Source organism: Streptomyces sp. NPDC006872 (assembly GCF_040635845.1).
In the GTDB taxonomy this organism is placed as follows: Bacteria; Actinomycetota; Actinomycetes; order Streptomycetales; family Streptomycetaceae; genus Streptomyces.
In genome coordinates this window covers 344,825-460,167 of record NZ_JBEYIL010000006.1, presented here as the reverse complement: position 1 = coordinate 460,167, position 115,343 = coordinate 344,825, and the positions used below count along the sequence as shown (strand labels likewise).

Here is a 115,343-nt window from a genome sequence, read left to right as displayed (position 1 = left end):
GCGAGGGGGCGCGGGACGACGTGCGGCACTCCGGCGAAACCGGCCGGCCCGGCCCCGGCCGCGGTCTCCTCGCTCACCACTGGGCCTCCTGGTAGTCCTTGAGGAAGACGCCCGACACCGGATGCCCGGCCTCGCCGCGCACGATCGGGTCGTACACGCGTGCCGCGCCGTCCACGATGTCCAGCGGGGTACGGAAGCCCGCGCCCGCCATCCGGGCCTTCTTCGGCGCCGGGTTCTCGTCCGTGATCCAGCCGGTGTCCACGGCGCACATGTGCACGCCCTGCTCGGCGAGGGCGGCGGCGCTGGTCCGGGTGAGCATGTTGAGGGCGGCCTTGGCCATGTTGGTGTGCGGATGCCCGGGCATCTTGTTGCGCACGGCGAACCGGCCTTCGACGGCGGTCACGTTGATCACGTACCGGCGCGGATGCGGGGAGGCGAGCAGCAGCGGCAGCAGGCGGTCGCAGAGGAGCGCGGGGGCGAGGGCGTTGACGAGCTGGGTCTCCAGGACCTCGGCCGGGTCGAGCGCGCCGAGCCGCGCCGACCAGGAGTTCTCCGGAGAGGGGTCGGGCAGCAGCCCCGCCTCGTCGGCCTCGCGCAGGGCGGCGGGCAGCGCTGAGACGGAGCCCCCGAGCCCCTCCAGCATCCGCATCGAGGTGAACCCGGGCGCCCGGCGCGCGCCCTCGGGCAGCGCGTCGTACTCGCCGGCGGCCAGCAGGGCGTACGACTGCGGCGGACGGCGCACGGTCTGCGCCGCGTTGTTGACGAGGATGTCGAACGGCTCGCCCTCCTGGCGCAGTTCCTCGCACAGGCCGAGCACCTGGCGCGGGTCGCGCAGGTCGACGGCGAGCACGGTGAGCCGGTCCAGCCATTGCGCACTGCCCGGCTCGGCACGGAAGCGGCGCACGGTGTCATGCGGGAAACGTGAGGTGACGACGGTCTCCGCACCGTCGCGCAGCATCATCAGCGCCAGCCGGAAGCCGATCTTCACCCGGCCGCCGGTCAGCAGGACCCGGCGTCCGCTCAGGTCGGTGCTCAGGGAGCGGCGGCGGGTGTTGTCGGCGGCGCAGGCCGGGCACAGGCGGTGGTAGAAGGTGTCGACTTCTCGATAGGGCGTCTTGCAGACGTAGCAGGTCCGCGGCCGACGGAAGGCACCGCCTCGGCCGCCGTCCGCCAGGGCCGCGTCCTCGCGCCGGTCCAGGGCGCCGGTCGCGGTCGCGGCCATCGTCGCCGCGTCGGCGGCCGACGCCTCGTCGCCTCGGGCCCTGCGCCGCCGCAGTCGTCCGTCGCGTGCGAAGGACGCGGCGACCCGCTCGGCCCGCAGCCGTACGGGATCGTCGACGGGCAGGGTGCGCAGCTTGCCCACGACCTCGTGGAAGGCGGCCAACTCCGCCTCGGTGACCGGCGAGGTGACCGCCGTCCCCTGGTTCTCCTCGCCCATGCGTCCCCGCCCCGCCCTCGTCGAACTGTGGTCCCGGCCGGAATCGAACCGGCGTATCCACCCTGAGAAGGTGGCGAGTCTGCCACTGCTCTACGGGACCGTGCACGCGTCCGGACGGCCGGATTCGAACCGGCGTTGTTCGCCTTGACAGGGCGATGCGCCTGCCTCTGCGCTACGTCCGGACGCGCCCCCGGATCCTAACCGCACCCCCGCGACGCGGTCGTCTGAATTATCCGAGGAACAGCGCGACTTCGACGGTCAGTGCGCCGTGCGTCTGATCTCCAGGCGCTCCTTCTCGGACAGGCCGCCCCAGACGCCGAAGCGCTCGTCGTTGGCCAGGGCGTACTCCAGGCAGGCGGGGCGCATCTCGCACATACCGCAGATACGCTTTGCCTCCCGCACCGAGCTGCCGGGCTCGGGGAAGAAGAACTCCGCGCCTGTCTGTGCGCACAACGCCTCTCGCTGCCAGGTGAGCTCGGGCGTGGGAATCGTGTCGGTGTACATGGCGAGAATCGTGCCCGGCGGCGAAAAACGTTCGATCAACGCCGGATATACGTGCGAGCGCACCAGGGCCCGGACCGCCTCGATGATGACCCCGACGGGCACCGCGACGCACGGCGGCGCGCGGAGGACGCGGCGCAATCGACGATCCCGCACCGCACCGGTGACCGACTGTTACCGACAGTGACCGTGCGGGCGGCTCGCGGCCGTCGGCGTGCTCCGGCAGCGATTGTCAGTGGTCGGTGCAAGACTCGGCAGAGCAGGCCAGAGCAGAGGCAGAGGACGGGACCCCTTCGAGGAGGGCCATCATGCTCACCACCCGTTTCGTCGACGGCGCTCCGAACTGGATCGACGTCGGCACGTCCGACATCGACGGCGCCGGCTCCTTCTACGGCGCGCTCTTCGGCTGGCGGTTCGAGTCGGCGGGCCCCGACGCCGGCGGCTACGGCTTCTTCCAGCTGGACGGGAAGACCGTGGCGGGCGGCATGCAGACCACGCCCGAGCAGGGCCCGCCGTCGTGGACGGTGTACTTCCGCACGTCGGACGCGCAGGCCACGGCCAAGGCGGCCGAGCAGGCGCACGGCAGGGTGCTCTTCGCCCCGATGGACGTGATGGGCCAGGGCACGATGGCGATCCTCGCCGACCAGGCGGGCGTTCCGTTCGGCCTCTGGGAGCCCGCGCAGACCAAGGGCGTGGACGTGGTGGGCGAACCCGGCTCGCTGTGCTGGGTCGAGCTGTACACGCCGGACATCGCCGCGGCGGCCGCCTTCTACAACAGGACCCTGGGCCTGGAGACCTCGGCCGTCCCCTTCCCCGGCGGCACGTACACCTGCGTCAACCCGGCCGACGCCGGGGAGGACGCGATGTTCGGCGGGATGGTGCCGCTGGCCGACGATCCCACGGAGGCCGAAACGGGGGCGTACTGGCTGCCGTACTTCGAGGTCACCGACGTGGACACGGTCGTCGGCAAGGCGCAGGAGCTGGGCGGCAGAGTGCGGATGCCCGCCATGGACGTCGAGAGCGTCGGCCGCATCGCCAAACTCGCCGACCCCTACGGGGCACGCTTCGCGGTGATCAAGAGCGCGCCGCAGGAGAACGCCTAGGCGGAGGCCCGGCGCACCAGGGTGGTCGGCAGGACCACGCCTCCTGCCTCGTCGTCGGCGATGCGTCGGTCGAGGCGGCGCAGCAGGAGACGGGCCATGATCCGGCCCATCTCCTCGATGTCCTGACGGACGGTCGTCAGCGGCGGATCGGTCTGTTCGGCGACGGGCAGCATGTCGTCGAAGCCGACCACGGCGACGTCCTCGGGGACCCGCCGTCCGTGTTCGCGCAGGACGCGCAGGGCGCCCGAGGCCGTGAGGTCGTTGGCGGCGAACACGGCGTCGAGGTCCGGGCAGCGGTCGAGGAGTTCCCGCATCGCCCGCTCGCCGCCGCCGGGAGTGAAGTCGCTCTCGACGACGAGCCGCGGGTCGGCGTCGCCCATGACCTCCCGGTAGCCGTCGAGCCGGTCCGCCGCGGAGGTCTGGTCGAGGGGGCCGGTGATGTGCGCGATACGGGTGCGGCCGAGGCCTGCCAGGTGGTGCACGGCCTCGCGGGCGCCGCCGCGGTTGTCGCTGTCGACGTAGACCACGTCCCGGGTGCCGTCGCTCCAGCCGGGACGGCCGCCGAAGACGGTGGGGACACCGGCGCCCTGGATCAGGCCGGGGAGCGGGTCGTCGAGGTGCAGCGAGAAGACCAGGGCCCCGTCGACATGGCCGCCGGCGAGATAACGGGCGACGCGGGCGTGGTCGTCGCGGCCCTCGGTGAGCAGCAGCACGAGCTGGTTGTCACGGGCGGTCAGTTCCTTGCTGATGCCGCGCAGTTGGAGCGCGAAGAAGGGGTCGGCGAAGACCCGCGTCTCCGGTTCGGCGATGACGACGGCGACGGCGTCGTGCCGCTTCGTCACCAGGCTGCGCGCGGCCTGGTTCGGGACGTAGCCGAGCTCCTCCACGGCCCTCCTGACCCGCTCGACGAGCGGCTCCCGGACACCGTCCCCGCCGTTGACTACCCGCGACACGGTCGCCCGTGAGACCCCGGCCCGCGCGGCCACGGCCTCCAACGTGGGGCGCGACGCTGTCTCGGTCACTGCAGAGCTCCTCCTGGCCGACTGCGGCTCAGGATAACTCCGGAGGAGACAGGCGGTGAGAGCGCTCTCACCGCAGAGGAGTGCCCTCAGTGCTCGTGAGTCCCGTTCGTCTCGTCGATCTCGTTCGTCTCGCCCGTCTCGCTCGCCTCATGGGGCTCGTGCGGCTCGTAGCCGGGGATGGTGCCGTCGGGCTTCTTCACCAGGAACAGGCCGACCATGCCCATGTCGGAGTGGCTCTGTACGTGGCAGTGGTACATCCATGCGCCGGCGCCCACGCCTTCCCCCGCGAGGACCTGGAAGCCGAAGGAGTCGGCCGGGCCGACGATCTTGTTGTCGATGACCTGGCTGGGGTCGTCGGGGCCGGTGAGCATGCCGGTGCGGTTGTCGGCCCAGCGATGACCGTGCATATGGAAGGTGTGGTAGTACTCCCCGTGCGTGATCATCACGAACTCGACCCGGTCGCCCACGGTCGCCGCGAAGTCGGGGCCCTGGTGGCCCGAGTGGGCGGGCCTGTTGTTGATCGTCATGTCATTGAAGACGATCGTATGGGTGACGTCGGGCAGGACGTCGCCCTTGCGCCGGACGATCACCGGGCCGTACAGGCCCTTGCGGATGCCGCCCGTGCCGTGTTCCGTCCCCACGACGTGGTCGTGGTAGTGCCAGTAGCCCGCGCTGCCCGCCCGCCAGGTGCCGTCGGCGCGGCGGCCGGGGGCATGGGTGCGCCAGGTGTAGGTGCGGGTGCCGCCGGGTTCGACGTCGCTGCGGTTCAACTTCGTTCCGTCGCTGGACACTTCGTAGTCCAGGCCGTGAACGTGCAGACTCGCGGCCACGTCCAGGGTGTTCTCGAACTCGATGTGCACGGTGTCGCCCTCGTTGAGTTCGATCAGCGGCCCGGGGATCGAGGCCGTCCCCTTCTCGAAGCCGTAGCCGAACTGCCCGTCGGCGAGCTTCTCGGCGTACAGCTTGAGGTGCCTGACCGCTCCCCCGGCCGGCGCGGTCCTCGCCGGCTCCTCGGCGCTCACCGCCTCCGGCCCCAGGGACAACGATGTCGCGACCGCGGCGCCGCCCAGCAGCACTCGCCGGTTGAACCCGCGTCTGTCCATGCCGAACTCCCCACCCTGGTACGGAATTTGCGACGATGCAGAAGACGAGCCCGTGATCGAGCCTGTGATGAACCTGTGCGACGGTACCGGCCGTTCCGCTGTTTCTCCACACCCAGGACAAAGTTCGTGCCATTGCGGTCATAGGTATTGGCGGGCCGCGCAAAGACGTCTAGCTTCCTTGGCGCTGTCGCCGTGACCGAGGAGGTGCCCATGCACTTACGAGGATTGAGCACGAGAAGACGAATCCGGGTGACGACCGTGGCGTGCGGGACGCTCGTCGCCGGACTGCTGTCCGCCCCTGCCGCAGACGCGCGCCCTGTCCCGGAACCACCCCTGACAACGATGTCCGTGAAGTCGCCGCCGGGCAGTGCCGATGTACGCGTCCTGGTCTTCCACGGGTCGGCCGCGGCCGGGGACGAGTCGCCGGTCGTCAACGCCGGCATCGAGGCCGTCGAGCGGATCGGCCTGTCCGGTCCGGCCGCCCAGCGCTTCGAGGTCGAGGCCACGGACGACGCCTCGGTCTTCACCAGCGCGACCAGACTGGGCAGTTACAACGCCGTCGTGTTCCTGACCGGAGGCGGCGACGTCCTCGATCCGGAGCAGGAGGCGGGCCTGGAGGCCTATATGGAGGCCGGCGGCGGATTCGTCGGCCTCCATGACGCGGCTCGCGCGGAGCCGTACTCGGACTGGTTCACCGGCCTGATCGGCGCTCGTCCGGCCGCGTCGAGCCCAACGACCGTCCAGCGCGCGACCGTTGAGATCGGAGACCGGCAACATCCGGCCACCAAGGAGCTGCCGCTGGAGTGGAAGCGCCCGGACGTGTGGTCGAACTGGGTGAAGAACCCGTCCGGCGAGGTCCACACCGTCGCCCGGGTGCGCGAGTCCACGTACCAGCCGGGTGCGAGCGCCAACGGCTGGGACCACCCGGTCAGTTGGTGCCGCGACTACGACGGCGGCCGCTCGTTCTACACCGGCATGGGCGGCACGGTGTCGTCGTACGACGAGACGGACTTCCGTGCGCATCTGCGCGGCGCCCTGCTGTGGACGACCCGGCTGGTGCAGGCCGACTGCAAGGCGACCATCACCGGGAACTACAAGGCCGAGCGCCTGACCCCGGCCAACCAGCCGGGAAGGAACGACCAGATCGGCGAACCGCACGGCCTGGTCACCGCGCCGGACGGTCGCGTCCTCTACATCGGCCGGGGCGGCGCCGACTCCTCCCAGCCGGTCGTCACCGACTGGAACAACCCGGACGTCGGCAAGGGCAAGGGACAGATCCACGTCTACGACCCGGCGACCAAGAAGGTGACTCTCGCAGGGGAGTTGAGCGTCTTCGGCAACAAGGGCGGGGGCGACGAGCTCATCAAGGTCGAGGAGGGGCTCCTCGGCATCGAGCTCGATCCGCGCTTCGCACAGAACGGCTGGGTGTACCTGCACTACACACCCCACTCGGGCGTCAACCGGGAGACCCGGACGGCCGAGCGGCGCGTCTCGCGCTTCACGCTCGACCTCGCCACGAACCGGCTCGACCTCGGCAGCGAGAAGGTGCTGCTCACATGGCCGGTTCAGGTGCACAGTTGCTGTCACGCGGGCGGCGGAATGGCCTGGGACTCCAAGGGCAACCTGTACATCGCGACCGGTGACAACAACTCCAGTGGTTTCAGCGGCGGTTACTCCGGCAACAATCCGCAGCCGAACTTCAAGGGCGTCTCCTTCGCCGACGCGCGCCGCACCGCCGGCAACACCAACAACCTCAACGGCAAGATCCTGCGCATCCATCCGGAGGCCGACGGCACGTACACGCTTCCGGCCGGAAACCTCTTCACGGGCCGGGAGACCGAGGAGGGCGGCGGCAAGACCCGCGGCGAGATCTATGTGATGGGCGTCCGCAACCCCGCGCGCATCTTCGTCGACCGCACGACCGACGCCCTGTACGCGGGCTGGGTCGGCCCGGACGCGAGCGAGCCGTCGACGACCTGGGGACCGGCGAAGTACGACACGTTCGCCGTCATCACCCAGGCGGGCAACCGGGGTTGGCCCTACTGCATGGGCAACAAGCAGCCCTACCGGGACCGCAACCTGCCGGATCCCACGCAGCCACTGGGCTGGTACGACTGCGACCACCCGAAGAACGAGTCGCCGAACAACGACGGCCTGGTCAACCTGCCGCCGGTCACCGGCAACAACATCTGGTACTCGCCGCAGGGCGGCGCCCCCGACTACCCGCGCGACGCGAACGGCGTCCCCTCCTACCGGAAGGACCAGGCCACCTACCGGCTGCCGTGGCTCAAGGGCGGCGGCCAGGCGGCGATGAACGGGCCGGTCTACCGCTACGACGCCACGACCGCGAGCGCGGCCAAGTGGCCCGCGTACTGGGACGGCAAGTGGTTCGTCGGCGACTTCTACGACGCCGACCAGCCGCGCAACGCGGTGGTCATGGACCCGAAGACGCAAGGGACGGGCGGTCTGCCCGTGCACTCGGAGTCGCTGAAGAAGATCGTGCCGGTCGGCAACGACGGCATCAAGAACCTCATGGACTGGAAGTTCGGACCCGACGGCGCCCTGTACGTCCTCGACTACGGCCGCGGTTTCTTCACCTCGGACGCCAAGTCGGCGCTGTGGAAGGTCACTTACACGGGCGGCGGCCCGACCCCGGCGGTCGGACTGCTGGCGAGGGGGACCCAGTGAGACGGCAGGGGATCCGGCCGAAGACACCTCAGGTGTCACGGCGAGTGACACGGCAGGTGACACGGCAGGTGACACGGCAGGTGACACAGCGAGTGGCACGGCAACGAAGAGTTCTGACGGCCCTGTTGGCCGCCGTGCTGATGATGCTCGGGCTGCAGGCGGCGCCCACCGCGGCGCAGCCCGAACAGGCGGGCGCGGCCCAGGCAGCCCAGGTCCTCACCTGGACCGCGGGCAACGACATCACCAAGTACGTGTCGGCGCCCACGACGGCGGTGGCGGGTCAGGCGACGATCGTCTTCGAGAACAGCGTGGCGACCGGCAACACCATCGGCATGCCGCACACATTGACATTCGTGACCAGCGATCCCGAGTTCAACGACGACGTCGAACTGAACGTCCTGGCCAACCCGAACGACGACATGGGCGGCCGCCACACCGCCGAGGTCACCCTGACCCCGGGCCGCTACTTCTATCACTGCACGATCCCCGGTCACGGGCAGATGCAGGGCATCCTCGTGGTGACCGAGGCCGGCGGCGAGGACACGACTCCGCCCGCGACGGCGGCGCAGGTCACCGGCACGCAGAACGCGAAGGGCGAGTACGTCGGCTCGGCGAGTGTCGCGATCAGCGCCACGGACGAGGGCGGCGGGTCGGGCGTCGACCGTATTCAGTATGCGGTCGACAGCGCAGGGGACTCGGGCGACTGGATCCCGTACACCGCGCCCGTCGTAGTCGACCAGGTCGGCGCCCACAAGATCCGCTACCGGGCGTTCGACAAAGCCGGCAACGTCTCGGCCGAGAAGAGCGCCGAGTTCACGGTCGTCGCCCAACCCTCCGACGACACGACGGCGCCGGAGACCTCCGCGACGGTGACCGGCGAGCAGAACCCCGACGGAACGTACATCGACATGGCGACGGTCACCGTGTCCGCCTCCGACACCGGATCCGGGGTCAACACCATCGAGTACGCCGTCGACACCGAGGCCTGGCAGCAGTACACCGCACCCGTGATGGTGCACCAGGTCGGCACGCACACCGTGCGGTACCGGGCCACCGACAAGGCGGGCAACGCGTCCCCCGAGAAGACCGCCCGGTTCACCGTGGTCGCGGCGGCCCCGCAGGACACGACGCCGCCGGTGACCGGCGTCAGCGTCGAGGGCACCAGGAACTCCGACGGGGCGTATGTCGGCAACGCCAAGGTCGCCGTGAGCGCGACCGACGGGGGCGGGTCGGGTGTCGACCGGATCGAGTATTCACTCGACGGTGGACCGTATATCGCATACAGCCTTCGGGTGGTCGTCGACCGTGCGGGTGCACACACCCTCGCCTACCGTGCCGTCGACAAGGCGGGCAACACCTCCGCCGCGCGCACGGTGACCTTCACCGTGGTGTCGAGCCAGGTCCCGGCCCCCAACTGCCCCGAGTACGACGAGCGGTTGACGGTGATCGTCGGCACGGTCGACTCGGGGGTGCGGAACCGGTTGACCGACAGCCGGTGCCGGATCAACGAGTTGATCGAGGACGAGAAGGAGTGGACGTCCCACGCCCTGTTCCTCAAGCATGTGAAGACGGTCCTGGACAAGCTGTTCGATGAGGGGATCGTCGACCAGCGCGAGTACGACGCCATCCAGGAGGCCGCCGGGCAGTCCGGGATCGGCAAGCCCGGCCAGACCGAGGGCTACCGCACGATCCTCGACGGCAGCGCGGCGTCGTTCGCCAAGTGGCAACAGGTGGGCGGCGGTTCGTTCGCGCTGAACCCCGACGGGTCGATCACCAGCAGCACCACTCGACAGGGCCTGGGCATGCTCTGGTTCCCGCAGCGCAAGTACGGCGACTTCTCGCTGAAGCTCCAGTGGCGCGACGACGCTCCGGGCGCCGGCAACGCCAACTCCGGTGTGTTCGTGCGCTTCCCATGGGTCCATGACCACCCCGAGGAGTCCCGGCCCGAGTGGGTCGCCATCAAGTACGGGCACGAGGTGCAGGTACTGGACCGGCCCGACGGCGACATGTACAAGACGGGTTCGGTGTACGGCTTCGACCGGGTCGGGCTCGCCGGGGCCGGCGTCACACAGAAGGGCACCTGGAACGACTACGAGATCAGGGTCGTCGACCAGCACTACTCGGTCTACCGCAACGGCGTGCTGATCAACGAGTTCGACAACACCGGCGGCCAGGCCTTCACCCCGCCACGGGCGGACGACCCGGGCACGGACGGGCGGCGGTTCGCCTCCGGCTACATCGGACTTCAGGTGCACGGCACGACGGACGTCGTCTCGTACCGGGACATCCGGATCAAGGAACTGTGAGGGCGGCCGGAGGCGTCCGAGGCGGCTGCCCTCCCGGGGCGGCCTCAGGACGCCTCCGGCTCGTCCGGAGACTTCTCGTGCCGGGCCCGGCTCGGCTGTACGCGCTTGGGCTCACCCGGCATCTTCGGGTACTCCGGCGGATACGGCAGATCGCCCAGGCCGTGTTCGTGTTCGTCGCGTCGGGCGAGGTCGAGGAGGGCGTCCAGGGAGAAGGCGTGGTCGTCCATGTCGGCGTGCACATCGCCGAGTTCGGCGTAGCGGGTCGGCATGGTCGCGAGGTCGAAGTCGCGCGGATGGGCCTCACCGACCTCCTCCCAGCGCAGCGGCGCCGAGACGGGGGCGTGCGGGCGGGGGCGCACGGAGTAGGCGGAGGCGATGGTGCGATCGCGGGCGGTCTGGTTGTAGTCGAGGAAGATCCGCTCGCCGCGTTCCTCCTTCCACCACTTGATCGTCACCCGCTCCGGCATCCGCCGTTCCATCTCCCGGCCGACGGCGATGGCGGCGCGCCGGACCTGGGTGAAGGTCCAGCGGGGTTCGATCGGCACGAAGACATGCAGGCCGCGGCCCCCGGAGGTCTTGGGCCAGCCGCGCAGTCCGCCGAACTCGTCGAGGACGGCGCGTAGTTCGTGTGTGGCGCGGACGGCGTCGTCGAAGTCGGTGCCGGGCTGCGGGTCGAGGTCGATGCGCAGTTCGTCGGGGCGGTCGACGTCGGTGCGGCGCACCGGCCAGGGGTGGAAGGTGAGGGTGCCGAACTGGGCGGCCCACAGAACGGCCGCCTGCTCCGTCGGGCACATCTCGTCGGCGCTGCGTCCGCTGGGGAAGGTGATGTGGGCGGTGGGAATCCAGTCGGGCATGTTCTTCGGCGCCCGTTTCTGGAAGAAGGACTCACCGGTCACGCCGTCCGGGTAGCGCTCCAGGGTGGTGGGGCGGTTGCGCAGGGCGCGCAGGATGCCGGGGGCGACCGCCTGGTAGTAGCGGGCGAGGTCCAGCTTGGTGAAACCGCGCTCCGGGAAGAAGACCTTGTCGGGGCTGGACAGCCGTACCGTCCGGCCGGCCACTTCCAGTTCCACCGCATCGCCCATGCGAGCCACGGTAGACACACCCCTCACAACTCGCATCAGCACGCACACCGGACGATCCCGACGATCTCGGCGATCAGCGCACAGAATCGAACGTGGATTCGGATACGAGTCCGCGTGCGGAACGGTCTCGAAGACCGTTCCCTCAGGCCGCTCGGGCAACCCACCTGCGCCCCGGCCCACCAGGGGCGGAGCGGGCGCGGGCGCTGTTCGGGGGGGGCGTGGTCCACCCGGGGTCCACACGGGCCCAGCCCCAAGGTCGGGGAGCGCCTTCGGAGGACAAGGCCTCATGCGTGCCCCGAAGCTGGGCTCCACGGCACGGACGACGCAATCGCTGTTCGTGCCAAGGCCACAGCGAGGCATCGGCGAACTGGCGAAAGACAGCGGCACCGGACGTATCGGCGTCGTCATGGGCGAGCTCGGCGGCCGTGTGCAGTTGCGGCCGGTCCGTGGCGGCAAGAGTGGGATGCCATGCCGGGCAATGTGGTCGCACCCGGTGCGCGGGAGGAACTGAGCGCACGCCTGGCCGTGCGGAACGGCAACAGTCAGGTCCCGCTGTGATGCGCGCCGTCGGCCGGTATGCCGGGGTCCTGTTCATCGTCTGCATCAGCGGTGCGTGCGGTCTGGTGATCGGCATGGCCCTCGGGACCGGCCAGTAGACCGGCCGCCCCGAACAGGTGCCGATCCGCCCGGCTTCCCGTCCCGTCCGGGCCGGCCTCCAAGCCCGCTTCCTGATCGTCTGTGAGCCGAGCTCGGCGATCGGGACGGGTCGTCGTGTCCTGCACGACCTCACCTGAGGAGATCGGGCGAACTGGTCGACGCGATGCTCAGCCACGCGCCGGGGGACCGGCCCACCATCTACGAGGTGGGCAAAGCGCTGATAAAATCGTTGGTTGACAAAGGTGGCCACCGATCGCTTACAGGAAAGGTAGCACCGTGCTTTAGCGTCGACACATCATGAAGCCTGGCAAAACACGGAGGAAGTCGCGCCTCAGAGATCTCTCAAAGGTCTCGGCAACGCCTACCGGACTTAGCACCACTACCGCGCTTGCGGCTCCCGGCACAAATCGTAGTCGTTCCATATACCCAACGTTCCGGACCTGCTTTGAAGAAGCGGTGCCGCGACCATGCTGATATGGTGTTACTCACAGGGATTGAGCCGACTCCGTGTTAGTGCCCCGAAGGGCTTGGAGGGCGTCATGGCCAAGAATCTCTGACGCTCATTTCCTACGTCGCGTTCGGCTTTGGCGTGATTGATGATCTCAAGCCTCCTGCTATTCCAATCCCCCCTTCCGGCAATTAGTTGTTCAACGCCGGCGTCGGGCATGGCAGCACCTCTGCTCCTCCCTTCCAGCCGAGGGAAGACATGGCCATGCATCAGTCAATTAGTTGGGACGCCGTCTCCTCCGTGAGTACTGCGATAGCATCGCTCGTCGCCGCAGGCACCATACTCGCCACAGTGATCATCTACAGGAGGCGGAGCAGGGCGGAGGCATCTGCCCAAATCCGCCAGGATATGCGCTCATTCTCAATAGCCGTAGGACGCGTTGCCCGTCTCCTGGAGGAAGGCAACGCAATCGTCAGTGCGGCCTGGAAAAGTGCGACAATCGCGAGCAATTTCACCAATGGCGACACCAATACAGTTCGCCGCCTCCTAACATCTCAGAGTTTCATTCTGTCCATCACGACGACCGGATGGGGCGAATCTCCTGAGGTGACAGAAATGCGGTCTAATTTGACTGGGATGCTCGACATGAGCAGACATTTCAGCGGCGACCTGGGGATTCTCTCAGAAACAGGGGGGCTTCTCGACAAGATAATCAGAGACATGGCCGCAACTTACTACAGGGTGCTGAACACGCGGGAACTTCGAGATGAATTCATTCAGAACACCAGCGATCTTGACGGCCAGGAATTCTTCGCACAACTCGCACAGCACCTTCATAACACAACAGCCGATTATTTCCATTACCGCTACGAACGCCCTGTAGAGGTAATTGACAAACTGGCAGTGAAGTTCACCGAAGCAATATCAGGCCTCTCGGATCGCGAGATTCTGGATCGGTCCCGGAGAAAATTCTCACTTCCCGTCAACCACACTTCCACGGATGCGATACGAGTGATGCTAGATGACTTGAACGGCACGCTCGACCCATCCACCATAATCCTAATGTTGAACGAATTGGAGACGTCCCTTGAGCCGGAGACCGCCGTGTCACGGGCTACTCGTGAGGCAGTCGCACGGTGAGTTCCTCGCTCACTGAATCGGGTATTCGGGTGGGGGCAGATGGATGGTGCGCTCCCGGTCGACGGATTCGACGCCGTCGACCGCCTGCAGGGCTGATATCCGGTTCTCCGCGACGGTGCCGGATAGCGTGGCAAGGATCGGCTGCTCGCCAGTGACCGTCAACCCAGCCCGCTGCAAGGCCTCGACTACTTCCGCAAACCGGTCGGGGTCGACCGCAAGGATGACCCCGATCAGCCCGGACTGGGACGATTCACTCACGGCGCCTGGAGCAGACCCGAGCCGACGTCGCCGGCAGGCTGCGTCAGTGGGAACACACCGGAAAGGACGCTGGCCTTGAGTTCGGCTGCAGAAGCATTGGGGTTGGCCTGGGCGAGCAGTGCGAGGACACCCGCAACATGCGGCGTTGCCGCACTGGTGCCGCTCACGTTCTGGTGGCCTCCGCCAGGGGCAGCCGAGCGCACATCCGTGCCGGGCGCAGCGATATTGATCTCGCCGCCTTGGCCGTTGATACCTCCGTTGGAGGAAAACGATGGCGTGAGCCCCTTGTCGAGCGCGCATACCGCGAGGATGGAGGGGCAGTTGGCGGGCCGACTGACCGGCTCGATGTGCGCAGGCCGATTACTTTCGTTGCCGGCGGCAGCGGCGATCACCGTCCCGCGCTCGAGCGCGCGCTGCGCCAGCTTTTCGTACGTCTGTGAGAAGAGCTCACCCGGCCTGACCCGAGCACCGAGCGACATGGAGATCACCCGTGCACCGTGGGCAACAGCCCAGGCCATGCCCGCCAGAATCTGGCCGTCGGTGCCATTGCCCGCATTGCTGAGTACCTTCGCTACGAGGATTTCGGCGTCGCAGGCCACTCCGTAGCGGGGCCCCTGCTGGGGATTTGCCGGACCGGCCGCAGTGCCGATGCAGTGTGTGCCGTGGCCATTGCCGTCCTCGACAGTCTCACCGAGCACGAATGAGGCCGATGCCTCAATGCGCCCGACCAGGTCTGGATGGTCGGTGTCCACGCCGGTGTCCAGGAGGGCGATCTTCACACCTCGACCGGTCAAACTGGAGAGATTGGCCCGGATCGCTTGAAGGCCCCAGGTCCAGTTCTGCTCGTCCCAAGCCGGGCCCTGGGCAACGGCCATTTCGGCTCTGGTGCGTCGATAGACCACGTCCTCGTCGCTCCGGTAGGCCGGGAAGAACTCGGTCGGTGCCTGCTGCGGAGCGGTGATCGCCGTTGCATAGATCATGCGCTCCGGTTCCGCCGCGATGATCGAGGATTCCGCCTCGGCCGTGGTCACCAGCGCATGGCGCTGTTCGGGCCGCACCTCGACGACGACAGCGCCGAGTTCTTCGAAAAGAACCGAGACGTCAGGGCGCTCAAGCAGTTCGGCAACGTTTGCAGTCTCGGTTCCCCGGACACGCTCGACGGACGCGATGTCGGCGGAGGAACGCAATGCGTTCAGCCCGCTCTCCTGGCCACCCGGGTCGAGCAGGACCACGTACCGGCCGGTGTACTCCGTGCCCTGGGTCGTCATGGGCCGATCAGGCCACCCTCCGAAGGCGCGCCTGTCCATGGGGCCGTTTGCCATCGAATTTCTCGCTTTCTTCTCCCGGTTTTTGGGCACGCTCCGATTCACGGCGTCAGGCGCTAAGGACGGTGGGGCGCGCGGTTCCGTCGCGTGAATCGACGTGTAGTGCCGTCGCCTGCAAGGCACTCCATCTGTAAGGCTGTCGGCATCGCCCCTGTAACCGTCGCACCGGGTACGGAGCCTCACAACACAGTGCCGCCGTTCGTGGCAGGAGGAGCACCGTCCCTCTCCCGCCTGCCTGGTTTTCCAGAGATGCCGCCTACCTGGACCAATCCAACACTCCGCCGTTCGTGCAGATCGCTGTTGCAACGACACCGAGGCATCCCATCTGGCTGGCCAGGAGAGCCTGGTAAGCGAGCTGGCGTGGGCATAAACCTGGTCCATGCCTGGTCCACACGCACTGATCAACAACGCAACAGAGCTGCATCAAGGTGAGACAGCCCCACGCAGAAGGGGTGCTCCTCATTGAGGGGCACCCCTTCTGACCAGCATGTCTATGACCTGCGGAGTAGGCGGGTCCGGGCCCACCGGAACGCTGTCACGCTCTCGCGTTTTGTGGAACCGTTTATGGAACTCCGGATGACCTACCAGTGCTCACCGATCTGCGCTGCCACCGAGAAGTCCGCCTCGCAATCAGGGCATGTCCCGTCACCGAAGACATAGGTCAGCGCGCCGGCGACCTCGTGCTGACCGTCGGCGAGGGCGACATCGTGGAGGCGACGACCGATGCCGTCCAGCTCCGCGGGGTTCGCCGGGCGCAGGGGCCTGCTCTCGACGTCTTCGTCGTCGTCCGCCAACGCGTAGTCGGCACTGCAGGCGAAGTAACCGCGTTCACCGATGACGATGAACAGATCCGTTTCACAGCCGGGGCAGGAAACCTGATACTCCTCGTTCACCAGCCCCCAGGCCAGATCCTCGCCCCAGCCCTCCACGCCTTCGAAGCTCAGTACAGCTTCCAGAAGATAGATGTACTCGGTGGAGTCGGACGCGGTCCGAAGACCGTCGTTCGCCAGCGACAACAGGGCCGCGATCGCGGCCGCGTGCTCCGTCCGGACATCGCCGGGTTCATGCGACGGCTCTGCGCCCGCCATGATCGCGCCCGCCAGGGTCAGTGCGTTCACGGTCTGCCCGGGATCGTCCCCGCCGGCCACGTCGGCCAGCCAGGGCAGCGCCGCGAAGCTCGCCGAATAGACGCTGCCCTGGTGGCAGAGCGACGACCACAGATCGCTCCACAACTCGGGGGTGGGGTCCGAGGCGAGACGGTCCAGCTGTGCGGGTATGTCCTCCGCGGAGCCGTATGCGTGGCTGAGTTGCGACCAGTCCGTCATGCGGGAATCCAACCATGCGGAGGGAGGCGATGCCGCTTCCCCCCTCCCCGGAGTGCGGGCCACCGAGGCGCGCACGCCGCCGACTTGCCCCACCCGTTCAGGTCACAGACCCGCCGCTTGGGCACCACCGCGCCCATAGCGACCGTACGCTCACCCTTCATCACAACCCGCACCAAGGGGGGCAAGCATGGCCAACTGGAAACTCGTCGGCGGAATCGTCGCGGGCGTCATCGTTCTCGGCGGCATCGGATCCGCCTGCGACGACGACGGTGCCACGAGCGGAGGCAGCGGAATCCCGGGGGCCGAAACCGGCGCCGGGACGACCCCGAGCAGCGGCGACGCCAAGGCCACCGCCGACACGAAGACAGTCCCCGGGTTCGTCGGCATGGGCCTTCAGTCCGCCCAAGACACCGCCCAGGCCGCCGGGTTCCGCAGCCTCACCTCGCACGACTCCCTCGGCCGCGAGCGCAACCAGATCCTCGACCGCGGCTGGAAAGTCTGTTCCCAGACGCCTGCAGCCGGGAAGACCGTGCCGACGGACACCGAACTCGACTTCGGCGCCGTCAAGTTGGACGAGACCTGCCCGGCCGAGGACGAGACCGCGCCGGCCGAGGCCGGGGCGACCATGCCGGACTTCACGGGGAAGTCGGTGAAGGCCGCACGCCACGCGCTCGACTCCGGCACCTCCGTCACCGTCACCGACGCATCCGGCGACGACCGTTTCGTGCTCGTGGAGTCGAACTGGCAGGTGTGCACGCAGCAGCCCGCCGCCGGGGCGAAGTCGTCCGGGCAGCCGGTCGAGTTCACCGCGGTCAAGTTCGGCGAGAACTGCCCCTGACCGAACCGGGCCCCGGCGGTGGACCCGGGCCCGCGACGATTCGCCGCTTCCGGCGGTGGGCCGGCCCGCGCCGGACGGGACCCTGAGCGCTGTTTCCGGGCGGGCCGGCGTAACGAGCGGACACCATGCGCGGCTCGTAGAGTCGGAAACATGGATCTGCCGGTGATGCCGCCCGTGAAACCGATGCTCGCCAAGTCGGTGGCGGCGATCCCGCCGGGCATGCAGTACGAGGCGAAGTGGGACGGCTTCCGGGCGATCGTTTTCCGCGACGGGGACGAGGTGGAGCTGGGCAGTCGCACCGGGAAAACGCTTACCAGATACTTTCCCGAGCTGGTGGAGGCGTTGCGGGAGCGGGTGCCGGAGCGGTGCGTGCTGGACGGCGAGATCGTCATCGCCCGGGAGGGGCGGCTCGACTTCGACGCCCTCACCGAGCGCATCCACCCCGCGGCCTCCCGGGTGCGCACCCTCGCCGAGCGGACCCCGGCGTCGTTCGTCGCCTTCGACCTCCTGGCGCTGGCCGACAAGTCGCTCCTCGACGTACCCCTCGCCGACCGGCGTGAGCTGCTGACCAGGGCGCTCGCCGGAGTGACGCCCCCGGTGCACGTGGCGCCGGCGACGACCGACGCCGAGGTGGCGCGGCAGTGGTTCGAGGAATACGAGGGCGCGGGCCTGGACGGTGTGATCGCTAAGCCGCTCACCCTGCGCTACCTCCCGGACGAGCGCGCCATGTTCAAGATCAAGCACGAACGCACCGCGGACGTCGTCGTCGCCGGCTACCGCTTCCACAAGAGCGGGCCGGTGGTGGGCTCACTGCTGCTGGGCCTGTACGACGACCGGGGCGTGCTCCAGCACGTCGGTGTGTCCGCCGCCTTCGCGATGAAGCGCCGGGCGGAGCTGATCGAGGAACTGGAGCCGCTGCGCATGGCGGACGCGGCCGGGCATCCGTGGGCGGCCTGGTCGGACGAGTCCGCCCACGAGTCGGCGCGGCTGCCCGGGGCGCCGAGCCGCTGGTCGGGCAAGAAGGACCTGTCCTGGGTGCCGCTGCGGGCCGAGCGGGTGGCCGAGGTGGCGTACGACCACATGGAGAACGGGGCGCGGTTCCGGCACACCGCCCGCTTCCGCCGCTGGCGCCCGGACCGCACCCCGGAGAGCTGCACCTACGCGCAGCTGGAGGAGCCGGTGCGCTATGACCTGGCCGAGATCCTCGGGACACCGCCCACAACGGCCACACCGCCCACCGAACCGACCTGATCCACAACCGGTTTCACGATGTCATCAGGATCCTCACCGCGCCGTCCCGCGACAGCCACCCGACAGCCGACGGTCGTCTTCCGGAACGCTCCACCTGCCGCCTGCCGCCCGCCACCGGCCACCGGCCACCTGCCGCCCGCCGCCACAGGGCCGCGCCCTCCGCCGTCCGCCCGCCGCCGCCCGCCGTCCGCCGTCCGCCGTCCGCCGTCACGCATAGCCACTTTCGAACGAATGAGCGCACAATCGAAACACGAAACGGGGTGAACGAAATGGGCAGGAGTCGTTCGAGACGTACGGCGCGCGGAGGGCGCGCCCCGCGCTCCCCGGCTGCCGCGGCGCTGCTGGCGACGGCGCTGGCCACCGCCCTGGCGATATCCCTCGCGGCGGGCTGCACGACGAGCCGCGAGCCGTCGAAGCACGACGACGGCCTGAACGCGTCGAAACAGCAGAACCCGAGCGGTACCGCCAGCCCCACTACCGGCGTCGGCTCCGTGCTCGCCGTGAAGGTCGACAACGCGCCGGAGGCCCGGCCGCAGACCGGCCTCGACTCCGCGGACATCGTGTACGTCGAGCAGGTCGAAGGCGGGCTGAGCCGGCTGATGGCCGTGTACGCGACCACGCTGCCCGAGGCCGTGGGTCCGGTGCGCAGCGCCCGTGAGTCCGATCTGGAGCTGCTGCGCCAGTTCGAGCAGCCGCTGCTGGCGTTCTCCGGCGCGCAGGGCAGGCTGCTGCCGCTGATCGACAGGGCGCCGCTGGACGCCGTCACGCCCGAGGACGCGTCCGGCGCCTACTTCCGGGGAGCGGACCGGGCCGCGCCGCACAACCTCTACCTGCGACCGAGCCGTCTGCTGCCCTCCGCCCCGGGCGCCGCCGCGCTGACCACGGGCTTCCGCTACGGAGCTGCGCCCTCCGGCGGCGAGGCGGCGGCCTCGCGCACCGTGCGCTACCCGGCGGCCCGCTTCACCTTCACCTGGTCCGAGAGCAGGGCACGCTGGCTGGTCGCGACGGACGGCGCGCCGACCGTGTCGGCCGACGGGCGGCGGTCGGCCCCGGCCACGGTGGTCGTGCAGTACGTGAAGGTGCGCGCGTCGGGCTTCCAGGACTTCCTCGGAAACAACACGCCGTACACCGAGACGGTGGGCTCGGGGAGGGCGGAGGTGCTGCGCGACGGACGCGCTTACTACGTGAACTGGACGCGGGCGACGGCGACGGACGGCACGGACTTCACGACCGCCGATGGCAAGCCGGTCGCCTTCGCCCCCGGTCAGGTATGGGTGGTGCTCGCGAAGGCACCCTGATCGGGCCCGGCCGACCCGCCATCGGGCCCGGCCCGCCCGCCATCGGCCCGGCCCGCCTGCCCGCCCACCAGCCCCGTCAGGACGACGAGACCAGCGGTTCCCCCGGATTGCGCAGCCCCTCCGCCGCGTCCGAGACGCGCTGGATGAGTTCGAGGAACTGGGTCTGCTCCGCGGCCGAGAGCGGGGACAGGAAGACCTGGTTCATCCGGGCCGTGCGCACGGTCAGCTTGCGGTGGGTGCGCAGTCCGTCCTCGGTGAGCCCCAGCAGGAAACGGCGGCCGTCCTGCGGGTCGCGGACCTTGTCGAGGAGCCCTCGGCGGATGAGCCTGCTGATGACCTCGGCGACGGTGGAGCGGTCGAGCCCCACCCGCTCCCCCACCGTGCGCTGGTCGAGGCCCGGCTCGGCGACGAGCGCGTTGAGGACCGCGAACTGCGGGGAGGTGATCTCCTCGGAGACCATCGTGTTCCACAGCAGGTAGTGCGCCTGCTGCAGCCGTCGGGCCAGGTGCCCGGGGTGGCTGGTGAGGTCCACCGCGGCCATGTGCACTCCCGTCGTCCGAATCAATCCCCAATTAGTCTGTGTACTGAACAATACCCAACCCGCGCCCGCCTGTCTCCGTGCCGGACCGAGACCGAAGCCATCACCCAAAGGCCTCAAGGCCTCAAGACCTCATCCAAGTCCTTGACGCCTCGGCGCTCGGATGGCAGCGTGAGAAACCTCGCTGAAATGCTCAGTGCGCTGATTAATTCGCAGAGATGAGGCTGCACGCATGGACAAGGTGGTCGCCACGGCCCTGGAGGCGGTGGCCGACGTGCCGGACGGCGCGTCGCTGGCAGTGGGTGGATTCGGGCTGAGCGGCGTGCCCAACGTCCTCATCCAGGCCCTGTACGAGCGGGGCGTCGCCGGACTGTCGGTCGTCTCCAACAACTGCGGTGCGATGGAGTCGGGCCTCGCGGTGCTGCTCGCCGCCGGGCGGATCGCCCGGGTAACCGGTTCCTACATCGGCGCCAACAAGGAGTTCGCCCGCCAGTACCTGGGCGGTGAGCTCGAGGTCGAGATGATCCCGCAGGGCACGCTGGCCGAGCGGCTGCGGGCCGGCGGCGCCGGCATCCCCGCCTTCTTCACCCCCGCGGGCGTGGGCACGCAGGTCGCCGAGGGCGGGCTGCCCTGGCGTTACGACGGTGCGGGCGGCGTCGCGCTGGCCTCGCCGCCGAAGGAGGTCCGGGAGTTCGACGGCGTGGAGTATGTGCTGGAGCGCGGCATCCGCACCGACTTCGCGCTGGTCAGGGCCGCGAAGGGCGACCGGCACGGCAACCTCGTGTTCAACAAGTCCGCCCGCAACTTCAACCCTCTCTCCGCGATGGCCGGGAAGATCACGATCGCCGAGGTCGAGGAGTTGGTCGAGCCCGGGGAGATCGACCCGGACGCGGTGCATCTGCCGGGCGTCTTCGTGCAACGCGTGATCGCGCTGACCCCTGAGCAGGCCGCTGACAAGAAGATCGAGCAGCGGACGATCTCCACGCCCGCCGCACGGGAAACCGCAGCACAGGAAACCGCCGCAGAGGGAACGGCGGCAGAGGGAACGGTGAGCGAGTGATGGGCTGGACACGCGAGCAGATGGCCGCCCGCGCCGCGCGCGAGCTTCAGGACGGCCAGTACGTCAATCTCGGCATCGGACTGCCGACGCTCATCCCCAACTACCTCCCGGCCGACGTCGAGGTGGTGCTGGAGAGCGAGAACGGCATCCTCGGCACCGGGCCCTACCCCACCGAGGACGCCGTCGACCCGGATCTGATCAACGCCGGCAAGGAGACCGTCACGGTCCTGCCGGGCGCGTCCTACTTCGACTCGGCACTGTCGTTCGGCATGATCCGCGGCGGACACATCGACGTGGCCGTGCTCGGCGCGATGCAGGTCTCCGAGCGCGGCGACCTGGCGAACTGGGCGATCCCCGGCAAGATGATCACCGGTATCGGCGGGGCGATGGATCTGGTGCACGGCGCCCGTACGGTCATCGTCGTCATGACCCACACCGCCAAGGACGGCAGCCCCAAGATCCTGGCCGACTGCGCGCTGCCGCTGACCGGGAAGGCATGCGTGAACCGGATCATCACCGACCTCGGCGTCCTCGACGTCACCGAGGAGGGACTGCTGCTGGTGGAGACCGCGCCGGGTGTCACCGCCGAGGAGATCGCGACCAAGACCGCCGCCAAGGTCCGGGTGGCCGAGGGGATCCAGTCATGAGCAACACTCTCAAGACCGTTTACATCGTCGACGCCGTCCGCTCCCCGATCGGGCGCTACAACGGCGCTCTGGCCTCGGTGCGCCCGGACGACCTCGCCGCGCACGCCATCCGTGAACTCCTCGCCCGTACGCCCGCGTTGGACCCCGCACGGGTCGAGGACGTGTACTTCGGCAACGCCAACGGGGCAGGCGAGGACAACCGCAACGTCGCCCGCATGGGCGCGCTGCTCGCGGGCCTGCCCACCTCGGTGCCGGGTGTCACCGTCAACCGGCTGTGCGCCTCCGGCCTGGAGGCGGTCGTCCAGGCGGCCCGCGCCATCGCGGTCGGCGACGCCTCCGTCGCCGTCGCCGGTGGGGTGGAGTCGATGACCCGGGCGCCGTATGTGCTGCCGAAGTCGGATCGGGCGTTTCCCGCCGGGCACGCCGAGCTGTACTCGACCACGCTGGGCTGGCGGATGGTCAACCCGAGGATGGATCCGCAGTGGACGATCCCGCTGGGCGAGTCGGCCGAGCTCATCGCCGACAAGCACAAGATCAGCCGCGCCCAGCAGGACGAGTTCGCCCTGGCCAGCCATCGCAAGGCCGCCGCCGCTCAGCAGGCGGGCCTGTTCGACGCCGAGCTCGCGCCCGTGTCGATCCCGCGCCGCAAGGGCGACCCGGTCGTCTTCGCCGCCGACGAATGCGTACGGCCGGACGCCTCGCTGGAGGCGATGTCGAAGCTCAAGCCGTCGTTCCGGACGGAGGACGGCACCGTGACGGCCGGCAGCGCGTCGCCCCTGAACGACGGCGCCGCCGCTCTGCTGCTCGTGGACGAGGAGGGACTGAAAGCGACCGGCCGCGAACCGCTGGCGCGCATCAGCGCCACCGGGGTGTCCGCGATCGACCCGCACTACTTCGGGCTGGCCCCCGTCGAGGCCGTCAACCGCGCACTCGCCAAGGCGGGCAAGGGATTTGACGATCTGTCGGTGCTCGAACTGAACGAGGCCTTCGCCGCCCAGGTGCTCGGCTGCGTCGCCGAGTGGCCCGAGTTCGACCCGGCGGTCCTCAATCCGCAGGGCGGCGCGATCGCCCTCGGTCACCCGCTCGGTGCCTCGGGCGCCCGGCTCGCCGGCACCGTCGCCCATCAGCTCGCCCGTCGGGGCGGCGGCGTCGGTGTCGCCACCCTCTGCATCGGCGTGGGCCAGGGCCTCGCCCTCGTCCTCGAACGCTGAGAAACCCAGGAAACCCCATGACTCTCACGCAGCATGACATCGACCAGGAGATCGCGGCCGAGCACGCCGCCTACGAGAAGCGCATCGCCGACGGCGCCCCCGTCGAGCACCAGCCGCGCCGCGACTACGCGCCGTACCGCTCCTCCGTCCTGCGCCACCCGAAACAGCCGCCCGTCGCCATCGACGTGAGCCAGGACCCGGAGCTGGTGGAGCTGTCCTCCCCCGCGTTCGGCGAGCGGGACATCACCGAGATCGACAACGATCTGACCCGGCAGCACAACGGCGAGCCGATCGGTGAGCGGATCACGGTTTCCGGCCGGTTGCTGGACCGCGACGGACGTCCGGTCCGCGGTCAGCTGGTCGAGATCTGGCAGGCCAACTCGGCGGGTCGCTATGCGCACCAGCGCGAGCAGCACGACGCGCCGCTGGATCCGAACTTCACGGGCGTCGGCCGCACGCTGACCGACGACAGCGGTTTCTACCGCTTCACCACGGTCCAGCCGGGCCCCTACCCGTGGCGTCAGCACGTCAACGCCTGGCGGCCGGCCCATATCCACTTCTCGCTGTTCGGCTCGGCGTTCACCCAGCGGCTCGTGACGCAGATGTACTTCCCGAGCGACCCGCTGTTCCCGTACGACCCGATCATCCAGTCGGTGACGGACGACGCGGCCCGCCAGCGGCTGGTCGCGACCTACGACCACAGCCTGTCGGTGCCGGAGTTCTCGATGGGCTACCACTGGGACATCGTGCTCGACGGGCCGCACGCCACCTGGATCGAAGAAGGACGCTGACCTGCCATGACGAAGATCGACACAAGCCGTCCGGAGAGCGTGCTGCCCACTCCGTCGCACACGGTCGGCCCGTTCTACGGCCACGCCCTGCCGTTCCCGGGCGGCGGTGACATCGCCCCGGCCGGCCACCCGGACACGATCGCGTTGCAGGGCTATGTGTACGACGGTGAGGGCAACCCGCTGCCGGACGCGTTCCTGGAGCTGTGGGGCGCGGACCCCGAGGGCAATCTGCCGCAGGTCGACGGCTCGATGCGGCGCGATCCGTCGAGCGGCGGCTTCCTCGGCCGCAACGGCGTCGAGTTCACGGGCTGGGGCCGGATCCAGACGGATGCGAACGGCCACTGGTCGGCGCGGACGCTGCGGCCCGGAGCGCGGGGCCGGAGCGCGCCGTATCTGAGCGTGTGCGTGTTCGCGCGCGGTCTGCTCGTCCATCTGTTCACCCGGATCTATCTGCCGGGCGACGAGGCCGCGCTGGCCGCCGACCCGCTGCTGCGGCAGGTGGATCCGGCGCGGCGCGACACGCTGATCGCGACGCGCGGCGCGCTGGGGCCCTACCGTTTCGACATCCGCCTTCAGGGCGAGGGCGAAACGGTCTTCCTGGAGTTCCAGTGACAGCTGCGCAGTCCGATGCTTCGTCCGGCGCTCGCTCCGAGGCCTCGTCCGGCTCTCGGGCCGACGCCGGGCTGCTCGCCCCCGGGTGGACCGGTTCCCCCGCCGCCTCCGCGACCGGTGACGGCGCCTTTCTGCGGGCGCTGCTCGACGCGGAGGCCGCGCTGACCCGCGCCCAGGAGGCGCTGGGGCCGGCCCCGAAGGGGGCCGGGGCGGCGGTCACCGCGGCGGCCGACGACAGCGGTTTCGACGTGCGTTTCCTCGCCGAGCGCGCCCGCGCCGGCGGAAACCCGGTGATCCCGCTGGTCGCCGACCTGACGAAGGCGGTCGGCGAGGAGTTCGGCCCGTACGTCCACCGGGGCGCGACCAGCCAGGACATCATGGACACCGCGACGATGCTGGTCGCGGTGCGCACCCTCGACCTCGTCCTGGCCGACCTCGACCGCACCGGGCGGGCGCTGGCCCGGCTCGCCGCCGAGCACCGCGACACGCCGATGCCCGGCCGGACGCTCACCCAGCACGCCGTGCCGACCACGTTCGGGCTGAAGGCGGCCGGCTGGCGGTCGCTGGTGCTGGACGCACGCGACCGGGTGACTGCCGTACGGGACGCGCTGCCCGCCCAACTGGGCGGCGCCGCCGGTACGTTGGCGGCCTTCGCCGCGTACGGCGCCGTCGACGCGACCGCACTGCCCGCCGCGTTCGCCGCTGAACTCGGGCTGCGGCCACCCCTGTTGCCGTGGCACACCCTGCGGACGCCGATCGCCGACCTGGCCGGCTGCCTCGCCTTCACGGCGGGCGCCCTGGGGAAGATCGCGACGGACGTCCTCACCCTCGCCCGCACCGAGATCGGCGAGCTGGCGGAGGGCAGCGGGGGCGGTTCCTCGGCCATGCCGCACAAGGCCAATCCCATACGGTCCACACTGATCGCGGCCGCCGCCCGGCGCGGCCCGCAGCTCGCGGCCACGCTGTTCGGGGCGCTGGTGGCGGACGACGAACGGCCGGCCGGGGCCTGGCACGCCGAGTGGGAGCCGCTCAGGGATCTGCTGCGGCTGGTCGGCGGGGCCGCCCGGGACGCGGCCGAGCTGACGGAGGGGCTGCGGGTGGACGCGGACGCGATGCGCTCGAACCTCGATCTCACCCACGGGCTGATCGTCTCCGAGCGGCTGTCCGCCGAGCTGTCCGCCCTGCTGGGCCGGGCCCGCGCCCGGGAACTCCTCACCGAGCTGGCCCGACGCACCTATGCGGAGAACCGTCCGCTGGCCGAACTCCTGGCCGAGGAGCCCGACTTGAAGGGCGTCGACCTCGGCGACCTCACCGACCCCGCCCGCTACACCGGCTCCGCCGGAGCCCTCACCGACCGTGCGCTGGAGCGACGTTGACCGAGAAACTGCTCAACCACCGTGCGGAGGGACCGACTTCCGCTCCCCCGCTGCTGCTCGGCCCCTCGCTGGGCACGTCGTACGCGCTGTGGGACAAGGTCGCCCCCGAGCTGTCCATCACGCACCGGGTGATCCGCTGGGACCTGCCCGGACACGGGGGCTCGGCCGCCGACCTGATCGGCCCCGGCGCGACCGTGGGCGACCTCGCCGACCTGGTGCTGGCGCTGGCCGACTCGCTCGGCGTGGAGCGGTTCGCGTATGCGGGCGTGTCGCTGGGCGGCGCGGTGGGTCTGCAGTTGGCGCTGGACCACCCGGAGCGGGTGTCGTCGCTGGCGGTGATCTGCTCGTCGGCCCACTTCAACGGGTCGAAGCCGTGGGAGGAGCGGGCCGCGCTGGTGCGGCGCGAGGGACTGGCGGGGCTCGCCGAGACCGCGAACGCCCGTTGGTTCACCCCGGGGTTCACCGTGCCGGAGCTGGTCGCCGACCACCGCGACGCGGACCCGGCGGGCTACGCCGCGTGCTGTGACGCGCTGGGCGCGTTCGATGTGCGCGAGCGGCTGCCGGAGCTCGCCGTACGGACCCTGCTGATCGCCGGGCGCAAGGATCAGGCGACGCCGCCCGCGCATCTGCGGGAGATCGCGGACGCGGCGCCGGACGCCACGCTGGTCGAGCTGCCGGGGGCGGCTCACCTCGCGCCCGCCCAGTGTCCGGAGGCCGTGCTGACCGCGCTGCGGGCCCATCTGGACGGCGGGGCGAAGCGGGGCATGGCCGTGCGGCGCGAGGTGCTCGGCGACACGCACGTGGACCGGGCGCAGGCCCGGCAGAACACGTTTACCGCGCGTTACCAGGACTTCATCTCCCGCTATGCCTGGGGCGAGATCTGGACCGATCCCACGCTCAGCCGCCGTGAGCGCAGCATGATCACACTGACCGCGCTGGTGGCGCACGGCCACTACGACGAGCTGGCCATGCATGTACGGGCGGCCCGGCGCAACGGGCTGACTCCGGAGGAGATCGGCGCCGTCCTGCTCCAGACGGCCGTCTACTGCGGGGTCCCGGCGGCGAACTCGGCGTTCGCGACGGCCCAGCGGGTCCTGGCGGAGGAGGACACGGAGGGGGAAGCCGGGACCGGGTGAGAGGGATCGTGCCTTCCGGCACCTCCGGCCCTGCGCGCGTGCGCAGGGCCGGAAGCGGACGCCTTCGTCCGCGGCCCCTGTCCGAGACCGCTACCTCCGTGTCTGTCCGGGGACCAGTCCCACCTGTGGCGCGCCCAGGCTGTGCAGGGCCTGCTGTGCCTTGTCCGCCAGGCCGTCCGCGCCGCAGGACCGGGCCAGGGTGAGACCGCGGCCGAGTTCGGACACCGAGCGGGAGAGGATGCCGTACTCGACGCGTGCGGCCGCGTGTTCGTACTGGCAGGGCGAGGACTCCAGGTAGGTGACGGCCTGTTGGGCGAGCCGGACCGCGCGCTGGCCGGTCTCCAGAGCGGCGGCGCAGCGCAGGGCCTCGCCGATCGCGGTGTCGGTGCCGAAGCGCTCGGCCTGGCGACGGGCCTCGGTGGCGAGCCGGTTCGCGCGGGCCGGGTCCTCGACGGCCAGGGCACGGGCGAGGTCGACGGCCCAGGGGACCATCACCGGGTTGAGGTGGCCGCGGACGGCGGCCGCCTTCTCGGCCGCCTCCAGTTCGTTGATGCCGTCCTTGACGCGGCCGACGGCCAGCAGCAGCCGTCCGCGCACGGAACGGGGGTCGGGCAGCACGATCGTCGACGGGTAGGGCGGGGCGAAGTCGTACTGTTCGGCGATCTCCCAGGCTTCGGCGACATGGCCGCGGGCCAGCAGCGTGTCGACGAGGTTGCAGGTGGCGGACCAGTAGAGGGGCAGGCCGCGGCCGACGCGTTCGGCGATCCGCAGGGATTCCCTGAGGGACTCCTCCGCCTCCTTCAGCCGGCCCCGGCGGCGCAGGCCCAGTCCGAGGTAGGCGTGGGCCAGCGCGAGGTGGCCGCCGCTCCAGCCGGCCGACACATAGGTGCGCAGGGCATCGTTGAAGAGGCCGACGGCGCGGTCGAGCCGGTCGGTGTAGGCGTAGGAGCTGGCCAGCATCATCAGCAGCTCGATGCCCCACTCCTGGTCGGTCCAGCCGAGCCCGGGGGCGAGGCTGCCGTTGACCAGGGCGCGGTCGCAGAACTCGGCGACCTCCTCGGCGTTCTCGCCGCGGGTCACGGCGTCGAAGCCGCGCAGGATGAGCAGCGCGCGTTCGGCGTTGTCCCGGCCGGTGCAGGTCGAGGCGAGCTCGGCGAGCCGCTCGGAACGGCGCGGTGTGGTCGCCTCCCCCGCGTGGACGCCCTCCCACATGAACTGCACGGCCTGCAGCCGCAGCCGAGCCGGCCCGGGCGCGTGCCGGGCGGCCTCCGCCTCGACGGTGCGGACGGCCTCCTCCAACTGGTTGTTGTGCAGGAGGGCCTGGGACAGGCGGTAGACGGCGTCGACGCGTTCGTCGCCCTCGAGGCCCGGCAGGGTGGCGAGTGCCGTGCGCAGGTGTTCGATGGTCCGGGCGGGCGCGGTGAGGAGAGTGGCGCAGCCCAGTTCGTAGAGCACGCGCGCGTGGACCTCGGGGGCGGGCGGTTCCTCCAGGGCCCGCTCCAGACAGCGGCGGGCCGCGTCGGGGGCGCCGACGGACAGGTGTTCACGGGCGGCTTCGCGCAGCTGCTCGACGAGTTCCTCGTCGCCGTCCGCGTGGACCTGGAGCAGGTGCCGGGAGGCGGCCGCGAGGCCCTTGCCGGCGTCGGTGACGACCTGGGCGGCGATGCCGTGCATCGCGGTGCGCAGGCCGCCGGGGATGGAGTCGTAGACGGCGGTGGCGATCAGCGGGTGGACGAACTCCAGGTCGCCGTCGTCCGCGGGGACGGCGCCGGGGTCGGGTTCGGTGAGGATGCGGGCGTTGCGCAGCAGTTCGGCACAGCGCACCGCTTCGTCCCGCTCCAGGCCGGCGAGCCGGGCCGCCTGGGCGACGGAGATGTCGGCGCCGAGGATGGCGGCCGCCATGGCGAACTTGTGGGCCTCCATGCCCAGGGTCTCCAGGCGGTCGACGAGGCCGCCGCCGCGGGCCGCGCGGTTCAGGGGGCGCAGCTCGGTGGCCGAGGACTCGCTCGGTTCCAGTCGGCTCTCGCGGACCTTGGCGAGGAGCTCGACGGTCTCGTAGGGGTTGCCGGCGGTGACCGCCCACACCTCACGGCAGAACGCGGCGTCGGCGTGCTCGCCGAGCGTGGCCCTGGTGAGTCCGGCGACCGCGGGCGGGGTGAGCGCGTTGAGGACGGTGACGGCGCGGCCGGCGGCCTCGCCGACGGCGTCGAGGTGGCGGGCGGCCTCGCCCTTCACCTCGCCCGGCCTGCGGGCCACGACGACCAGGACGGCGAGCTCGTCGAGGCGTTCGACGAACACGGAGAGCCAGCGCAGGGTCTCCTGGTCGGCCCAGTGCGCGTCGTCGACCAGCAGCACCAGCGGGTAGTCCCGCCGGGCCAGCCGGGTCACGGCGGCCACCAGGCCGTCGCACACGCCCTGCGGGTCGGCGTGGCCCTCGCCGGGTTCCGCTATGCCCAGGGCGGGGCCCGCGATGTCGTACCAGTCGCCGAGGTACTCGCGGGCCTCCTCCGGGTGCAGGGACAGCAGCGCCGGCTGGAGCAGCTGCCGTACCACGTTGAAGGGGACGGACCTCAGTGTCTCGCCGCCGCGGGCCGACCACACGGCGCAGCCGCGGTCCTCGGCGATGCGACGTGTCTCGGCCAGCAACGCGGTCTTGCCGAACCCCGCCTCGCCCCGGAGCACCAGCAGGTGCCCCGAGGAGGACGTGTCGGCACAGAGTGTCTCCACCGCCTCTGCGATGGCGGCCACTTCCTCGTCGCGCTCCCACAGGGAAGCCGAGGCGGCCGCCGCCGGCCTGACCTCCGTCATCCCGCTACCTCCCCAAGTCGCCCGAACGACGTACCGACGTCGAGCGTAGCCGTCCGGGGGCCCTCGCGGAGGGCGGTCCGGGCAGGTCCGCCTCCACGAGTGACGGGGGACGGCCCGGGACGCCCCGGCGGGCCTGCGGATGTGCCCCCATGACGTCAACAGCGAGTGACGCGCACCGAATTGACGTCGAATTCGCGCCACGCGGGTGGCGGAGGGTGGCGGACAGGTGGCGGGATGTCCGGAACCGATTTCAAGAGAGTGCCCTCCCTCTCATCCGGCTTTCACCGATGCCTCATACGGTGGGGGCATGACGCAGGTGACTCCTCCCGGGTGGTATCCCGACCCGGGGCAGACAAGTGACGGTCCCGCCACCGAACGCTGGTGGGACGGCAAGGCATGGACGGACCAGACCCGCGCCGCGGGCTCGGCCGCCGTATGGGGTCCGCCGGCGCAGACCCCGGCCGACGGAACGTATCCGGCGTACCCGGGGTATCCGGGGCAGCCGAGGTATCCGGGGCAGCCGGGGTATCCGGGGTATCCGGCGGCGCCGGTCGCGGCGCCGCGGCGCGGGCTGCGGACCGGGATAGCCGTCGGCGTGGCCGTCGCGGTCCTGGCCAGCATCGGGGTCGGCGTGTGGGCGCTGTCCAACGACGGCTCCGGCGGCGGCAGCGGCACGGCCCAGGGCCCGGGCGGACAGGGCGGACAGGGCGGCTCCGGCGGCCAGGGCGGGCCCTTCGGCGACTCCGGCGGCTCGGGCGGCTCGGGGGGCTCCGGCGGTTCGGGCGGGGCGTCTCCCTCGCCCGAGGCGTCCGAAGCGCCGAAGATCAAGAGCGGTTCGGTGGCCGACGCGCTCAACGGGATCAGCATCCCCATACCGGACGGCTGGACCGGCCAGGAGCTCAGCGTCGGCGCGCAGATCACCTCCGACGCCTCCTACAAGTGCCCCGGCGACACCTCCAAGACCTGCACCAAGGGAGGCGTGTACTCGGCGCCCGTCGAGGTCCTGGAGACCAAGGGCGACACCGCGGAGGAGGTCGCGAAGGCGGACATCGCGGCCAACGCCGAGGAGTCCTACGGCGGCACGACGTACGGCGCGATCACCTCGCACACGGTGCTCGCCTCGAAGGCGGTGACGGTGGCCGGGCAGAAGGGCTATCTGGTGCGCTGGAAGGCGGTCACCAGCAAGGGCGCGGACGGCTACGTCGAGTCGCTGGCCTTCCCGGCCCCCGCGGACACCAAGCGGCTGGTGGTGCTCCGCTTCGGTGTCGACGCCGACCAGAGCGTGTCCGTCATCGACACGATCACCAAGGGGATCAAGGTGTCGACGGGCGGCGGCAGCGGACAGGACGTCTGACCGGGCCCGTGCAGACACGGTCGGCCGGGCGGGGGCCCCTCCGCTCAAAGGGGAGCCCCACCCGGCCGGTGGTGCGCGCCGCCCCCGTCCCCACGGTGCGGCGCGATACAGGTCGCCGTCCAGTCATCCCGTGGACGGCGGCCTGAGCCTCATGTCGTCGGCCCGGTGAGGCCGAGCGCCGGCAGCACGGCGGCCTCCACGAAGCGGACCAGGTATTCCTGGTCGGCGTACTGCCCGTCGATGACGGGACGTGCGCGGATCACTCCGAACAGCTGCGCCGGGATGTACTCCAGCGCCGGGTGGTCGCCGGCGATCTCGCCGCGTTCGACCCCGCGCCGCAGGATGTCCCGCAGCGCGGCGATCTCGGGGTCGATGAGCGCCTCGCGCAGTGCACAGGCGAGTTCCTCGTCGCCGGTGACGGCGTGGCCGAGCGCCTGCAGCAGTTTGGTCTCGTTGGCGGACCAGCGGCCGGTGGCCCGCGCGGCCTCGCGCAGGTCGTCCGCGAGCGAGCCGGTGTCGATGCCGGTGAGCCGGTCCTGCCGGCGGGCGCGCAGCGCGGCCACCACGAACTGGGGCTTGGTCTTCCACTGCCGGTAGAGCGTGGACTTGCTGCAGCGGGTGGTGGCGGCGACGCCCTCCATGGTGACGGCCTCGTAGCCGCACTCGCGGACCTGGTCGAGGACGGCGTCGAAGAACTCCCGCTCACGCTCGGGCGTGATCTTGGAGCGGCGCGTGGCGGAGACCGACTCGGGTCCGTCCGCTGCCTGCGACGTCATCTGCTCTTCGCCTCGCTTCTCTGCCACTCGGGCCACTCGCCTCGAGGTCCCTGCCGACTGCCGGGGGCCTCTTCTCCAGTGTGTCCTATGTCAATCGATACGCCAGTGTACCGGTACGGGCGCGTATCGGTACACTGGCGTATCGGTACGAAATCGTATCGGTGGTGTATGCACGGGTCACGCGCACGGCAGCACCGCCTCACACGCACCACCGTCAGCGAAGGGGTCGGGGGATGAATGCCCGCACCGAGCCTGCAGAAGCGGAGCCGGCCACACCGGCGCGGCCGCCCATAGTCCGCGAGCTCCTGCTTGTCGCAGGGCTCTTCCTCGTCTACAAGTTCGGCAGGCAGCTGGCTGCCGGCCATACCGCCGAGGCCTTCCGCAACGCCCACGACGTGTGGCATCTCGAACGGTGGCTGCGGCTGCCCGGCGAGGGCTCGGTGCAGTCCCTGCTGCTGCACGGGGACGCCCTGGCCGAGGCCGCGAACACCTACTACGCGACCGTCCACTTCCCGGCCACGGTGGCCTTCCTCGTCTGGCTGTACCTGCGGCGGCCGGCCCACTACGTGTGGGCCCGCCGGGTGCTGGCCGTGGTCACCGCCGCCGCGCTGGCGGTGCATCTCGTGTTCCCGCTCGCTCCGCCGCGGATGCTGGCGGCGACGGGCCTGGTCGACACCGCGCACGTGTTCGGGCCGTCGGTGTACGGCCCGCCGCAGACGGACCATCTGTCGAACCAGTTCGCGGCGATGCCCTCGCTGCACTTCGGCTGGGCCCTGATGGTCGCGATCGGCCTGATCGTCGCCACCCGGTCGCGCCTGCGGTGGCTGTGGCTGCTGCATCCGCTGGTGACCCTGCTGGTGATCGTGGGCACGGCGAACCACTACTGGCTCGACGCGATCGTGGCGGGCGTCCTGCTCTCGCTCGCGCTGGCGCTGATCCACGCCCCCCGGCGCACGGCCCCGGCCGCCACGGCGGAACCCGGTGCGGACACCGTCGTCCCGGCCGAGGAGCCGGTCCTGGTGGGGGCGCGCCGATGAACGCCACCCTGGTCGCCGTCGTCCTGTCCCTGTTCTCGGCCGCCGCCTACGCGGCCGCCGCCGTCGCCCAGGAGCGGCTGGCCTCCCGCAATCCCGGCACGGGCCTGCTGCGGCTGCTCGGCAACGGGGCCTGGTGGTCCTCGGTGGGGCTGAACGCCTCCGCCGCGCTGCTGCACGTCGTCGCGCTCAAGTACGGGCCGCTCACCGTGGTGCAGCCGCTCGGGGCGCTCACCCTGGTCGCGGCGGTGCCGATGGGCGCCCGGGTCGCCGGGCGCCGGGTCAGCGCCGCCGAATGGCGGGGCACCGCCTTCACGCTGGCCGGGCTGGCCGCGATCCTGGTCACGGCGTCGGGGCCGGCTCCGGAAGACGTCCTGAGCGTGCCGGAGGCGGTCGCCGTGGCGGGGACGACGACGGCGCTGATCGGGCTGCTGGCCCGGCCCGGCGCCACGCCCGGGCTGCGGCACGCGACCGCGTCCGGCTTCGCCTCGGGCGTCGCCTCGGCGCTCACCCAGACGGTGACGGTGGCCGCGACGGACCGTTCGGGCCCGCTGCTCAGCGTGCAGGTGATCGGGGTGGCGCTGCTGGTCGCGACCTTCGCGACGGGCGGGCTGCTGCTGTCGCAGACCGCCTATCGCGGCGGCCTCGGCGCCCCGCTGGCGATGGTGACCCTGGCGAACCCGGTGGCCGCCGCGGCGATCGGCCTCGTGCTCCTGGGCGAGCGGCTCCAGGGCGGGGCCGCGGGCGTGCTGCTCGCGCTGGCCGGAGCGGGACTCGCGGGGTGGGGCGTGGTGCAGCTCTCGCGGGCCGCACCGGAGCCCGAGCCCCTGGCCGTCCCTGACGAGGACCACCCCGTGGCGGCGGTGCTGGCCCTGCGGCCGGAGACGGCGTCGGCGGAGCCGGCGCTGCTGCCCCGGCCGACGTCCGAACCGGGACACCTCACCGCTCTGTAGTGCAGGAATGTGGCGCTCTCCAGAGCGCCACATTCCTCCACCGACAAGGTCACTCCGTGATGATCGCCGGGTCGCTGACGCCGGGGCGGCCGTTCTCGACGTGACCGGCGAACCGCCGCAGGAACGTCGGATCGGCGGACGACGTGACGGTGAGGTCGTACCACCGCCGGCTCGCCCGCAGGTCGACGGTGCGCTTGACGATGGCGCCGGGGCGCAGCCTGACGGTCGTGGTCCGGCCGCCGTACCCGTCGGCCACCTTCAGCTCCGCCGTGCCGTAGCCCCGGTTGTTGAAGGTGAGCTCGACGCAGTCGCCGACATGCCGGGCGACCACCTCGGTCCCGGCCGCCTTCGCCCTCCCCTCGAAGACGCGCAGGAATCCGTTCGGGCCGTGCACGGTCAGGTCGTGCACACCGCCGGAGTACGCCGAGTTCCAGGTGTCGGAGACGGTCGCGCCCGCCCCGGTGGTGTAACTCCACGGGCCGTCGGCGCGGTTGCCGGAGGTGACCAGGAAGGCGGCGCCGGCCTTGGCCCCGGAGGCGAAGGTGAGGGTGAGGGTTCCGGCGGTCGAGTCCACCGAGCCGTCCACGCTGGGCGTGTACCTGAGCGGACGGGTGGGCCGCAGGCCACGCTCCTGCTTCGGCAGGACGGGGTGGGCGGGCAGGGTGGGCACGTAGTCGGGGTGACGGTCCTTGTCCGGGGGCCGGTAGCCCTCGGTGTCCGGCAGGACGACCGACCGGGTGTCCCTGCGGGAGAAGTCGAACGCGGAGGTCAGGTCGCCGCAGACCGCGCGCCGCCACGGCGAGATGTTCGGCTCGTGGACGCCGAAGCGGCGCTCCATGAACCGGATGACCGAGGTGTGGTCGAGCGTCTCGGAGCAGACGTAACCGCCCTTGCTCCAGGGGGATATGACGAGCATCGGCACCCGCTGACCGAGCCCGTAGGGGCCGGCGGTGTGACTGCTGTCGCCCTTGAAGAGGTCCGGCCCGACATCGACCGTCGACCTGCCCTGCGCGGCCGAGGCCGGCGGGAACGGCGGGAGCAGGTGGTCGAAGAAGCCGTCGTTCTCGTCGTAGGTGACGAACAGGGCCGTCTTCGCCCACACCTCGGGGTCGGCGGTGAGCGCGTCGAGGACCTGGGCGACGTACCAGGCACCGTAGTTGGCGGGCCAGTTGGGGTGTTCGGTGAAGGCCTCGGGGGCGACGATCCAGGAGATCTGCGGCAGCTTGCCGCCCTTGACGTCGGCCTTCAGCCGGTCGAAGAAGCCCTCGCCCTTGCGGGCGTCGGTGCCGGTGCGGGCCTTGTCGTACAGCGGGTCGCCGGGCTGGGCGGTCTGGTACTGGGTGAAGTAGAGCAGCGAGTTGTCGCCGTAGTTGCCGCGGTAGGCGTCCTGGATCCAGCCCCAGCTGCCGTTCTTGTCGAGTCCGTCGCCGACGTCCTGGTAGACCTTCCAGGAGACGCCCGCCTGCTCCAGGCGCTCGGGGTACGTCGTCCAGCTGTAGCCGACCTCGTCGTTGCCGAGGACCGGGCCGCCGCCCTGGCCGTCGTTGCCGGTGTAACCCGTCCACAGGTAGTAGCGGTTCGGGTCGGTCGAGCCGATGAACGAGCAGTGGTAGGCGTCGCAGATGGTGAAGGAGTCGGCGAGCGCGTAGTGGAAGGGGATGTCGTCGCGGGTCAGGTACGCCATGGTCGTGGCGCCCTTGGAGGGGACCCACTTGTCGTACTTGCCCCCGTCGAAGGCCGCGTGGCCGTCGTTCCAGCCGTGCGGGAGGTCCTGGAGGAAGGCCATGCCCAGGTCGTCGGCGTCCGGGTGGAAGGGCAGGACGTCCTTGCCGCTGCCGTCCGCCTGGTGCCAGACGGACCTGCCGTTCGCGAGGGTGACCGGGCGCGGGTCGCCGAAGCCCCGCACGCCCCTCAGTTTGCCGAAGTAGTGGTCGAAGGAGCGGTTCTCCTGCATCAGGACGACGATGTGCTCGACGTCCTCGATCGACCCCGTGCGGTGGTTCGCGGGCAGCGCCGCGGCGCGTGCGATGCTGCTGGACAGAGCGGTGAACGCCGTGGTGGCGCCGGTGAGCTGGAGGAAGCGGCGCCGGTTGACTTCGGACATGGGTGAGGCACCTCTCGTGCAGAAGGGTTCTGCCGGCCGGTTCATACGGAATGCGCGCGCAAGGAGTGTTCCAAGGGCACAGAACGTCCGGGAAGGGTCGGATGACGCCGGTGTGAAGGTCGCCGGTACGTGGGGTGTGCGACGGGCCAAGAGGCCACCAAGCGGACCCGCTCCGTCGGCTCGGGGGCGCCGAGATCCCGTGGCGGGTAAGTGCGTTCTCTTTCGCCACAGGAGGCGAAAACACCCACTTCTGTTAATTATTGACCGAATGTAGCGAGACTATCGCTTTAGGTGTTTTATCCTTTAAACTCTCCGACATCACGCCAGGAAGCGCGCCGGGGGCGCGCTGTCGGGGGGAGCTGGTCGACGTGCGCCGTAGAGCGTTTTTCGCCACCCTGTTGGGCTGTGCCGCACTTCTGTTCTCGTCGGGGGTTCACGCGGCGCCGGCACAGGCCGCGGACCCGGTGGCGCCGTACGTCGAACTGGCCCCGGATTCGGGGCAGTTGTCGCCCGGCGGCACCCCGCTGACCGTCGACGCCGTGTTCCACAACACCCTGGACACGGCCGTCACGGACAGCTTCATCGTCGCCGTGGGCATCCGACTCGCCCCGCCCGCACCACTTCTGACGCCCCGACAGGTCACCGTGGAATGGTTCGACGCGGCCGCGTCGATGTGGCGGGCGGTGGAGCTGACATCGGGCGCGACCGCGCTCAGCGGTTACCTCAGCACGGACGCCGGGCTGCCCTCCGTGGGCTCGCTCCCGGCCGCCGGCAGCGCCCGGATCGGTCTGCGCATCTCGCTCGCCCCGGAGGTACCGACCGCGACCACGCTCCAGTTCGTCGCCCAGGGCCTCATCCAGCCCAGCCCGCTGATCGACCCGGTGGTGCTGATGGACGGCAAGGCCTCGTACGCCGTCGTCACACAGCCGACGGCCACGAACTCGCCGTCGGCGTCGGCCTCGACGTCCGCCAGCGCCACGCCGAGCATCACCGCGAGCGACACGGCGACACCGAGCGGCGGCGCCTCCGGCTCCTCGACCCCGTCCTCGTCCCCGACGTCCGGCGCGCCGACGCTGTCCGCCGTTCCGGCCCCGTCGGCGCTGACCGGCGGCGCCGGAGGCGACCAGCTCGCGAACAGTGGGACCCCGGCCGCGACCGCGATCGCCGGCGTGGCCGTGCTCGTGTGCGCCGCCGGTGCCGCCCTCGCCGTGACCCGACGCCCGGCCCGCGGACGGGGACGGGGACGGGGACAGGGACAGGGCGGCTGATCCCGGCGGGCCGCCGAGCCCGCCGAGCGCGCCGCAGGACGCGGGGGCGCAACACCGGCCCGTCCCACGTCTCACCGTCCCCGCGTCTCAACGTCCCCGCGCCCCTGTGTCCCCATGTCTCCACGGGAGGAACTCATGCACCACCGCAACGGGCAGGACGTCCTGCGGGACGTGGTCCGCAGCGTCGCGCCGGCCGAACTGGAGAAGCTGGACGAGACGTGCCGGGTCTACCTCGCTCGGCCCTACCCTCCGCAGCCCCTGCACCGGCCGACCGGGGACCCGCTGGGCGACGGCATCCAGACGCTCGTCCTCCTGCCGGTCCTGGTGGCCGTGGTCTCGCAGATCCTCGCCGACCTGGCCTCCGGACGCATCCGGGCGGGCGGCGGCCGGCTGTCCCGGTGGTGGCGGCGACGGCGCGGGAGCGGAGCCGAGGCCGAGGGCCGACGCGCCGCGCTGACCTCCGCCGTGCCGCAGCTCTCCGACGTGACACGGCAGGAACTCACCGAGTGGGCCGTGGCCCGGAGCCGGGCCGTCGGCCTGTCGTCGGCCCAGGCCGAGGCATGCGCCCACGTCATCGTGGTGGCCGTGGTCGCGCCCGAGGCGGAGCCGGCGAGCGCCCCGGCGCCGGCCGCCCGCACGGAGGCCGGCGACGAGGCCGGCGAGGTGCAGACGTCCGCCGACACGCCGCCGTCGTGAGCGTCGCGCCGGGCGCCGCCACGCCCGCCGCCGACCGCCGCGAGGTCGCCCGTGCACTCGTCTCCAGCCCGCTGCCGCTGCCCACCACCACCCGGCTGGTGCTGCTGGTCCTCGTGGCCGCCGCGGGAGCGACGTTCGCCACGTGGTGGTGGCTGGTCCTGGGCCGGGGCAACTGGCAGGGCGCCCAACTCGCCTGTCTGCCCGCCCCCGAGACCGCAGCCGCCGCCTCACCCGACGCGGTCCTGTCCCGCTTCACCGGCTGTGTCAACGACGTCCGGCTGGCCCAGTCCGCGGTGGTGCTGTGCGGGCCGCTCGCCCTGCTGGCCCTCGCCCTGCTCGGCCGGGCCGCCCAACGCCGGCTGAGCCTTTGGCGGTGGGCGGCGAAGAAGGCCGACGACGACTCGTCCCTCGCCGCACGCCTGACCGCCGTACTGCCCGACGGCGACGACGGCGAAGGCCCCCGGCCGACGCTGTGGGTGCGCGGCACACGGCGCGTCGGCGTCCAGGCCCGGGCGTCGGGCACCGTCCGCAAGCCGTGGATCGTGGCCGACTCGCACGTCTTCAGCCGGCCCGACCGGGAGGTGGAGGCGATCTTCCGGCATGAGCTGGCCCATCTGCGCCTGCGGGACGTGAGCCGGGTACGGCTCGCCGCCGCGGCCTGGTGGATCCTGCTCGTGGGGGTCACCCTGCCGATGGGCGCGGCCCTGGTGCTGGACCCCGGCCTCCTCGGCACGGACCTGCTGGTGCGGATGACGGTCGTACTGGTGGTCTTCCTGCTGACCCTGTGCGCGGTGCTGCGCGTCCGGGAGCACGACGCCGATCTCGGCGCGGAGGCGGATCCGCGCGCGCCGGTGGGCGCCACCGCCGACCACCTCGGCTCCGACCTCCCGCAGAACCGCCGCGGCCGGCTCCTGCGGGCCGCGGGCCTCGCCAGCCACCCCACCTCCACCGCCCGACTCGGCGTACTGGCCGACCCGGCGCGTACCTGGGGACTGTCCGCCGCCGAGTGCCTGACGACGGGACTCGCCGCGGGCCTGCTCTTCACCGACCTCGCCCTGCTGGTCGCGTCCCTGATGCCCACTCAGGTCCAACTCGCCTACATGCTCACGGGGTTGCTCGTCGGCTGGGCGGTGGCCGGGGTGGCGACCGTGGCGTGGTGGCGGGCCGTCGCGGTGGGGCACCGGGACGCCCGCGGAGGGCGCCCGGCACTGGCCGGGGCCGCGCTCGGGCTCGGCGTCCTCGTCGGGAGCCAGCTGTCCGGTCGCGCGGCCGGCGACTGGCTGCGGGACACCGGGACAGCCGACGGACTGACCACGGCGCTCTCCCTCACCCATGCCCCCCGCGCACAAGTACTCGCCCTGGCAACGACGTTGGTGGTCGGCGGGGCGCTGTTCGGCGTCTGGACCACCGCCCTCGCCCGAGCCGCGCGGGCCGCGGTCGCCGGGCCCCGCTCGGCGCCGGCGTGCGCGGCGGCCGTCGTCCTCTCCGGGCTCCTGACGGCGGTCCCGCTGGGCAGTTGGTTCCTCTTCGCCCGACTCACGGCGGCCCGCGCCACCCCGGACATCCGTTGGAGCGTGATCGACACGCCCTGGTGGGTGACGGGGTTCGCGGTGACCGTCTGCGGCGCGCTGACCCCCATCGCCTGGTCGGCCACCGTCGCATGGGTCCGGGGACGAACCCCGGGAACGGAGGCACCGCACGACCACGGCCCCGCAGCGGGCACCTCCGCACGCCGGTTCCCACCTGTGGCGGTGTTCGTGGTCGCCGGGGTCGTCGCCGCCGCGGGGGCCGGGTGGGCCACGGTCGGCGGCCGGTTCGCCGGGGTGTCGGCGACCTCGGCCGGCCGGTCCTCCGGTCCCCCGGCGACGGTCACCGTCCGGCCGGGCTCGGCGGCCGCCGGAGGCGACGAGACCGTCCCCCTGGACGAACTCCCCGTCCTCCCGCCCGCGGCGGAGCGCACGCCGCAGCTGCGCGCGGACACCGCCCTCGTGTGCCGTGCGCTGACCCTCGGCGGAACCGTCGTCTGGAGCGACCCGGAGCGTCGGCGCGACACGGCCGATCTGCTGGGCGGCCTCGACGACACCGTTCTGCGCGCCGCCTCCGCCGTGCTCCGGCGCGACCCGACCGGCCCGGTGGACCGCGACGCGCTGGTCGCGTCCGTCCTCCGTTGCGACCTGTACTTCCGCTACCGCCGCTGACCCGCCCCACCCTCCGAGGAGGCATGTGTGAGCCGGACACCCGCCGTGACGACCAGGGCCGCCGGTCGACGCCGGTCGGTCGCCCCGCCGGTCGTGGTGGCACTGCTGGCCGCCGCCCTCACGGCGTGCGGCGACGCCGGCGACCGGTCGGCGGACACCGTCGTGCCGACGCAGCCGTCGCTGTCCACGTCGCCGAGTACCACCTCGACCGCGACGACGTCCCCGACCGCGTCACCGGCTGTCTCCGGCTCCCCGTCCGCCTCGCCGAAGGCCTCGGCCGGATCGTCGTCCCCCTCGACGCGCCCGAGCGGTCCCACCGCGACGGGCGGAGCCGGCGGCTCCTCGGGAGGCCGCGGATCCGGCGGCACCGGAGGCGGGGGAGGCGGCGGCACGCCCGGGACGAAAACCCCCTCCACCCCCGGCGCCCCCGCTGCACCCGGGCCCCCGACCTCCGCCGCGCTGTCCTCCGCCCTGCTGACGACCGGTCAGCTGCCCTCCGGCTATGTGAAGACCGTGCTGCAGAACGATCCCCCCACCCGCTCCGACCGCCCCGACTGCCTCAATGCGCTCAACTCCCTGGAGTCCTACCGCAGCACCCGTCCCGGCGCGGTCGAGGCCAGGGTCACCTTCGCGCAGAGCCGGAGCGGGCCGTTCCTGCAGGAGGTCGTGCGGTGGCTGCCGGGCACCGGTGCGCGCCAGGACCTGCAGCAGGCGGCGGCCGTGCTGTCCGGGTGCGCCGAGTTCGCCATCGGCTGGAGCGACGGCATGACCGGCACGGAGCGTGTGGTGGCGCACGGTTCGGCGGGCGTCGGGGACGCCTCGTGGCACGCCACGGTCACGGCGACCACCGGGACGTTCACCGTGCAGGAGACGCTGGTCCTGGCCGTCGTGGGGAAGACCCTGGTCGTCCTGAGCGAGGCGGCCGGCCCCACGGCGCCCTCCCGCTCGCGCACCGTCGCCCTGGCCCGCGCAGCGACGGTCCGCGTCCCCTGACCGACCCCGCACAACCTCTCTTTGACCAGGCACTTTCCAAGCGTCCTTCCGTGAGACGGAAGCGGTATTGCGCCCATGTGACGCCCGTCCGGACGATGTCGCCACCACACAGAGACGGGAGCCTCTTCCATGCCTCACACGACCGCCTTCGCCAGGAACCAGTGGTACGTCGCCGCCTACAGCCACGAGGTGGGGCGCGAGGAACTGCTCGGCCGGACGATCCTCGGTGAGCCGCTCGTCTTCTACCGGACCGAGGAGGACGGGACGCCCGTCGCGCTGCACGACCGCTGTGTGCACCGCCGGTTCCCGCTCTCCGAGAGCCGGCTCGACGGCGACCGCATCGTGTGCGGCTACCACGGCTTCACGTACGACACGACCGGCGCGTGCGTGTACGTGCCGGGGCAGAAGCGCATCCCGCGCACCGCCCGGGTCACCGCGTACCCGGTCGTCGAGCAGGACTCGCTGGTGTGGGTGTGGATAGGCGACCCGGCGCTGGCCGACGCGGGGACCATTCCGCGTGCCCGGCACCTCGACTCCCCCGGCTGGACGACCGTCCGCGGCATGGAGCCCATCGACGCCGACTACGGTCTTCTCGTCGACAACCTGCTCGACCTCTCCCACGAGACGTACCTGCACGGCGGCTACATCGGCACCCCGGAGGTCGCGGAGACGCCGATCACCACCGAGGTCGACGAGGGCGCCGGGATCGTGCGGGTGAGCCGGCACATGGACGACGCCGAGTGCCCGCCCTTCTACGCGAGGTCCACCGGCATCGAGGGGCGGATCACCCGCTGGCAGGACATCGAGTACCACGCGCCCTGCCTCTACCTGCTGCACAGCCGCATCGCACCGGTGGGCGTGCTGCCCGAGGCGGACGGCAGCGACCCGAACGGCTTCCACACCGAGATCACGTACGCCATCACGCCGTCCGACGACGGCAAGGTGTACGACTTCTGGATGGTCTCGCGGGACTGGGCGACGGACGACGACGAGGTCACCGAGTTCCTGCGGGGCAACAACCACACGGTCGTCATGCAGGACGTCGACGCGCTCAACCTCCTTCAGCGCACGCTCGGTTCGGAGCGGGCCGGCTACCAGGAGCTGAGCATCAACATCGACACCGGCGGCCTCGCCGCCCGCCGCATCCTCGCCCGGCTGGTGGAAGAGGGCGACAAGCCGATGGAGCAGGTCAGTTGAGCTCCCCGACGGGCGAGATCTACCGCGTCGACTGGCTGCCGGGCACCGATGTCCTGCACGGCACCTGTCACTGCGGCGCCGAGCACGCCTCGCAGGACCCGATCGAGATGTGGGAGTGGATGCTCGGCCACCCCGAAGGACACGATCCGCAAGGAACCGAACCGCGAGGAAGCACGCCATGAGTGACGTGTACGAAGACGAACTCGTCGTCGACCGGCGGGAGTTCGCGGCCGACGGCGTGCTCGCCCTCACCCTGCGTCATCCGCTGGGCGAGCCGCTTCCGGCCTGGGAGCCGGGCGCCCACATCGACGTCGTCCTCGGACCGGGTCTGGAGCGGCAGTACTCGCTGTGCGGCGACCCGGCCGACCGTGCCGCCTGGCGGATCGCGGTACTGCGCGAGCCGGCCGGGCGGGGCGGCTCCGCGCATGTGCACGAGCAGGTGCGGCAAGGGGACAAGGTCCGGGTGCGCGGGCCGCGCAACCACTTCGCGCTGCGTCCGGCGCCCGGCTACCGCTTCGTCGCGGGCGGGATCGGGATCACCCCCGTGCTGCCGATGCTGGCGGCGGCCGAGGCGGCGGGCGCCGAGTGGAGCCTGCTCTACGGCGGTCGCAGCCGCGCATCCATGGCGTTCACCGAGGAGTTGGCGGGCTACGGCGACCGGGTCACCGTGGCCCCGCAGGACGAGAGCGGCCTGCTCGACCTCGGTTCGGTGCTCGACACGCTGCCCGAGGGGACCCTCGTCTACTGCTGCGGTCCCGGGCCGCTGCTGGACGCCGTCGAGGAGCGCTGTCCGGCCGGCGCGCTGCATGTGGAGCGGTTCCAGGCCAGGGAGCAACCGACGGGCGAAGACGGCGAGTTCGAGGTCGAGCTCGCGCAGAGCGGTCGGACGCTGACCGTGGCGCCGGGCGTCTCCGTGCTGGACACGGTACGCGCGGCCGGTGTCGAGGTGCTGTACTCCTGCGCGGAGGGCACCTGCGGCACCTGCGAGACGGATGTGCTGGAGGGCGAGCCGGAGCACCGGGACTCGGTCCTCAGCCCGCAGGAGCGGGAGGCCGGGGAGACGATGATGATCTGTGTGTCCCGGTGTCGGGGGAAGCGGCTCGTGCTGGATCTGTGACCCGCAGATCGGCCTCGATCCGGGCCACGGCCGCGAGCAGTGGCGGGAGCAGCTCCCGGCGGACCGAGGCCGCCGAGGTCCGGCCGGCGTGGACGGCGATGTTCACGCCGGCCACGACCGTGCCGTCCCGGCCGCGCACCGGGGCGCCGACCGACCGCAGCCCCTCCTCCAGCTCCTGGTCGACGAGGGCGTACCCCTGCCGTCGCACCCGTGCCAGTTCCGCCCGCAAAGCCTGCGGTTCGACGAGAGTCCGCGCGGTCAGCGGGCGCAACTGCGTACGGGCGAGCCGGACTTCGAGTTCGGCTTCCGGAAGTGCGGCGAGCATGACCCGGCCCACCGAGGTGACGTGCGCGGGAAAGCGGGTGCCGACGGTGATGACCGCGGACATGATGCGGGCGGTCGGCACCCTGGCCACGTAGACGATGTCGTCGCCGTCCAGGACGCACAGCGAGGACGACTCCTTCACCTGTGCGACGAGTTGCTCCAGGTGCGGCTCGGCGACCTGAGGGAGCGTCAGGCCGACCAGGTAGGCGTAGCCGAGTTCCAGCACGCGCGGCGTGAGCCGGAACAGCCGGCCGTCGCTGTGCACATAGCCCAGGTCGGCGAGGGTGAGCAGGAGGCGTCGGGCGGCCGCCCGGGTCAGGCCGCAGGCGCGGGCCACCTCGCTGAGCGTGCGCGCGGGATGCTCGGCGTCGAAGGAGCGGATGACCGCGAGACCCCGCTCGAAGGACCTCACGAAGTGCGGTTCTCGGGCCGTGCCGGACATGCCGCCCTCCAAACTGTCAACAATTTCGTCAGCCAAGCCCATTGACCCCGTCGGACGGCGGGCTCTACGTTCCCTGCACGCCAATTGAGCACTACTGTGCGGTGTGCGCACAGCCTGTCGGAACCCGTTGTCTGCACAGGAGGAGCCTTGCGTCGTCTGCTCGCCGGTCTCGCGACCGGCACCATCCTGCTCGCCACGGCGGCCTGTGGCTCGTCCGACGACTCCGGTGCGTCCACCGGGAGTTCGTCGACCGGAGGCGTCACGACCGTCAAACTCGGCCTCATCCCCATCGTCGACGTGGCGCCCGTCTACCTGGGCGTGAAACAGGGCTTCTACGAGAAGCACGGCCTGAAACTGTCGATCACCACGGCGCAGGGCGGCGCGGCGATCGTGCCCGGAGTCGTCAGCGGGCAGTTCCAGTTCGGGTTCAGCAACATGACCTCGCTCATGGTCGCCCAGTCCAACAGCGTTCCCGTGCAGGCCGTTTCGAACGGCATCGCGTCAACGGGCCTGCAGGGCAAGGACTTCGGGGCGATCACGGTGAAGAAGGACAGCCCGATCAAGTCCGCGAAGGACCTGGAGGGCAAGAAGGTCGCCATCAACACCCTGAAGAACATCAACGAGACCGCGGTGCGCGAGTCCGTGCGCAAGGCGGGCGGCGACCCGGACAAGGTGGACTTCGTCGAGCTGGCCTTCGACCAGATGGCCGCCGCCCTGGACAGCGGCCAGATCGACGCCGCGATGGTGGTCGAGCCGGCTCTCGCCACCGTCAAGAGCCAGGGCGGCGTGGAGATCGCCTCGCCGCTGGTGGACGTGGCCCCGAACCTCACCGTCGCCATGTACTTCACCTCCACGCAGTACGCGCAGAAGAACCCGGAGGTGGTGAAGAAGTTCCAGGAGGCCACCGCCGAGTCCCTCGCCTACGCCGACGCCCACCCCGACGAGGTCCGGCAGATCGTCACCACCTACACCAAGATCCCGGCGGCGGTCCTGACGCAGGTGACGCTGCCCAAGTGGCCCGCCGAGGCGAACCGTTCGTCGATCGAGGCGCTGGAGAAGCTGGGCGAGCAGGACAAGCTCTTCAAGACGACCCCGGACCTGGACAAGCTGCTGCCGTGAAGGGAGCGAACCTCGCACTCGGTGCGACCGGGCTCGCGGCCTTCCTCGCCCTGGGCGAGGCGGTGCCGCGGCTCGGCCTGGTCAAGGAGGCCTACTTCCCGCCGACGAGCCGTATCGCCGGCGCCCTCGGCGACGAACTCGCCGACTCCGCGTTCTGGACCGCGCTCGGCGACACCCTCACCGGCTGGGCGCTGGGCCTGACGATCGCGGTGTGCGCCGGGATCCTGACGGGCGTGATCGTCTCGGTCGTCCCCCACCTCCGCGCGGCGACGGCCTCGACGATCGAGTTCCTGCGCCCGATCCCGTCGGTCGCCCTGATCCCCCTCGCGGTGCTGCTGTACGGCACCGAACTCCGCTCGGTCCTCCTGCTGGTCGTCTACGCCTCCTTCTGGCAGGTACTGATCCAGGTCCTGTACGGCGTCCAGGACGTCGACCCGGTCGCCGAGGAGACCGCCCGCTCCTACGGGCTCGGCCCCTGGGCGCGCGTCCGGTACGTGCTGTGGCCGACCGCGCTGCCATACGTCATGACCGGCGTGCGGCTCGCGGCGGCCGTCGCGCTGATCCTGACCATCACCACCGAACTGGTCATCGGCGCACCGGGGTTGGGGGCGCGCATCGCCGTCGCGCAGACCTCGCAGGCGGTGCCCGAGATGTACGCGCTGGTCGTCGTCACCGGAGTGCTCGGGCTGCTGATCAACGTGGGCGCCCGGTCGGTGGAGCGGCGGGCGCTGGCCTGGCACCAGTCGGTGCGCGGGGAGGTGGCGGTGTGAGGCGAGGTGGCGGCGTGAGGCGGTTCCTGCTGCGGCTGCTGTTCACGCTCGGCCTGCCGGCCGTCCTGGTCACGGCGTGGTGGCTGGCGTCCGACGGCAGCACGAACGTGTACTGGCCGCCGCTGCGCACGATCCTCAAGACGTTCCCCGAAGTGTGGACGGCCGAGCGGCTGCGCACCGACGTCCGGCCGAGCGTGCTGCGGCTGGTAAGCGGTTACGCAACCGCGGCCGTCGTCGGGATCGCGCTGGGCACGGTCATCGGCTCGTACCGGCGGGTGCGGGCGGTGTGCGAGCCGGTCCTGGAGTTCCTGCGGGCGGTGCCGCCGCCCGTCCTGGTGCCGATCATCATGCTGTTCGCGGGTATCGGCGACACCATGAAGGTCGTCGTGATCGCGAGCGGCTGTGTGTGGCCGGTGCTGCTCAACACGGTCGAGGGCGTGCGGGCGGTGGACCCGGTGATGGCGGAGACGGCCCGCAGTTACGGCATCACGGGCGTCGCCCGGCTGCGCACCGTGATCCTGCCGTCGGCGAGCCCGCAGATCTTCGCGGGGCTGCGCCAGGCGCTGTCGATCGGGATCATCCTGATGGTCATCAGCGAGATGTTCGCCGCCAGCAACGGACTCGGCTTCACCATCGTGCAGTTCCAACGGGGCTTCGCCATCCCCGACATGTGGACCGGGATCCTGGTGCTCGGTCTGCTGGGCTTCGCGCTGTCGGTGCTCTTCCAGGTCGTCGAGCGTCGGGTGCTCGGCTGGTACCACGGTCTGCGCGCCTCCACCCGGCGGTCCCCGTGACCGACGTGACCCTCGTGAAAGGGCGGTCCATGCTCGACGTACGCGGCCTGCGGAAGGTCTACGAGGGGTCCGGGCGCCGGGTCGAGGCGGTGCGCGACCTGACCTTCACGGTCGAGGCGGGCGAACTCGTGTGCCTGGTGGGCCCGTCGGGCTGCGGCAAGACGACCCTGTTGAAGTGCATGGGCGGGCTGCTCGCGCCGTCCGGCGGCGAAGTGCTCCTGGCGGGACGGCCGGTGACCGGGCCGCCGCCGGGCATGGCGTTCGTCTTCCAGGAGTACGGGCGGAGCCTCTTCCCCTGGATGCGGGTCGGCGAGAACGTCGAACTCCCTCTGAAACAGAAGGGTTTGGCGAAGCCTCGGCGGCGGGAGCTGGTCGCCGACGCCCTGGAGTCGGTCGGGCTGGCGGACGCGGCCTCCGCGTATCCGTGGCAGTTGTCGGGCGGCATGCAGCAGCGGGTGGCGATCGCCCGGGCGCTCGCGTACGAGCCCCAGGTCCTGCTGATGGACGAGCCGTTCGCGGCGGTGGACGCGCAGACCCGGGCCGACCTGGAGGACCTCGTGCGGGGCCTGTGGCGCGAGCGCGGGATCACCATCCTGTTCGTCACGCACGACATCGACGAGGCGGTCTACCTCGGCGAGCGGGTCGTCGTCCTGTCCGCCTCCCCGACGGTCGTCCAGGAGCAGCTGAAGGTCGATCTGCCGCCGGAGCGCGACCAGTTGCACACCCGGGTGGCCCCGCGCTTCGCCGAACTGCGGACCCATGTGTACGAGCAGATCCAGGCGGCGAAGCGCGGGACTCCGGTGGACCGCTTCACGAAGACGGACGCGCCTCCGCCGCACTGAGCGCGGACGCACTGGGCGGAGGGTGCACAGGGGCGGGCGCCCTGGGTCGGGTGCACTCGGCGGGTCGCCGACCGGGCGCCGTCGGCGACCTGAACGCCGACGGTGCCCGGTCGGGCCTCGGAGGACGTCAGGCCTCGGGGGCCGGGACCACGCTGAGGTGGCCCGCGGTGCGCCGCGCGGAGCGCGTTCTGCGCGGTGCGAGCGCCGGCCGGTTGTCGCGCAGGACCATGGTCAGCCGGGTGTACCCCATGTCCTGCAGGGTCCGGGGGGTGTCGCCCACGATGCGGCACTCGGTGGCGCCCCAGCGCGGGTCCGGGTGCAGCAGGAGCCGGACCGCCCCGTCGTGCTCGACGGCCCCCTCGCCGACCGCACGGATCCAGTGCGGAAGCCCGTGCCGGTAGGCGGCCTCCATGATCGGGTCCTGCGCGATGTCGCGGCGGATCGCCTGCAGCCCGTGGTCATGGCCGTTGCGCTCCACCGCCGCCGCGAAACCGGCGAGCATCGGCAGGCACCAGCCGGCCTCGTGGTCGCCGAGGACCGAGGACGCGTCGGGATGGAAGAGGACGAACCGCAGGAAGTTCTCGCCCGGCAGAGCCGTCGGATGCGGGCCGATCTCACGGAAAAGTGACGCGAAAGCGGTGTTGGAGAGCACCACGTCCCAGCGCTGGTCGAGGACCACGGAGGGGAAGGGGACGGCTTCCAGATATGTGGCGTAGTCCTGCAGATACGCCTGGGCCTCGAGACTCTCGGGGACGGGCCGCGGTACGGACCGCTGCCTTCCTGCCTGATATGCCATCGGGAGGTCACCCCTCTTGCCTATGCGGCCTTCACGCGGCGCCCCGATCCTGCTGCCCGGGCACTTCGCATGTCAACTATCGTGGCATTCCATGCTCGTTGACGGCTGAAATTGGCCACAGTTGTGGCGAGACCTGGATGTGAGTTCGAAATAACCGCTACTCTCCACGCAGTTCACAGCGACCGTCTGTACGGTGAGCGTGTGCCTGTGTGAGAGGGACGTGAGAGACCTAGGAGACCTGACGGTGTCGGAGGATGGCTTCGAGGTTCCGGGCGCCACGGCGACGGTGCTGCTGTCGGCCGTCGTCGCCCGTGTCGCCGCGCTCGCCGACCGGCTCGGCGTACCGCACGCGGAGGTCTTCGCCACCGGGCGGCTGTCCGTCGCCTCCGGTGTCCCGGAGTCCGTGGTCAAGGCCCTGCTGAGCGGCCGCGCCGCCGGCGAGCCCGATGTGCAGGCCCGCTTCCTGCAGCGCCTCGACCTGTTGCGCCGCACCCGGCTCAAGCCGAACGGCCGCAAGTACACCCAGCAGGAGATCGCCGACGGCGCCGGCATGTCGCGTCAGCAGGCGGGCGCCCTCATCAACGGCGACCGGCGTCCCACGATGGAGCACTGCGACGCCCTGCAGCGGTTCTTCCGCGTGCACGCGGGCTTCCTGACGGCCGAGGACCCGGAGGCGCTCGCGGGGGCCCTGCAGCACACCGAGCAGGAGCTGCTGCAGAAGCTCGCCGCACGCGAGGCGGCCGCGGCGGCCGAGGACCCGCTGGAGCGGCTGCTCCAGGACCACGGAGTCCGCGGCATCGCGTGGCGGGCCGCTCAGCTGCCCACCGACCAGCACCGCGACAAGGTCGCCGAGTGGCTGGACATGCTCCTGGAGAGCGTGAAGCGGCCCGAGTCGTGATCGGGGGGAGAAGGGTGAACATCGCCAAGGAAATGCGCCGTCTCAGCGGTGAACTGGTCTCGGAACTGGCCCTCGCGGCTCCTGCCGCGCCTGCCGAGCTGTACACCGCCCTGTGCGACGGGATGAGCAGACGGCGCGGTCGCCCCGTCCACTTCCGGATGGCCCCCTTCCCGGCCGACACGGCCAGCGGGCTGTGGCTGGACATGGCCGACCAGGACCTGGTCGTCATCGAGGAACGCACCGCGCCCGACCACCAGTTGGTGATCCTGGGCCACGAGCTGTGGCACATGAAGGCGGGGCACTGCGGTCATCACGTGGAGGGCGCCGCGGTCGCCGCCCGTTTACTCAGCGACGGGGCGGACCTGCGGGCGACGGTGCGCAGCGTCGCCGCGCGCACCCGATTCGACCTGGCCGACGAGAGGGACGCCGAGAGCTTCGGCCTGCTGCTGGCCAGCAAGTGCCGTACCTGGCTGCCGGGTTCGTCTCCCCGGGGGCGCGGGCAGCGCGATCACCTGGCGGGCCGGATCGAGGCGTCGCTGGGCTACCTGGGGCCGCAGAACTGACCTCCCGCCGGGGGGGCCTCGGGGCGGGTCCCCGAGGCGGGTCGCCCGGTCAGGTCGCGCTGCGCTCGCTTGCCTCGCGCAGGTCCTGTCCCGTGCCGTCCGGCAGGCCCGTCGGTCCCGTCCCCGGGCGGCCCTCGCGCAGCAGTTCGCGCCAGCGCTCGCGGCTCCAGTCGGCCGGGGCCGTCGTACGGGTGAACTCCTCGACGAGCGCGCGGAATCGGGCCGGGTCGCTGTGGAACGGGAAGTGGCCGGCGCCCTCGAAGATCTCCAGTCGGCTGCCCGGCATCGCCTCGTGGGCGCCGTACGCGTGCCGCACGGGCACCACGCTGTCCCGGTCCCCCCACAGCAGCATCGTCGGCATGCCGGCCGTCAGATAGCAGCGGTCGAGCATGGTCACGACCTGGCCGCGCCAGTCGACGACCGCGCGCAGGGTGCGGATGAAGGCGCTGCGGGAGGTCTCGTCCGGCAGGGCGTCGACGAGGTGGAGCAAGTCGGGTGCGTCCTGGCCGAGATCGGTGTCCAGCAACTCCATCAGCTTGATCACGAGGCCGACTTGGAGTCGGGCACCCGGCAACCGCAGTGCGGACAGCGCCAGTTGCGCGCCCGGCAGGGAGACCAGCCGCAGCGCGGGGTTGACCTCGCGGCCGACTCCGCCCGCGCTGACGAGGATCAGCCGCTCGGTGCGCTCGGGGAACTGGTAGGCGAACTGCATCGCCACTCCCCCGCCCAGCGAGTGCCCGACCAGGGTCGCCGACTCCACGCCGAGCGCGGACAGCAGATCGCGCAGGCCATTGGCGTACGCGGCCACCGAGTAGTCGGCACGGGGCTTGTCGGACGCGCCGTGGCCGAGGAGGTCGGGGGCGATGACGGTGTGGGTGCGGGCCAGGTCGGGAATGAGCTCGGCCCAGGTCGCCGAGGAGTCGCCGATGCCGTGGATGAGGACCAGCGCCGGTCCCTCTCCGGCCATCCGGAAAGCACGCCGGTAGCCGTGCACCACCCGGTAGCGCAGCTCCAGTTCTCCGTCACCCACCGGGCGCAGCCGTGCGGCGCGCGCCGGGTGCCGCTGCGGGACGTCGACCACCCGCTCGCCTCCTGTTCCACCGGCCTCCGACGGTCTTCCGAAAGCCCTTCCCACCAGCGTAGGACCCCTTTCCCCCAGGGGATTTCGGACAGGTTTCGCCTCCGCTAAGCGGGCGAACCGAAGTGGAGGACGGCCGGATTGTCAGTGGTGCCCGGCAAGCTGGGGGGTGCGCCGCCACACGGGGGCGTACGCGCCGTCAGGGCGCGTGGGAGACGACGCCGACGCGGGGAGAGCCGACCGATGCCCACTGCCGTACTGACCGACCGCGAGCGCACCGCTGTACAGGCCTACCTGCGGCTGCTGCACACCGTACGGGCCGCCTTCGGCGACGAGGGGGCCGGCCAGGGCGTCGGCGCCGCCGGGCCCCCGCACGACCGGCTGCCGCCCGTGGTGCCACCCGCCGTCCTGGCCGAGGCGGAACAGGCCCTGGCCGACGCGGGGCTGGCCGGCAACGAGCAGGAGTTCTTCCGCCTGCTGCACCACTGGTGCCCCGGCCCATGACACCCCGGACACCCGCCTCGGACACGGCGAACCGCACCCGCCCAGGCTCGTCCACCATCCGCCGCACCCACCCGGGCTCGGTGGACCGCCCGCCGCCCCGAGCGACGCACAGCCGACCCGGCAACGAGGAGGAGGCCATCCAGCCGCCGCGCAACGGCCGCTCCCGGCCCGTGACGCCCCGGCACGCGCCCCGAGCACTCGACGGACCCACCCGCCAGGCTCGGTGGGCCGCCCGCCGCCCTGACCGACGCAGAGCCGTCCCGGCAGCCAGAGGGAGCCTTTCCAGTGGCTGTGCAAGTAGCGCCCCGGCCCATGGCGGCGCCGGGCGGTCGTCTGGGGTGTGGTGGACCGTGACGGCGTGCGGGCGGTCGTCTCAAGTGTGGTGGACCGTGACGGTCCGCGGCGGGCGTCTCAGGTGTGGTGGATCGTGACCGCCGTGGCCACCAGGCCGCGGCGGACGGTCCAGCGGCCGTCGAAGTGGCCGAGCCGGCGGCCGCCGACCAGCGGTCCGGGCACGAGGAGCCGGGCGCGGAACGCGCCTTGCGAGTCACCGGCGGGGCCGGCGGCCTCGGCGGTGATGTCGATGTCGGCCTCGCTGAAGTCCAGCCACTTGCGGGTGAGGGGGAACCACGCCTTGTAGACGGACTCCTTGGCGCTGAACAGCAGCCGGTCCCAGTGCACCGCGGGACGCTCCGCGGCCAGGCGGCCGAGCCGCTCCGCCTCCGCGGGCAGGGCGACGGCGGACAGCACCCCCTCGGGCAGAGGCGCGTGGGGCTCGGCGTCGATGCCGAGGGAGGCCAGATCGTCGGCCCGGACGAGCGCCGCGCCGCAGTAGCCCTCGCAGTGGGTCATGCTGCCGGTCAGGCCCTGCGGCCACTGCGGAGCGCCGCGCTCGCCGGGCAGCACGGGCTGCGGGGGCACGCCGAGCTTCTCCATGGCGCGCCGGGCACACGCGCGTACGACGGTGAACTCGCGGCGCCGCTTGTCGACCGCCCGCGCCACCAGCGCTTCCTCCTGCGGGTACAGCGGGCCGTCCCCGAACTCCCGGACGCCCTCCTCGCCGAAGGCCTCCACCGCCACTACCGACTCCGGCAGCAGTTCCTCGATCACTTCGCCTCGGCCTCCCTGGGCAGGATGCGCCGCAGCCGGCCCGGAGGCTGCGGCCGCTTGCGCCATTCGCGGGGGTAGCCCACCGACACCTCCTCGAAGCGGACGCCCTCGTGCCAGGTGGTCCGCGGAATGTGGAGGTGGCCGTAGACCATGGTCTCGATGCGGAACCGGCGGTGCCAGTCCGCGGTCAGCTCGGTGCCGCACCACATGGCGAACTCGGGGTGCCACAGCACGTCCATCGGATGCCGGTGCAGCGGGTAGTGGTTGACCGGGATCACGGGCAGGTCGTCCGGGAGTTCGGCGAGCCGGCGTTCGGTCTCGGCGACCCGGGCCCGGCACCAGGCCTCGCGGGTGGGATACGGGTCGGGGTGCAGCAGGTACTCGTCGTTGCAGATGATCCCGGTGCCCTCCGCGTACGCCAGCCCCTCCGCCTTGGTCGTGCAGCCGGCCGGCAGGAAGGAGTAGTCGTACAGCAGGAACAGCGGTGCGACGGCCACCGGGCCGCCGGGCCCCTCCCACACCGGGTAGGGGTCCTCGGGCGTCGTCACGCCCAGGTCGCGGCAGAGCTCGACGAGGTGCTCGTAGCGGGCGACCCCGCGCAGGGTGACCGGATCCGTCGGATGGGTCCACAGCTCGTGGTTGCCGGGGGCCCAGACGACCTTGCGGAACCGGCTCGCGAGCGTCTTCAGCGCCCACCGGATGTCGGCCACGTTCTCCGAGACGTCGCCGGCGACGAGCAGCCAGTCCTCGTCCGACTCCGGGGCCATGGCCTCGACCAGCGCGCGGTTCTCGGGATATCCGATGTGCAGATCGCTGATGGCCAACAGTCGTCCGGCGTGTGGTCCGGCCCGTCGCTCTGCGTCACCGGCCGTCGTCGTCACCTTGCGCCCCCGCTCACGTCGCCCACGCTCCGCATCCTCACGAACACACCAGTGCCACCACGAGAACACATTCACGCCTGCGGTTCAAGGTCGAATCGAGCCGCCCGCCCCGTCGGCACAGGCCGCCACCTGCGCCGGAGCACGCCACTACCCGACCGCACGCCTCACGTGAACAAGATCGGAAAATCCGTAACACGCGCGTTGCACGCCGCACCCCCGAGAAGCCGTATGATCGCCCCAACACCACCGCCATGGACGTCCCTTCCGCAGGGCGGTTTTGGTGACCCACCATTCCCCCTGCCCGGGCCGGGCTTGCTTCGCCCTGCCCGCGAACCGTGAAAGGCGGCCTCGCATGGTCTCTCGCGTACGCGTCTGGCTCAACCGCACGTACGCGGAGAACGTGTTCTTCACGGATCAGCTGCGACGAAATCCCAGCGATCGCGCCGTCGAGATCCATGCCACGCACGGTGACGCCGACTCTCCCGTGCTGGCCGCCGCCGACACCGCCGAGCTGGAGCCGGAAGGTCTCTCCCCGGCCGCGTACGTCGAGTACGCGCTCGCCCAGTGCAAGCGCCGCAGCATCGACGTGTTCGTGCCCCGGCTGAACCAGTCGGCCATCGTGGCGCACCGCGCCGACTTCGAGGCGATCGGCACCGCGCTGCTGGCGCCGCCGCCGGAGGCCGTCGCCGTCTTCCACGACAAGGTGATCGCATACGAGGCCGTACAGGCGATCGGTGTGCCCGTGCCGCCGTGGTACCGGGCCCGCTCGGCGGAAGAACTCGTCGCCGCCGTCGAGGAGTTGGAAGGGGCCGGACACAAGCCCTGCTTCAAGCCGGCGTCCGGCGCGGGCGGCGTGGGCTTCCGCATGATCACCCGGGCCCCGTTCTCACTCATGCACCTCAACGGGTTCCCGAGCGCGTACGTCCAACTGGACATGGTGGTCGGGGCGTTGCAGCAGTCCGACGAGCCGGTCGACCTGCTGGTCATGCCCCGCCTGGAGCAGCCGGAGGTGTCCGTGGACTGCCTCACCGGCCCCGACAACGTCCTGCGGATGGCCATCGGCCGGACGAAGAACGGCCGTCGCCGCGGCTTCACGCTGCACGAGCAGTGGCTGGAGCCCGCGCGCCTGATCGCCGAGGGCTTCGGGCTGCACTACCTGTCCAACATCCAGTTCCGGATGTTCGGCGACCAGCCGGTCCTGATGGACGTCAACACCCGCCCGGCCGGCGGTCTCCACCAGCTGTCGCTGTGCGGCGTCAACGCGCCCTGGGCTGCGGTGCAGTTGGCGCTCGGCGAGGACCCGGGCGAGATCGTCCCGCCGTTCCTGGGGCAGGACTACACGGTGGTGTCGGGCCCGCGGCCGCTGCGCGCGGTCTCGCTTCCGCACCAGCGGCTGGACGAGACCCCCGAGCCGCGGCTGCCCGCCATGCCCGCGCCTGCCGACTCCGTCGAGGTGACGCCTGCGAGCGCGGCGGAGGCACTGCAGCACTAGGCGGTACGCGCGGTACGCCGGGCCGGGGGCTGCCCGCCGGGCCGGGCGGCACCCCCTCAAAAACTGAATCTCTTCTCACCGGTATGGACCAATTCCGTCTGTCATCTTGACAGGCGGATTGGTCCATACCAACTTTGTTGCGCACCCCTTGCACCCTCTGCACACTCCCCTGCACTCCCGAACACCCCCATATCTTCAGGGAGATCGCGTGCGCACCAGATCCCTCGGACGCCCATGGCGTCGATTCCTCGCCCTGCTCGGCACCGCCGGGCTCGCCCTCGCCGGGGCCGTCGCCCTGCCGGGCACCGCTCAGGCCGCCAACGTCCTCACCAACCCCGGCTTCGAGTCGGGCGCCGTCTCGCCCTGGTCCTGTACCGGCAACCTCGGCTCGATCGTCTCCACACCCGTGCACGGCGGCTCCAAGGCCCTGGCGGGAGCCGTGAGTTCGAGCGACATCGCCAAGTGCAGCCAGACCGTCGCCGTCCGGCCGAACACCGCCTACGCACTGACCGGCTGGGTGCGCGGCTCCTACGTCTACCTCGGCGTCGACGGCGGCGCCTCCACCTGGACGTCGTCGCCGTCGGCGTACAGCCCGCTGTCGGTGTCCTTCACCACCGGGGCCGCGCAGACCAGCGCCACGATCTATGTGCACGGCTGGTACGCCCAGGGCACCTATCAGGCGGACGACATCAGCCTCGACGGGCCGGGCGGAGGCGGCGGTTCGGACACCCAGGCGCCGACCGCGCCCGGCGCTCTGGCCTCGACCGGAAAGACGTCGTCCAGCGTGTCGCTGTCCTGGAACGCCTCGACCGACAACGTCGGCGTCACTGCCTACGACGTCTACCGCGGGTCCACGAGCGTCCTCACCGTCTCCGGTACGTCCGCCACGGTCAGCGGGCTGTCCGCGAGCACCGCGTACAGCTTCACGGTGAAGGCGCGCGACGCCGCCGGGAACACCTCCGCGGCCTCCAACTCCGTGTCCGTCACCACGAACGCGGGCGGCGGGGGCGGCACCGGGTTCAAGCAGGCGGCGCCCTATCTGTTCGAGGGCTGGGGCGATCCGCCGAGCGCGACCACGGTGATGAACGCGACCGGCGTCAAGTGGTTCACCATGGCGTTCATGCTGGACGGCGGCGGCTGCAACCCGATGTGGGACAGCAACCGTCCGCTGACCGGCGGGGTCGACCAGAGCGTCATCAACCAGATCCGCTCGGCGGGCGGTGACATCGTGCCGTCGTTCGGCGGCTGGCAGGGCAGCAAGCTCGGCGCCAACTGCTCCTCGGCGAGCGCGCTGGCGGCCGCGCTGCAGAAGGTGATCGACGCCTACTCCCTCAAGGCGATCGACATGGACATCGAGAACACCGACGAGTTCGAGAACGAGGCCGTGCAGGCGCGGATCCTCACCGCGCTGAAGACCGTCAAGGCCAACAATCCCGGCCTGAAGACCATCGTCACCTTCGGGACGACCACGACGGGGCCGACCTACTACGGCAACCGTCTCATCGAGCAGGCCAAGTCCATCGGCGCCGACATCGACGTCTTCACCATCATGCCGTTCGACTTCGGCGGCGGCGCGGACATGTACGGCAACACCGTGAACGCCACGGAGGGGCTGAAGAACAAGCTGAAGTCCACCTTCGGGTGGGACGACGCGACCGCCTACGCGCACATCGGCATCTCCGGCATGAACGGACTGTCCGACCAGCAGGAGAACACCACCCCGGCGATCTGGACGTCGATCCGTGACTGGGCCAACGGCCACCACATCGCCCGGCTCGCCTTCTGGGCGGTCAACCGGGACCGGCCGTGCCCGGGCGGGGGCGTGGTGAGCAACTGCTCCGGCATCAGCCAGAGCACCTGGCAGTTCACCTCGATCACGGCCGGCTTCACCGGCTGAGCAACTCGGCTGCCGGGAGGCTCGGTTGCCGAGAGGACCGGTCGCCGAGCAGCTCGGTCGCCTGTCGGCTCGGTCGCCGGGCAGCTCTGCGCGAGCGAGAAGTCCCTCGGGCTCCGGCCCGGGGGATTTTTCTTTCGTGGGGGGTGTATCAGCGCCCGGGGTGGCTGCTCCTAAGTGTGTAGGGCCCACCGGGGAACGGCTGGGGGAGCACGAGGCCCCGGGGGAAGCACAGGGATCGACGGGGGAAGAACGGGAATCGACGGGGGATTCCCGGGGGAACGGGGGATCGGGTCGGTCGGCCGCTGTCACGGGGAGCGACCGACCGACCCGAACCGGGTGACCAGGTGGCCGTCAGAAGCGTCCCGAACCCCGGTACAGCTCCAGTTCGCCGTCCAGTTCGACCGCGAGGACCGTGGCGTGCGGGTCGAGGTCGGAGCCGGACGGCGGGTCGATCCACAGCACGCCGACCGCCTCGTGCAGACCGCCGACGACCCGGTGGGCGAGCTCCGTGCCGGTGCCGAGCACCGTGACCCTGCGGACCGGCGTGACCAGACCCCGGACGCCGATCTCGGCACGCGGGATGTCGAACAGGGTGAGGTAGAGGGTGCGGCCGTCGGCGGAGAGGGTGCTGGGCCCGTAGTGGTGCCCGGCCGGCAGCCCCCGCACCGTCCCGTACACGGCGTCGGAGTGCTTGCGGATCCACTCCCCCAGACCTTCGAGACGCTCGACCTGCGGCTGCGGGATGGTGCCGTCCTCCATCGGGCCGACGTCGAGCAGCAGGTTGCCGCCGCCGCCGATGGTCTCGCTGAAGTAGCGGATCAGCTGGGTGAGCGACTTGTGGTTGTGGTCGTGATGCTGGTACCCCCACGAGTCGTTGATGGTGAGGCACAACTCCCAGGGCCCGGCGGGCGGTTCGATGGGCGCGCCCTGTTCGGGGGTGGCGTAGTCGCCCTCGCTGAGCATGCGGGCGTTGAAGACGACATGCGGCGAGTACGAGCGGATCAGCGCGGCGAGTTCCGGGATGCGCCACTGCTCCTCGCTGCGGTCCCACTCGCCGTCGAACCACATCAGGTCGGGCCGGTAGCGGGAGGCCAACTCCCGGATCTGGCCGTCCCGGTAGACGATGAACCGCTCCCAGGCGTCCAGGTCCTCGTCCTCGGCGGAGCACTCGGAGTAGCGGTTGTCCTCCTGCTCCGGCGGGCGGCCCGGCTTGCGCGTGGAGGCGTAGTCGGGGTGGTTCCAGTCGGAGTGCGAGTAGTACAGGCCGACCTTGAGACCCTTCTCGCGCAGGGCGTCCGCGTAGCCGGAAAGGTAGTCGCGGCCCAGGTTGAGGTCGCCGTACGCCGTGTCCCACAGGGCGACGCCGTCGTGGTGGCGGCTGGTGAGGACGGCGTACCTGGCGCCGGCGCGCTCGAACAGGTCGGCCCAGGCCTTCGGGTCGTACCGGGCGCCGGTGAAACGCTCGAGCTGGGACATGTAACGGTCGTGCGGGACGATGTCGTCGTAGAACGACCAGGACTCCTGGACGCCGTCGACGGCGTAGATGCCCCAGTGGACGAAGATCCCCAACTTGGCGTCGGTGAACCAGGGTTGCATGGACACGGCTGAACTCCTCCGCAGAGCAGGGCACTTCATGACGGGGGCGGGCGCGTGGAGTGCACGCCCGCCCCTGGGGGCCGCTGCTAGCGGCCGGTGGCGGCGCGCTCCAGACGGAGCGTCAGGATCTGGAAGGGCCGCAGCGCGATGTCGACTCCGCCGCCCTCACCGACGACCGCCGGCTCCAGCGGCCGCTCCAGCAGATCGGTGATCTGCGCGCCCGCGAGCGGGAAGCTCGTGCGCAGGACGCCGGCGGCCCGACCGCCGCGGGACTCGTAGAGCCGGACGACGACGTCGCCGGACTCGTCGTCGGCGAGCTTCACGGCCTCCACGGTGATGCCGTCGCCGTCCACCGAGACGATCGGCTCGGGCGCGTGAGCCGCGTCCGCCGCGTCCGCCGCGTCCGCCACGTTCGCCACGTTCGCCACCCGGAGCGGGAGGTTCAGGGCGTAGCCCTCGGCGACCGCGTCCTCGATGCTCGCGCCGGGCAGCAACGCGTAGTTGAAGCGGTGCCGGCCCTGGTCGGCCTCGGGGTCCGGGATGCGCGGGGCGCGCACCAGACTGAGCCGGACCGTGGTGGTCGTGCCGCCGTCCTCGCGGACCGTGCGGGAGACGTCGTGGCCGTAGGTGGAGTCGTTGATGACCGCGACGCCGTAGCCGGGTTCGCCGATGTGCACCCAGCGGTGGCCGGAGACCTCGAACCGGGCCGCCTCCCAGCTGGTGTTGGTGTGGGTGGGGCGCTGGATGTGGCCGAACTGGATCTCGGCGGAGGAGTGCGGGGCCCGGATGTCCACCGGGAAGGCCGCCTTGAGGATCTTCTCCGCCTCGTGCCAGTCGATGTCGGTCTCGAAGTCGATGCGGGGGCTGCCGGCGCGCAGGGTGACGGTCTGGGTGATCGTCGAGCCCTTGCCGAAGGAGCGGGTGATCCGGATCGCGCCGACGAGCGGGTCCTCCTCGACGACCGTCACCGCGTCCGGCTCCAGCAGGTCGGTGTAGCGGTTCTGGTAGTGCTTGTCGATGTCCCAGGCGTCCCAGTAGTTGGGGAGGTCGGTGTGCAGACGCAGCAGGTTGCCCTGGTCGGCGAGGACCTCGCGATTCGCCCGCAGATCGTATACAGAAGACAGTGTGCCGTCTTCTGCGATCTGTACACGGACCAGCCCGTTGTCGAGGACACGGCCGGACACCGTCACCGGCTGCGGCGGCTGCGCGCCGTCCGCCGACCCTGCCAGGGGTGCGCTGCCGCTCGCGGGCACCTCGACGTACGCCGGTGCGCCCTCGGGCGTGCGGACCACCTCGGCGCGGTCGAACGGGCTGGTGTTGAACACGCGCGCCGCACCGGCGCCCGTCCGGCCCTCGCTCGCCGAGCCGCCGCCCAGCGCGGCGACCGCCTCGGCCGTCAGCACCTCCAACTCCTGGGCGACACGCGCGTATTCGGCCTCCGCCTCGCGGTGCACCCAGGCGATCGAGGAGCCCGGCAGGATGTCGTGGAACTGGTGCAGCAGCACCGTCTTCCAGAGCCGGTCGAGCTTCTCGTACGGGTAGGCGTAGCCCGGCGTGTGCAGTGCGGCCGTCGTGGCCCACAACTCCGCCTCGCGCAGGAGGTGTTCGCTGCGCCGGTTGCCCTGCTTGGTGCGGGCCTGGGTGGTGTAGGTGGCGCGGTGCAGCTCCAGGTAGAGCTCGCCGACCCAGACGGGCGCGTCCGGGTACTCCTCGCGGGCCTTGGCGAAGAAGGTGTCGGGGTGCTCGACGACGACCTTCGGCGAGCCTTCCAGGTCGGCCAGCCGGCGCGCCCGTTCCATGATCTCGCGGGTGGGGCCGCCACCGCCGTCGCCCCAGCCGAACGGGGCGAGCGAGCGCGTGCCGCCGCCCTTCTCGGAGTAGTTGCGGACCGCCCGGTCCATCTCCTCGCCGCTGAAGCGCGCGTTGTAGGTGTCGACCGGCGGGAAGTGCGTGAAGATGCGGGTGCCGTCGATGCCCTCCCACCAGAAGGTGTGGTGGGGGAACTTGTTCGTCTGGTTCCAGGAGATCTTCTGGGTGAGGAACCAGTCGTTGCCGGCAAGCTTGGCGAGCTGCGGGTAGGCGGCGTTGTAGCCGAAGGAGTCCGGCAGCCAGACGCCCTTGGTCTCGATGCCGAAGTGCTCGATGAAGAACCGCTTGCCGTGGACCAGTTGGCGGGCGATGGCCTCGCCGCCGGGCAGGTTGCCGTCGGACTCCACCCACATGCCGCCGACCGGGGCCCACTGACCGCGCCGCACCGACTCCTGGATCCGTGCCCACACCTGCGGGTAGTTGTCGCGCACCCACTCGTACTGCTGGGCCTGCGAGCAGGCGAAGATGAAGTCGTCGTACTCGTCGGCGAGCGAGGTGACGTTGGAGAAGGTGCGGGAGGTCTTGCGCTTCGTCTCGCGGATGGGCCACAGCCAGGCGGAGTCGATGTGCGCGTGGCCGACGCCGGAGACGGTGTGGGCGCTGGCGTGGGCGGGCCTGGCCAGGACGGGGGCGAGGACCTCGCGGACGGCGGCGGCGGAGCCGGAGACGTCGTCCAGGTCGAGGGCGTCCATGGCCCGGTCCAGGGCGTGCATGATCTCGTGGCGGCGCGGCTCGTGCTCGCCGAGGTGGACCATGAGCTCGCGCAGCACCTGGAGGTCGAGGTCGAGGTGCCAGACCTCCTCGTCGAGGACGGCGATGTCGGCGCGGCGGAATGTATACAGTGGACGGTCGCCCGCCGTCAGTACATCGCCCAGCAGGGTCGGCGCCGAGAAGTCGTTGGCCAGGATGTCCGGGTTGGAGGCCGCCTCGACGAGGTAGTCGATGCTCTCCCCGCCCGTCGCCGGGTTGCCGATCGGCACGTACTGGTTGAGCGGGTTGACCGCCTTGAGCGGCGTCCCGTCGGTGAGGTGGACGAGGGCCTCGGCCTGGTTGCCGGGCCAGTCGCCCACGAAGCCGAGGTCGATGACGGCCTCGACGCGCTTGCCGGCCCACTCCGCGGGCACCTGGCCGCGCATCCGGAACCAGGTGGTGCCCCAGGGCGGGCCCCACGGGGTGTCCATGGCGAAGGGCTTGTAGGCGGCGGCCGCGGCCTCCGTGAAGGGGACCGGCTCCCCCGGCGCCTGCCAGGCCTCGACCTCGAAGGGCACGGTGGCCGCGTAGATCGCGGGCTTGATGCGCTGGTTGTGGACGCGCTCGACGCGCTCCTCGATGCGGCGGCGTTCGTCATGCATGGGGAATCTCCAGAGAGGGACCACGGAGGGCGGGGAAGGCGGTGGATGCGGGGAATCCGGGGATTCCGGGAAGGCGGGAGAGGCGGAGAGGGCGGGCAGGCCAGGGGGCCGGGGTCAGGCGAGCCGAGCAGGGGAGAAAGCGCTTTCCCCTCCCGACGGCTACTTAAGGTACGCCAGCCCGGGGTGGACGTCCTTGTACCCCTCCACCAGCCTGCGGGCCACGTTCACCGAGTCGACCAGCGGGTGCAGCGCGAACGCCTTCACGGCCGTCGTGCGCGAGCCGGACTCGGCGGCGGCCAGCACCTCGCGCTCGACGCCCTTCACCGCGCAGACCAGCCCGGTGGCGTGCTCGGGCAGCGGGGCCACGGCCACCGGGTGCGCACCGCCCGCGTCGACCAGGCAGGGCACCTCGATGACGGCGTCCGTGTCGAGCGCCGAGAGGACTCCTTGGTTGCGGACGTTGAGGATCAGGGTCGTGCGCTCGTCCCGGGCGATGGCCCGCATCAGGGCGAGGGCGACCTTCTCGTAGCCGCCGGAGAGGTCGTCGGCGTCGCGCTCGCCGGCGCCGGCCGTCTCGCGGTTCTCGGCCATGTAGGTGGCCTCGCGTTCGGCGCGGGTGCGGTCCCAGGCGGTCAGGGCCGCCGCGTCCGGGCGCTTCATCTCCTCGTAGAACCGGGCCTGCTGGTCGGCCAGGAAGGCGCCGCGGGTCTTCTCGGCCTGCTGGTAGGCCCGGACGGCTTCCCGGTTGAAGTAGTAGTAGTGCAGGTACTCGTTGGGGATCGCGCCGAGCGACTGCAGCCAGTCGACGCCGAAGAGCTTGCCCTCCTCGAAGGAGCCGAGCAGATCGGCGTCGGCGAGCAGCCGGGGCAGTTCGTCGCGTCCGGCGACCCGCAGACCGCGCACCCAGCCGAGGTGGTTGAGACCGACGTAGTCGATCCATGCCTCCTTCGGGTTGGCGCCGAGGACGCGGGCGATCCGGCGGCCGAGGCCGACCGGCGAGTCGCAGATGCCGATGACGCGGTCGCCGAGGTGGCGGGACATGGCCTCGGTGACGAGTCCGGCCGGGTTGGTGAAGTTGATGACCCAGGCGTCCGGGGCGAGACGGGCCACCCGCCGGGCGATGTCGACGGCGACGGGGACCGTCCGCAGACCGTAGGCGATGCCTCCGGCGCCGACCGTCTCCTGGCCGAGGACGCCCTGCGCGAGGGCCACCCGCTCGTCGTTCGCCCGGCCCTCCAGACCGCCGACCCGGATCGCGGAGAAGATGAAGTCGGCGCCGCGCAGCGCCTCGTCGAGGTCGGTGGTGGCGGTCACCCGGGGGGCGTCGGGGACGGCGGCGGCCTGTTCATCCAGTACACGGGCGACTGCATACAGTCGACTGTCGTCCAGATCGTGCAGAACGACTTCCGTGACCCGGCCCTCGCCGCGGTCCGTCAGCAGCGCCCCGTACACGAGCGGCACCCGGAACCCGCCACCGCCCAGAATCGTCAGTTTCACGCTTGCACCTTTCCTGCCACGACCAGCTCGACGCCCGCCTCCTCGAAGGAGGACCGCGTCACCGGATCGACCGGCGTGTTGGTCACCACCACGTCCAGGTCCTCGGGACCGCAGACCTTCGCCATGCCCGTACCCGGGAACTTCGCCGAGTCGGCGAGCAGGACGACCTTGTCACCGGCCTTGATCATGGCCCGTTTCACCGGCACCTCGACGACCGTCGTGTCCATCACCTGCCCGCCCGGGCGCACCCCACTGGTGCCGAGGAAGAGCCAGTCGGCGTGCAGCTGGCGCAGATTGTCCTCGGTGAGGAAGCCGACCAGGGAGCGGTACTCGCGGCGGACCATGCCGCCGAGCAGCACCAGCTCGATGCCCTCGTCGTCGGCGAGTTCCTCGTAGACCACCAGGTTGCTGGTGATCACCGTGAGCCGGCGGCCGTGCAGCTGCCGGGCCAGCCGGTAGGCGGTGGTGCCGATGTCGAGCAGCACCGACTGGCCGTCCGCGACCATGGCCGCGGCCCGGGCCGCTATCGCGTCCTTCTGGGCCACGCGGACCTCGGCGACCTCGGCGAAGGGCTGGTCGCCCTCCTCCGCCACGGCTCCGCCGTGCACCCGGGTGAGCAGGCCGTCCTCCTCGAGTTTGACCAGGTCACGCCTGATCGTGGCCGGGCTCACACCCAGCTGCTCGGAGAGATCCGTCACGGCCGCGGGACCACCGGAGCGCAGGGCCCGCAGGATGAGTTGATGTCGTCGTTCTGCCAGCACGACGTGAACACTACTCGTCATCTTCAATCAAATCTATGCTCACTTCTGCTGAGGTATTGACCAATGTCGCCGATGGGCGCACGATTCCGGTCACCGAAATGAAGAGTTTTGACGAGCGGTCCTGCCGGGCGAGCTCGCCCGGCTCTTGCGACGAGAGGGATCTGTGGTGGACGACGACCGGCCCGAGGTACTGCTCACCGGGCTGCTCTTCTACGACCTCGTCCTCACCGGGCTCGGCGGGCCGCCGAAGCCGGGCGAGGAGATCTGGACGGCGGGCATGGGCTGCGGCCCCGGCGGCATCGCCAACCTCGCGGTGGCCGCGTCCCGCTTCGGGCTCCGCACCTCGCTGGCCACGGTCTTCGGCGACGACTTCTACGGCGCCCACTGCCGCGAGGTGCTGGCCGGTCAGGAGGGCGTCGACCTGGCGCTCTCCCGGGTGGCGCGGGGCTGGCACACGCCGGTCACCGTCGCCCTCGCGCACGGTCACGACCGGGCCCTCGTCACCCACGGCCAGGAACCGCCGTACTCGCAGGACACCCTGATGGGCGACCCGCCCGAGGCGCGCACGGCCCTCGTGCACCTGGAGGCCGAACCGGTCGCCTGGCTCGCCAAGGCGGCCGCGAACGGCACGCAGATCTACGCCGACGTCGGCTGGGACCCCACCCAGCAGTGGTCGACCGACCTGCTCGCCCAGCTCGCCCTGTGCCATGCCTTCCTGCCCAACGAGACCGAGGCGATGGCGTACACCCGCACCGACAGCGCGGTCGCCGCGCTCGGCACGCTCGCGGAGCTGGTGCCGGTGGCCGTGGTCACCCGGGGCGCGGACGGCGCCGTCGCGGTCGATCAGACGAGCGGGGAGTACGCGGAGGTCCCCGCTCTTGACATCGATGTCCTCGACGCGACGGGCGCCGGCGACGTGTTCGGCGCGAGCTTCGTCGCGGCCTCGCTGCGCGGCTGGCCGCTGGTGGAACGGCTGCGGTTCGCGGTGCTCGCCGCCGGGCTCTCCGTACAGCACCACGGCGGCGCCCTGGCGGCCCCCGGCTGGTACGGCGTCGACCGCTGGTGGCGCTCGGTGACCGACCCCGAACTGAAGCGGGCGTACGGCTTCCTCGCCGACCGCATCCCGGCGGACGTGGGCCCGCCGGTGCGGTACGCCCCGGTCACCCCGCCGGTCCTGCGGCCCTGACCGCAACCGGGCGAGGACGACACCCCCGTATGCCCCTCGAATTGCACCCCGTCTGCAAAGACGCGAACAGATCCGAAAGGCGGTGGGAGCTGTGCAGCTCTCACGAAGAGGCCTGCTGCGCGCCGGCCTCGCCGGCACGGCGGCCACGGCGCTCGGCGGCCTGACCACCGGCTGTGGCGTTCCGACCGGCTCCACCGGCAGGAACATGGTCATGTGGTACTGGAGCGGCGGACTGAGTCCGAAGGTCGTCGATCAGGCCAAGGCGCGCTACGACAGCAAGGTGAACCTGCAGGCGATCCAGATCGGCGGTTACTACCGTTCCAAGCTGATGACGACGATGACCGGGCGCGCCCACATCCCGGACATCGCCGGGCTCAAGGGCGAGGACATGGCCTCGTACCTGCCGAACGCCGATCAGTTCGTCGACCTGCGCACGCTCGGGGCGGAGAAGCTCAAGGACCGCTACCTGCCCTGGAAGTGGAACGAGGGCATCGCCGAGGACGGCTCGATGGTGGGCTTTCCCATCGACTGCGGTCCGGTCGCGCACTACTACCAGCCGGCCGCTTTCGAGAAGGCCGGGCTGCCGTCCGAACCGGAGGACGTCTCCAGGGAGCTGGCCACCTGGGACCAGTTCATGGCGGCCGGGGAGCAGCTCAAGAAACGCGTTCCCGGCGCTTTCATCCTGACCGACGCCCTGAGCATCTACGGCATCTCCATCAACCAGACGACCAAGCGGTTCGTCGACAAGAACCGGCACTTCATCGGCGACCAGGAGCATGTGCGCACCGCCTGGGCCCGTGCCGTGGAGGCCACCCGACGCGGACTGGTCTCGAAGATCGTCAACGGGACGCCGGACAACATCTCGGCCACCGAGCGCGGCCTGCTGCCCAGCCAGCTGAACGCCTCCTGGGCGGCCGGCGACATCAAGCTCAACACGCCGAAGACCAAGGGCAAGTGGCGGGTGGCGAGCTGTCCGGGCGGGCCGTCGAACATCGGCGGCTCGTTCCTGGCGATCACCAAGGCGTGCCGTGAACCGGAGCAGGCCTTCGAGATGATCACGTGGATGCTCGACGCGGACAACCAGGCCCAGGGCTTCGTCGACTCGGTCCTCTTCCCGTCGACGCCGGCCTCGTACGCGCTGAAACAGCTGCGCGAACCCGATCCGTTCTTCGGCGACCAGATCACCATGGACGTCTTCGGACCGGCGGCGGAGAAGATACCCGTCGCCTACAACAGCCCGTTCGACGTGGCGCTGAAGACCCCGATCGACGACGAGCTGCGGAACTTCTCCGTCCTCGGCAAGGACGAGAAGCAGGCCTGGAAGGACGCCATGAGCAAGTGCCGGCGGATCGCCGACCACCTGGGGGTGAGCTACTGACATGGCTACCGCACCTGTGCTGGACACACCCCCGCCGCCCGTCGCGGAGCCCCCCGCCGTCCGCCCGTCCAAGGGCATCCTGAGCCACTGGCGGCTCTATGCCGCGATCTCGCCCTTCTATCTGCTGTTCCTGGCCTTCGGGCTGATCCCGGTCGGCTTCTCGCTGTATCTGTCCTTCCACCGCTGGGACGGACTCGGCTCGATGGAGTACGCGGGACTCTCGCAGTACCGCTATCTGGTGTCGGACAGCCAGTTCTGGGGCTCGGTCGGCAACACGCTCGTCATCTGGGCGCTGGCCACCATCCCGATGATCTTCCTGTCGATGGTCACGGCCGTGATGCTCAACTCCGCGGTCCGCTTCAAGAACGTTTACCGCTTCGCCTTCTTCCTGCCGAACGTCACCTCGATCGTGGCGGTCGCGATCATCTTCGGCTCGGTCTTCTCCACCAACTTCGGACTGATGAACGCCGTCCTGCAGGCGGTCGGCCTGGATCAGGTGGCGTGGCTGAACACGCCCTGGGGCATCAAGGTCGCCATCGCCACACTGATGACCTGGCAGTGGACCGGTTACAACGCGATCATCTTCCTGGCCGGTCTGCAGACGATTCCCGGCGAGCTGTACGAGGCGGCGCGGATGGACGGCGCCGGTCCCGTGCAGACCTTCTTCAAGGTCACACTGCCGCTGCTGCGGCCGACGCTGCTCTTCGTGCTCGTCATCTCGACGGTCACCGGGCTGCAGACCTTCTCCGAGCCCCAGGTGCTGCTGCAGACCACGGACAACAACTCGTCGTTCGCGGGCGGCCCCGGTCACTCGGGCCAGACCATGGTCCTCTACTTCTTCCAGCAGACCTTCGACAACAACGACTTCGGTTACGGCGCCGCCGTGGCCTGGGGCGTCTTCCTCGTCGTCATCATCTTCTCGATCATCAACTGGCGCCTGGTGCAGCGCCGGGGCGAAGACTAGGAGGCCCCGACCATGTCGTCCATCAAGGGTTCGAACCGCCGGGGCATCGCCCTGCACATCTCACTGATCATCGGCCTGCTGCTCTCGGTCTTCCCGTTCTACTGGGCCGTGATCATGTCGACGCACTCGTCGACCGAGATCTTCTCCTATCCGCCGAAGCTGCTGCCGGGCTCGCACTTCCTGGAGAACGTCCGCCATCTCTTCGACAACGTCGACTTCTTCGGGTCGATGTTCAACTCGCTGCTCGTGGCCTGCTCGGTGACCTTCCTGGTCCTGTTCTTCGACTCGCTGGCCGCGTTCGTCTTCGCAAAGTTCCAGTTCCCGGGCCGACGTGTGTTGTTCGCGCTGATGATGGCGATCTTCATGGTGCCGGCCCAGCTCTCGGCCATCCCGCAGTTCGTGATCATGGCGAAGATCGGCTGGATCGGCTCGATGACCGCGCTGATCGTGCCGGCCGCGGCCAACGCGTTCGGCATCTTCTGGATGCGGCAGTACATGAAGAGCGCGATCCACGACGAGCTGCTCGACGCCTCCAAGATCGACGGGGCGGGCTTCATGCGCCAGTACTGGCACGTGGCCCTGCCGGTCGTCCGGCCCGGTCTGGCCTTCCTGGGCATCTTCACGTTCATGGGCCAGTGGAACGACTACGCCTGGCCGCTGATCGCCCTCACCAACCCGGACAACGTCACCCTCCAGGTCGCCCTCTCACAGCTGAACGGCGTCCACGGCACGACGGACTACGGAATGGTCATGACGGGCGCGCTGCTGGCACTCATCCCCCTGCTGATCGTCTTCGCGATCGGCGCCAAACAGATCATTGCCGACCTCGGCAAGGGAGCGATCAAGTGACTGACCCGCTGCTGGCGCTCCGCCCCTGGAAGGCACCTGAGGTGACCTCCTGGGGGCGGCTGCCCATGAACGCCGTCGACCGGCGCTCCGGAGCACACTCCCTGGACGGCGACTGGCGCTTCCAGCTGCTGTCCGCTCCGGACGCGCCGGTCGGCGGTGCGTGGTCGTCGACGACCGTGCCCGGGGTATGGACCATGCAGGACACGGACGACCCGCTGCGGGCGACGGTCGACCTTCCGCAGTATCTGAACATCCGTATGCCGTATACAGAATTCCCTCCACTGTCGCCCGCAGACAATCCGACGGGCGTCTACGAGCGGGAGGTGGACGTTCCCGCCGAGTGGGCCGGGCGCCGGATCGTGCTCCAGGTCGGGGCCGCCGAGAGCGTGCTCCTCGTGCATGTGGACGGGCGGCCCGTCGGCATCTCCAAGGACTCCCATCTGGCCGCCGAGTTCGACTTGTCGGGCGTCGTACGCCCCGGCGGGCGGTCCGTCGTACGGCTGACGGTCGTCAAGTGGTCGGACGCCTCGCACATCGAGGACCAGGACCACTGGTGGCACGGCGGCATCACCCGCTCGGTGCTGCTGTACGCCACCGACCCGCTGCACCTGGCCGACGTGAGCGTACGGGCGGCGGCGGACGGGGAGCTGCAGGTCGACTGCCAGGTCCGCGACGCGGGCGGGGCGCTGCCCGAGGGGTGGTACGTCAGCGGGGAGCTGGACGGGCTGGCGCTGACGCAGGACGCGGAGTTCGACCTGGCCAACGCCGAGGACGAGCGAGTCTCCGACTTCCTCGGCGAGGCACGTCTGCGGGCGAGCGTGCCCGAGGTGCGCACCTGGACGGCCGAGACGCCCGAGCTGTACGGGCTGACGGTGCGGCTGCACCGCGCCGACGGCTCCGTCGCCGACTCCTCACGGCACCGGATCGGTTTCCGGGACGTGGCGATCGTCGGCCGGGACCTGCTGGTCAACGGGGAGCGGATCTTCATCCGAGGGGTCAACCGGCACGACTTCCACCCGCTGATGGGGCGGACGGTCTCGGCCGACGACATGCGGGCCGACCTGGTGCTGCTCAAGCGTTTCGGCTTCAACGCCATCCGCACCGCGCACTATCCGAACGACCCCGGGCTGTACGACCTCGCCGACGAAATCGGTTTCTACGTGGTCGACGAGGCGGACATCGAGTCCCACGACCACGCCCATGAGATCGCCGACGACCCGCGCTATCTGAACGCCTTCGTCGACCGCGTCTCACGGATGGTGCTGCGGGACAAGAACCACCCGTCGATCATCATCTGGTCGCTCGGCAACGAGTCCGACTACGGCGCGAACCACGACGCGGCCGCGGGCTGGGTGCGCCGGCACGACACGACCCGGCCGCTGCAGTACGAGGGGGCCGCCAAGCGCGGCTGGGCGGATCCGAAGGTGGCCTCCGACATCGCCTGCCCGATGTACGCACCCCTGGAGGACTGCGTGGCGCACGCGCTGTCCGGGGAGCAGACCAAGCCGCTCATCCAGTGCGAGTACTCCCACGCGATGGGCAACAGCAACGGCACGCTGGCCGACCACTGGGCTGCCATCGAGGCCACCCCGGGTCTTCAGGGCGGGTTCATCTGGGAGTTCTGGGACCACGGCATCCTCCAGGGTGTGAACGACGGAAGACCGGTCGGGCGTGGGGGCGCCGGACTCTACGACAACGGTGTCACCGCGCCCGGCTACCGCTGGGCGTACGGCGGCGACTTCGGCGAGAAGGACCACGACGGCGCGTTCATCGCGGACGGCGTCGTCTTCCCCGACCGCACCCCGAAGCCGGTGATGTACGAGCACCGTGAGCTCGCCGCGCCGGTGCGGCTGCAGGGCTTCCGGCACGAGGGGCTGGTCCTCTCCAACCACCAGCACTTCCGCGGCCTGGAGTGGCTCGCGGGCGAGTGGCAGCTGTCCCTCGCGGACGGTCCGACGCTCACCGCGACCGCCGAGCTGCCGGACCTGCGGCCGGGCGAGACGACCGTGGTACCGGTGCCGTTCGCGCTGCCGGAGGACGGCGGCGAGGCGTGGCTGACGCTGCGGGTGACGACCGCGGAGGACCTGCCGTGGGCGCCGCGCGGCACGGAGGTGTGCGCGCCGCAGGTGCGGTTGCGGGCGGCCGTGCCGACCCGGGACGCCGAGCCTCTCGGGCACGTCGAGACTCCTGGGCACGGCAACACTGCAGGGCACGTCGAGCTCGACGACGACGGACTCCTCGTCCACCCCCTGCTGGCCGCGGCGCCGACGCTGTCGCTGTGGCGAGCGCCCACCGACAACGACGAGTTGGGCGGGATGGCGCTGCGCTGGCGGACCTGGGGCCTGGACTCCCTCGTGCGCAAGCTGGTGTCCGTCCGCCGCGACGGCGACGGGACGACCGTCTTCTCCGAGTACGCCGGCGCCACCGGCGTCGTGCGGCACCGGCAGGTGTTCACACCGGTCGAGGGCGGCATCCGGATCGACGAACAGGCCGAACTGCCCGAGGAGTTCGACGACGTGGCACGGGTCGGCACGGTCTTCGAGACGGTCGCCGGGCCGGACCAGCTGAAGTGGTTCGGGCAGGGCCCCTGGGAGTCGTACCCCGACCGCAGCGGCGGCGCGCCGGTGGGCCATCACTCCCTCCCCGTCGACGAGTTGTTCACTCCGTACCTGCGTCCGCAGGAGAGCGGCGGCCGGCACGGGGTGCGGAGCTTCACGCTCTCGGCGCCGGACGCCACCGGTCTCGCGGTCACGCTGGACGAGCCGCGCCAGGTCTCCGTCACGCGCTACCGCGCCGCGGACCTGACCGCCGTCGCCCACCATGACGAACTCGTGCCCCGCGCCGGCTGCGTGGTGCACCTCGACGCGGCGCACCGCGGCCTCGGCACGGCCTCGTGCGGCCCCGACACCTTCCCCTCCTACCTCGTCGCACCGGGCGTCCACCGCTGGAGCTGGACCCTGCGCGTCCTGTAACACCCGTTCTCTACACGGACTTTCCTACGGAGCACATGTGTGTACTTCGCATGCCCAAAATCCGGGCGAGGCCGCGCAGGCCGGTGCCGGAAGACGCGGATTCCTGAGGGCCACCGCCCTGCTCGGGGCCGCCGCCACGGCCGGCGTCGCGCTGCCGGCCACCGCTGAGGCCGCCTCTCCCGAGGCGGCCTCCGCCAAGTGGCGCCCCGATGCCGACAGCCGCCGCTTCACGCTCGCGGTCATGCCCGACACGCAGTACCTCTTCGACGGTCCGAGCATCGACAAGGAGCCGATCGAGGCGTCCCTGCGCTATCTGCTGGAGCACGGCCGGGACGAGAACATCGTGTTCCTGTCCCACCTCGGCGATCTGACGGAGAACGGGGCGAAGGACGAAGTCGCCGCGATCAGCGAGGCGTTCGCACTGCTCGACCGGCGCGGGGTCGGCTACAGCGTCCTGGCCGGCAACCACGACGTGAAGTCGTCGACGACCGACCAGCGTGGCGCGACCCCGTACCTGGACGCCTTCGGTCCGCAGCGCTTCAAGGGGAAGCCCACCTTCGGCGGGGCCTCCCCCGACGGCTACAACACCTTCCATCTGTTCCGGGCGGCCGGCCGGGAGTGGATGGTGCTGGCGCTGGACTGGCGGCTGTCGGACAAGGGCTACGCCTGGGCCGCCGACGTCCTGTCCCGGCATCCGAAGACCCCCGTCGTGCTGACCACGCACGAGCTGGTCGTCGAGGACGACGCCCTCTCCGCGTACGGCCGGCAGCTGTGGGACCGGCTCATCGCGGACCACGACCAGATCTTCCTGACGCTCAACGGGCACTACTGGCCCGCCGGTCGGGCAACGCGCAAGAACGCGGCGGGACATGACGTCCATCTGCATCTGACGAACTATCAGAACCGTTATTTCGGCGGTGCGGCGATGATCCGCCTCTACCGCTTCGACCTCGACCGGAACGTCATCGACGTGGAGACGGTCTCCCCGTGGATCCTGGGCCGGGCCGCGAAGGGGCTCAACGAGCTGGAGCGGCAGGAGATCGAACTCAGCGGCGACGCCGACCGGTTCTCGGTCGACATCGATTTCGCCGACCGCTTCTCCGGCTTCGCCCCGGCACCGGCCCGGGCGGCGCGTCCGGTGTCGTCGATGCTGGTGCGGGGCACGGTCGCCTACTGGCGGTTCGACGGCCACGACGACGGCACGGCGGTCGCCGGCACGGTCCGCGACCTGTCCGGGCGCGGCAACGACCTCAGTCCGGTCAGTGTCGGGGGTGGCGCGCTCACCTGGTCGTCCGACCACCACCCCGACCAACCCGGCCACGGCAGCCTGGAGTTCCAGGGCTACAAGTCGCCGCTGAAGGGCGCGTACCTGAGGACGGTCGACGGCGCCCCGCTCAACTCGGCGACCTTCAAGGCCGGTTACACCATCGAGGCGTTCTACCGGCTGCCCGCCGACTGGGACGCCTCGCACAACGCCTGGTCCGGTCTGGTCAGCCGCACCGGAACGGGCGGCGCCGCCGGCAAGACCGCCGACGATCCGGACGAGCCGATCGCCACGCTGTCCCTCTCCGACGGACCCGGCCCGCAGTGGGCGGTCCGCCCGCTCAACCAGGAGGGGATCGCCACCAACTGGGGTGACGAGACCGCCCGGGAGAAGTGGTGGCACGTCGCCGTCGTCAACGACGGCAAGCACACCACGATGTACGTCCAGGGCTGCCCGGTGGCCCGCAATCCGCACGCCGTCGCCGTCGGGCTCACCTCGGTCGGGCTGCCCTGGCTGCTCGGCGGTTACGAGTACGCGGGCCGGATCGACCAGATTCTGCACGGCCGCCTGGGTGACGTCCGCATCGTCGAACGTGCGCTGCCCGTCACCTCCTTCATGAACCACTGACCCCCTTTCACGAGGATCACCGTGACCGAGCAGCAGCTGCCCGCCTGGGCCGATCCGTCCGTCTCCCCCGCCGCTCTCGACGCCCAGGGCGTGTCGAGGCGCGGACTTCTGCGCAGCGCCGGCCTGTTCGGCGCCGCGTTCGCCCTCGGCGGGGCGACCACCCCGGCCGTCGCCGCCGCGGGCCAGGGCTACGGCGGCGAGGACCCGCGTCTCGCCTACCTCGTCGGCGACCACCACGTCCACTCCGTCTACAGCCACGACGCCAAGTACACCTTCTCCCAGCAGGCCAAGGCCGCCGCCAGGTACGGCCTCGACTGGATGGTGTTCAACGAGCACTCCAACTTCGGGCACGCCCACTACGGCGCCGCGATGGAGCACAAGGAGATCCTCGAGGCCCGCGCCGAGAACCCGCGCCAGCTGATCTTCCAGGGGCTGGAGTGGTACATCCCGGCCGCCGAGCACTGCACGGTGTTCGCCGCGCCCGGCCCGCACGAGGTGGACCTGCTCACGCAGTTCGAGCTCGCCTACGACGGCAAGCTCCTGGGCTACACCGAGGGCGCGGCCGGCGCGACCGACACCGCCCGCAACGAAGCGCACGCGGTCAAGGCCATCAAGTGGCTGGCCGAGCAGCGCCGCAAGGGCTACGTGGACGACGTCCTCGTCCTCGCCAACCACCCGCTGCGGCTCGGCATCGACTCCCCGCACGAGATGCGGGCCTGGCGCGACGCGGCCCCCGAGATCATGATCGGCATGGAGGGCGCGCCCGGCGCCCAGGGCGCGGCGATCCCCGGCTGGCGCGCGGCGACGTCCATCCGCGGCGAGTACGAGAACAAGCCGTCGGCGCAGTCCTGGGCGGGCTACCCGGCGAACGCCTACCTCACCTACGGCGGCTTCGACTGGGCCACGGCGACCGTCGGCGGGCTGTGGGACTCGATGCTGGCCGAGGGCCGGCTGTTCTCGATCACCACCAACTCCGACAACCACCGGACCGTCTTCGACACCTGGAAGAACGGCGACTGGCCGGCCGGGCAGAACTTCGACAACACCGGCAAGCTGCCCGACCCGGTGAACACCGACACCCCGCAGGCCGGCAGCGACTTCTGGCCGGGCCAGTTCAGCCGCACCCATGTGGGCGTGACCCGCTACGGCTACCGCGCGGTGATGACGGGCCTGCGCGAGGGCCGGGTCTGGCTGGACCAAGGGCATCTGCTCGACGGTCTCGAGGTCCGGCTGCGGCGGGAGCACAGCAACGGGCGGGGCGTCACCCTCGGCGGCCGACTGCGGGTCCGCAAGGGCGAGAAGCTCACCCTGAACATCACGGTCACCAGCACCTCCCGCCCCAACCCCCAGGGAATCCTGCCGGAGTTGGCGCACGTGGACGTGATCCGGGGCGCGGTGCGCGGCGCGGTGTCCGACCGCGACACGTGGCGGGCGCCCGACACGAAGGTCGTCCACACGACCGACGTGAGCGGCCGCAAGGGGACGTACACCCTGCGCGTCACGGTGCCGGTGGGCGACGAGTCCTTCTACGTCCGGCTGCGCGGCAGCGACGGCAACCGGAACGGAACCGGTTACCTGGGCGCCTCCGTGGACCCGCACGGCCCGATCCCCCACGACCCGGGCAACGGCGACCCGTGGGCCGACACCTGGTTCTACTCCAACCCGATCTTCGTGGACGTCGTGCGCTGAGGCGCCCCCAAAGGGGCGCGGGGAACCGCGCGACCAGCCACGACGGTCGCACGGTTCCCCACAACCTCAGCCCAACGGCCCAACGGCCCTACGGCCCTACGGCCCTACGGCGCTACGGCGCTACGGCGCTACGGCGCTACGGCGCTACGGCGCTACAGGCATCAACTCACACGTAGAAGCGCGACAGGCTCTGCAGCACGGCCGCCGGCTTCGCGCCCCCCTCGATCTCGATCGCCCCGTCGACGGTGATCTGCACGCCGCCCGGCACCTCCTCGACCTCGGTCAGCTTCCCGACCAGACGGATGCGTGAGCCGACCTTCACCGGCGAGGGGAACCGCACCTTGTTCAGCCCGTAGTTGACCTTCGTCGTGACGCCCTGGACGTCCAACAGCTCGGTGAACAGCGGGATGAAGAGGGACAACGTGAGGTACCCGTGGGCGATGGGCGCGCCGAAGGGCCCTTCCTTCGCCCGCTCGGGGTCGACGTGGATCCACTGGTGATCGCCGGTCGCGTCGGCGAACGTGTCGATGCGCTCCTGGGTGACCTCGATCCACTCGCTGGTGCCCAGGTCGCTGCCGGCCAGCTTCTTCAGCTCGTCGATGCCGTTGACGGTGATGCTCATATTCCGTTCCTCACAGGTGAGTTGCGTTCAGGAGTTGGTGCCGAACCGGGAGCGCACCCGGGACTTCAGGAGCTTTCCGGAGGCGGTGCGCGGGAGTTCGTCCGCCACCACCACGGACTTGGGGATCTTGTACTTGGCGAGCCGCCCGGACAGCGAGGCCAGCACCTCGTCGGGGTCGAGCGACGCACCCTCCCGGGGCACCACGACCGCGCGCGGGACCTCGCCCCACTTGTCGTCCGACACGCCGATGACCGCGCACTCGACGATGTCGGGATGGGCGAGGAGCAGGTCCTCGATCTCGGCGGGGTAGATGTTCTCCCCACCGGAGATGATCATGTCCTTTATGCGGTCGACGATATGCACGTAACCGTCTTCGTCGATCCGGGCCGCGTCCCCGCTGCGGAACCAGCCGTCGGCGAAGGAGGCGGCCGTCTCCTCGGGCAGCCCCCAGTAGCCGGGCATCACGTGCGGCCCGCGCACGACGACCTCGCCGGTCTCGCCGACGTCGACCGGGGTGAGGTCGGGCCGCAGGACGCGTACGTCGCTGAAGAAGTGCGGGACGCCGGCCGAGCCCGCCTTGCTGATCGAGTGCTCGGCGTCCAGGAACAGGGTGCCGGGGGCCGCCTCGGTCATGCCGTAGCCCTGCAGGAAGGTGAGCCCGCGCTCCTGGTAGGCGGCGATCAGCGGCGTGGACACCGGCGAGCCGCCGCAGGTCAGGATCCGCAGGGAGGACAGGTCGGCGTCCGGCCAGCGCGGATGCCGGGCCACCTGCTCGAACATCGTCGGCACCCCGAACATGAAGGTGATCCGGTGCCGGGCGATCAGGTCGAAGGTGGCCTCCGGATCGAAGGCCTCGACCAGGACGCAAGCGCCGCCCTTGAGGAGCACCGGAAGCGTCAGCATGTTCAGGCCGGCGGTGTGGAACAACGGCGCGGAGACCAGGGCGCGTTCGTCGGCGATCAGGTCGGTGTCGACAAGGACGTTGATCGCGTTCCAGGTGAGGTTGCCGTGCGTGAGCATGGCGCCCTTGGGACGGCCGGTCGTGCCCGAGGTGTACATGATGATGCAGGTGTCGTCGGGGGTGACCGGCGTGTCGATCGGCTCGTCGGAGGCTTCGGCGAGCGCCTTCTCGTATTCGGCGCCGACCTCGACGTACGTCCGCACGTCCGTGTTCCCGGGCAGTCCGGCGACCAGGCCCGCGTGCGCGGGGCCGTAGACGAGGGCCTTGGCTCCGGAGTCGGCGATCTGGTAGGCGATCTCGGGGCCGGCGAGCCGGGTGTTCAGGGGGACGAACACCGCGCCGAGCGTGCCGGCGGCGAACAGGGTCTCCAGGTAGGAGGGGTGGTTGGGGCCGAGGTACGCGATGCGGTCGCCGCGCCGCACGCCCCGGGCCCGCAGGGCGTGGGCCAGGCGCGTGGTGCGTGCATACAGTGTCCGATAGTCCGTCGACTGCTCACCGTGTACCAGGGCGGTGCGGTGCGGGGTCTTGCGGGCCCGGCGTGCGGGCCACGACCCCAGTCCCTCGTTGCGCATCTTCCACGCCCCTTACGGTGTGGTCAGCCCGAGCAGCCGGGCGGCGTTCTCCTTGAGGATCTTCGGCTTCACGTCGTCCTTGATCGTCAGCTTGTCGAAGTCGGCGAGCCAGCGGTCGGGGGTGAGGACGGGGAAGTCGGAGCCGAAGAGGACCTTGTCCTTGAGCAGCGTGTTGGCGTACTGCACGAGCTGCGGCGGGAAGTACTTCGGCGACCAGCCGGACAGGTCGATGTGCACGCCCGGCTTGTGCGTGGCGACGGCGAGGGCCTCGTCCTGCCAGGGGAAGGACGGGTGCGCCAGGATGATCTTGAGGCGCGGGAAGTCGGCCGCCACGTCGTCCACGTGCAGCGGGTTGGAGTACTTGAGCCGGATCCCGCCACCGCCCGGGACACCGGCGCCGATGCCCGTCTGACCGGTGTGGAAAAGGGCGATGGAACCGGTTTCCTCAATCACCTCGTACAGGTCGTACGCGACCGAGCGGTCGTTGGGGAAGAAGCCCTGGATGCTGGGGTGGAACTTGAAGCCCTTCACTCCGTACTCCTCGACCAGGCGCCGCGCCTGTCGCACGCCGGCCTTACCGCGGAAGGGGTCGATGGAGGCGAAGGGGATGAGGACGTCCGCGTTGGCGGCCGCCGCCTCCGCGACCTCCTCGTTCGGGACGGGGGCCGTGCCGGTCGCGGACTCGGCGTCCACCGTGAAGATCACGGCGGCCATCTTCCGCTCCCGGTAGTAGGCCGCCGTCTCCTCGATCGTCGGTTTCCGCTTGCCCTCGACCTTGAAGTAGGCGGAGGACGCGTCGTGCAGATCGTCGTCCAGCGAGGAGTGCCCCTTGGAGGACACCTCCGCGTGGGTGTGGACGTCGATCGCGACCAGTTCGTCGACGTTCATGGAGAGGCTCATCACGCCTCCGGGAACTTGGGGGCCGGGATGCCGACCGTCTGGAGTTCGGCGCCGACCGAGGTGGGGAAGACGTCGGCCAGGCTCTCGGGGGTCCAGCCGCCGTCGGCGTAGGCCGCGCGGATCTCCTGCGGATGCGACCAGAGTGCCACCTTGTCGCCGCCGATGCCGATGGCCTGGCCGGTGATGCCCCGGGCGGCCTCGGAGGCCAGGAAGGGCACGAGCGCGGCGCAGTCCTCGGGGGTGCCGAAGCCCTCGCCCTTGCGCAGGAAGTCCGGGAACGGCTCGCCGTTCTTCAGCGCCTCGACGTACGGCGCGAACGCGGGGATGGTCTCGGTCATCGCGGTCGCGGCGACCGGGACGATCGCGTTCACGGTGATGCCGGCGCGGCCGAGTTCCATCGACCAGGTGCGGGCGAACGCGGCGATGCCGGCCTTGGCGGCGGCGTAGTTCGTCTGGCCGAAGTTGCCGCGCTGACCGGCCGGGGAGCCGACGAGGATCAGCGTGCCGCCCTCGCCCTGCTCGCGCATCCGTACGGCGGCGGCGCGGGCGCAGGTGAAGGTGCCCTTGAGGTGGGTGGCGATCACCGCGTCGAAGTCGTCGTCGGTCATCTTCCACAGCACCTTGTCGCGCAGGATGCCCGCGTTGGTGACCAGGACGTCGAGCCGGCCGAACTCCTCCACCGCGCGGCCCACCAGCCGGTCCGCGGCCTCGGCGGTGCCGACCGGAACCACCTCGGCGACCGCCTTGCCGCCGGCCTCGACGATGGACTTCACAGCCTGCTCGGCGACCGCCTCGTCGACGTCGTTGACGACCACGGAGGCGCCGCGGGCGGCCAGGGCGTGAGCGTAGGCGAGGCCGAGGCCCCGGCCGCTGCCGGTGACGACGGCGACCTTGCCGGAGAGATCGATGCTGGGCACGACGGTGTCCCTTCACATGGGGTGCGGCTTCGAGATCGAAGCTAAGAGCAATAATTGTTGTCGTCAATAGTTGTTGTCCACCTACGGGTGCGCCATGCTGGAATCTGTACGAAGAACCACCCCGAGATCCACCCCGAGTTGCACCCCCGCGATCCACCCCGAGCACCATCCCGAGAACCACCCCCGGAAGGGGCCGAGCCCAGGGAGCCCGCCATCACCCGCCAGGACAACGCCGTGAACGCCGCCCCGATCGACGCGGACGAGCCGTGGATGCGCGCGCTGCACGCGGACACGGGGTACCTGCTCTACCGCCTGGGGCTGCGCTCGGGGCAGGTCTTCAACACGTTCCTCCAGGAGTCGGGGCTGCGGCTGCGCCACTACGCGGTGCTGCGCTTCCTCGCCACCTCCGAACGCGCCCTCCAGCGCGAGCTGAGCGCGCGGCTCGGCTACGACCCCAGCGCGATCGTCGGCCTGGTGGACGACCTGGAGAAGCTGGGCTTCGCCGAGCGACGCCCGGCCCCGGACGACCGCCGCAGCCGCATCGTCGCCCTCACCGAGGACGGCCGCGCCTTCCTGCGCGGCACCGACGAGGCCGGCCTGCGCGTGACGAACGAACTGCTGGACCCCCTGGACCCGGCCGAACGCGAGACACTGCACAGGCTGCTGCTGCGGATCGCCGAGGACGGACTCTCCTGATGCCGTGAGGAGGACCTGATGGGTCGGATGGGTCGGATGGGTCGGATGGGTCGGATGGGCGAGACAGACGAGAGGGACGACATCGGCGAGATCGGCCCGATGGGCCGGGGCGCACTCGCCGGGCACTCCCGCTCCGCGCCGGACCGGCTGCTCGCCGTGCTCGCCGCCTTCGACCACACGCATCCCGCACTGTCCCTGACCGACATCAGCCGCCGCGCCGGGCTGACGCTCTCCACCGCGCATCGGCTGGTGGCCGCGCTGACCGAGTGGGGCGCTCTGGAGCGGGACCCGTCCGGGGCGTACCACGTGGGGCTGCGGCTGTGGGAGGTCGCGGCGCTCGCCCCGCGCGGCCTGGCGTTGCGGCAGGTCGCGCTGCCGTACCTGGAGGATCTGTACGAAGCCACGCACGAGAACGTGCAGTTGGCGGTGCGGGACGGATCCGAGGTCGTCTACACCGAGTGGCTGTCCGGGCGTTCGGCGGTCGGTGTGCACATCCGGGTGGGCGCCCGCTGGCCTCTGCACGTCACCGGCGTCGGACTCGCGCTGCTGGCGCACGGCAGCTCCGAGCTCCAAGAGACCTACTGTGCAGGGACGTTGGCGTCCTACACCGCGCACACCATCACCGATCCGGGGCGGTTGCGCCGGGTGCTGGCCGAAGTGCGGCGCACGGGCGTCGCGGTGAGCAGTCGTCAGGTGACGGAGGACGCCCTGTCGGTGGCCGCTCCGGTGCGCGGTCCGGGCGGTGCGGTGGTCGCCGCCGTGTCGGTCGTCGTGCCGCACGCCGACGCGCAGGTCCCGGTGCTGGCGCCCGCCGTACGCCTCGCGGCCCGCGGGATATCGCGGGCGCTGGGCTGGCAGCCGGAGCGCAGACGGGAGTGAGTCCCGAGGCCGCGAGCCGAGTGTCGGGTGCCGGGTGTTGGGTGCCGGGTGCCGGCGGTGGTCTGCGGGTACGAAACGGGGTTGGTGATCTCGGGATCGCCCGGCGAGAATGCGCAACCATGATCGAGATCGGTTCGCTGGGTCCGGAGGACCGCGCCGCCTGGGAAGTGCTGGCGCGCGGCTACAAGACGTTCTACCGCACAGAGGTGCCCGACGAGGGCTACGAGGAGATGTGGCGGCGCCTGCTGGGCGGCGGAGAGGTGCACGCCGTCGGCGCCCGGGCGGACGGGAGGCTGGTGGGCATGGCGCACTACCTGTTCCACGCCTCGGGCTGGATGGCGGACAGCTGCTACCTCCAGGACCTCTACGTCGACGAGGCCGCGCGCGGCCAGGGTGTGGCACGGGCGCTGATCGGGCGGGTGGCCGACGCGGCGCGCGAGCGGGGCGCCGCCCGCCTGTACTGGAACACCCAGGAGGACAACGCCACCGCCCGCGCCCTGTACGACAAGGTCGCGAACTTCAACGGCTTCATCCGCTACGACTACCCGCTCACGTAGGAGTCGCAGCAGGAATCGCAGTAGGAGTCGCGCAGGACTCACGTCGGATTCGACCGCATCCCGCCAGCGCCGTCCGCATCTCGCTGGTGCCGGCCGCATCCCGCTGGTTCCGTCCGCATGCCGCGGGTGCCTACCGCATGCCGCCGACTCCGACGACCGTGGCGCGCCTGGGGCGGCGCACCAGGTGGACCCCGAGCGCGCCGCTCGGACGCGCGCCCGGCGCGCGTTCAGCACGGCGTCCGGCACGCGTCCCGCACCCGCGTCCGAATGCGCCGCTCAGGCCGTCCTCACAGGAATCTCAGACGGCGACCGGCGGATTCAAAGGATCGCCCCATCTAGGAGGCGCAGGATGCACGCGCAAGGTGGACAACTCAGGAAGGCGTGCCGTGGGCGTCTCGCACATATCGAACCGGTCCGAGCAGCAGTCGCAGGGGTGGTCCCGGCGCGGGATCCTGGCCGTGCTCGGCGCGGTGCCGGCCGTCGCGCTGACCGGGTGTTCCGGGTCGGCGGACGCCTCGGAGAACACGACCGGGACGTCGGCCTCGGCGTCCACGAAGGCCTCGGCGGCCGCCCCGCAGCCGGTGATCTCGGTCACCCCCGCGGACGGCACCACGAAGGCCGCCTTCACCAGCCCCGTCGAGGTCACCGTGACCGGCGGCACGCTCGCCTCCGTGAAGGTGACGGGCAACGACGGCTCGACGCTGGCCGGCTCCCTGGACGCGGCCGGGACCACGTGGACGTCGACGACCGATCCGTACTCCGGCACCAAGTACACGGTCACCGCGCAGGCGGAGGGCGCCGCCGCGCAGACGGCCACCTTCACCACCAAGTCCCCCGGCGAGACCTTCGTCGGCTACTTCACCCCCGAGGCGAACTCCACCTCCGGCGTCGGCATGCCGGTCTCGATCAACTTCTCGCACGCCGTGTCGGACAAAGCCGCCGTGCAGAAGGCGATCACAGTGACCGCCGAGCCGGCCGTGGACGTCGTCGGGCACTGGTTCAGCGACACCCGGCTCGACTTCCGGCCTCAGACGTACTGGGCGGCCGGAACGAAGATCACCCTCGGTCTGCGGTTGAAGGACATCGAGGGATCGGATGGTGTCTACGGTATGCAGTCGAAGGACGTCACCTTCCACATCGGCCGCGCGCAGATCAGCACGGTGGATCTGTCGAGCAAGGAGATGGTGGTCGAGCGGGACGGCGCGACGCCGGCCACCTATCCCGTCTCCGGCGGCGACTCCGACCACACCACCTGGTCCGGGATCATGGTGATCAGCGAGCGGTTCAAGCAGACCCGGATGGAGTCCTCCACGGTCGGCCTCGGCGACGAGTACGACATCTCCGACGTCCCGCACGCCCAGCGGCTGACCACCTCCGGCACCTTCGTCCACGGCAACTACTGGGCCTCGACCTCGGTGTTCGGCAGCCAGAACACCAGCCACGGCTGCATCGGCCTGCACGACGCCAAGGGCGCGAGCGACAGCTCCGTGGCGGGCTACAAGTTCTACGAGAGCTCGATGCTCGGCGACGTGGTGATCGTGAAGAACTCGGGCGAGAAGACCGTCGACCCGGCCAACGGCCTCAACGGCTGGAACCTGTCCTGGGCGGACTGGAAGGCCGGCAGCGCGCTCTAGCCCCTTCGGCCCCCTCACGGTTTAGTCCCCTCACGGTTTAGTCCCCTCGCGGTTCGACCCCCTCGCGGTTCGGTCCCCTCATGGTTCGGTCCGTTTGCGCGGTTCGGTCCGACTAGACGGTTCAGCCCGTTTGCGCGGTTCACGCCGTGAACTTCCGTGCGCCGAAAGGACTTTCTTCGCTTTAACTCTTGACGCCTCTCGGGACGGAGAGCACATTGGGCCCACTTTGAGAGCGCTCTCAAACGCTGTCGAAGGCACCCGCGCCCATCACTCCGTACCCGAGAGGCCCCCCATGAGTGCAACCTCCGGCATACCCAGAAGGCGACGCGCGCTCATCGCCGTACTCAGCACGCTAGGTCTGGCTGCCGCCGCCGCGGCGGTCGTCACCCTGCCCGCGAACGCCTCCGCGCCCACGCCCCCGACCGGCTGGACGCAGGTCTTCCTCGATGACTTCACCGGCGCCGCCGGCACCGGCGTCAGCACCTCCAACTGGCAGTACAGCACCGGGACTTCGTATCCCGGCGGGCCCGCCAACTGGGGGACCGGCGAGGTCGAGACGATGACCAACAGCACCAGCAACGTCTCGCTCGACGGCAACGGCAACCTGCGCATCACCCCGTTGCGCGACTCCGCCGGCAACTGGACCTCGGGCCGCATCGAGACCAACCGCACCGACTTCCAGCCCCCCGCCGGCGGCAAGCTGCGCATCGAGTCCCGACTGCAGATGCCGAACGTGACCGGAACCGCCGCCGAGGGCTACTGGCCCGCGTTCTGGGCGCTCGGCGCGCCGTACCGGGGCAACTACCAAAACTGGCCGGGCGTCGGCGAGTTGGACATCATGGAGAACGTCCAGGGCCTGAACAAGGTGTGGGCGACCATGCACTGCGGCACCAACCCGGGCGGCCCGTGCAACGAGACCACCGGCATCGGGAACTCCGTCGCGTGTCCCAACACGACCTGCCAGTCCGGCTTCCACACCTACACGATGGAGTGGGACCGCTCGGTGACCCCCGAGACGATCCGCTGGTACGTGGACGGGGTCAACTTCCACACGGTCACCGCCAACCAGGTCGACGCGACCACCTGGACCAACGCGACGAACCACGGCTACTTCATCATCCTGAACGTGGCGATGGGCGGCGCGTTCCCGGACGCCCTCGGCGGCGGGCTGGACAGCGCCACCGTGCCGGGGCACCCGATGGTGGTGGACTACGTGCAGGTGCTCCAGGCCGCGGGCAGTGGAACCGGTACCACAACACCTCCCCCGACCGGCAGCCGTGACGCGTACAGCACGATCCAGGCAGAGTCGTACAACAGCCAGTCGGGCACGGCCACCGAGACCACCACGGACACCGGCGGCGGCCAGGACATCGGCTCCCTCGCCAACGGCGACTGGGCGCTGTACCAGGGCGTCAACTTCGGCTCCACGGCCGCGACCCAGTTCAGCGCGCGGGTCGCCAGCGGTGCGGCCGGCGGGGTCAGCGGACTGGTCGAGGTGCGCCTCGACAGCCGTACCAGCACGCCCATCGGCAGCTTCTCGGTGGCCAACACCGGTGGCTGGCAGACCTGGCGGACGATCCCGGCGAACATCAGCTCCGTCACCGGCACCCATGACGTCTATCTGACCTTCACCAGCGGCCAGTCGGCCGACTTCGTGAACGTCAACTGGTTCACCTTCGGCCACTGAACCACTGAACTACTGAACCACTGAACCACTGAGTTACTGAGCCACTCAGCCACTCAGCTACCGAGCACCTGGCAATTCCCCTGGCGGCGCCGGGCGGTTGACCCCCACTACACGTCAACCTCCGGCGTCGTCGCGCTGCTGCTGTGCAGGGGGTGGCACGGTGCCCGTGAGGTGAGTCCGGGCGACTTTGCGGAAAGCGGTTACGAGACGGCTGCGGTCGTCGGCGCGGGTCGCCAGGACGACCTGGCTCGGCGCCACGCCGTCGAGGGGCACGCTGGTGAGGTCGGGCCGGAGGGCGAATCCCGGGGCGGCTGCCGAGACGGCCACCGTCTGTCCCGCCGCGACGAGTTCGAACTTGTCCTCGACCTCGTCCACGTACGGCCCGTCCGGCACCGGGAGTCCGTCGGGACGCGGTTCCAGGCGCCAGAAGGCGTGCCAGGCGGGGTCGGAGCCCCGCACTCGCGGCATGGGCTCGCCGGCGAGGTCGTCGACGGTGACGGACTCCTTGCCGGCCAGGCGATGGTCGAGCGGGACGACCAGCACACGGGCTTCGTCGTAGAGAACACTTACGCGCAGTCCGTCCGTCGGGAACGGGAGCCTGGTGACGACGGCGTCCACCCGGTGCTCCAGCAGGGCCTGCTGTGGTTCGTGCCGGTCCAGGTGCAGCGTGCGGACGTCGGCGTCCGGGTGCATGCGGCGCAGTTCGCGGACGGCCGGGGTGACGATGACGGCCGTGCTGTAGCCGACGGTGAGCCGGCTGGGCTCGGCGGCCGCGCGGGTCTGGGCGGCGGCCTCGGCGGCCGAGCGCAGCAGCGCCCCTGCGCGGGGCAGGAAGACTTCCCCCGCCTCGGTGAGCCGGGTGCCGCGCGGGGTGCGGTCCAGCAGACGTGCGCCCAACTGCTGTTCCAGACGGCGTACCTGGCGGCTGAGAGACGGTTGCGTGATGTGCAGGGCCTGGGCCGCGCGACCGAAGTGCCCATGTTCGGCGACGACGGTGAAGTACCGCACCAGCCGCAGATCGAGGTCGGCCATGAGACCAAGGGTAACCGCCTTCAGTAACGGGCGGCCGGCCTTCCGGATGCCTGGACCTGCGGTGATGCCTGAAACGTATTGCGAGATGCAAAACAGGCCTTGGACCCGGCCCCCGCCCCCTCCGGACGATGGAGGCAGCCCCTGGGGCGATCCCGGGCAACCCCGGGCAACCCCTTACCGAAACAGCTCAAGGAGTGCGCTGTGCGCGTTTTCATCACCGGCGCGACCGGGTTCATCGGTTCCGCCGTCGTTCAGGAGCTCATCGGCGCCGGGCACCAGGTCCTGGGCGTCGCCCGTTCGGACGCGGGCGCGGCGCTGCTCGCCGCCGCCGGGGCCGAGGTGCACCGCGGTGACTTCGCCGACCTCGACGGGCTGGTCAGCGGTGCGGCCGACGCCGACGGCGTCATCCATCTGGCCTTCCAACACGACTTCACCGACTTCGAGGCCTCCGCCCGCACGGAGCGGCGGGCCATCGAGATGCTGGGCGAGTCGCTCGCGGGCTCCGGCCGGCCCTTCGTCGTCACCTCGGGCACCGCGGGCCTGCCGCCGGGCCGGGTGGGCACCGAGGAAGACGGTTTCGTCGCCGACTCACCCGCGGCGGCGAGGATTCCCACCGAGGCGGCGGCCCTCGCCTTCGCCGCCCGGGACGTCCGGGTGTCGGCGGTGCGTCTCGCGCCCTCGGTGCACGGCGTCGGGGACCACGGTTTCGTCCCGCGGTTGATCGATCTCGCCCGGGAGCGGGGCGTCTCGGCGTACGTCGGCGACGGCGCCAACCGCTGGCCCGCCGTGCACCGGCTCGACGCGGCCCGGCTGTACCGGCTGGCCCTGGAGTCGGCCCCGGCGGGCACCCGGCTGCACGGCGTCGACGACGAGGGCGTGCCGTTCCGCGAGATCGCCACAATCATCGGCCGTCGCCTGGACCTGCCGGTGACCGCGATCCCGGCCGCCGAGGCGCCCGCCCACTTCGGCTGGCTCGGCGCTCTCGTCGGCCGTGACATCCCCGCGTCCAGCGCCGGGACCCGCAAGCTGCTGGACTGGCAGCCCGAACATCCCACGCTCCTCGCGGACCTGGCGGAGGGGCACTACTTCGGCCAGGCGGGCGCCCAGGCCTGACCCCGCGTCGGCCACAACAGCCGCACCGGCACACCCCGGTCCGCCTCAGCGCAGTTCCGCGCGGAAGGCCACCGGGGTGTGTCCCGTGTGCAGTTGGAAGAACTTGGAGAAGTTCGCCGCGTCGGGGAAGCCCACCGCCACGCCGACCCGGCCGATCGGCAGATCCGTGTGGGCCAGGAGCCGCTTCGCCTCCAGGACGACCCGCTTGTCGATGAAACCCTTGGGCGTCTCGCCGGTGGCGGCGCGGACCGCGCGCACCAGGGTGCGGCGGGAGTAACCGAGGGCGTCGGCGTAGGCGCTGACGCTGTGGTTGGTCGCGAAGTCCTCCTCCACGGCGTCCCGGAACAGCGTGAAAGCGGTTCCCGCCGCGCGCCGCGACGCCTCCTCGCTGCTCGCCGCGAGGTGCGCCAGGCGTAGCAGGAACGCGGTCAGGGAGTGCCGCAGCACCGCCGTGTGCAGGCTCACGGGCAGGGTGCCGCCGGCGCCGCCGTCGTCGTACTCCCGCTGCAGGTACGTCAGAGCCGCGCGCAGACCGGCGAGCTGAGCCTCGTCCGGGTGCAGCAGCGGCGGCAGGTCGTAGCGGTACAGGCCGGTGGCCTCGACGGTGGCGCGCGGCAGGAAGCCGGGCTGCATGGTCAGGACCGTTCCGCGGTACCGGCTCGACCTCGAGAAGCGGTGCACCTGGCCGGGGCGGATCCACAGCAGGTCGCCGGCCGTCGCCCGGTGCTCCGCGAAGTCGATCATGTGGCGGACGGGACCGTCGTCGAAGAGCATCACCACGTGGAAGTCGATGCGGTGGACACGGTCCAGCGGGGCGTCGGCGGGCCAGGTCCGGTCGGCGCCGCGCGCGCCCAGAGGCCCCATGGGACCCACCTGCATGCCGACGCCGCCGACGCTGTGCTCGACGGGGAAGGGCAGGGTTCTGATGCCCTCGCCACCGGCTCCGCCTTGGGTAGTTGTGTCCACGATGTCCCTCTTTTGCTGCACAGTCGCCGCCCGGTATCGCTCGGTATGGCTCCGTGCCGCTCATCTGTCACCTGCGGGTGTCCCACTTTCACCACAGGCTGACACAGGAAGACCTTCCCCCGTAAAAGTCAGACTTTTACTTTTGAACGCGTAAGGCCAGCTGAACCGCTTCCATCGAGGACTTCTTGAAGATGAGCACGCAGACACCGCACCGTTTCGAGTGGACCGACATCGACCGGCGTGCCGTCGACACCGCACGCCTGCTGGCGGCGGACGCCGTGCAGCAGGTGGGAAACGGCCATCCCGGAACCGCGATGAGCCTGGCGCCGGTCGCGTACACGATCTTTCAGAAGGTGATGCGGCACGATCCGGCGGATCCGGAGTGGACCGGTCGCGACCGCTTCGTCCTGTCCCCCGGCCACACCTCGCTGACGCTGTACACCCAACTCTTCCTGGCCGGCTACGAGCTGGAGCTGGCGGACCTGAAGAGCTTCCGGACGCACGGCTCGAAGACCCCCGGCCACCCCGAGTACGGGCACACGGCGGGCGTCGAGACGACGACCGGCCCGCTGGGCCAGGGTGTCGCCAACGCGGTGGGCATGGCGATGGCCGCCCGCTACGAGCGCGGCCTGTTCGACCCGGACGCGCCGCAGGGCGAGTCGCCCTTCGACCACACGATCTGGGCGATCGTCTCCGACGGCGACCTGGAGGAGGGCGTCTCCGCGGAGGCGTCCTCGATGGCCGGCCACCAGAAGCTCGGCAACCTCGTCTTCGTCTACGACGACAACCACATCTCCATCGAGGGCGACACCGCCACCGCGTTCTCCGAGGACGTGCTGAAGCGCTACGAGGCCTACGGCTGGCACACCCAGCGCGTCGAGCCGACCGAGGACGGCGACGTCGACGTCCGTGCCCTGCACGCGGCCCTGACGGCCGCGCAGGCCGAGACCGGACGTCCCTCGATCATCTCGCTGCGCACGATCATCGCCTGGCCCGCCCCGAACGCCCAGAACACCGAGGCCTCGCACGGCTCCGCCCTGGGCGCCGAGGAGATCGCGGCCACCAAGCGCGTCCTCGGCTTCGACCCGGAGCAGACCTTCGAGGTCACAGACGAAGTCCTCGCCCACACCCGGGCCGCCCTCGACCGAGGCGCCGAGGCCCACGCGGCCTGGGACAAGCAACTCGACGAGTGGCGCGGTGCCCAGCCGGAGCGCGCGAAGCTGTTCGACCGGGTCGTCGCAGGTCAACTCCCCGACGGATGGGAGGAAGCGGTGCCGGTGTTCGAGGCCGGGAAGTCCGTCGCGACCCGTGCGGCCTCCGGCAAGGTGCTCCAGGCGCTCGGCGCGGTCGTCCCCGAGCTGTGGGGCGGCTCCGCCGACCTCGCGGGCTCGAACAACACCACCATCGACAAGACGTCGTCGTTCCTCCCCGCGGGCAACCCGCTGCCGGAGGCGGACCCGTACGGCCGCACGATCCACTTCGGCATCCGCGAGTTCTCGATGGCCGCCGAGATGAACGGCATCGCCCTGCACGGCAACACCCGTATCTACGGCGGCACCTTCCTCGTCTTCTCCGACTACATGCGCAACGCCGTACGCATGGCGGCGCTGATGCAGCTGCCGGTCACGTACGTGTGGACGCACGACTCGATCGGTCTCGGCGAGGACGGCCCGACCCACCAGCCGGTCGAGCACCTGGCCTCGCTGCGCGCCATCCCCGGTCTGAACATCGTCCGCCCTGCCGACGCCAACGAGACGGCGATCGCGTGGGCCGAGATCCTGAAGCGGCATGCCACGCATCCCGCCCCGCACGGCCTGGCCCTCACCCGTCAGGGCGTCCCGACCTACGCGCCCGACCCGGACGCGGCGAAGGGCGGTTACGTCCTGGCGGACTCCTCGACCGAGACGCCCGACGTCGTCCTCATCGCCACCGGTTCCGAGGTGCAGCTCGCCGTCGCCGCGCGGGAGGCGCTGGAGGCGGAGGGGATCGGGGCGCGGGTGGTGTCGATGCCGTCGGTGGAATGGTTCGAGGAGCAGCCGCGCGAGTACCGCGACAGCGTGCTGCCGCCGTCCGTGAAGGCCCGGGTCGCGGTCGAGGCGGGCATCGGCCTCACCTGGCACCGGTTCGTGGGCGACGCCGGACGCATCGTCTCCCTCGAGCACTTCGGCGCCTCCGCCGACGCCGAGACCCTGTTCGCCGAGTACGGCTTCACCGCCGAGAACGTCGCCGCAGCGGCGCGGGAATCACTTTCCGCAGCGCGTGGTTGATCCGAACGCCCGAAAGAAGATGATCACTGTGAACGAAGTAACCGGGACAGAAACCGCTGTAGCAACCGCTACCGCAACCACGACTCCGGGAGCGCTCAGGCGCCTGTCCGACGAGGGCGTCTCCATCTGGCTGGACGACCTGTCCCGGGGGCGGATCGCCTCCGGCAACCTCGCCGAACTCGTCGAGACGAGGAACGTCGTCGGCGTCACCACGAACCCGTCCATCTTCCAGGCCGCGATCGGCTCCGGGGAGGGCTACGAGGAGCAGCTCGCCGACCTGGCGGTGCGGGGCGTCACGGTCGACGAGGCCGTCCGGATGATGACGACCGCCGATGTGCGTGCCGCAGCCGATATTCTGCATTCTGTATACACAGCTACCGGTGGTCGTGACGGCCGGGTCTCCATCGAGGTCGACCCCCGGCTGGCCCATGACACGGCCGCCACCATCGCCGAGGCCAAGCAGCTGGCCTGGCTGGTCGACCGGCCCAACGTCATGATCAAGATCCCGGCGACGAAGGCCGGGCTGCCGGCCATCACCGAGGTGATCGGCCTCGGCATCAGCGTCAACGTCACGCTGATCTTCTCGCTGGAGCGCTACCGCGAGGTCATGGACGCCTACCTGGCGGGTCTGGAGAAGGCGCAGGCCAAGGGCCTGGACCTGTCCCTGATCCACTCCGTGGCGTCCTTCTTCGTCTCCCGCGTCGACACCGAGATCGACAAGCGGCTGACCGCCCTCGGCACGGACGCGGCCCTCGCCCTGAAGGGGAAGGCGGCGCTCGCCAACGCCCGGTTGGCCTACGAGGCCTACGAGGACGTCTTCGCCGGGGACCGCTGGATCGCACTGGCCGGGGCGAAGGCGAACAAGCAGCGTCCGCTGTGGGCATCCACCGGTGTGAAGGATCCTGCATACAAGGACACGCTGTATGTGGACGACCTGGTCGCACCGGGCACGGTCAACACCATGCCCGAGGCCACGCTGGACGCCGCCGCCGACCACGGCGACATCACCGGCGACACGGTCACCGGCGGCTACGCCCAGGCCCGCGCCGACCTCGCCGCCGTCGAGGCGCTCGGGATCTCCTACGACGAGGTCGTCACCCGGTTGGAGGACGAGGGCGTCGCCAAGTTCGCGGTGGCGTGGCAGGACCTTCTGGACGCGGTCACGAAGTCGCTGACGATCAAGGGAGTTGACGCGGAATGAGCACCAGCAGTCTCGGCGCTGACTGGGAGAACCCCCTGAGGGACCCCCGCGACAGGCGTCTGCCCAACGTGGCCGGCCCCTCCGGCCTCGTCATCTTCGGCGTGACCGGCGATCTGTCCCGCAAGAAGCTGATGCCGGCGATCTACGACCTCGCCAACCGCGGCCTGCTCCCGCCGGGCTTCTCGCTCGTCGGCTTCGCCCGCCGCGACTGGGCGGACCAGGACTTCGCGCAGGTCGTCCACGACGCGGTGCGCGACCACTCCCGCACGCCGTTCCGCGAGGAGGTCTGGCAGCAGCTCGCCGAGGGCATGCGCTTCATCCCGGGCGACTTCGACGACGACACGGCGTTCAAGCAGCTGCGCAACGCGGTCGAGGAACTGGACGCCTCCCGGGGCACGGGCGGCAACTTCGCCTTCTATCTCTCCGTGCCGCCGAAGTTCTTCCCCAAGGTCGTCGAGCAGCTCAAGAAGCACGGGCTGGCGAAGGCCGCGGAGGGGTCCTGGCGGCGCGCGGTCATCGAGAAGCCGTTCGGCCACGACCTGGCGAGCGCGCGTGAGCTGAACGCCGTCGTGCACGATGTGTTCGAACCGGACCAGGTGTTCCGTATCGACCACTACCTGGGCAAGGAGACCGTCCAGAACATCCTGGCGCTCCGTTTCGCCAACACCATGTTCGAGCCGATCTGGAACCGGTCGTACGTCGACCATGTGCAGATCACCATGGCCGAGGACATCGGCATCGGCGGCCGGGCCGGCTACTACGACGGCATCGGCTCGGCGCGTGACGTCATCCAGAACCACCTGCTGCAGCTCATGGCCCTCACCGCGATGGAGGAACCGGCCTCCTTCGACGCGGCCTCGCTGCTCACCGAGAAGCTCAAGGTGCTCAAGGCCGTCAAGCTGCCGGAGGATCTCGGGAAGCACACCGTGCGGGCGCAGTACGCGGGCGCCTGGCAGGGAGGCGAACGCGTAAGCGGTTACCTGGAGGAGGACGGCATCAACCGGTCCTCCACGACGGACACGTACGCCGCCGTGAAACTGAACGTCGACAACCGCCGCTGGGCGGGCGTCCCGTTCTATCTGCGGACCGGCAAGCGGCTCGGCCGCCGGGTGACGGAGATCGCCGTCGTCTTCCAGCGGGCGCCGCACTCCCCGTTCGACTCCACGGCCACCGAGGAGCTCGGCGCGAACGCGATCGTCATCCGCGTCCAGCCGGACGAGGGCATCACGGTGCGGTTCGGCTCCAAGGTGCCGGGCACCTCGATGGAGATCCGGGACGTCACGATGGACTTCGCGTACGGCGAGTCCTTCACCGAGTCCAGCCCGGAGGCGTACGAGCGGCTCATCCTGGACGTGCTGCTCGGCGACGCCAACCTGTTCCCACGCCACCAGGAAGTGGAAGAGTCCTGGAAGATCCTCGACCCGATCGAGGAGTACTGGGCACGGCACGGCAGGCCCGCGCAGTACGCCTCGGGCAGCTGGGGGCCCGAGGAAGCCGACGAGATGCTCGCACGAGACGGACGGAGCTGGCGCAGGCCATGAAGATCGACCTGACGGACACCACGGCAAGCAAAATCAACAAGGCGTTGGTGCAGGGTCGCCGCGCCATCGGCACACCCGCCGTGGGCATGGTCCTGACGATGGTCATCGTCACGGACGAAGAAAACGCTTACGACTCGATCAAGGCGTCCGAGGAGGCCTCGCACGAGCACCCCTCGCGCACCCTGGTCGTCATCAAGCGGCACGCCCGCTCGCCGCGCGACCGCACCAACTCCCACCTCGACGCCGAGGTACGGGTGGGCGCCGACGCCGGCACGGGCGAGACGGTCATCCTGCGGACCTACGGCGAGGTGTCCGAGCACGCCGACTCCGTCGTCCTGCCGCTGCTGCTGCCGGACGCGCCGGTCGTCGTGTGGTGGCCGGTGGACGCGCCGGAGCACCCCGCCAAGGACCCGCTGGGCGCCCTCGCGCAGCGCCGGATCACCGACATGTACGCGGTCGAGCGACCGCTGACAGCCCTCGACGCGCGTGTGCGGTCGTACGCCCCCGGCGACACCGACCTCGCCTGGACCCGGCTCACCCCGTGGCGCTCGATGCTCGCGGCGGCCATGGACCAGGCCCGGGTGCCGATCACCTCGGCCGCCGTCGAGAGCGAGGCCGAGAACCCCAGTGCCGAGCTGCTCGCGCGCTGGCTCCAGGCCCGGCTGGGCGTCACCGTCGAGCGGGTCGTCACCGCCGGACCGGTCGTCACGGCCGTCCGGCTCGGCACCGCGAACGGCGAGATCGTCATCGACCGCCCCGAAGGCCCCCTGGCCACCCTCACCCTGCCCGGCCAGCCCTCGCGCACCCTCGCGCTGAAGGTCCGCCCCACCTCCGAACTCATCGCCGAGGAGCTCAGGCGCCTCGACGCGGACGAGATGTACGCCGTCGCCCTGCGGGGCGAGGCTCCCAAGGAGACCCCTTCCCATGTCTGACTCCCTCCGCCTCGACCAGCGGCCCGAATGGGCGGCTCTGGAGGACCACCGCGCCGGGTGGCAGGCGCACCTGCGGGAGCTGTTCGCGGCGGATCCACAGCGCGCCGAGCGGTACGTGGTGCGCGTCGGCGATCTGCGCATCGACTTCTCCAAGCACCTGATCACCGACGACACCCTCGTCCTCCTGCGTCGACTGGCCGCCGCCACCGACGTGTTCGGGCTGCGCGACGCCATGTTCCGCGGCGAGCGGATCAACCTCACCGAGGACCGGGCGGTTCTGCACACGGCGTTGCGCGCCCCCGCGGGCGCCGTCGTCGAGGTCGCCGGCGAGAACGTCGTGCCGCAGGTACACGCCGTGCTCGAGCGGATGAACGCCTTCGCCGAGCGGGTGCGCGGCGGTGCGTGGACCGGCCACACGGGACGTCGTATCCGCAATGTCGTCAACATCGGCATCGGCGGATCCGACCTGGGTCCGGCGATGGCGTACGAGGCGCTGCGGGCCTTCACGGACCGCTCGCTGACGTTCCGGTTCGTCTCCAACGTGGACGGCGCCGACCTCCACGAGGCCGTCCGGGACCTGGACCCCGCCGAGACGCTGTTCGTCGTCGCCTCCAAGACGTTCACCACGATCGAGACGATCACCAACGCGACCTCGGCCCGCTCCTGGCTCCTCGACGGTCTGGACGGCGAGGAGAAGGCGGTCGCCAAGCACTTCGTCGCGCTGTCCACGAACGCCGAGAAGGTCGCCGACTTCGGCATCGACACGGCCAACATGTTCGAGTTCTGGGACTGGGTCGGCGGCCGCTACTCCTTCGACTCGGCGATCGGCCTGTCGCTGATGATCGCCATCGGTCCGCAGCGGTTCCGGGAGCTGCTCGACGGGTTCAGGATCGTCGACGACCACTTCCGCACCGCGCCCGCCGAGGCCAACGCCCCGCTGATCCTGGGCCTGTTGGGCATCTGGTACGGCAACTTCTTCGACGCGCAGTCGCACGCCGTACTGCCCTACAGCCACTATCTGTCCAAGTTCACCGCCTATCTCCAGCAGCTCGACATGGAGTCCAACGGCAAGTCGGTGCAGCGCGACGGACAGCCGGTGCAGTGGCAGACCGGACCGGTGGTGTGGGGCACGCCGGGCACCAACGGGCAGCACGCGTACTACCAGTTGATCCACCAGGGCACGAAGCTGATCCCGGCCGATCTCATCGGGTTCGCCCGCCCGGTCGACGAGCTGAGCGACGAACTGGCGGCGCAGCACGACCTGTTGATGGCCAACCTGTTCGCGCAGGGCCAGGCGCTCGCCTTCGGCAAGACCGCCGAGGAGGTCCGGGCGGAGGGCGTGCCCGAGGAGCAGATCGCGCACCGCACCTTCCGGGGCAACCACCCCACCACCACGATCCTCGCCCGTGAGCTCACCCCCTCGGTCCTCGGGCAGCTCATCGCCCTCTACGAGCACAAGGTGTTCGTACAGGGAGCCGTCTGGAACATCGACTCCTTCGACCAGTGGGGCGTCGAGCTGGGCAAGGTCCTCGCCAAACGCGTCGAACCCGCCCTGACCGAAGGCGCGTCCGTGCCCGGTCTGGACCCCTCCACCACCGCTCTCGTGGCCGCGTACCGCGAGCTCAAGGAAGTGAACTGACATGTCATCGGTGCAGCTCGGCCTGATCGGCCTCGGCAAGATGGGCGGCAACATGCGCGAGCGCATCCGCCGCGCCGGCCACACCGTCATCGGCTACGACCGCAACCCCGAGGTCTCCGACGTGGCGAGCCTGGCCGAGCTCGTCGACGGGCTCGAAGCCCCGCGCGTGGTCTGGGTGATGGTCCCGGCCGGCGCCGCGACCCAGTCCACCGTCGACGAGCTCGGCGAGCTCCTGGAGCCCGGTGACGTGGTCGTCGACGGCGGCAACTCGCGCTGGACGGACGACGAGAAGCACGCCGAGGAGCTCGGCGCCAAGGGCATCGGCTTCGTCGACGCCGGTGTCTCCGGCGGCGTGTGGGGCCTGCAGAACGGCTACGCCCTGATGGTCGGCGGCGACAAGAAGCACGTCGACCGGCTCCAGCCGATCTTCGACGCGCTCAAGCCGGAGGGCCCGTACGGCTATGTCCACGCCGGCAGGGTCGGCGCCGGGCACTTCTCGAAGATGGTCCACAACGGCATCGAGTACGCCATGATGCAGGCCTACGCCGAGGGCTGGGAGCTGCTCGAGAAGGTCGACTCGGTGGAGAACGTGCGCGAGGTCTTCCGGTCCTGGCAGGAGGGCACGGTCATCCGGTCCTGGCTGCTCGACCTGGCGGTCAACGCCCTCGACGAGGACGTGCACCTGGACAAGCTGCGCGGCTACGCCGAGGACTCCGGCGAGGGCCGGTGGACGGTCGAGGCCGCCATCGACAACGCCGTGCCGCTGCCGGCCATCACCGCCTCCCTCTTCGCGCGGTTCGCGTCCCGTCAGGACGACTCGCCGCAGATGAAGATGATCGCGGCGCTGCGCAACCAGTTCGGCGGCCACGCCGTCGAGTCGGCCGAGAAGTAGTCGGGCCGTGGGGGATCTTCTGCTGGTCCGCCACGGGGAGACGCAGTGGAGCAGGTCGGGACAGCACACCAGCTGGACCGACCTGCCCCTCACCGAACAGGGCGAGGAACAGGCCAAGTCCCTCGCCCCGCTCCTCTCCGGGCGGACCTTCGCGCTGGCCCTGACCAGCACGCTGCACCGCGCGATCCGCACCGCCGAACTCGCCGGTCTCACCGGGGCCGTGCCCGAACCCGACCTGCACGAGTGGGACTACGGCGGCTACGAGGGCGTCACCACCGTCGACATCCACCGCACCCGCCCCGCCTGGGACCTGTGGACCGACGGCGTGCCGCCCGGCCCGGACGGTCACCCCGGGGAGTCGCCCCTGGCGGTCGGGCAACGCGCCGACCGGGTGCTCGCCCGGGTGGACGCGGCGCTCGCGCACGACGACCGTGACGTCGTGCTCGTCGCCCACGGCCATTTCCTCCGGGTCCTGACGGCCCGTCGGCTAGGACTGCCGCCCGCCGAGGGCCGGTTGTTCCAGCTGGCCACCGGGACGGTGAGCCGGCTGTCGACGGAACACGGGCGACCCGTGATCGCCGAATGGAACGCACGGGCATAGGCGGTTGACACCGCTCGACGGGGCCCGCCAGAGTCGCGGCTGATGGAGATCAACGATCTGACACCGGCCGAACAACGAGTCTGGCGGGCCTTCGCCACGGGGGCGACCGTGGACTTCCGGGCGCACGGCGAGGAGAACGGTCCCGAACACGGCGTACGGGCCGCCGTGTTGCGGGCGCTGCTCCTCAACGGCCCCCGGGAGCCGGGGGAGATAGCCGCTCTCAGGATCGCGGGCGCGCGCATCACCGGCGTCCTCGACCTGCGGTACGCGGTCGTCGACAGCATGATCCGGCTGAGCCACTGCCGCTTCGACGAGGCCCCGCGACTGGTCGGCGCCCAGCTCAACTACGTCAGCCTGCGCGACTCCGAACTGCCCGGTCTGGACGCTTCGCACACCCGGATCGACGGCGGACTGCGACTGACCCGCTGCCGTGTCGGCGGCCTGGTCCACCTCAGCAGGGCACAGATCTCGGGCGCGCTGTACCTCGACGGGGCGGAGGTCACCACGACCGACCCCGCACAGCCCGCCCTCCAGCTCAACCAGGTCTCCATCGACGACGACCTCTGCGCCCGCGGACTGCGCGCCCACGGACCTATCCGGCTCGACGGCGCCACCGTCGCCGGCTCGATCGACCTGGAGGACGCCGAGTTGAGCAATCCCGGCGGCTTCGTCCTGGAGGCGGAGGCGCTCGACGTCGGCGCGAACCTGCTGGCCCGGCGGATGCACGCGCAGGGCCGCATCGATCTTCGCGGCTCCCGTGTCCCCGGCCGGATCGACCTCCTGCACACCACGCTGTCCAACCCGGGCGGCACCGCCCTGCGCGCCAGCAGCTGCGTCATCGGCGAGATCTGGCTGCGCGAGGGCGCCCCCATCGAGGGCCGGCTGAACCTGCGGCGCGCCGAGGTGGGCCAACTCCAGCTGGAGCCGGAGATGTTGCCGGACCAGGTGCGGCTGCTGGACCTCACCTACACCTTCCTCACCCCGCACGAGCCCCCCGAGCGGCGCCTGCCCATGCTGGAGCGCGACGAGGGCTTCGACCCGCACGCCTACGAACAGCTGACGGCCGCCTACCGCCGCACCGGCGACGACCGGGCCACCCGGGTCGTGCAGTTGGCCAAGCAGCGCCGTCATCGCGGCACGCTGCCCTGGTACGGCCGACTGTGGGGCCACCTCCAGGACGCCGCGGTCGGCTACGGCTTCCGCCCGCTGCGCGCGGCGGTCTGGCTGCTGTCGTTGCTGGCCGTCGGCTCGGTCGCGTACGCCGGGCATCACCCGCCGCCGCTCAAGGCGGGCGAGGCGCCCGAGTTCAACCCGGTCTTCTACACCCTCGACCTGCTGCTGCCGGTGATCTCCTTCGGTCAGGAGAGCGCCTTCGCGCCGACCGGCGGGTACCAGACGCTGTCCTACGTCCTCATCGTCACCGGGTGGATCCTGGCCACGACGGTGGTCGCCGGTGTGACCCGGACGGTCAGCCGCCAGTAGGCCGGGTCAGCGCACGGCGTGCTGGGCGGCGAGCCGCACCGGCGCGTTGCCGGCGCCGTAGCCCTGGTAGCCGCCGTCGCGCTGGACGAGTTCGAAGAAGACACGGCCGACCGTGTGCGTGTAGCAGTGCCGGAAGACGCCGTGCGCGTCCCGGTCGTAGAGGATGCCGAGGTCGCGGTAGGTCTCCAGCTCGCCGTCGGCGAACTCGAAGCGGGCCGCGAGGTCGTCGTAGTAGTTCGCGGGGATGGGCAGCAGGCGGCCGCCGGCCTCGGTGAGCCGGCGGGCCGCGGCGATCACGTCGTCGGTGGCCAGCGCGATGTGCCGGGCGTGCGCGGTGTCGTCGCCGGGGGCCGCGCCGACGGTGAGCGGGAAGCGGACGCTGCCGTCGGCGTTGGTGACGGCACGGCTGCGCAGCAGCCCGTAGGGGTCGGCGACGTCGACGGACTCCTGGGCGTCGAGGCCGAGGACACCGCGGTGGAAGAGGACGGCCTCGTCGAAGTGGTGCCAGGGCTGGGTGAGCGCCACGTGGTCGACGCGGCAGGCCCCGAGCGTGGCCGCGGTGGCGGCGGTCGCGGCGGCGGCGTGCGGGACGTCCTCGAAGTCGGCGCGCCAGTTGGGGAGTTCGGGCCGGTTCGTCGCGCACAGGAAGAGTTCCGTGCCGTCGGGGGCGGCGACGGCGTCGAGCGGGGCGTCCGCGGCTGCGCGGCGGCGGGGCAGCACGGGGGCGAGGAGTGCCTCGGCGCGGCGGGCGGCCGCGGCCGGGTCCGGTGACTCCAGGCCGATGGCGGCGAGCGCGGTGCCGTCGGCGGGGGTCCCCCCGCGCGGGCGAAGCCGAGCGTGCGGGAGGGCGGCCGGGCCGGTGTTGACCAGGATCCGGGCCTCGCCCTGCTCCCAGAGCTCGACCGGTTTGCCGCGGTGCCGGGCGGTGCGGGCGAAGCCCAGGCCGGCGAGGAGGGCGACGACGGGTTCGGCGTCGTGGGTGACCAGTTCGGCGAAGGCGACCCCGGTGGGCGCGGCGGGCGCGGGCAGGGCCTCGATGCCGACCTCCTCCTGAAGGATCAGCAGGGAGCGGCGGGCGTCCACGGCGGTCAGACCGGCGTCGGCCTGCCGGAAGACGTCGTTGAAGACCTCCAGGGAGAGCGGACCGTCGTAACCGGTGCGCAGTACGTGTTTCACCAGTCCGGCGACGTCGAAGCCGCCCTGCCCGGGGAAGCAGCGGTGGTGGCGGCTCCACTGCAGGACGTCCATGCCGAGCAGCGGGGCGTCGGCGAGTTGCAGGAAGAAGATCTTCTCGCCGGGGATGTCCTCGATCGGCTTGGGGTCGGAGCCCCGGGAGAGGATGTGGAAGCTGTCGAGGCAGGTGCCGAGCGCGGGGTGATCTGCGGTCTCGACGATGTGCCAGGCATGGTCGTAGGTGCTGACGTGCCGCCCCCAGGCGAGCGCCTCGTAGGCGACGCGGACGTCGAAGTCCTGGGCCAGGTCGGCCAGTTCGCTCAGCTGCTCGGCGGCGAGGGCGTCGTCGTCCACGGCGAGCGGGGAGACGCTGGAGCAGACCAGGACGGTGTCCGCGCCGAGCCGGTCCATCAGCTCGAACTTGTGCCGGGCGCGGCGCAGGTTGCGGGCGAACTCCGCGGCCGGCACGGCCTCGATGTCCCGCATCGGCTGGTACAGGTCGATGCCCAGGCCGAGGTCGGCGCAGCGGGCGCGGATCTCCTGTGGGGTCAGGGGGCTCGCGAGCAGGTCGTTCTCGAAGATCTCGACGCCGTCGAAACCGGCCCGGGCGGCGGCCGTGAGCTTCTCGGTGAGGGATCCGCTGAGGGAAACGGTTGCTATGGACGTACGCACCTGGACGTCTCCTGGTCGTTGCGGGGCGGCGATCGCCTGCGGGGAGACCGCTGCGTGCGGGGCGGCGATCGCCTGCGGGACGGCCGCTGCTTGGGGGGCGGCTGCCTGCGGGGCGGCGGTTGCGGCTGCGGCTGGTTCGGGGCGGCCGCTACTTCGGGGCGGTGACCGCGCCGGCCAGCGCGGCGAAGTGCGTGAGCATCTGCGTGCTGTCGGGTTCCCGGCCGGTGAACAGCCGGAACGCGTCCGCGGCCTGGAAGACGGCCATGCCGCCGCCGTCGAGGGTGGCGCAGCCCAGCGCGCGGGCGGTGCGCAGCAGCTCTGTCTCCAGCGGGCGGTAGACGACCTCGGCGACCCACAGGTCGGGCCGCAGCAGCTCCGCCGGGAAGGGCAGGCCGGGGTGGGCGGCCATGCCGGTGGGGGTGGCGTGCACGATGCCGTCGGCCGAGGCGAGCAGGTCGGCCAGCCGGTCCGGGGTGGCGGCCGTGGCCCGGCCGGGCCCGAAGTGGCGGTTCAGGGAGCCGGCGAGATCCGCGGCCCGGTCGGGCAGCGCGTCGACGACCGTGACCTGCCCGGCGCCGAGGGTGAGCGTTGCGTGCGCGACGGCCGCGCCCGCGCCTCCGGCGCCGAGCTGCACGACCCGCTCCAGCGGGACGTCCGGCAGACCGCGCGCGAAAGAGGCGGCGAAACCGGTTACGTCGGTGTTGTGGCCGATGGCCCGGCCATCCTCGAAGACGACGGTGTTGACCGCGCCGAGCGCCTCGGCCTGCGGGGAGAGCGCGTCGAGGTGCGGGATGACCAGCTGCTTGCACGGGTGCGTGATGTTGAGCCCGTCGAAGCCGAGGTCGCGCGCGGCGCGCACCAGGTCGCCGACCGCCTCGGGCCCGACGCCGAGCACGTCGATGTCGACGAGGCGGTACAGGTAGCGCAGCCCCTGCCGGTCGGCCTCCTGCTCGTGCAGCGCCGGGCTGAGCGACGGACCGATGCCGGAACCGATCAGCCCGACGAGATACGAGTCCTTGAAGACGACGGCCACTGCGGACCTCCTGATCGGCTGGATCGACTGAAGCCACTGAGTCGGACGGCGACTGAAGCGACCGAGTCGGACGACTAATGTACGAACTGGTGAGTTAGTCATAACACCGGGGCAGGCCCCAAGGGAAGCCCTCTCACGTCACAGGGCGGGAGGGGGCTTCTAGAATCTCGGCACTGCACTTACGCCGCCCGAAGGAACCCGATGACCAGCGTCGACGAACCGGCACGACCCCACGGCAACGGGCGCATCCGCGACGCCGCCCGGACCCAGGCCGAGATCCTCGACGTGGCGACCCAGGAGTTCGCCCGGGCGGGCTACGCCGGGGCCCGGGTGGACGACATCGCCGCCCTCACCAGCACCACGAAGCGGATGATCTACTACTACTTCGGCGGCAAGGAGCAACTGTTCACGGCCGTCCTGGAGCGGGCCTACGGCGTGATCCGCGAGGCCGAGCAGGAGCTCGACGTCGAGCACCTCGACCCCGTCGCGGCCATCCGCCGGCTGGCGGAGGTCACCTTCGACCACCATGAGCAGCATCCCGACTTCATCCGCCTGGTGAGCATCGAGAACATCCACGAGGCCGAGCACATCGCCGGCTCCGAGAAGCTCGGGCGGATCGGCTCCCCGGCGCTCGACGTGATCCGCCGCATCCTGGCCTCCGGGCACGAGTCCGGCCTGTTCACGGCCGAGGTGGACGCCGTCGACCTGCACGCGATGATCAGCTCGTTCTGCTTCTTCCGGGTGGCCAACCGGCACACGTTCGGCGCGCTGTTCGGCCGCGACCTGGTCGACCCGGCACAGCGCGAGCACTACCGCACCATGCTCGGCGACATGGTGATCGCCTATCTGACGGCGGAACGCGCGTCGGACTGATCCGCCGGGCCCGCGCCGTTCCCCGACGGCTGGGACGGCGGGGAACGACAGGAACGGCGCGGCGCGGGCGACGCGGGGCAGTGCGGCACGGGACCGGGCACGGCGGAGCGGAACAGCCGCGGAAGATCCTTCCGCGCGACCTATTGACAGCGGAGAAACATCAGCGCAACATCCGTAGCCATCCGCTACTAACTACCCAGTGGGTTAATTAGCCGGGCACGCACCCGGCGCAGCCGCCCCGCACCCCAGGGAGCCGGCCCTACTCCCCTTGCCTCACTCCACGTACGTTGGACGCTGGAGTTCCCTCGAAGGAGCAAGCCGTGCCCGTCCCCGCCGCACCCCCCGGCCAGCCGAAGAAAGCCGCTACGGCGGCCTGGATCGGCAGTGCCCTGGAGTACTACGACTTCTTCATTTACGGCAGCGCGGCAGCACTGATCTTCCCGAAGGTCTTCTTCGACGAGTCGGACCCGGCCACCGCGACCCTGCTGTCGCTCGCCACGTTCGGCGTCGCCTACGCGGCCCGGCCCGTCGGCGCCCTCTTCCTCGGGCACTTCGGCGACCGCGCGGGCCGTAAGAAGATCATGGTCTTCACGCTCATCCTGATGGGCGTCTCGACGTTCCTCATCGGCTGCCTGCCCACCCGCGACCAGGTCGGCTCGCTCGCGCCCGTCCTGCTGGTGCTGTGCCGTGTCCTGCAGGGCATCTCCGCGGCCGGCGAGCAGGCCAGCGCCAACTCCATGACGCTGGAACACGCCCCGCCGAACCGGCGCGGCTTCTTCACCAGCTTCACGCTCAGCGGCACCCAGGGCGGCCAGCTCCTCGCCACGCTCGTCTTCATCCCGATCGCGGCCCTCCCCGAGGACCAGCTGCTGTCCTGGGGCTGGCGGGTCCCGTTCTGGCTGAGCATCGCGGTCGCCGTGGTCGGCTACGTCATCCGCCGCAAGCTGGAGGAGACGCCGGCCTTCGAGGCCCAGCAGGCCACCGGCGAGGTCGTCAAGCTGCCCCTGGCGGTGCTGCTGCGCGAGCACTGGGCGGACGTCCTGCGGGTGATCGCGGGCGCGCTCGTCGCCTCGGTCAGCACCATCTTCACCGTGTGGGCGCTGGCGTACGCGACGAGCGACTCGGTCGGCATGGACCGCTCCTCCATGCTGTGGGTGGGCGCGCTGGCCAACCTGGTCGCGCTGGCGGCCATCCCCGCGTGGGCCACGCTCTCCGACCGCATCGGCCGCCGTCCGGTGTTCCTGATCGGCGCGGCAGGCAGCGCGGTGATGATGGTCGCCTACCTGTGGGCGATCTCCACCGGCTCCTACCCGCTGATCCTGCTCATGGGCATCGCCACCTTCGGTGTGGTCTACAGCGCCGCGAACGGTGTGTGGCCCTCCTTCTACGGCGAGATGTTCTCCACCCGGGTCCGGCTGTCCGGCATGGCGATCGGCACCCAGATCGGCTTCGCCGTGGCCGGCTTCGCGGTCACCTTCGCCGCGCAGATCGCGGGCCCGAACGGCGACGACTGGTCCTCGGTGGCCCTCTTCACGGCGGCGCTGTGCGTCCCGCCGGTGATCGCGGCGCTGTCGGCCCGGGAGACGGCGAAGATCCCGACGGAGCAGCTCGGCGAGCGCTCCGTGCGGGAGCCGTCCCAGCCGGAAACGGTTACTGCCTGATCCTGCGGGCCGGGGGCGCCGTCCCGCTGCACCGTCCCCGGCCTCCCCGGACGACCGCTCGCACCCCGGGGCACCGTCCCCGCCCCTGGGCCCGGGCCACCGTCCCCGCCCGGGCCCGGTCCGCCGGGACTCCCGAGCCCCCGGAGCCTTCATGGCTCCGGGGGCTCGGGTACGTCGTGGCAGCCGGAACCGCTCTACCCGGCGTCGACGACCCTGGGGATGCCGTACGCCCGCTCCACCCGTAGGCGCACCACGAGGCGGCGGTCGCGGACCATGGCCGCTCGGTAGTCGTCCCAGTCGGGGTGTTCGCCGAGGACGTCGCGGTAGAGGCGGATCAGTTCCTCGACCGTGTCGTCATAGGGGTCCTCGGCGACCGGCGTGAGGTCGGCGGTGGCCTCGGCGACCGTGTAGGCACGGTGGTCGGGAGCGGTGACGTGGTACGACGCCCGGGGGTCGCGGCGCAGGTTGCGGGTCTTGGCGCGATCGTCCGTGACGGAGATCCGGATGACGCCCTCGTCCGGGTAGTAGTGGTGACTGACATTGGACAGCTGAGGGCGTCCGTCGCGCTTCAGGGTGACCAGCACCCCGCTGCGACCCTCGGTGAGCAGCGCGAGCAGTGCGTTCTGCGTCGTCTCCTGAGTCATGTCTCGCACAACCCGCGTCCTTGGAGGCGCATTCCCCGCCGTTTCGAGTAGACACTGTCTACCGCGTCTTGGTAGACAGTGTCCATGGACAAGCCTCAGCCGCCCGACCAGGACCTCCGCAGCCGGCTGGTCGACGTCGGTGTGGACCTCGTGACCCGGGAGGGCGCCGGGGCGCTGACCCTGCGGGAGATCGCCCGAAGGGCGGGTGTCTCGCACGGGGCGCCGCGCCGACACTTCCCCACCCACCTGGAGCTGTTGTCGGCGATCGCGCACCGCGGCTTCACCGAGCTCGCCGGGCGCGTGACGACGACACTCGGCGACGGGACCGCGGATCCACGCACACAACTGGCCGAACTGGGCCGCGCCTACCTGGAGTTCGCTCTGGAGAACCCCGGGATGTACGAGCTGATGTTCCGTCACGATCTGCTGGAGAGCGGCCACTTGCGACTGCGGGACACCAGCCTGCCGTTGTTCGGCCTGCTGGTGGAACTGGTCGGCCGCGCCCGGTCGGCCGACGACGCCCGCGACGCCGCCGGCGACGCCCGTACGGTCGCGGGCGCGCTGTGGGCGAACCTGCACGGCATCGCCCAGTTGTGGCGCTGGGGAAGTCTCCAACTCGCCACCGGCACCGATGACTTCACCCCCCTCCTGCGAACCGCCCTGGACGCGCATCTCGGCCCCGAGGCCGGCCGGTGAAGCGTGCCCCGAGTTCCCCCAGTTCCCCGAGTTCCCCGCGTCCCCCGCGTCCCCCGTGGCTGACGCTGGCGAGCAGCGTCGCCGGCGCCATGGTCGTGGCACTGGACGGCACCGTGCTCACGGTCGCCCAGCCCACCCTGCGCCGCGACCTGCACGCCTCCCTCGTCCAGGTCCAGTGGACCAGCACCGGCTATCTGGTCGCGGTGGCAGGCCTGTTGGTGTTCGCCGGGCGGCTCGGCGACCGGTACGGACACCGGCGCGCCTTCGCCCTCGGCATGCTCGGCTTCGGCGCCGCCTCGGCCGGCATCGCGCTGGCCCCGGATGTCGGCTGGGTGATCGGGCTGCGGGTCGTGCAGGGGGTCTTCGGCGCGCTGCTGCAGCCGGCCACGCTGGGGATGCTGCGGGCCGCGTACCCGCCCGAGCGGCTGCGGATGCCGATCGCCGTGCGCACCGCCTCCATCGGAGTGGCCGCGGCGGCCGGTCCGGTGGTGGGCGGGGCGCTCGCCACACAGTTCGGCTGGCGGGCCGTGTTCCTCCTCAACATCGCCCCCGCGCTGCTCTTCGGCCTGCTCGCCCTCACCTCACGCGCCCACGGCATGGCGTCTGCGCCCACCCGTCCTCCGCTCCCGCTCGACGTACCCGGCGCCCTGCTGCTCGCCGTGGCCCTGGCCTGCCTGGTGCACACCCTCGTCACACTGCCGGACATGACCTGGTCGGCCCCGGTCGCGCTCTTCGCCGGCGCCGCCTTCGTACGCCACGAGCGCCGCGCCGCCGCCCCGCTGCTGCCACCGGGGGTAACCGGTTCCAGGGCCGTTGCCGCGGCGCTCGGCGTGCTCGTCCTCGCGTCGGCGGCTCTCAACGGCGCACTGTTCGCCTGTGTCTACGTCCTCCAGGACGGCCTGGGCCTGTCCCCGCTGAGCAGCGCGCTGCTCAGTCTGCCGCTGGCCGTGCTGCTGGTGGCCGCCGCGCCCGCCTCGGCCGTGCTGCTGCGCCGGGCCGGCGCCCGCGGCACGGTCGCGGGGGCGACGGTCGTCCTCGCCGCAGGTCTCCTCGTACTCGCCCGGGCCTCGGGGACGGTGGCCTTCTGCATCGGGTTCGCGCTCGTGGGCGCCGGGTTCGGCGCCGTGATGGTCGCGGCGACCCATGTCGTCGTACGGCAGGCTCCCGTGGAGTCGGCCGGGGTGGCAGGCGGGTTGCAGCAGACGGCGATGAACGTCGGGCCGGTGCTGGGTGTGGCGTCGGCGACCGTGCTGACGGCTCTCGGCACGGCGCGCACGCCCCTCTTCGTACTGGCTTTCGCCGCCGCGGCGGCACTGCCGGTCTGCCGTGCGCTGCCGAGCCGACCGCGTCCCGCACCGTCCGGCCCTCCTGCCCCTCCGGCCGACTCCACGGCTGGTGGAAGCGACGCAACGCACACGGATCACGGTGCCGAAAGGGGTCCGTACAGGCGTTCCCTACGCGACCATGAGGTCTGAGGTCGTCCGGGCGGGGTAGGCCCGGACCGCACCTTGAACGAGCGCACCGGAGGAGAACGATGGCACTGCTGCGGCAAGAGGTCGACCCGAGCGAGGTCGGGCTGGACGCGAAGGCACTGGACCGCCTCGACCAGCACGTCGCCCACTATGTGGACGAAGGGCGCCTGCCCGGGTTCCTCGTGGCCGTCTCCCGCGGCGGCCGGGTCGCGCACCTCACCGCGCACGGCCACCGCGACCGCGCCGCCGGGCTGCCCGTCGAGGCCGACACCCTCTACCGGATCTACTCCATGACCAAGCCGGTCACCTCGGTCGCCGCGCTGATACTGATGGAGGAGGGCCGGCTACGGCTCGACGACCCGGTCGCCGACCACCTGCCGGCCTTCGCCGACCAGCGGGTGTACACGGGCGGCTCCGGTGCGGGCCTCACCACCCGCCCGGTCGAGCAGCCCCTGCTCGTGAAGCACCTGATGACCCACACCGCGGGTCTGACCTTCGCCTTCTACCACTGCCACCCCGTCGACGCCCTCTACCGGGAGGCCGGTCTGGAGTCGGCGGTGCTGCCGGGCTCGAACCTGGCGGAGACGGTGGAGGCGTACGCGCGGCTGCCGCTGCAGTTCGAGCCGGGCACGCAGTGGAACTACTCGGTGGCCACCAACGTCCTGGGCCGGATCATCGAGGTCGTCTCCGGCCGCCCCCTGGACGAGTTCCTCGCCGAGCGGATCTTCCGCCCGCTCGGCATGCCCGACGCCGGCTTCCAGATCACGGAGGAACAGGCCGGCCGGCTGGCGGAGCTGTACGGCGACAGCGACAGCGGCGGTATCGAGCCGATCCTGGGCCTGCCGCTGTTCGGCCGCCCCCGGTTCCTGTCGGGCAGCGGCGGCATGGTGGCAACCGCTTACGACATCCACCGCTTCAGCGAGCTGCTGCGCCGTCGCGGCGAGCTCGACGGGGTCCGGCTGCTCGCGCCCGAGACGGTCGACCTGATGACCCGCAACCATCTCCCCGGTGGCGCCGACCTGCGCGCCTTCGGCAGCCGCCCCGCCCATGACGAACCCGGTCACGACGGCGTCGGCTTCGGCCTCGGCGTCTCCGTGGTCACCGACCCGAGCCGCACCCAGGCCCCCTCGGGCCTCGGCACATACGGCTGGAGCGGTGTCGCCACGACGACCTTCTGGGTCGACCCGACCCACGACGTGACCGTGCAGTTCCTCACCCAGTTGAGGCCGAGGCGGTCCCTGAAGCTCTACCCCGACCTCAAACGCCTGGTCCACGAGGCCCTCACGGACTGACGGCCTCGGGCCGACGCATCGCCGCTGTCGCCGGCACGGTCCGTCAGCCCTCGACCCGCAACGTGAACTCCAGCCCCTCGTCGTCGAGTTCGTCCAGCCACTCCTGCGACCGCTCCGCCGTCTCGGCCGCCCTGCTCAGCCCGACCGGCAGGGAGCCGTCCAGGATGTGCCGGACACCGAGGGCGAGCGGCCGGGAGACACAGCGCGCCATCGCGCTCTCCTCCTCGTCACCCTCCAGGTCGAGGAGGTAACTCCCCGACCACGAGCTGCCGTTGGCGACACCCTCGCCCCCGCCCCCGCCACCGCCCGCACCCGTGTCCACGGACACCTCCAGCGACACGGCGAGGACCACCCGGTCGCGGTCGGCGTCCGTGGTGGGATAGGTGGCCGCCAACTCCCGGGCCAGAGCGGCGATCCGGGTGTCGTCGCCGGCCTTCAGCTCCTCGAACACCGCGTCCCAGGCCCGCAGCCAGCCGTCCAGACGCAGCGTGCCGCGCACGAAGGTCCGCGGCTTCCAGCCTCGCGGCAGCTCGTACTGCTCGATGAACGGCACGCTGTCGCGGTTGGGATAGACCTCGAACGTCTCCCCGCCGACGAGGTGCCCGCGCGTCGCCTCCCAGGGCCGGTCCACCACGACCTCGGCGCCGTTCTCGACATGACGCGCGGGCGAGCGCAGGGCGTTGAGGACGCCGAGGGGCGCCCAGCTGAACCGGTATCTGAAGTCGTTGGCTACGGCGGGGATGCCTCCGCAGTACGAGGTGAGCCGGTACGAGGCCGCCGTGTCGTCGCCGATCGCCTCCCGGGCGCGGGCGACGAGGCTGTGCGCGAAGAGATGGTCGATGCCCGGGTCGAGTCCGGCCTCGGTGAGGACGACGATCCCCGCCTCCTCGGCCGCGGGCACCTGCTCCAGCACCGCGTCCGAGACATAGCTGGAGCACGCGAAGTGGGCCTGTCGGGTCACGCACGCCGACAGCAGCGGCGCGTGCTCGGGCGCGGGCAGCATCGACACGACGACGTCCCCGGGGGCCAGTTCGGCCGTGAGCGCGTCGAGGGTGTAGGGGCGCGGCTCGGCGCGTCCGGTCAGGCCCAGCCGGTCGAGGGCCTCGGCCGCTCGCTGCGCCGTGCGGTGCCACAGCCGCACCCGGTCGGTGCGCGCGCACAGGGCGGCCAGGCCGCTGCCCGTGGAGAGTCCGGCGCCCACCCAGTGGACGGTGCCCGATGCGGGAACGAGGTCAGGCACGGTCGAACTCCCCTTCCCTCACACCGAGTTCGCGGCACGCTTCACGGAACCGGTTCAGACACCGCGGCCAGGCCGCGTTCACCCCGTACTCCAGCAGCAGAGGCGTCAGCGCGGCCGAGAAGTCGGCGCTGGACTCGCGCGGCAGCAGGGACGGCAGATTGTCGATGGCGATCAGGTCGAGCGGGGGCTCCTTGCGCAGCCGGCGCACCGGATCCGTCCACTCGGTCGTGCGGTCGTACACCGGCAGGACGTTGAGGGGCGAGCCCACGTCACAGGTGACGTCGGAGAGGGTGCGCAGCCGACGGGCCGGGGCGTCCAGGTCCTCCTCGCGGACGAACGGCGGCACCGGGGCGGTGGCGAGGACGCAGTTGACCAGCATGTCGTGCGCCAGCAGGGCTGCGCGGTCCAGATCGCGGGTCTCCGCGAGGTCCCAGCAGGTGGGTTCGACGCCGGCCGTGGCGAACGCGGCCCGTGCGCCCCGGCCGCTGCGGCCCAGAGCGCCGACGACAAGGGCGGTGAACTCCTCGTCACCGGCCGCCGGGCGCAGCGCTTCGTCCAACTTCGCCTTCTCGGTGGGCCGCAGGGGCACGGTGAGCCGGTCCCGGTGCTGGAGGACCGCCAGGGCCGCGCCCAGGTAGCCCGCCCAGTAGCCGAAGGCGGCGAGGCGACGGCCGTCGTCGTCGACCAGGTACTCCAGGTCGAGCAGCGCCCCTCCCCCGGCGGCGAACCGGCGCAACAGGTCGGCCGCGCCCGGCTGTTGCTTGTAGGCGTGCCCGAAGAAGACATGCCGATGCGTCAGTTCGTCGGGCTCGTCCGGGAGTTCCTTCAGCCCGAGGATCACCGCGTCGTGCGGCGCGGACGACCAGGAGCCCGCGGGAGCGATCCGGGCGCCGACGGCCTCGTACTCCTGGGTCGGGAAGACGTGCTGCGGGGAGTCCTCGACCGTGAGGCGCACGCCGGCCTCGACGAGGCGGCGGGCGTCCTCCGGGACGACCGGGGTGCGCCGTTCGGTGGGGCGGGCCTCGTGGCGCAGCCACAGGTGCAGTTCGGCCGTACGCAGCTCGGTCATACGCAGTTGACCTCCGGACGCGGGGCGTCGGCCGCGAAACGGTCGGCGCTCAGGGGGGTGACGTCCACGAAGGGTACGCGGCCCAGGTACAGGTCACGGACGACCTCGCCGACCGCCGGCCCCTGGAGGAAACCGTGGCCAGAGAAGCCGGTCGCATACAGAAAACGGGATACCGAAGACGCCTCGCCGATCAGGGCGTTGCAGTCCGGGCTGACCTCGTACAGTCCCGCCCAGCCGCCCGTGCGCCGCAGGTCGAGGAGGGCGGGGGCGCGGCGCTGCATGGCGTCGGCCAGGCGGGGGATCCACCGCTCGTGGGTGTCGGTGGCGAAGCCGGGACGCTCGTCCGGGTCGGACAGGCCGACCAGCAGGCCGGGGCCCTCGGTGTGGAAGTAGAGGGTGCTGCTGAAGTCGATGGTCATCGGCAGGCCGGGCGGCAGACCCGGGACCGGCTCGGTCACCGCGATCTGGCGGCGCAGCGGCTGCACCGGCAGCTCCACGCCGGCCATCGCGCCGACGGCCTTGGACCAGGCGCCGGCCGCGCAGATCACCGTGTCGGTGGTGATGCGGCCGAGTGTCGTCTCCACCGCGGTGATCGCGGCGCCCTGTCGTTCGATGCCGGTGACCGCAGTGTGCCGCAGGATGCGCGCACCGCACCGGCGGGCGGCGGCCGCGTACCCGTGGACGACGGCTTCCGGCGTGCAGTGGCCGTCGTCGGGCGAGAACGCGGCCGCCAGTAACCCGTCGGTCCTGATCAGCGGGGAGAGGCGCTGCGCCTCGGCGGGGTCGATCATCCGGCTGGGCACGCCCAGCGCGTTCTGCAGCCGCACGCCCGCCTCGAAGGAGGCGACCTCCTGCGGGGTGGACAACAGGAAGAGGTAGCCGACACGGTGCAGCCCGATGTCGTACCCGATCTCCTCCCCGAACCGGCCGAACGCCTCCAGGCTGCGCGCCCCGAGCTGGATGTTCAGCTCGTCGGAGAACTGGGCGCGGACCCCTCCGGCGGCCTTCGAGGTCGAGCCGGCGGCGAGTTCGTCCCGCTCGACCAGCAGGACGTCGCGGACACCGGCGGCGGCGAGGTGATAGGCGATGCTCGTGCCCATCACCCCACCGCCGATGACGACGACCGAGGCATGCGTGTTCACGCGAGCGGCTCCTTTTCGCGGCGGCCCCGGCCCTGACGCCGGCGCCGAGGCTGTCGTATGCCGTGACCGCCGTGATCCCTACCCGTTCGGGCAGCGGTCCGAAGCACTCTCAGGACCAGTGGGCCACCGCGTCCAGATGGGGCAGCCGGTGGTCCAGGCGCTCCCGCTTGGTGCGCAGGTAGGTGATGTTGTTCTCGCACGGCTCGATCAGCAGGGGCACCTCCTCGGCGACCTTGATGCCGTTGTCCACCAGCGCCTCGCGCTTGCGCGGGTTGTTCGACATCAGGCGGACGGAGCGCACGCCGAGGTCGCGCAGGATGTCGGCGGCCACCTTGTAGTCGCGGGCGTCCACCGGGAAGCCCAGCGCGACGTTCGCCTCGACGGTGTCCAGGCCCTCCGCCTGCAGCGCCATCGCCCGCAGCTTCCCGAGCAGGCCTATGCCCCGGCCCTCGTGCCCGCGCAGATAGACGACGATGCCGCGGCCCTCGGCGACGACGGCCCGCAGCGCGGACTCCAGCTGGTCGCCGCACTCGCAGTGCTGGGAGCCGAACGCATCGCCGGTCAGGCACTCCGAGTGCAGCCGGGTCAGCACGTCCTCCGCGCCGATCTCCCCGTAGACGAGGGCGACCTGTTCGTCACCGCGGTCGTGGTCCATGTAGCCGATCGCCTGGAAATTCCCGTACACGGTGGGCAGGGGCGCATTCACCACGCGTTCCACACCGGTGCGCTGGGGGGTCTTCGTGCCGAGTACGCCAATTTTTTCTGTCATGATCTGGTTCCTAAGCAGAGACGAAGGGCCGGGGAAAGATGAGTGTTTCGGGAATACGGTCGGCGGCGTACGGGCTGGTGCCGACGGACACCGCCGAAGACGTAAGGACCCGGGGCGCCGGCGTCTCGACGCAGGTGGCGGTCCTTCCCGTCGGAAGCTTCGAGCAGCACGGACCGTACCTGCCCCTGGCCACCGACACACTGGTGGCGTGCGCCATCGCCCGGGAGATCGCCGGGGCGTACCCGGTGCATCTCCTTCCGCCGGTGACCATCGCCTGCTCGCACGAGCACGCGGCCTGGCCGGGGACCGTCAGCATCTCCTCCGTGACCCTTCACGCGGTGGTACGGGACATCGCGGCGTCGTTGCGCCGCTCGGGCGTCGAGGCCCTGGTGCTGGTCAACGGACACGGCGGGAACTACGTCCTGGGCAATGTCGTCCAGGAGTCCTCCGCCCGCGGTGAGCGGATGGCGCTCTTCCCGGCCCCGGAGGACTGGGAGACGGCGCTGGAGCGGTCCGGGGTGTCGACCTCGCTGCTCACCGACATGCACGCCGGGGAGATCGAGACCTCGATCCTGCTGCACGCTCATCCCGAACTCGTCCGGCCCGGTTATGAGTCGGCCGATTTCGTCGCGGACGACCGCCGTCATCTGCTCACTCTGGGAATGTCCGCCTATACCGATTCAGGCGTCATCGGCCGTCCTTCCCTGGGCTCGGCGGAAAAGGGGAAGGAACTCCTGGCGAGCCTGGCGGATTCCTTCGGCGCATATTTCTCGCTGCTTACTCCGGGAGCCTCGACACCCACTTCGGAGACCGGCTCGGAGACCGACTCCGCGTAGTGCGGCCGGTGTTCGTCGAGTTCGGGTCCGGCCGCCTCGGCGGCCCCCGCCCGCACTCCCGCGTACCAGCGGACGACCAGCACGACCGCCCCCGGCAGGGCCGCCACGAAGCTGAGCACGCCGTACACGACGGCGACCGCGAGGCCGGTGCTCGCGCCGAGCCCGGCGGCGCCGAACGCCCAGGCGGTGACGCCCTCACGGGGCCCCCAGCCGCCGACGTTCAGCGGCAGGCCCATGGCGAGCAGGGCGAGGACGGCGATCGGCAGCAGCGCGAGGACCGAGGCCGAGGAGCCGGCGACCCGGGCGGCCACCACGAACATGCCGAGGTGACCGGCCAGCACGACCGCCGACGACACCGCGACGCCCGGACCGTTGCGCCGCGACAGCAGTCCCTCACGCGCCTCGGCCAGCACCCCCCGCAGCCGTCCGCCACGACGCGCCGACGAGGAGTTCATCCGGACCGCCACGACGACGGCGAGCGCGCCCACCCCGGCCAGCAGGACCAGGGGGGCGAGCTGCCGGGCGTCCGCCATGACCGGGGAGGGCAGGGTCAGCAGGACCGTTACGCCTGCCACGGCCAGCACCAACTGCCCCGCGGTGCGCTCCAGGACGACGGCCCGCACGCCGCGTCCCACATCACCGGCGCTCTGCCCGTGCCGCACCGCGCGGTGCACATCGCCGAGGACGCCGCCGGGCAGCGCCGCGTTGAGGAACAGCGAACGGTAGTAGTCGGCGACGGCCGGACCGAACGGCAGCCGGATGCGCAGCGCACGGGCCACCAGCGCCCACCGCCAGGCGCTGAACACGGTGGTGACCGCACCGATCCCGAGCGCTGCCAGGAGGGTCGGGGCGTCGATCCGCCGGAGCCCGTCCAGGAAGACGCCGGTGCCCAGCTTCCACAGCAGGGCGGTGAGGATGACGACCCCGGCGACGGTCCCGAAGTGCGTGCGCAGGGCGCGGTTGCCGAGCAGCGCACGCAGCCGCGAGGGCTTCTCCGTGCGCGGCCGGGTCACGATGACCCCGATGCGGGACTCGGACACGGCGGCGCCGGTGCGGCCCACCGACGGGCTGCGCAGGGGCCGCCGGACGACCGGCCGGGCCCCCTCGCCCCACACGACCGGCGCGGCGGTGCGCACCCGTGGGCCGACCGTCTCCGCGCTCATCACGCCCCGCCCGTCGGCCGGGCCAGTGCCAGCAGGTCGCTGTGGTGGACGGTGACCTGCAGTTCGCCCGCCGCGCAGGCCGCCAGCCGGCCCGCCAGGTAGGCCTCGGCGCGCTCGGCGAGTCGAGGGCGCTCCTCCACCGCCGCGCCGACCCAGCCGCGCAGCCACTGAGCGGTCAGGCCCACGTTCTCGGGGCCGAGCCGCCAGGGGCTCGGGTGGACCTTGACGGTCGCGCCGTGGGCGGCGAACGCCTCGCAGGCCACGCTCACCGCGTCGGGGCCGAGCAGGCCGTCGCGCCGCTGGTGGTCGTTGAAGGCGGCGGCGATCTCGTCGTCCAGCGGGTCCGGGGCGGAGAACTCGACGCGGCCGGCGACCGACAGCGTCAGCAGCGCCGGGCAGCCCGCGCCCGCGCAGGCCGAGGCGAGCGTCTCGACCTCCTCGCGAGTGAGGACGTCCAGCAGTGCGGAGGCGGTGACCAGCGAGGCGCCGAGCAGGGCGTCCGGGGTGAGGCGGGCGACGTCGCCGCGCCGCGTCTCGACGGTGACCCGGCTGCCGTCGGCGGCCGCCCGCGGGGAGGCGACGGCCGCGAAGTGCAGGAGGTAGGGGTCACGGTCGTGCAGCACCCAGTGCTGGGCGCCGTCCAGCCGGGGAGCCAGCCAGCGGCCCATCGAGCCGGTGCCGCAGCCCAGGTCGTGGATGGCCAGCCCGCTGCGGCCGGGCAGGTTGGCCAGCCGGATCCGCAGCGGGTCCAGCAGCTCCATCGCCCGGGCGCCGGCGTCGGCGGGCTCGCGCAGCTCCAGCCACTCGGGGGCGTAGCGGGGCTGCTCGTCCGGCCCGGCGTCGCGCAGCCGCACGGTGGGCCGCTCACCGGGCCGGACCACCGGTCCCGCGCCGGCGATGACGGCCTGCGCCACGGAGCCTGCGCCCGTGCTGTCGGGAACCACTGCCTCGGTCATGGGACCAGCCTCCTTCCGGACCGGCTGGGTCGGAATGCCGCCCACCCGTCGTGCCACGTCGGCCGGGGTCGCCGTCGTCTTCCTCATGCCGCCCTCCGGGGTTCGCTGGGAAGCCGGCCGAGCACCCCGGCCAGGCTCTGGGCGGTGCTCGCCCAGCCGTTCAGAGCCGCCCGGCGGCCGCGCGCGGCGGCCTTGAGGCGACGCCGTACGTCGGCCTCGCCGAACCAGCCGCGCAGTTCGACCGCGAGGGCGGCCGGATCCTCCGGCGGGACCAGGATGCCGGGGACACCGCCGTCGGGGGCGCGGCCGACCGCCTCGGGAAGCCCGCCGACGTCCGTCGCGAGGACGGGGATGCCGCGGGCGAGCGCCTCGGTGACGGCCATGCCGTACGTCTC

At 71.1% G+C, this 115,343-nt stretch carries 97 protein-coding genes, 2 tRNA genes and 2 pseudogenes (2 of these 101 running past the window's edge); 61 read left to right on the top strand and 40 right to left on the bottom strand.

Translation table 11 applies throughout. The annotated features are described in order from the left end of the window. The 5 genes from ABZ725_RS20805 to ABZ725_RS20785 all read right to left on the bottom strand — a co-directional run. Positions 1–77 carry the start of a ribonuclease inhibitor gene (locus tag ABZ725_RS20805; protein WP_358804059.1) on the bottom strand. It extends 1,153 nt beyond the left edge of the window, so only the first 77 of its 1,230 coding nucleotides appear in the window; it begins with the start codon at positions 75–77; its stop codon lies off the left edge, out of view. Next, positions 74–1,438: an SDR family oxidoreductase gene (locus ABZ725_RS20800; protein WP_358804058.1), complete on the bottom strand. Its 1,365-nt coding sequence runs from the start codon at positions 1,436–1,438 to the stop codon at positions 74–76. Before ABZ725_RS20800 ends, ABZ725_RS20805 begins: the two co-directional genes overlap by 4 nt. A 28-nt stretch (positions 1,439–1,466) precedes the next feature. Next, positions 1,467–1,538 (bottom strand) — tRNA-Glu (locus tag ABZ725_RS20795). Between the two features lie 9 nt (positions 1,539–1,547). Continuing rightward, a tRNA-Asp gene (locus tag ABZ725_RS20790) sits at positions 1,548–1,620 on the bottom strand. A gap of 76 nt (positions 1,621–1,696) precedes the next feature. Then, on the bottom strand, positions 1,697–1,942 hold the full coding sequence (locus tag ABZ725_RS20785; RefSeq protein ID WP_358804057.1) for a WhiB family transcriptional regulator: 246 nt from the start codon (positions 1,940–1,942) through the stop codon (positions 1,697–1,699). A 305-nt stretch (positions 1,943–2,247) separates the two neighbouring features. Between ABZ725_RS20785 and ABZ725_RS20780 the strand changes: the two genes are divergently transcribed. Continuing rightward, a complete protein-coding gene (locus tag ABZ725_RS20780) occupies positions 2,248–3,042 on the top strand; it encodes a VOC family protein (protein ID WP_358804056.1) in 795 nt (264 codons plus the stop codon). On the opposite strand, the gene ABZ725_RS20775 is transcribed toward ABZ725_RS20780, so the two are convergent. After that, a complete protein-coding gene (locus tag ABZ725_RS20775; RefSeq protein WP_358804055.1) occupies positions 3,039–4,064 on the bottom strand; it encodes a LacI family DNA-binding transcriptional regulator in 1,026 nt (341 codons plus the stop codon). The two genes, ABZ725_RS20780 and ABZ725_RS20775, sit on opposite strands and share 4 nt — an antisense overlap. Positions 4,065–4,150: 86 nt before the next feature. After that, positions 4,151–5,167 carry a multicopper oxidase domain-containing protein gene (locus tag ABZ725_RS20770; RefSeq protein WP_358804054.1) on the bottom strand — a complete coding sequence of 339 codons (1,017 nt, stop codon included), beginning with the start codon at positions 5,165–5,167 and terminating at the stop codon, positions 4,151–4,153. Positions 5,168–5,377: 210 nt separating this feature from the next. Between ABZ725_RS20770 and ABZ725_RS20765 the strand changes: the two genes are divergently transcribed. Beyond that, positions 5,378–7,855 (top strand): ThuA domain-containing protein, encoded by a 2,478-nt coding sequence (locus ABZ725_RS20765; RefSeq protein WP_358804053.1) that lies wholly within the window; start codon positions 5,378–5,380, stop codon positions 7,853–7,855. Positions 7,856–7,995: 140 nt separating this feature from the next. Beyond that, complete coding sequence (locus ABZ725_RS20760; RefSeq protein ID WP_358804161.1) at positions 7,996–10,161, top strand: family 16 glycoside hydrolase; 2,166 nt, start codon at positions 7,996–7,998, stop codon at positions 10,159–10,161. Between the two features lie 44 nt (positions 10,162–10,205). Here the strand turns inward: ABZ725_RS20760 and ligD are convergent, their stop codons facing one another. Continuing rightward, entirely contained in the window at positions 10,206–11,243 is a 1,038-nt protein-coding gene (ligD, locus tag ABZ725_RS20755; protein ID WP_358804052.1) for a non-homologous end-joining DNA ligase, read from the bottom strand. Between the two features lie 286 nt (positions 11,244–11,529). On the opposite strand from ligD, the pseudogene ABZ725_RS20750 reads away from it, so the two are divergent. Both ABZ725_RS20750 and ABZ725_RS20745 read left to right on the top strand, forming a co-directional pair. Next, positions 11,530–11,801, top strand: a pseudogene (locus ABZ725_RS20750) (hypothetical protein). Between the two features lie 805 nt (positions 11,802–12,606). Continuing rightward, positions 12,607–13,488 (top strand): hypothetical protein, encoded by an 882-nt coding sequence (locus ABZ725_RS20745; protein ID WP_358804051.1) that lies wholly within the window; start codon positions 12,607–12,609, stop codon positions 13,486–13,488. A 9-nt stretch (positions 13,489–13,497) separates the two neighbouring features. Here the strand turns inward: ABZ725_RS20745 and ABZ725_RS20740 are convergent, their stop codons facing one another. The 3 genes from ABZ725_RS20740 to ABZ725_RS20730 all read right to left on the bottom strand — a co-directional run bounded on the left by ABZ725_RS20740 (position 13,498) and on the right by ABZ725_RS20730 (position 16,396). Next, positions 13,498–13,746 (bottom strand): hypothetical protein, encoded by a 249-nt coding sequence (locus ABZ725_RS20740; RefSeq protein WP_358804050.1) that lies wholly within the window; start codon positions 13,744–13,746, stop codon positions 13,498–13,500. After that, a complete protein-coding gene (locus tag ABZ725_RS20735) occupies positions 13,743–15,014 on the bottom strand; it encodes a S8 family serine peptidase (protein ID WP_358804049.1) in 1,272 nt (423 codons plus the stop codon). Before ABZ725_RS20735 ends, ABZ725_RS20740 begins: the two co-directional genes overlap by 4 nt. Positions 15,015–15,652: 638 nt before the next feature. Continuing rightward, a complete protein-coding gene (locus tag ABZ725_RS20730; RefSeq protein WP_358804048.1) occupies positions 15,653–16,396 on the bottom strand; it encodes a hypothetical protein in 744 nt (247 codons plus the stop codon). Positions 16,397–16,583: 187 nt separating this feature from the next. Between ABZ725_RS20730 and ABZ725_RS20725 the strand changes: the two genes are divergently transcribed. From ABZ725_RS20725 to ABZ725_RS20715, 3 genes are all read left to right on the top strand, one after another. Continuing rightward, positions 16,584–17,234 (top strand): PASTA domain-containing protein, encoded by a 651-nt coding sequence (locus ABZ725_RS20725; RefSeq protein ID WP_358804047.1) that lies wholly within the window; start codon positions 16,584–16,586, stop codon positions 17,232–17,234. A gap of 150 nt (positions 17,235–17,384) precedes the next feature. Next, positions 17,385–18,485 carry an ATP-dependent DNA ligase gene (locus tag ABZ725_RS20720; RefSeq protein ID WP_358804046.1) on the top strand — a complete coding sequence of 367 codons (1,101 nt, stop codon included), beginning with the start codon at positions 17,385–17,387 and terminating at the stop codon, positions 18,483–18,485. Between the two features lie 269 nt (positions 18,486–18,754). Beyond that, positions 18,755–19,783 carry a DUF3048 domain-containing protein gene (locus ABZ725_RS20715; protein ID WP_358804045.1) on the top strand — a complete coding sequence of 343 codons (1,029 nt, stop codon included), beginning with the start codon at positions 18,755–18,757 and terminating at the stop codon, positions 19,781–19,783. A gap of 76 nt (positions 19,784–19,859) precedes the next feature. On the opposite strand, the gene ABZ725_RS20710 is transcribed toward ABZ725_RS20715, so the two are convergent. Continuing rightward, positions 19,860–20,324 (bottom strand): MarR family transcriptional regulator, encoded by a 465-nt coding sequence (locus ABZ725_RS20710; RefSeq protein ID WP_358804044.1) that lies wholly within the window; start codon positions 20,322–20,324, stop codon positions 19,860–19,862. A gap of 229 nt (positions 20,325–20,553) precedes the next feature. Between ABZ725_RS20710 and ABZ725_RS20705 the strand changes: the two genes are divergently transcribed. From ABZ725_RS20705 to pcaD, 7 genes are all read left to right on the top strand, one after another. Further along, positions 20,554–21,381, top strand: a complete 828-nt coding sequence (locus ABZ725_RS20705) for a CoA transferase subunit A (RefSeq protein WP_358804043.1) — start codon at positions 20,554–20,556, stop codon at positions 21,379–21,381. After that, the gene (locus tag ABZ725_RS20700) at positions 21,381–22,028 is read left to right on the top strand and encodes a CoA transferase subunit B (RefSeq protein ID WP_351918850.1); all 648 of its coding nucleotides are present in this window, start codon (positions 21,381–21,383) and stop codon (positions 22,026–22,028) included. The genes ABZ725_RS20705 and ABZ725_RS20700 overlap by 1 nt, the downstream gene beginning before the upstream one ends. After that, on the top strand, positions 22,025–23,239 hold the full coding sequence (locus ABZ725_RS20695; protein WP_358804042.1) for a thiolase family protein: 1,215 nt from the start codon (positions 22,025–22,027) through the stop codon (positions 23,237–23,239). Before ABZ725_RS20700 ends, ABZ725_RS20695 begins: the two co-directional genes overlap by 4 nt. Before the next feature lie 17 nt (positions 23,240–23,256). Beyond that, the gene (pcaH, locus tag ABZ725_RS20690) at positions 23,257–24,030 is read left to right on the top strand and encodes a protocatechuate 3,4-dioxygenase subunit beta (RefSeq protein ID WP_358804041.1); all 774 of its coding nucleotides are present in this window, start codon (positions 23,257–23,259) and stop codon (positions 24,028–24,030) included. Between the two features lie 6 nt (positions 24,031–24,036). After that, positions 24,037–24,642 (top strand): protocatechuate 3,4-dioxygenase subunit alpha, encoded by a 606-nt coding sequence (pcaG, locus tag ABZ725_RS20685; RefSeq protein WP_358804040.1) that lies wholly within the window; start codon positions 24,037–24,039, stop codon positions 24,640–24,642. 71 nt (positions 24,643–24,713) lie between these two features. Continuing rightward, a complete protein-coding gene (pcaB, locus tag ABZ725_RS20680) occupies positions 24,714–26,018 on the top strand; it encodes a 3-carboxy-cis,cis-muconate cycloisomerase (protein WP_358804160.1) in 1,305 nt (434 codons plus the stop codon). Further along, entirely contained in the window at positions 26,015–27,154 is a 1,140-nt protein-coding gene (pcaD, locus tag ABZ725_RS20675) for a 3-oxoadipate enol-lactonase (RefSeq protein WP_358804039.1), read from the top strand. The genes pcaB and pcaD overlap by 4 nt, the downstream gene beginning before the upstream one ends. 90 nt (positions 27,155–27,244) lie before the next feature. Here the strand turns inward: pcaD and ABZ725_RS20670 are convergent, their stop codons facing one another. Then, a complete protein-coding gene (locus tag ABZ725_RS20670) occupies positions 27,245–29,962 on the bottom strand; it encodes an AAA family ATPase (RefSeq protein WP_358804038.1) in 2,718 nt (905 codons plus the stop codon). 307 nt (positions 29,963–30,269) lie between these two features. Between ABZ725_RS20670 and ABZ725_RS20665 the strand changes: the two genes are divergently transcribed. Beyond that, entirely contained in the window at positions 30,270–31,316 is a 1,047-nt protein-coding gene (locus tag ABZ725_RS20665) for a DUF2510 domain-containing protein (RefSeq protein ID WP_358804037.1), read from the top strand. Between the two features lie 149 nt (positions 31,317–31,465). On the opposite strand, the gene ABZ725_RS20660 is transcribed toward ABZ725_RS20665, so the two are convergent. Further along, a complete protein-coding gene (locus ABZ725_RS20660) occupies positions 31,466–32,092 on the bottom strand; it encodes a TetR-like C-terminal domain-containing protein (RefSeq protein WP_351918837.1) in 627 nt (208 codons plus the stop codon). 233 nt (positions 32,093–32,325) lie between these two features. On the opposite strand from ABZ725_RS20660, the gene ABZ725_RS20655 reads away from it, so the two are divergent. Together ABZ725_RS20655 and ABZ725_RS20650 are read left to right on the top strand one after the other, a co-directional pair. Further along, positions 32,326–33,129: a phosphatase PAP2 family protein gene (locus ABZ725_RS20655; RefSeq protein WP_358804036.1), complete on the top strand. Its 804-nt coding sequence runs from the start codon at positions 32,326–32,328 to the stop codon at positions 33,127–33,129. Continuing rightward, positions 33,126–34,079, top strand: a complete 954-nt coding sequence (locus tag ABZ725_RS20650; RefSeq protein ID WP_358804035.1) for a hypothetical protein — start codon at positions 33,126–33,128, stop codon at positions 34,077–34,079. The genes ABZ725_RS20655 and ABZ725_RS20650 overlap by 4 nt, the downstream gene beginning before the upstream one ends. Before the next feature lie 49 nt (positions 34,080–34,128). On the opposite strand, the gene ABZ725_RS20645 is transcribed toward ABZ725_RS20650, so the two are convergent. Further along, entirely contained in the window at positions 34,129–36,183 is a 2,055-nt protein-coding gene (locus tag ABZ725_RS20645) for a phosphocholine-specific phospholipase C (protein ID WP_358804034.1), read from the bottom strand. Positions 36,184–36,551: 368 nt separating this feature from the next. On the opposite strand from ABZ725_RS20645, the gene ABZ725_RS20640 reads away from it, so the two are divergent. From ABZ725_RS20640 to ABZ725_RS20610, 7 genes are all read left to right on the top strand, one after another. Then, positions 36,552–37,451, top strand: coding sequence for a hypothetical protein (locus ABZ725_RS20640; protein WP_358804033.1), 900 nt, complete (start codon positions 36,552–36,554; stop codon positions 37,449–37,451). A gap of 135 nt (positions 37,452–37,586) precedes the next feature. Next, positions 37,587–38,147: a hypothetical protein gene (locus ABZ725_RS20635; protein WP_358804032.1), complete on the top strand. Its 561-nt coding sequence runs from the start codon at positions 37,587–37,589 to the stop codon at positions 38,145–38,147. Beyond that, positions 38,144–40,345 (top strand): hypothetical protein, encoded by a 2,202-nt coding sequence (locus ABZ725_RS20630; RefSeq protein ID WP_358804031.1) that lies wholly within the window; start codon positions 38,144–38,146, stop codon positions 40,343–40,345. The genes ABZ725_RS20635 and ABZ725_RS20630 overlap by 4 nt, the downstream gene beginning before the upstream one ends. Before the next feature lie 27 nt (positions 40,346–40,372). Continuing rightward, a complete protein-coding gene (locus tag ABZ725_RS20625) occupies positions 40,373–41,338 on the top strand; it encodes a hypothetical protein (RefSeq protein WP_358804030.1) in 966 nt (321 codons plus the stop codon). A gap of 129 nt (positions 41,339–41,467) precedes the next feature. Next, complete coding sequence (locus ABZ725_RS20620) at positions 41,468–42,535, top strand: aromatic ring-hydroxylating dioxygenase subunit alpha (protein WP_358804029.1); 1,068 nt, start codon at positions 41,468–41,470, stop codon at positions 42,533–42,535. Then, entirely contained in the window at positions 42,532–42,717 is a 186-nt protein-coding gene (locus ABZ725_RS20615; RefSeq protein ID WP_358804028.1) for a hypothetical protein, read from the top strand. The genes ABZ725_RS20620 and ABZ725_RS20615 overlap by 4 nt, the downstream gene beginning before the upstream one ends. After that, positions 42,714–43,652 (top strand): PDR/VanB family oxidoreductase, encoded by a 939-nt coding sequence (locus tag ABZ725_RS20610; protein WP_358804027.1) that lies wholly within the window; start codon positions 42,714–42,716, stop codon positions 43,650–43,652. Before ABZ725_RS20615 ends, ABZ725_RS20610 begins: the two co-directional genes overlap by 4 nt. On the opposite strand, the gene ABZ725_RS20605 is transcribed toward ABZ725_RS20610, so the two are convergent. After that, entirely contained in the window at positions 43,567–44,418 is an 852-nt protein-coding gene (locus tag ABZ725_RS20605) for an IclR family transcriptional regulator C-terminal domain-containing protein (RefSeq protein ID WP_358804026.1), read from the bottom strand. The genes ABZ725_RS20610 and ABZ725_RS20605 overlap by 86 nt on opposite strands. 147 nt (positions 44,419–44,565) lie before the next feature. On the opposite strand from ABZ725_RS20605, the gene ABZ725_RS20600 reads away from it, so the two are divergent. The 4 genes from ABZ725_RS20600 to ABZ725_RS20585 are packed head-to-tail and all read left to right on the top strand — an operon-like array spanning position 44,566 to position 47,943. Beyond that, the gene (locus tag ABZ725_RS20600) at positions 44,566–45,537 is read left to right on the top strand and encodes an ABC transporter substrate-binding protein (protein WP_358804025.1); all 972 of its coding nucleotides are present in this window, start codon (positions 44,566–44,568) and stop codon (positions 45,535–45,537) included. After that, positions 45,534–46,307, top strand: coding sequence for an ABC transporter permease (locus tag ABZ725_RS20595; protein WP_358804024.1), 774 nt, complete (start codon positions 45,534–45,536; stop codon positions 46,305–46,307). Before ABZ725_RS20600 ends, ABZ725_RS20595 begins: the two co-directional genes overlap by 4 nt. Positions 46,308–46,321: 14 nt before the next feature. Next, on the top strand, positions 46,322–47,101 hold the full coding sequence (locus ABZ725_RS20590) for an ABC transporter permease (protein ID WP_358804023.1): 780 nt from the start codon (positions 46,322–46,324) through the stop codon (positions 47,099–47,101). A 29-nt stretch (positions 47,102–47,130) separates the two neighbouring features. Further along, positions 47,131–47,943, top strand: a complete 813-nt coding sequence (locus ABZ725_RS20585) for an ABC transporter ATP-binding protein (RefSeq protein WP_358804159.1) — start codon at positions 47,131–47,133, stop codon at positions 47,941–47,943. A gap of 127 nt (positions 47,944–48,070) precedes the next feature. On the opposite strand, the gene ABZ725_RS20580 is transcribed toward ABZ725_RS20585, so the two are convergent. Beyond that, on the bottom strand, positions 48,071–48,739 hold the full coding sequence (locus ABZ725_RS20580) for a hypothetical protein (protein WP_351912748.1): 669 nt from the start codon (positions 48,737–48,739) through the stop codon (positions 48,071–48,073). A 244-nt stretch (positions 48,740–48,983) separates the two neighbouring features. Here ABZ725_RS20580 and ABZ725_RS20575 point away from each other — a divergent pair, with 244 nt between their 5' ends. Continuing rightward, positions 48,984–49,637, top strand: a complete 654-nt coding sequence (locus ABZ725_RS20575) for a helix-turn-helix transcriptional regulator (protein WP_351912746.1) — start codon at positions 48,984–48,986, stop codon at positions 49,635–49,637. 32 nt (positions 49,638–49,669) lie between these two features. Then, entirely contained in the window at positions 49,670–50,200 is a 531-nt protein-coding gene (locus tag ABZ725_RS20570) for a toxin-antitoxin system, toxin component (protein ID WP_351912811.1), read from the top strand. Between the two features lie 49 nt (positions 50,201–50,249). Here the strand turns inward: ABZ725_RS20570 and ABZ725_RS20565 are convergent, their stop codons facing one another. Further along, the gene (locus tag ABZ725_RS20565) at positions 50,250–51,281 is read right to left on the bottom strand and encodes an alpha/beta hydrolase (RefSeq protein ID WP_358804022.1); all 1,032 of its coding nucleotides are present in this window, start codon (positions 51,279–51,281) and stop codon (positions 50,250–50,252) included. A 240-nt stretch (positions 51,282–51,521) separates the two neighbouring features. Between ABZ725_RS20565 and ABZ725_RS20560 the strand changes: the two genes are divergently transcribed. After that, positions 51,522–51,782: a hypothetical protein gene (locus ABZ725_RS20560; RefSeq protein ID WP_358804021.1), complete on the top strand. Its 261-nt coding sequence runs from the start codon at positions 51,522–51,524 to the stop codon at positions 51,780–51,782. Between the two features lie 411 nt (positions 51,783–52,193). Here ABZ725_RS20560 and ABZ725_RS20555 read toward each other — a convergent pair whose 3' ends face one another. After that, positions 52,194–52,892 carry a 4'-phosphopantetheinyl transferase superfamily protein gene (locus tag ABZ725_RS20555; protein ID WP_358804020.1) on the bottom strand — a complete coding sequence of 233 codons (699 nt, stop codon included), beginning with the start codon at positions 52,890–52,892 and terminating at the stop codon, positions 52,194–52,196. Then, positions 52,889–53,719, bottom strand: a complete 831-nt coding sequence (locus ABZ725_RS20550) for a metallophosphoesterase (RefSeq protein ID WP_358804158.1) — start codon at positions 53,717–53,719, stop codon at positions 52,889–52,891. Before ABZ725_RS20550 ends, ABZ725_RS20555 begins: the two co-directional genes overlap by 4 nt. 406 nt (positions 53,720–54,125) lie before the next feature. Between ABZ725_RS20550 and ABZ725_RS20545 the strand changes: the two genes are divergently transcribed. Then, a complete protein-coding gene (locus ABZ725_RS20545) occupies positions 54,126–55,265 on the top strand; it encodes an ATP-grasp domain-containing protein (RefSeq protein ID WP_358804019.1) in 1,140 nt (379 codons plus the stop codon). A gap of 208 nt (positions 55,266–55,473) precedes the next feature. Then, positions 55,474–57,162 (top strand): carbohydrate binding domain-containing protein, encoded by a 1,689-nt coding sequence (locus tag ABZ725_RS20540; protein ID WP_358804018.1) that lies wholly within the window; start codon positions 55,474–55,476, stop codon positions 57,160–57,162. Between the two features lie 351 nt (positions 57,163–57,513). Here the strand turns inward: ABZ725_RS20540 and ABZ725_RS20535 are convergent, their stop codons facing one another. The 4 genes from ABZ725_RS20535 to ABZ725_RS20520 all read right to left on the bottom strand — a co-directional run bounded on the left by ABZ725_RS20535 (position 57,514) and on the right by ABZ725_RS20520 (position 64,237). Next, positions 57,514–58,764 (bottom strand): alpha-L-fucosidase, encoded by a 1,251-nt coding sequence (locus ABZ725_RS20535; RefSeq protein WP_358804017.1) that lies wholly within the window; start codon positions 58,762–58,764, stop codon positions 57,514–57,516. Positions 58,765–58,844: 80 nt separating this feature from the next. Beyond that, a complete protein-coding gene (locus ABZ725_RS20530) occupies positions 58,845–61,979 on the bottom strand; it encodes a glycoside hydrolase family 38 C-terminal domain-containing protein (protein WP_358804016.1) in 3,135 nt (1,044 codons plus the stop codon). A 159-nt stretch (positions 61,980–62,138) separates the two neighbouring features. Then, on the bottom strand, positions 62,139–63,476 hold the full coding sequence (locus ABZ725_RS20525) for a 6-phospho-beta-glucosidase (RefSeq protein WP_351912731.1): 1,338 nt from the start codon (positions 63,474–63,476) through the stop codon (positions 62,139–62,141). Further along, positions 63,473–64,237, bottom strand: a complete 765-nt coding sequence (locus ABZ725_RS20520) for a DeoR/GlpR family DNA-binding transcription regulator (protein ID WP_351912808.1) — start codon at positions 64,235–64,237, stop codon at positions 63,473–63,475. The genes ABZ725_RS20525 and ABZ725_RS20520 overlap by 4 nt, the downstream gene beginning before the upstream one ends. Positions 64,238–64,403: 166 nt before the next feature. Between ABZ725_RS20520 and ABZ725_RS20515 the strand changes: the two genes are divergently transcribed. The 7 genes from ABZ725_RS20515 (at position 64,404) to ABZ725_RS20485 (ending at position 75,166) form a co-directional block, all read left to right on the top strand. After that, positions 64,404–65,423 carry a carbohydrate kinase family protein gene (locus ABZ725_RS20515; protein ID WP_358804015.1) on the top strand — a complete coding sequence of 340 codons (1,020 nt, stop codon included), beginning with the start codon at positions 64,404–64,406 and terminating at the stop codon, positions 65,421–65,423. A gap of 91 nt (positions 65,424–65,514) precedes the next feature. Next, a complete protein-coding gene (locus ABZ725_RS20510; RefSeq protein ID WP_358804014.1) occupies positions 65,515–66,801 on the top strand; it encodes an extracellular solute-binding protein in 1,287 nt (428 codons plus the stop codon). 1 nt (position 66,802) lies between these two features. After that, positions 66,803–67,765: a sugar ABC transporter permease gene (locus ABZ725_RS20505; RefSeq protein ID WP_351912725.1), complete on the top strand. Its 963-nt coding sequence runs from the start codon at positions 66,803–66,805 to the stop codon at positions 67,763–67,765. A gap of 12 nt (positions 67,766–67,777) precedes the next feature. Then, complete coding sequence (locus ABZ725_RS20500) at positions 67,778–68,614, top strand: carbohydrate ABC transporter permease (RefSeq protein ID WP_358804013.1); 837 nt, start codon at positions 67,778–67,780, stop codon at positions 68,612–68,614. Next, positions 68,611–71,586: a glycoside hydrolase family 2 TIM barrel-domain containing protein gene (locus ABZ725_RS20495; RefSeq protein ID WP_358804012.1), complete on the top strand. Its 2,976-nt coding sequence runs from the start codon at positions 68,611–68,613 to the stop codon at positions 71,584–71,586. Before ABZ725_RS20500 ends, ABZ725_RS20495 begins: the two co-directional genes overlap by 4 nt. A gap of 37 nt (positions 71,587–71,623) precedes the next feature. Then, positions 71,624–73,477, top strand: coding sequence for a LamG-like jellyroll fold domain-containing protein (locus ABZ725_RS20490; protein WP_358804011.1), 1,854 nt, complete (start codon positions 71,624–71,626; stop codon positions 73,475–73,477). 21 nt (positions 73,478–73,498) lie between these two features. Next, positions 73,499–75,166, top strand: coding sequence for a PHP domain-containing protein (locus tag ABZ725_RS20485; protein WP_358804010.1), 1,668 nt, complete (start codon positions 73,499–73,501; stop codon positions 75,164–75,166). A gap of 166 nt (positions 75,167–75,332) precedes the next feature. On the opposite strand, the gene ABZ725_RS20480 is transcribed toward ABZ725_RS20485, so the two are convergent. The 4 genes from ABZ725_RS20480 to ABZ725_RS20465 are packed head-to-tail and all read right to left on the bottom strand — an operon-like array spanning position 75,333 to position 79,138. Next, positions 75,333–75,788, bottom strand: a complete 456-nt coding sequence (locus tag ABZ725_RS20480) for a MaoC family dehydratase (protein ID WP_351912715.1) — start codon at positions 75,786–75,788, stop codon at positions 75,333–75,335. A gap of 27 nt (positions 75,789–75,815) precedes the next feature. Further along, on the bottom strand, positions 75,816–77,321 hold the full coding sequence (locus tag ABZ725_RS20475; protein ID WP_358804009.1) for a long-chain fatty acid--CoA ligase: 1,506 nt from the start codon (positions 77,319–77,321) through the stop codon (positions 75,816–75,818). 12 nt (positions 77,322–77,333) lie between these two features. Beyond that, on the bottom strand, positions 77,334–78,209 hold the full coding sequence (locus ABZ725_RS20470) for an amidohydrolase family protein (protein WP_358804157.1): 876 nt from the start codon (positions 78,207–78,209) through the stop codon (positions 77,334–77,336). A gap of 11 nt (positions 78,210–78,220) precedes the next feature. Beyond that, the gene (locus ABZ725_RS20465) at positions 78,221–79,138 is read right to left on the bottom strand and encodes an SDR family oxidoreductase (RefSeq protein ID WP_358804008.1); all 918 of its coding nucleotides are present in this window, start codon (positions 79,136–79,138) and stop codon (positions 78,221–78,223) included. A 234-nt stretch (positions 79,139–79,372) separates the two neighbouring features. On the opposite strand from ABZ725_RS20465, the gene ABZ725_RS20460 reads away from it, so the two are divergent. The 5 genes from ABZ725_RS20460 (at position 79,373) to ABZ725_RS20440 (ending at position 84,591) form a co-directional block, all read left to right on the top strand. Beyond that, positions 79,373–79,834, top strand: a complete 462-nt coding sequence (locus ABZ725_RS20460) for a MarR family transcriptional regulator (protein ID WP_351912804.1) — start codon at positions 79,373–79,375, stop codon at positions 79,832–79,834. Positions 79,835–79,933: 99 nt separating this feature from the next. After that, positions 79,934–80,713 carry an IclR family transcriptional regulator gene (locus ABZ725_RS20455; RefSeq protein WP_358804156.1) on the top strand — a complete coding sequence of 260 codons (780 nt, stop codon included), beginning with the start codon at positions 79,934–79,936 and terminating at the stop codon, positions 80,711–80,713. Between the two features lie 119 nt (positions 80,714–80,832). Next, positions 80,833–81,270, top strand: coding sequence for a GNAT family N-acetyltransferase (locus ABZ725_RS20450; RefSeq protein ID WP_358804007.1), 438 nt, complete (start codon positions 80,833–80,835; stop codon positions 81,268–81,270). A 386-nt stretch (positions 81,271–81,656) separates the two neighbouring features. Continuing rightward, complete coding sequence (locus tag ABZ725_RS20445) at positions 81,657–82,904, top strand: Ig-like domain-containing protein (RefSeq protein ID WP_358804006.1); 1,248 nt, start codon at positions 81,657–81,659, stop codon at positions 82,902–82,904. Between the two features lie 292 nt (positions 82,905–83,196). Next, positions 83,197–84,591, top strand: a complete 1,395-nt coding sequence (locus ABZ725_RS20440) for a glycoside hydrolase family 16 protein (RefSeq protein ID WP_351912707.1) — start codon at positions 83,197–83,199, stop codon at positions 84,589–84,591. Positions 84,592–84,705: 114 nt separating this feature from the next. Here ABZ725_RS20440 and ABZ725_RS20435 read toward each other — a convergent pair whose 3' ends face one another. Continuing rightward, positions 84,706–85,623, bottom strand: a complete 918-nt coding sequence (locus tag ABZ725_RS20435; RefSeq protein ID WP_358804005.1) for a LysR family transcriptional regulator — start codon at positions 85,621–85,623, stop codon at positions 84,706–84,708. A gap of 201 nt (positions 85,624–85,824) precedes the next feature. Between ABZ725_RS20435 and ABZ725_RS20430 the strand changes: the two genes are divergently transcribed. Then, on the top strand, positions 85,825–86,736 hold the full coding sequence (locus tag ABZ725_RS20430; protein WP_358804004.1) for an SDR family oxidoreductase: 912 nt from the start codon (positions 85,825–85,827) through the stop codon (positions 86,734–86,736). Positions 86,737–86,781: 45 nt separating this feature from the next. On the opposite strand, the gene ABZ725_RS20425 is transcribed toward ABZ725_RS20430, so the two are convergent. Continuing rightward, a complete protein-coding gene (locus ABZ725_RS20425) occupies positions 86,782–87,705 on the bottom strand; it encodes an AraC family transcriptional regulator (protein WP_358804155.1) in 924 nt (307 codons plus the stop codon). A 188-nt stretch (positions 87,706–87,893) separates the two neighbouring features. Here ABZ725_RS20425 and tkt point away from each other — a divergent pair, with 188 nt between their 5' ends. From tkt to ABZ725_RS20385, 8 genes are read left to right on the top strand one after another with little or no spacing between them, the layout of a single operon-like run. Beyond that, the gene (tkt, locus tag ABZ725_RS20420; protein ID WP_358804003.1) at positions 87,894–89,969 is read left to right on the top strand and encodes a transketolase; all 2,076 of its coding nucleotides are present in this window, start codon (positions 87,894–87,896) and stop codon (positions 89,967–89,969) included. Positions 89,970–89,988: 19 nt separating this feature from the next. Continuing rightward, positions 89,989–91,170, top strand: coding sequence for a transaldolase (gene tal / locus ABZ725_RS20415; RefSeq protein ID WP_358804002.1), 1,182 nt, complete (start codon positions 89,989–89,991; stop codon positions 91,168–91,170). After that, on the top strand, positions 91,167–92,711 hold the full coding sequence (zwf, locus tag ABZ725_RS20410) for a glucose-6-phosphate dehydrogenase (protein WP_358804001.1): 1,545 nt from the start codon (positions 91,167–91,169) through the stop codon (positions 92,709–92,711). The genes tal and zwf overlap by 4 nt, the downstream gene beginning before the upstream one ends. After that, positions 92,708–93,643: a glucose-6-phosphate dehydrogenase assembly protein OpcA gene (gene opcA, locus ABZ725_RS20405; RefSeq protein ID WP_358804000.1), complete on the top strand. Its 936-nt coding sequence runs from the start codon at positions 92,708–92,710 to the stop codon at positions 93,641–93,643. Before zwf ends, opcA begins: the two co-directional genes overlap by 4 nt. Beyond that, positions 93,636–95,282, top strand: a complete 1,647-nt coding sequence (pgi, locus tag ABZ725_RS20400) for a glucose-6-phosphate isomerase (protein ID WP_358803999.1) — start codon at positions 93,636–93,638, stop codon at positions 95,280–95,282. The genes opcA and pgi overlap by 8 nt, the downstream gene beginning before the upstream one ends. A 10-nt stretch (positions 95,283–95,292) precedes the next feature. Next, positions 95,293–96,174, top strand: a complete 882-nt coding sequence (gene gnd / locus ABZ725_RS20395) for a phosphogluconate dehydrogenase (NAD(+)-dependent, decarboxylating) (RefSeq protein ID WP_358804154.1) — start codon at positions 95,293–95,295, stop codon at positions 96,172–96,174. A gap of 7 nt (positions 96,175–96,181) precedes the next feature. Beyond that, positions 96,182–96,775, top strand: a complete 594-nt coding sequence (locus ABZ725_RS20390; protein ID WP_358803998.1) for a histidine phosphatase family protein — start codon at positions 96,182–96,184, stop codon at positions 96,773–96,775. Between the two features lie 42 nt (positions 96,776–96,817). Continuing rightward, positions 96,818–98,257: a membrane-associated oxidoreductase gene (locus ABZ725_RS20385; RefSeq protein WP_358803997.1), complete on the top strand. Its 1,440-nt coding sequence runs from the start codon at positions 96,818–96,820 to the stop codon at positions 98,255–98,257. A 6-nt stretch (positions 98,258–98,263) separates the two neighbouring features. Here ABZ725_RS20385 and ABZ725_RS20380 read toward each other — a convergent pair whose 3' ends face one another. Next, the gene (locus ABZ725_RS20380; protein WP_358803996.1) at positions 98,264–100,102 is read right to left on the bottom strand and encodes a TIM barrel protein; all 1,839 of its coding nucleotides are present in this window, start codon (positions 100,100–100,102) and stop codon (positions 98,264–98,266) included. Between the two features lie 148 nt (positions 100,103–100,250). Next, positions 100,251–101,135: a shikimate dehydrogenase gene (locus ABZ725_RS20375; protein WP_358803995.1), complete on the bottom strand. Its 885-nt coding sequence runs from the start codon at positions 101,133–101,135 to the stop codon at positions 100,251–100,253. 201 nt (positions 101,136–101,336) lie between these two features. Here ABZ725_RS20375 and ABZ725_RS20370 point away from each other — a divergent pair, with 201 nt between their 5' ends. Both ABZ725_RS20370 and ABZ725_RS20365 read left to right on the top strand, forming a co-directional pair. Further along, positions 101,337–102,008, top strand: a complete 672-nt coding sequence (locus ABZ725_RS20370) for a TetR/AcrR family transcriptional regulator (RefSeq protein ID WP_358803994.1) — start codon at positions 101,337–101,339, stop codon at positions 102,006–102,008. Between the two features lie 320 nt (positions 102,009–102,328). Then, positions 102,329–103,669 carry an MFS transporter gene (locus ABZ725_RS20365; RefSeq protein ID WP_358803993.1) on the top strand — a complete coding sequence of 447 codons (1,341 nt, stop codon included), beginning with the start codon at positions 102,329–102,331 and terminating at the stop codon, positions 103,667–103,669. Positions 103,670–103,863: 194 nt separating this feature from the next. Here the strand turns inward: ABZ725_RS20365 and ABZ725_RS20360 are convergent, their stop codons facing one another. Beyond that, positions 103,864–104,313, bottom strand: a complete 450-nt coding sequence (locus ABZ725_RS20360) for a PPOX class F420-dependent oxidoreductase (protein ID WP_358804153.1) — start codon at positions 104,311–104,313, stop codon at positions 103,864–103,866. Between the two features lie 84 nt (positions 104,314–104,397). On the opposite strand from ABZ725_RS20360, the gene ABZ725_RS20355 reads away from it, so the two are divergent. From ABZ725_RS20355 to ABZ725_RS20345, 3 genes are all read left to right on the top strand, one after another. Next, a complete protein-coding gene (locus tag ABZ725_RS20355) occupies positions 104,398–105,009 on the top strand; it encodes a TetR/AcrR family transcriptional regulator (protein ID WP_358803992.1) in 612 nt (203 codons plus the stop codon). Positions 105,010–105,098: 89 nt separating this feature from the next. Further along, on the top strand, positions 105,099–106,484 hold the full coding sequence (locus ABZ725_RS20350; RefSeq protein WP_358803991.1) for an MFS transporter: 1,386 nt from the start codon (positions 105,099–105,101) through the stop codon (positions 106,482–106,484). A 59-nt stretch (positions 106,485–106,543) separates the two neighbouring features. After that, positions 106,544–107,773, top strand: a complete 1,230-nt coding sequence (locus tag ABZ725_RS20345) for a serine hydrolase domain-containing protein (RefSeq protein WP_358803990.1) — start codon at positions 106,544–106,546, stop codon at positions 107,771–107,773. Between the two features lie 43 nt (positions 107,774–107,816). Here ABZ725_RS20345 and ABZ725_RS20340 read toward each other — a convergent pair whose 3' ends face one another. The 4 genes from ABZ725_RS20340 to ribA form a co-directional block, all read right to left on the bottom strand. After that, complete coding sequence (locus ABZ725_RS20340) at positions 107,817–109,013, bottom strand: saccharopine dehydrogenase family protein (RefSeq protein ID WP_358803989.1); 1,197 nt, start codon at positions 109,011–109,013, stop codon at positions 107,817–107,819. After that, a complete protein-coding gene (locus tag ABZ725_RS20335; protein WP_358803988.1) occupies positions 109,006–110,082 on the bottom strand; it encodes a saccharopine dehydrogenase in 1,077 nt (358 codons plus the stop codon). Before ABZ725_RS20335 ends, ABZ725_RS20340 begins: the two co-directional genes overlap by 8 nt. Next, positions 110,079–111,224, bottom strand: a complete 1,146-nt coding sequence (locus ABZ725_RS20330; protein WP_358803987.1) for an FAD-binding oxidoreductase — start codon at positions 111,222–111,224, stop codon at positions 110,079–110,081. The genes ABZ725_RS20335 and ABZ725_RS20330 overlap by 4 nt, the downstream gene beginning before the upstream one ends. 109 nt (positions 111,225–111,333) lie before the next feature. Next, complete coding sequence (gene ribA / locus ABZ725_RS20325) at positions 111,334–111,993, bottom strand: GTP cyclohydrolase II (RefSeq protein ID WP_358803986.1); 660 nt, start codon at positions 111,991–111,993, stop codon at positions 111,334–111,336. A 38-nt stretch (positions 111,994–112,031) separates the two neighbouring features. Here ribA and ABZ725_RS20320 point away from each other — a divergent pair, with 38 nt between their 5' ends. Next, complete coding sequence (locus ABZ725_RS20320; RefSeq protein ID WP_358803985.1) at positions 112,032–112,829, top strand: creatininase family protein; 798 nt, start codon at positions 112,032–112,034, stop codon at positions 112,827–112,829. A 149-nt stretch (positions 112,830–112,978) separates the two neighbouring features. Here the strand turns inward: ABZ725_RS20320 and ABZ725_RS20315 are convergent. From ABZ725_RS20315 to ABZ725_RS20305, 3 genes and pseudogenes are all read right to left on the bottom strand, one after another. Next, positions 112,979–113,992 (bottom strand): annotated as a pseudogene (locus ABZ725_RS20315) (lysylphosphatidylglycerol synthase transmembrane domain-containing protein); the annotation flags it as partial. Next, the gene (locus ABZ725_RS20310) at positions 113,992–114,948 is read right to left on the bottom strand and encodes an SAM-dependent methyltransferase (protein ID WP_358803984.1); all 957 of its coding nucleotides are present in this window, start codon (positions 114,946–114,948) and stop codon (positions 113,992–113,994) included. The pseudogene ABZ725_RS20315 and the gene ABZ725_RS20310, both read right to left, overlap by 1 nt. A gap of 83 nt (positions 114,949–115,031) precedes the next feature. Beyond that, a protein-coding gene (locus tag ABZ725_RS20305; protein WP_358803983.1) for a glycosyltransferase family 4 protein crosses the window boundary here: on the bottom strand, positions 115,032–115,343 show its 3' end. 882 nt of this gene lie beyond the right edge of the window; 312 of the gene's 1,194 nt are visible here — the last part of the coding sequence; its start codon lies off the right edge, out of view; the stop codon is at positions 115,032–115,034.

Coding starts and splice junctions, on each gene's coding strand:
- ABZ725_RS20800 (WP_358804058.1), bottom strand. CDS start 1,438: ATGGGCGAGGAGAACCAGGGGACGGCGGTCACCTCGCCGGTCACCGAG.
- ABZ725_RS20785 (WP_358804057.1), bottom strand. CDS start 1,942: ATGTACACCGACACGATTCCCACGCCCGAGCTCACCTGGCAGCGAGAG.
- ABZ725_RS20780 (WP_358804056.1), top strand. CDS start 2,248: ATGCTCACCACCCGTTTCGTCGACGGCGCTCCGAACTGGATCGACGTC.
- ABZ725_RS20770 (WP_358804054.1), bottom strand. CDS start 5,167: ATGGACAGACGCGGGTTCAACCGGCGAGTGCTGCTGGGCGGCGCCGCG.
- ABZ725_RS20765 (WP_358804053.1), top strand. CDS start 5,378: ATGCACTTACGAGGATTGAGCACGAGAAGACGAATCCGGGTGACGACC.
- ABZ725_RS20760 (WP_358804161.1), top strand. CDS start 7,996: ATGATGCTCGGGCTGCAGGCGGCGCCCACCGCGGCGCAGCCCGAACAG.
- ligD (WP_358804052.1), bottom strand. CDS start 11,243: ATGGGCGATGCGGTGGAACTGGAAGTGGCCGGCCGGACGGTACGGCTG.
- ABZ725_RS20745 (WP_358804051.1), top strand. CDS start 12,607: ATGGCCATGCATCAGTCAATTAGTTGGGACGCCGTCTCCTCCGTGAGT.
- ABZ725_RS20735 (WP_358804049.1), bottom strand. CDS start 15,014: ATGACGACCCAGGGCACGGAGTACACCGGCCGGTACGTGGTCCTGCTC.
- ABZ725_RS20730 (WP_358804048.1), bottom strand. CDS start 16,396: ATGACGGACTGGTCGCAACTCAGCCACGCATACGGCTCCGCGGAGGAC.
- ABZ725_RS20725 (WP_358804047.1), top strand. CDS start 16,584: ATGGCCAACTGGAAACTCGTCGGCGGAATCGTCGCGGGCGTCATCGTT.
- ABZ725_RS20720 (WP_358804046.1), top strand. CDS start 17,385: ATGGATCTGCCGGTGATGCCGCCCGTGAAACCGATGCTCGCCAAGTCG.
- ABZ725_RS20715 (WP_358804045.1), top strand. CDS start 18,755: ATGGGCAGGAGTCGTTCGAGACGTACGGCGCGCGGAGGGCGCGCCCCG.
- ABZ725_RS20710 (WP_358804044.1), bottom strand. CDS start 20,324: ATGGCCGCGGTGGACCTCACCAGCCACCCCGGGCACCTGGCCCGACGG.
- ABZ725_RS20705 (WP_358804043.1), top strand. CDS start 20,554: ATGGACAAGGTGGTCGCCACGGCCCTGGAGGCGGTGGCCGACGTGCCG.
- ABZ725_RS20700 (WP_351918850.1), top strand. CDS start 21,381: ATGGGCTGGACACGCGAGCAGATGGCCGCCCGCGCCGCGCGCGAGCTT.
- ABZ725_RS20695 (WP_358804042.1), top strand. CDS start 22,025: ATGAGCAACACTCTCAAGACCGTTTACATCGTCGACGCCGTCCGCTCC.
- pcaH (WP_358804041.1), top strand. CDS start 23,257: ATGACTCTCACGCAGCATGACATCGACCAGGAGATCGCGGCCGAGCAC.
- pcaG (WP_358804040.1), top strand. CDS start 24,037: ATGACGAAGATCGACACAAGCCGTCCGGAGAGCGTGCTGCCCACTCCG.
- ABZ725_RS20670 (WP_358804038.1), bottom strand. CDS start 29,962: ATGACGGAGGTCAGGCCGGCGGCGGCCGCCTCGGCTTCCCTGTGGGAG.
- ABZ725_RS20665 (WP_358804037.1), top strand. CDS start 30,270: ATGACGCAGGTGACTCCTCCCGGGTGGTATCCCGACCCGGGGCAGACA.
- ABZ725_RS20660 (WP_351918837.1), bottom strand. CDS start 32,092: ATGACGTCGCAGGCAGCGGACGGACCCGAGTCGGTCTCCGCCACGCGC.
- ABZ725_RS20655 (WP_358804036.1), top strand. CDS start 32,326: ATGAATGCCCGCACCGAGCCTGCAGAAGCGGAGCCGGCCACACCGGCG.
- ABZ725_RS20650 (WP_358804035.1), top strand. CDS start 33,126: ATGAACGCCACCCTGGTCGCCGTCGTCCTGTCCCTGTTCTCGGCCGCC.
- ABZ725_RS20645 (WP_358804034.1), bottom strand. CDS start 36,183: ATGTCCGAAGTCAACCGGCGCCGCTTCCTCCAGCTCACCGGCGCCACC.
- ABZ725_RS20635 (WP_358804032.1), top strand. CDS start 37,587: ATGCACCACCGCAACGGGCAGGACGTCCTGCGGGACGTGGTCCGCAGC.
- ABZ725_RS20620 (WP_358804029.1), top strand. CDS start 41,468: ATGCCTCACACGACCGCCTTCGCCAGGAACCAGTGGTACGTCGCCGCC.
- ABZ725_RS20610 (WP_358804027.1), top strand. CDS start 42,714: ATGAGTGACGTGTACGAAGACGAACTCGTCGTCGACCGGCGGGAGTTC.
- ABZ725_RS20605 (WP_358804026.1), bottom strand. CDS start 44,418: ATGTCCGGCACGGCCCGAGAACCGCACTTCGTGAGGTCCTTCGAGCGG.
- ABZ725_RS20585 (WP_358804159.1), top strand. CDS start 47,131: ATGCTCGACGTACGCGGCCTGCGGAAGGTCTACGAGGGGTCCGGGCGC.
- ABZ725_RS20580 (WP_351912748.1), bottom strand. CDS start 48,739: ATGGCATATCAGGCAGGAAGGCAGCGGTCCGTACCGCGGCCCGTCCCC.
- ABZ725_RS20570 (WP_351912811.1), top strand. CDS start 49,670: ATGCGCCGTCTCAGCGGTGAACTGGTCTCGGAACTGGCCCTCGCGGCT.
- ABZ725_RS20560 (WP_358804021.1), top strand. CDS start 51,522: ATGCCCACTGCCGTACTGACCGACCGCGAGCGCACCGCTGTACAGGCC.
- ABZ725_RS20545 (WP_358804019.1), top strand. CDS start 54,126: ATGGTCTCTCGCGTACGCGTCTGGCTCAACCGCACGTACGCGGAGAAC.
- ABZ725_RS20530 (WP_358804016.1), bottom strand. CDS start 61,979: ATGCATGACGAACGCCGCCGCATCGAGGAGCGCGTCGAGCGCGTCCAC.
- ABZ725_RS20505 (WP_351912725.1), top strand. CDS start 66,803: ATGGCTACCGCACCTGTGCTGGACACACCCCCGCCGCCCGTCGCGGAG.
- ABZ725_RS20500 (WP_358804013.1), top strand. CDS start 67,778: ATGTCGTCCATCAAGGGTTCGAACCGCCGGGGCATCGCCCTGCACATC.
- ABZ725_RS20480 (WP_351912715.1), bottom strand. CDS start 75,788: ATGAGCATCACCGTCAACGGCATCGACGAGCTGAAGAAGCTGGCCGGC.
- ABZ725_RS20475 (WP_358804009.1), bottom strand. CDS start 77,321: ATGCGCAACGAGGGACTGGGGTCGTGGCCCGCACGCCGGGCCCGCAAG.
- ABZ725_RS20470 (WP_358804157.1), bottom strand. CDS start 78,209: ATGAACGTCGACGAACTGGTCGCGATCGACGTCCACACCCACGCGGAG.
- ABZ725_RS20455 (WP_358804156.1), top strand. CDS start 79,934: ATGGGCCGGGGCGCACTCGCCGGGCACTCCCGCTCCGCGCCGGACCGG.
- ABZ725_RS20450 (WP_358804007.1), top strand. CDS start 80,833: ATGATCGAGATCGGTTCGCTGGGTCCGGAGGACCGCGCCGCCTGGGAA.
- ABZ725_RS20440 (WP_351912707.1), top strand. CDS start 83,197: ATGAGTGCAACCTCCGGCATACCCAGAAGGCGACGCGCGCTCATCGCC.
- ABZ725_RS20435 (WP_358804005.1), bottom strand. CDS start 85,623: ATGGCCGACCTCGATCTGCGGCTGGTGCGGTACTTCACCGTCGTCGCC.
- tkt (WP_358804003.1), top strand. CDS start 87,894: ATGAGCACGCAGACACCGCACCGTTTCGAGTGGACCGACATCGACCGG.
- tal (WP_358804002.1), top strand. CDS start 89,989: ATGATCACTGTGAACGAAGTAACCGGGACAGAAACCGCTGTAGCAACC.
- zwf (WP_358804001.1), top strand. CDS start 91,167: ATGAGCACCAGCAGTCTCGGCGCTGACTGGGAGAACCCCCTGAGGGAC.
- opcA (WP_358804000.1), top strand. CDS start 92,708: ATGAAGATCGACCTGACGGACACCACGGCAAGCAAAATCAACAAGGCG.
- pgi (WP_358803999.1), top strand. CDS start 93,636: ATGTCTGACTCCCTCCGCCTCGACCAGCGGCCCGAATGGGCGGCTCTG.
- ABZ725_RS20385 (WP_358803997.1), top strand. CDS start 96,818: ATGGAGATCAACGATCTGACACCGGCCGAACAACGAGTCTGGCGGGCC.
- ABZ725_RS20370 (WP_358803994.1), top strand. CDS start 101,337: ATGACCAGCGTCGACGAACCGGCACGACCCCACGGCAACGGGCGCATC.
- ABZ725_RS20360 (WP_358804153.1), bottom strand. CDS start 104,313: ATGACTCAGGAGACGACGCAGAACGCACTGCTCGCGCTGCTCACCGAG.
- ABZ725_RS20355 (WP_358803992.1), top strand. CDS start 104,398: ATGGACAAGCCTCAGCCGCCCGACCAGGACCTCCGCAGCCGGCTGGTC.
- ABZ725_RS20350 (WP_358803991.1), top strand. CDS start 105,099: ATGGTCGTGGCACTGGACGGCACCGTGCTCACGGTCGCCCAGCCCACC.
- ABZ725_RS20345 (WP_358803990.1), top strand. CDS start 106,544: ATGGCACTGCTGCGGCAAGAGGTCGACCCGAGCGAGGTCGGGCTGGAC.
- ABZ725_RS20335 (WP_358803988.1), bottom strand. CDS start 110,082: ATGACCGAGCTGCGTACGGCCGAACTGCACCTGTGGCTGCGCCACGAG.
- ribA (WP_358803986.1), bottom strand. CDS start 111,993: ATGACAGAAAAAATTGGCGTACTCGGCACGAAGACCCCCCAGCGCACC.
- ABZ725_RS20320 (WP_358803985.1), top strand. CDS start 112,032: ATGAGTGTTTCGGGAATACGGTCGGCGGCGTACGGGCTGGTGCCGACG.
- ABZ725_RS20310 (WP_358803984.1), bottom strand. CDS start 114,948: ATGACCGAGGCAGTGGTTCCCGACAGCACGGGCGCAGGCTCCGTGGCG.